Here is a 115,343-nt window from a genome sequence, read left to right as displayed (position 1 = left end):
TCGCGGATCGGCACCCCTACCCACCCCTTTGTCTACTCGGAGGAAGGAAAATGATCGATACCCCCGCCCCCGGCCACGGACTGCACGAACGGTTCCTGCGCGGCCTCGAACTGTCACCCACCCGGACCGCGGTCCGGGTGGACGGCGACGACCTGTCGTACGAGGCCGTGCACGAACTGGCGCTGCGCCGGGCGGGCGCGCTGACGGCCATGGCCCCGCAGGGACCGCACAACGTCGCCGTGCTGGCGGACAAGAGCGCGACAGCGTATGTCGGGATCATGGCGGCGCTGTACGCGGGCGCCACCGTGGTGCCGCTCAATCCGCGGTTCCCGGCCGAGCGCACCCGCCGCATGCTCACCGCGGCCGGCGTCTCGACGGTCGTCGCCGACCCGGTGGGCCGGGCCGCGCTCGCGGACACCGGACTGGACCTGTCCGTCCTGGACGAGTCCGCGTCCGCGACCCCGCTCGACGCGCCGGTGACCGTGCGGCCGTCCGATGTCGCCTACGTCCTGTTCACCTCGGGTTCGACGGGTCGCCCCAAGGGTGTGCCGATCACGCACGCGGCCAACGACCACTACTTCACGCTGCTCGACGAGCGCTACGACTTCGGCCCCGACGACGTGTTCTGTCAGAACGTCGGCCTCAACTTCGACTGCGCGATGTTCGAGATGTTCTGTGCCTGGGGCCGCGGCGCCGCGGTGCACGCCGTGCCGCCGGCCGCCCACCGGGACCTGCCGGCGTTCTTCGCCGAGCGCCGGATGACCGTCTGGTTCTCCACCCCGAGCGGCATCTCGTTCATCAAGAAGATGGGCGGTCTGACCTCAGGGTCGATGCCGACGCTGCGGTGGAGTTTCTTCGCGGGCGAGGCGCTGCTGTGCGAGGACGCCGCCGCCTGGCAGGCCGCCGCACCCCGATCGAAGATCGAGAACCTGTACGGGCCGACCGAGCTGACCGTCACCATCACCGGGCACCGGTGGTCACCGGACACCTCGCCCGACCTGGCGGTGAACGGTGTCGTCCCGATCGGACAGGTGCACCCCGGCCACGACCACCTGCTGCTCGACGAGGGCGCCGAGGCGGCGAAGGAAGGTGAACTGTGCATCACCGGGCCGCAGATGACGCCCGGTTACCTGGACGCGGAGGACGACCGGGGCCGGTTCCTGGAGCGGGACGGCCGCCGCTGGTACCGGACGGGCGACCGCGTGCGGCGCCTGGACGACGGCGAGCTGGTCTACCTCGGACGCATGGACGCCCAGGTGCAGATCGCGGGATTCCGCGTCGAGCTCGCCGAGATCGACCACGTCGTCCGGAGCTGCGAGGGGGTCGAGAACGCGGCCACCGTGACCCGGCCGGCATCGGAGGGCGGGCTGGAACTCGTCCTCTACTACACCGGCGAGCGCGTCCCGCCGGCGACGCTGCGCCGCACGCTGTCCGCGCAACTGCCCGAGGCCATGGTGCCCAAGGTGTTCCGGCACGTGCCCGAGTTCCCGCTGAACTCCAACCGCAAGGTGGACCGTGCGCAGCTCGCCCGCGAGGCGGCCGCAGCGTCGGACGGCCGTCCCTGACACGGGGCCCCGCGGGGCCCCGGTGTCGGCAGGGACGCGCGTCAGCTCCCGGGCCGACTCGTCATGACTGATACAGATCTGGAGTCGAGCCCGTGAGTCACGACCGAGCGAGCGCCAGGGAATGGGTCGGCCTGGCCGTCCTCGTGGTCCCTGTCCTTCTGATGTCGATGGACATGACCGTGCTGTACTTCGCGCTGCCCTTCCTCAGCGCGTCGCTGGAACCCAGCGCCACCCAGCAGCTGTGGATCGTGGACATCTACGCGTTCATGCTGGCGGGGCTGCTCCTCACCATGGGCACCGTCGGCGACCGCATCGGGCGCCGGCTGCTGCTGATGCTGGGCGCGTTGGTGTTCGGTGTCTCGTCCCTCGCCGCGGCCTACGCGGGCAGCGCCGAGCTGCTCATCGTCGCGCGCGCCGTCCTCGGGATCTCCGGAGCCGTGCTCGCGCCGTCCACCCTCGCGCTGATCCGCAACATGTTCCACGATCCCGGCCAGCGCCGTACCGCCATCGCTCTGTGGACGGCCGGGCTGTCCGGCGGCGCCGCACTGGGCCCGATCGTGTCGGGGCTCATGCTGGAGCACTTCTGGTGGGGTTCCGTGTTCCTCATCAACATCCCGGTCACGGTGCTGATCCTGGTGCTGGGCCCGCTGCTGCTGCCCGAGTACCGGGCGCCGAAGCCCGGCCGCTTCGATCTCCTCGGTGCCGTGCTGTCCCTGGCCGCCGTGCTCCCCGTCGTCTACGGCATCAAGGAAGTCGCCGCCGACGGCCTCACCCTGCAGAACGGGGCCTGCATGGCGGTCGGGCTCGGCCTGGGTGTGCTGTTCGTCCTGCGGCAGCGGTCGACCGAGAGCCCGCTGATCGACCTGGGCATGTTCCGCGACCGCGGGTTCAGCACGTCCGTCGGCGTGAACCTGGTGGCCATGTTCGCGCTGGTCGGCTTCCTGCTGTTCGCCACCCAGTGGGTGCAGCTGGTGTACGGGCTGAGTCCGCTGGAGGCCGGTCTGTGGACGATGCCCGCGCCGCTCGCGGTGGTGGTGACCACCTCGGTGGCCGCCGTGCTGGCCAGGACGATCCGTCCCGGCTACATCATCGCCGTCGGGCTGGTCGTCGCGGCGGTGGGATTCGCCGTCATGACGCAGCTGCGCACCGATTCGCCCCTGGCGCTCGCGGTGATCGGCTCGTCGGTGGTGTCGGCAGGGGTGGGTCTGGCGATGCCCATGACCGCGGACCTCATCGTTTCCGCGGCTCCGCCGGAACGCGTGGGCTCGGCGGCCGCGCTGCCGGAGACCAGCAACCAGCTCGGCGGGGCGCTGGGCGTCGCGATCCTGGGCAGTATCGGCGCCGCCGTCTACACCCGTGAGGTCACCGACGCGACGTCCGCTCTCCCGCCCGAGGCCGCCGAGGCCGCGGAGGGTTCGCTCGGCGGCGCCGCGGAGGTGGCCCAGCACCTGTCCACGGGGGCGGGCCGGTCCCTCATGGACTCGGCCGGGGAGGCGTTCACCGACGGCATGAACATCGCCGCCGTGGCGGGTGGCGTCGTGATGCTGGCAGGTGCAGTCGGGGCCGCGCTGCTCATGCGTCGCGTCAAGGCTCCCGGCGCGGAGACCGGCACCGACCGGCCGAGGACCGAGCCCGTTCCCACGTCCGACTGACGGCCGCCCCCCTGCACGACGGAGTCCCCGCGCGACGATCGCGCGGGGACTCTGCCGTGCAGGGGTTCTGCGGGTGTGTCGAGCCGGTCAGCGGCCGAGGTTCAGGGGGAGCGTGGCGTAGCTGGTCAGGCCCATGACGCCACGGCGCTCGGGTTCGGAGGCCAGCTCGATCTTCGGGAAGGCGTCGAGCAGCGCCGGGAAGAGCGCGGCGGCCTCCATCTTGGCGAGCGTGCCGCCGAAGCAGTAGTGGGCGCCGGCGCTGAGGCTCAGGTGCGGGCCGTCGTCACGGGTCAGGATCAGACGGTGCGGGTCGGGGAACCGGAGCGGGTCACGGTTGGCGGCGGCGAGCAGGGCCAGGACGAGGACGCCCTCGGGGATCTCGGTGCCGCCGACGGTGACCGGCTGGGTGGTGAACCGGCTCGACGCGGTGTTGTGGGTGCTGTAGCGCAGCAGTTCCTCCACGGCCGAGGACGTGATGGTCCTGTCCTCGCGCCAGCGGGTCAGCTCGTCGGGGTGGTCCAGAAGCCCGGCCATCCCGGCCGCGATCAGGTTGGTGGTGGCCGAGAAGCCGGCGGTGAACAGGAACAGGATGAGCGCTATCAGCTCGTCCTCGTCGAGGCGGCCGTCGTCGGACTCCTTCACGAGCCCGGTCAGCAGGTCCTCGCGCGGGTTGGTGCGGCGTGCCTCGATCTCCCCGCGGAAGTACGCGGACAGCTCGTCGGCGGCGGTGTCGGCGGTCGCCAGTACCTCCTCCGGGAACATGCCGGCGAAGACCTGCGACCAGTCGTCGGCCAGCGCCCACAGGCGCTCACCGTCCTCGAAGGGCATGCCGAGCATCTCGCAGATGACCGCCACCGGGAACGGCGTGGCCAGGTGCTCGACGAGATCGACGGCCTCGCCGCCGGCCGCCCGCTCGGCGAGGCCGTCGATGAGGTTGCGGGTGAGCCGCTCGACGGCGGGCTGCATCGTCTGGATCCTCTTGGGGGTGAAGACGCGGCTCGCCAGCACCCGAACCCGGCCGTGGTCGGGCTGGTTGAGGGTGACCATCGACTTCAGATAGAGGCGCAGTGAGGAGTGGTCGGCCCAGTCCGGGCGCATCTGGCCGGCGATCCGGGCGCCGCTGTGCACGTCGGGCCGTTTCAGGAACTCGGTGATCTCGGCGTGGCCGGTCAGTGCCCACACGCCGAGGGCCGTGCTGTTGTGGACCCGGTTCACCGACTGGAGCGTCTCGTAGAAGGGGAACGGGTCAATGGGGTGGGGCGGCATGATGAGCCCCATCAGGGCCTCTTCGGCCTGCTGGTGCCTGTCGGTGGCTTCGGTGGTCATGAGGTGGTTCCCCTTTTTCGGTGGTGGTTCCGGTCCGTCGAGGGTCTGCCGCGAGGACCGGGTGTCCGGGACGGGACCAGCGGGGTGTCGCGGAGGTCCGCGACACCTCCTAGGTCCGTGCGTCCAGCTCGTCGTCCAGGACGTCGAACAGTTCGTCTGCCGAGAGCGAGTCCAGATCCGCGTCCTCGTTCCCGGCCGGCCGGTGGGTCTTGAGCCAGTCGGCTGTCAGGGCGCGCAGCCGGTCGGCCACGCGTCCGTAGGCTTCGGCGTCCGGTGTCGCCGCTGCCAGAACCTCCTCCAGGTGCGCCAGTTGCGCTTCCAGTGGTGCTCCGGCGGGTTCGGGGCCGTCGGTCAGCCGCGTGCGCAGCGCTTCGGCGACCGCGGTGGGCGTCGGGTGGTCGAACACCAGGGTGGCGGGCAGCTTCAGTCCGGTCGCCGCGCGCAGGCCGTTGCGCAGTTCCACGGCGGTGAGCGAGTCGAAGCCGAGGTCCTTGAACGCCCGGTCGGGGCGGACCGCGTCGGTGTCGGAGTGGCCGAGCACCGCCGCGACCTGGGTGCGTACGAGGTCCACCAGGAGGCGGTCCCGTTCGTTGTCGTCCGTCTGGGCGGCCAGCCTGCGCCGCAGTTCGACGCCGTCGTCCGCGATCCGGTCGCCCGCGCGGCGGCGCTGGGCACGCACCAGGCCGCGCAGCAGTGCGGGGATCCGGTCGGTGTCCCGGCCCCGCAGGGTGCCCGTGTCCAGGCTGAACGGCGCCGGCGCTGGTTCGTTCGTGCGCAACGCGTCGTCCAGGAGCGCGAGGCCCTCCACCGGTGAGAGTGCGGGCAGGCCCATGCGCCGCATGCGGTGCAGATCGGCCCCGTCCAGCTCTCCGAGTCCGGTCCTGGCCTCCCACAGTCCGAAGGCCAGTGAGGTCGCGGGCAGGCCGGCCCGTCGGCGGTGGTGGGCGAGCGCGTCCAGGAACACGTTGGCCGCGGCGTAGTTGCCCTGGCCGGCCGCCAGCAGGGAGCCGCCGAGCGAGGAGAAGAGCACGAATGCCGTCAGTTCGCGGTCGGCCGTCAGCTCGTGGAGGTTCCACGCACCGTCCACCTTGGGCCGCAGGACCGTCGACACACGTTCCGGTGTCAGGCCCCGGACCAGGCCGTTGTCCACGACACCGGCCGCGTGCACGACCGCGTCCACCGGATGCCGGGCCAGCACGGCGGCGAGCGCGGTCCGGTCGGCCACGTCGCACGCCTCGATGTCGACCCGCGCTCCGTGGGCCGCCAGTTCGGTGCGCAGTTCCGCCGCGCCGAGCGCGCTCTCGCCGCGGCGGCTGGTCAGGACCAGTCGCCGTACGCCGTGCGTCGTCACCAGGTGCCGGGCGACCAGGGCGCCGAGGCCGCTGGTGCCGCCCGTGATCAGGACCGTCCCCGCCGGGTTCCAGGGGTCCTTCGCACCGTCGAGCGCCGCGGCGGGAACGCGGGCGAACCTCGGGACGAGCAGTTCGCCGCCCCTGACCGCGATCTCGGGCTCGTCCACGAGGGGCGGCGGGCCGGCTGCGTCGTCGAGGTCGACCAGGACGAACCGGCCGGGGTTCTCCGCCGCCGCGGCCCGGACCAGGCCCCACACGGGTGCCTGCCCCAGATCGACGTCCGTGCCTCCGGCCGGCACCGCGTACCGGGTGACGACCGCGAGTTTCCTCTCGCCGGTGTTCTCCTCGGTGAGCCACCCCTGGAGCCGCGCCAGCACCGCGTCGGTGGTCGCGCGGACCGCCTCGGGTGTGTCGCCGTCGGCGCGCGGCACCTCGTACACCACGACGGGCGTCCGTGGTGCGGGGCCGGCGGGGGTCTTGGTCCAGGTCAGGGTGAACAGCGACTCGCGGTGCTCGCCGCCGGCCCGCAGCTGCTCGACCGAGACGGTGCGTGCGGCGAGGGTCTCGACGGACAGGACGGGCGCTCCGCTCCCGTCGGCGACCAGTACCGTCGAGCCGTCCTCCCCGGCGCCGCGCGCGAGCCGTACGCGCAGTGCCGAGGCACCGGCCCGGTGGAGCGTGACGCCGTTCCAGGAGAAGGGCAGTTCGGGTGCCTCGTCCTCGCCGTCCTCGATCAGGCCGACGTGCATGGCCGCGTCCAGCAGCGCCGGGTGCAGGCCGAACCGGGCCGCGTCCGCCCCCTCCGGGAGCGCGACCTCGGCGAACACCTCGTCGGCGCCGCGCCGCCAGGCGGCCTTCAGCCCCTGGAAGACCGGCCCGTAGTCGTATCCCCGGGCGAGCAGCCGTTCGTAGGCGCCCTCCACCGGGAGCGGCGTCGCGCCCTGCGGTGGCCACTCGGTGAGGTCGCCCGACGGTGCTGCGCCGGACGGGACGATCCCGCCGGTCGCGTTGCGGATCCACGTCTCCTCGTCGGAGGACGAGTAGATCTCGACGGTACGCGCCCCGGAGTCGTCCGGGCCGCCGACGACCACCCGTACCGAGACGCCGCCCTTCTCCGGGACGACGAGGGGCGCTTCCAGGGTCAGCTCGTCGATGGCCGGGCAGTCCACCTGGTCCGCGGCCTGCAGCGCCAGTTCGACCAGGCCGGTGCCGGGCAGCAGCAGGGTGCCCAGCACGTCGTGGTCGGCGAGCCAGGGGTGGGAGTCGAGGGAGAGCTGTCCGGTGAACACGGCACCGCCGGTGTCCGGCAGCGCGACCATCGCGGTCAGCAGCGGGTGCTCGACCAGGTCGAGTCCGGCCACTGCCCCGGCCTCCGCGCCCACCCAGTACCGTGCGCGCTGGAAGGGGTAGGTGGGCAGATCGACGCGTCGCGCGCCGCGCCCGGCGAGGGCGGCGCTCCAATCGACCTGCACCCCTTCGGCGTACAGGCGTCCGACGCCGGCGAACAGGCTCGCCGTCTCGGGGCGGTCGCGGCGCAGCGTGGCCACCGCGGTCCCCTCGGTGCTCTGCTCCGTCATCGCGGTCAGGACGCCGTCCGGGCCGATCTCCAGGAAGCGCCGCACGCCGTCGTCGTGCAGCCGGCGCAGGTCGTCGGCGAAGCGGACCGAGTCACGGACGTGCCCCACCCAGTACGCGGCCGTCGTCATGTCCTTGACCAGGCGGATCCTCGGCTGGTGGTAGGTGACGCTCTCGGCGACCGTGCGGAAGTCCGCCAGCATCGGGTCCATCAGCGGCGAGTGGAAGGCGTGCGAGACGGAGAGTCTGCTGGTCTTGCGGTCGGTGAAGTGGCCGGCGATCGCCGTCACCGCGTCCTCGGTGCCCGAGACGACCACCGAGGTGGAGCCGTTGACGGCGGCGATGCCCGCCTCGGCGGTGAGCCACGGGGTGACCTCCTCCTCCGTGGCCCGGATCGCCAGCATCGCCCCGCCGGGCGGCAGCGCCTGCATCAGCCGGCCCCGTTCCACCACCAGGCGTGCCGCGTCGTCGAGGTCGAAGACCCCTGCCACGTGGGCCGCCGCCAGCTCGCCGATGGAGTGTCCGGCCAGGAAGTCGGGCCTGATGCCCCAGGACTCCACCAGCCGGAAGAGGGCCACCTCCAGGGAGAAGATCGCGGGCTGGGTGAACTCGGTGCGGCGCAGGGCCTCCTCGTCACCCCACATGACGTCCTTGAGCGGGAGCCCCGTCGCGTCGCACACCTCGTCGAACGCCGCCGCGAAGACGGGGAAGACCTCATGCAACTCCCGGCCCATGCCGAGGCGTTGGCTGCCCTGGCCGGTGAACAGGAACGCCACCTTGCCGTCGCTGCCCGCGCCGGTGACGGTCTCCGGGCCCAGCAGCACCGCCCGGTGTTCGAGGTCAGCGCGCCCCGTGGCCGCCGAGAACGCCACGTCGAGCGGGTCGTGGTCCGCTGCGAACGCGGCGATCCGCTCGATCTGGGCGCGCAGTGCCTCGGGTGTCCTGGCCGATACGGCGATCGGCGTGACGGGCAGTTCGCGGCGTTCCGCGGGCTCGTCCTCGGCCGGCGGTGCCGACTCGATGATCACGTGGGCGTTGGTGCCGCTGATCCCGAACGAGGACACACCCGCGCGACGCGGGCGGCCGTCGTCGGGCCACTCCTGTGCCTGCGTCAGGAGCCGGACGTCGCCCGCCTCCCAGTCCACCTGCCGGGTCGGCTCCTGGACGTGCAGGGTCCTGGGCAGCTTCGCGTGCCGCATGCCCTGCACCATCTTGATGATGCCCGCCACACCGGCCGCCGCCTGGGTGTGCCCCAGGTTCGACTTGACCGAGCCGAGCCACAGCGGCCGGCCTTCGGGGCGGTCCTGCCCGTACGTGGCGAGCAGGGCCTGGGCCTCGATCGGATCACCCAGCGTCGTGCCCGTGCCGTGTGCCTCGACGGCGTCGACGTCGGCCGCCGGCAGGCCGGCGTTGGCCAGCGCCTGGCGGATGACCCGCTGCTGCGAGGGCCCGTTGGGCGCGGTGATGCCGTTGCTGGCGCCGTCCTGGTTGACGGCACTGCTTCGGACCACCGCCAGCACGGGGTGCCCGAGGCGGCGCGCCTCCGACAGCCGCTCGACCACGAGGATGCCGGCTCCCTCGCCCCAGGAGGTGCCGTCGGTGGTGGACGAGAAGGACTTGGAGCGGCCGTCGGCGGACAGGCCGCGCTGCTCACTGAAGTCGATGAACGTCTGCGGGGTCGCCATGACGGTCACACCGCCGACCAGGGCGAGGGAGCACTCCCCCGACCGCAGCGCCTGCGCCGCCCAGTGCAGGGCCACCAGCGACGACGAGCAGGCCGTGTCCACGGTCACCGCGGGCCCTTCGAGGCCGAGGGTGTAGGCGACGCGACCGGTGACGAGGCTGCCGCCGCCGGTACCGCCGGCGTAGTCGTAGTACATGACGCCCGCGAACACCCCGGTGGGGCTGCCCTTCAGCGTGGTGGGGTCGATGCCGCCCCGCTCCAGCGCCTCCCAGGACACTTCCAGGAGCAGGCGCTGCTGGGGGTCCATGTCGCGGGCCTCGCGCGGGCTGATGCCGAAGAAGTCCGGGTCGAACCCGGCGGCGTCGTGCAGGAAGCCGCCCTCGCGCACATAGGTCTTGCCGGGCTTGCCCGGTTCGGGGTCGTAGATGCCGTCGACGTCCCAGCCGCGGTCGTCCGGGAACTCCGATATCGCGTCGACGCCCTCGTCGACCAGCCGCCAGAGACCTTCGGGCGAGTCCACGCCGCCCGGGAAACGGCAGGCCATGGCGACGATGGCGATCGGCTCGTCGTCCACGGCGGTCCCGGTGGAGGTGACGGATGTGTCCGGCACCGCCCCGGACAGCTCGTCGAGGAGGTGCTGTGCCAGGTCGACGGGGGTCGGGTAGTCGAAGACGAGGGTGGCGGGCAGTCGCAGTCCGGTGACGGAGCTCAGCAGGTTCCGCAGTTCGATGGCGGTGAGAGAGTCGAACCCGAGGTCGCGGAAGGTCCGGTCGGGGTCGACGGCGTCGGCGCCGGCGTGGCGCAGGACGGCGGCGCCCTGGGAGCGGACGATGCCGGTGAGTTCGGCGATCCGCTCCTCGTCGGTGAGTTCGGCCAGCCGCCGCAGCAGGAGGTCGGCCGCGGGCGCGCCGTCGGCCAGGACGCGGCGCGGTCGGCCGCGGACGATGCCGCGCAGGAGCGGCGGGGGCGTGTCGAAGGCCGCCGGGTCGAACCGGACGGGCACCAGTGCGGGTTCGGCGGCGGCGGTGGCGGCGTCGAGCAGCGCGAGGCCCTCCGCCGGCGCCAGGGTGATCATGCCGCCCTGGTCGAGGCCGTCCGCCATGCCTTCTCCGGCCCACGGGCCCCAGGCCAGTGACAGCGCGGGGAGTCCTTCGGCGTGCCGGTGGCGCGCGAGCGTGTCGAGGAAGGCGTTGCCCGCGCCGTAGTTGCCCTGCCCTGGTGAACCGAGGACGCCGGCGACGGACGAGAAGAGGACGAACGCGGTCAGGTCCAGGTCGCGGGTGAGTTCGTGGAGGTGCCACGCCGCGTCCGCCTTGGGGCTCAGGACCCGGTCGACGCGCTCGGGGGTCAGCGAGGGGATCACACCGTCGTCGAGTACACCGGCCGCGTGTACGACCCCGCCGACGGCCCGTCCTTCGAGCAGTGCGGCCAGGGCGTCGCGGTCCGCCGCGTCGCAGGCGGCCACCTCGGCCTCGGCACCCGCCGCGGCGAGTTCCGCGACGAGTTCGGCGGCTCCCGGGGCCTCGGGACCCCGGCGGCCGACGAGCAGCAGTCGCCGCACTCCGTGCCGGGTGACGAGGTGGCGGGCGACGGCGGCGCCGAGAGCGCCGGTCCCACCGGTGATCAGGACGGTGCGTCCGGTGTCCCAGCCCGTGGTGTCGCGGCCCGTGGTGTCCTCACCGGAGACGTCCTCGCCGGGGACGTGCCTGCCGGGTGTGGCCGTGCCGAGGGGCGCGCGGGCCAGCCGCGGTACCAGTGTCTCGCCGCCCCGCACGCGCAGTTCGGGCTCGCCGTACCCGACGAGGGCGGACGGTTCGACGGGGGCGTCGGTGTCCACCAGGACGAAACGGCCGGGGTTCTCCGCCTCGGCGGCCCGTACGAGACCCCGGGCGGCCGCGTGGCCGAGGTCGGAGGCGTCGGTGACGACGACAAGGACGGCGTCGCCGTCGAGCGCGTGCTGTACGGCCTCCAGCACGGCGGCGGTCACCGCGTGTACCGCGCGGAGTGTGTCGCCGGACGTCGGCGGGCAGTGGTGGACGGCCACTTCCAGGGCGTCGTCCGAGGTGTGTGCGGCTGTGGCCGGGACCCAGTCCACACGGAACAGGGCGTCCGCGACCCGGGCGTGGGCCGTCGCCACATCCTCGGCGGTGAAGGGACGCAGCGCCACCGACCCGACCGACGCGACGGGGCGTCCGGTGACGTCGGTCAGCTCCAGCGCCACCGACCCGTCGCCGCGGATGTCCAGTCGGACCCGCGCGGTCGTGGCGCCCTCGGCGTGCAGGGTGACGTCCGACCACGCGAACGGCAGCAGTGAGGCGTCCTGGTCCAGCAGGTCGAGCGCGTGCAGCGCCGAGTCGAGCAGGGCCGGGTGGAGACCGAACCGCCCGGCGTCGACGCCCTCCGGGAGAGCGACCTCGGCGAAGACGTCGTCACCGCGTCGCCATGCGGAGCGCAGTCCGTGGAACGCCGGACCGTATTCCAGCCGCTCGTAGAGCCCTTCGGCCGCGAGCGGCTCGGCGTCGCGCGGCGGCCACACGGCCGGTCCCGTGGGCGGTACGCCGGTGTCCGGGACCAGGGTGCCTTCGGCGTGCTGGACCCATTCACGGTCGAGCGGGGCGTCGTCGGCGCGGGAGTACACGCTCACCGGGCGGCGTCCCGAGGCGTCGGGTGCCTCGACGGCGACCTGGATGTGGACGCCGCCGTGTTCGGGCAGGATCAGTGGCACGCCCAGGGCGAGGTCCTCGATCCGGCGGCATCCCACCTGGTCACCGGCGCGTACGGCGAGGTCGACGTACGCGGTGCCGGGCAGCAGGACGGAGCCGGCCACGGTGTGGTCGGCCAGCCAGGGGTGGGCTCCGGTGGACAGCCGTCCGGTGAACACCACGCCGTCGGTACCGGGCAGTTGCACCATCGCGCCGAGCAGCGGGTGGTCGGGCCGGCCCAGACCGGCGGACGTGACGTCCCCGCCGAGGCCACGCTTGTCGAGCCAGTAGCGGGCGCGCTGGAAGGGGTAGGTGGGCAGGTCGGTGCGTCGGGCACCGCGTCCGTCGAACACGGCCGTCCAGTCGACGCGCAGGCCCGAGGTGTGCAGGCGGCCCAGTGCGGTGAGGGCGGCGACCGGCTCGGGCTCGCGGCGGCGCAGGGCCGGGACGAGTACAGCGGTCTCGGCGGTGCCGGTGAGGCAGGGGCGGGCCATGGCGGTCAGGACGCCGTCGGGTCCCAGTTCCAGGTAACGGGTGACTCCTTCGGCCTCCAGCCGGGTCACCGCGTCGGCGAACCGCACCGCCTCCCGCACGTGCCGCACCCAGTGGTCCGGGTCGGTCACCTCGCCCGTGGTGACGACCGGCACCCGCGGCTCGGCGTAGGTCACGCTCCGCGCGACCCGGCGGAAGTCCTCCAGCATCGGGTCCATCAGCGGTGAGTGGAACGCGTGGGACACCTTCAGCTTGTTCGTCCTGCGTTCGCCCAGCCGCCGTACGGCGGCGCTGACGGCGTCCTCGGTGCCGGAGAGCACCACGGAGGTCGGGCCGTTGACCGCGGCGAGGCCGACCCCCTCCCCGAGCAGCGGGACGATCTCCTCCTCGGTGGCCTCGACGGCCACCATCGCACCGCCGGGCGGCAGTGCTCCCATCAGCCGGCCCCTTGCCGTGACGAGTGCGGCGGCGTCCGGCAGCGAGAACACTCCGGCGACGTGCGCGGCGGCCAGTTCACCGATCGAGTGACCGGCCACGTAGTCGGGGCGCACACCCCAGGACTCGTACAGCCGGAACAGCGCCACCTGTACGGCGAAGATCGCCGGTTGCGTGAACTCCGTACGGCCGAGGGCCTCTTCGTCGCCCCACATCACCTCACGCACGGCGGGGTCGAGCTCCGCGCACACCTCGTCGAAGGCGTGCGCGAACACCGGGAACGCGTCGTACAGTTCACGGCCCATCCCGAGTCGTTGGCTGCCCTGTCCGGTGAAGAGGAACGCCGTCAGCCCGGTCGGCCGCGCGGCGGCGTCCAAGGGGGTGTCCCGGGCCAGCGCGTCCAGTCCGTCGAGGATCTCCGTACGGTCGCGGCCGACGACGACGGCGCGGCGGCCCAGCCCTGCGCGGCCGGCGGCCAGGGTGAAGCCCACGTCCACGGGGTCCGAACCGGGGTCGGTCCTCAGGTGGTCGGCGAGCTGCCTGGCCTGGGCGCGCAGGGCGGGTTCGGTCCTGGCGGAGAGCGGCAGCGGCACGGGCGCGCCGGAGGAGGGGCGGGGCGCCGCGGGCTCGGGCGCGGAATCCCCCTGCTCGATGATCACGTGGGCGTTGGTGCCGCTGACGCCGAACGAGGAGACGGCGGCGCGGCGCGGACGGCCGGTGTCGGGCCAGGTCCGGGCCTCGGTGAGGAGGCGGACCCGGCCGGCTTCCCAGTCCACCTGCGGCGACGCCTCGTCGACGTGCAGTGTCCTCGGCAGCGTGCCGTGCCGGATGGCCTCGACCATCTTGATGATGCCGGCGACTCCGGCGGCGGCCTGGGCGTGGCCGATGTTCGACTTGATCGACCCCAGCCACAGTGGCTGCGCGCGGTCCTGGCCGTACGTGGCCAGCAGTGCCTGCGCCTCGATGGGGTCGCCGAGCGAGGTGCCGGTGCCGTGGCCCTCCATGGCGTCGATGTCGGCGGGCGTCAGTCCGGCCGCGGTGAGCGCCTGCTGGATCACACGGCGCTGGGAGGGGCCGTTGGGGGCGCTGAAGCCGTTGGACGCCCCGTCCTGGTTGACCGCGGTGCCGCGTACGACGGCCAGTACGGGGTGTCCGTTGCGGCGGGCGTCGGACAGTTTCTCCAGCAGCAGGACGCCCGCGCCCTCGCCCCAGCCGGTGCCGTCGGCGGAGGCGGCGAAGGAGCGGCAGCGGCCGTCGGGCGAGAGTCCGCGCTGTTCGCTGAACTCGATGAACGTCTCGGGCGTGGCCATGACGCTGACTCCGCCGGCCAGCGCGAGGGTGCACTCCCCCGACCGCAGGGACTGTGACGCCCACTGGAGTGCCACGAGCGACGAGGAGCAGGCCGTGTCGACGGTGACCGCCGGGCCTTCCAGGCCGAGGGTGTAGGCGACGCGGCCGGAGACGAGGCTGCCGTCGCTGCTGGTGATGCCGTAGTCGTGGTACATCGCGCCGGCGAACACACCGGTGCGGCTGCCGCGCAGCGACAGCGGGTCCAGGCCGGCGCGCTCCATCGCCTCCCAGGTGATCTCCAGCAGAAGCCGCTGCTGGGGGTCCATGGTGAGCGCCTCGCGCGGGCTGACACCGAAGAACTCGGGGTCGAACAGGGCGGCTTCGCGCAGGAATCCGCCGTGCCGGACGTAGCTCTTGCCGGGCTTCCCGGGCTCCGGGTCGTACAGGGCGCTCAGGTCCCAGCCCCGGTCGTCGGGGAAGGGGCCGATGGCGTCACGGCCCTCGTCGACCAGCGCCCACAGTTCTTCCGGGGTTCCGACTCCGCCGGGAAAGCGGCAGGCCATGGAGACGATCGCGATGGGCTCGGCGGCCTCGTCCGCGACGGCGCGCAGGTTGTCGTTGTCCTGCCGCAGCCGCTCGTTCTCGACGAGCGAACCGCGGAGCGCCTCTACGATCTCCTCGACGTTGGCATCCATCGCCGTCTCAGCCCCCGCTCACGGTGGTGGTGCGCGGGCCGGCCGCGTGGACCGATTCGAGGAACGTGCCGAGCAGTTCGTAGAACCGTTCGGGTTCCTCGAAGTGCGGGTTGTGGCTGGACTCCTCAAGGATCTCCCAGCGGGCGTTCGGGATGAGTTCCTCGAAGGGGCGCACGGTGGTCGGGGTGGCCTCGTCGTGGCGGCCCGACAGGACGAGGGTGGGTACCTCGATGTCGGGCAGGCAGTCGATCACCGACCAGTCGCGCAGGCTGCCGATGACGTGGAACTCGTTGGGGCCGTTCATCGTGTGGTAGACCGTGGGGTCGGAGACGGCCTCGATGTACGAGGCCATGATGTCGCCCGGCCACGGATCGATACGGCAGACGTGCCTGCCGTAGAAGACCATCATCGCCTCGATGTACTCGTCGCTGTCGGTGGTGCCGGCGGCCTCGTGCCGTCGCAGCGTCTCGTCCACGCCCGGCGGCAGCTGGGAGCGCAGCACGTCCATCTCGGAGAGCCACAGCTTGTACGAGGCCGGAGAGTTGGCGATGACCAGTCCGCGCAGTCCGGCGGGGCGGCCCGAGGCGTACCAGGCGGACAGCATGCCGCCCCACGACTGCCCGAACAGGATGTAGTCGCCGGCGATGCCGAGCCGGGTCACCAGGTTCTCCAGCTCGTCCCGGAACAGCTGGGGCGTCCAGAAGCCGGGGTCGGCGTCCGGCAGGTGGGTGGAGCCGCCGTTGCCGATCTGGTCGTAGTGCACCACGGGCCAGCCCTGTTCGGCGAAGGCGGACAGGCCCAGCAGGTAGTCGTGGGTGGAGCCGGGGCCCCCGTGCACGACGACGAGCGCGGGGCGGCCCGATCCCGGCCGGCCGGTTATGCGGTACCAGGTCTTGTACTCCCGGAAGGGAACGGTCCCCTTGGCCGTGGGCGTGGACGCCATCATTCTCAACCACCTGTGTTCGGGTCGTTCTCGCCTGTGGTGCCGCGTCCCCCGCACGCGGCGTGCATTTCCCGGGGGTACGCCGGTGCCGCCCGGGGCTCAGCCGGGCGTCACCAGCCACTCCTCGATGGCCCGGGCGGTCCGCGGAGCGTGTTCCTGCCCGAGCGTGAAGTGGTGTCCTTCCACGGTGCGCAGGGTGTGCTCGGGATCCCACGGCCGGGCCAGCATCTGCGCCGGGTCGACTCCCTCGGGCGGTGCGACGAAGGGCTCCGACGCCTGTACGAACAGGGTCGGTACGGTCAGCCGTACGGGTTCGAAGCCTTCGAGCACCTTGAAGTAGTGCGGCATCGCCGACAGCCGTGAGGCGTCGTAGCGGCCGAACGCGGACTCCATCTCCAGCACCTCGCCCATGAGGCGGCCGAATCCGACGTCCATCGCCGTGTCCTCGACACGGAAGGTGTCGATGAGGACCAGCGCGGCGGGCGGGACGCCGACCGTCTGCTCCAGGTGCTGGGCGAGGACGTGAGCGATGAGGCCGCCGGAGGAGTAGCCGAGGAGAGCGAAGGGCTCGCCCTGCGCGGCCTCCAGTACGGCCTCACCCAGTACGCGGGTCAGCGCCTCGGTGGAGTCGGGAAGCGCCTCGCCGCGCTGGAAGCCGGGCAGCGGCAGCGCCGACACATGCCGGATGTCCCTGAACTCGGCCCCCAGTCGGGCGTGCTGGTGCACACCGCCGCCCGCCATGGGCGTGGCCAGGCAGATCAGCCGGGGGCGTTGCGGGCCGTCGGCCAGTTGCACCGTCCTCGGGACGTGGCCGAGGTCCGCGGACGAGCTGAACCGGGGTCGCAGCGCCGCGACCGCCGACAGCAGTGTCAGTGCTCCCTCGCTGTCGTCGGCCCGGACCGCCCGCCGGAACAGTTCGGTGACGGTCTCGTCCTCGTCCGAGGAGGGCGCGGTGGAGGAGTCGGTGGCGAGGGCGGGCCCCGACACCAGTTCCTCCGTGACGACCCGGACCAGACCGGCCGGATTCTTGTTGTCGAACACGGCCATCGTGGGCAGCTTCAGTCCGGTGGCGGCGTTCAGCGCGGTACGCAGCTCCATCGCGGAGAGCGAGTCGAACCCGGACTCCAGGAAATCGCGGTCGGGGTCCACCGCCTCGGCGGTGTCGTGTCCGAGCACGGCGGCGGCGATGCCCAGCACCAGGTCGCGCAACTCGTCCTCCCACCGGTCGGCCGGCAGGGTCGCCAGCCGGCGCCGCAGCGCCTCGGGGTCCGCGGTGGCCGTGCCGGCCCCCGCCGCACCGCGCCGCGTGAGCGGGGCCAGGCCGCGCAGCAGCACGGGGGGCACGCCGCCGGTCCCGCTGCGCAGCACCCGCAGGTCCAGTCCCATCGGCACCAGCACCGGCTCGGGACGAGCTGTCGCGGTGTCGAACAGGGCGAGGCCGTCGACCGGGGCCAGTGCGGGGGTGCCCTGGCGGCGCATCCGGCGGAGGTCGACCTCGCTGAGGCCGCCCCCCATTCCGCCGCCGTCCCACAGCCCCCAGGCCAGTGACTGCGCGGGCAGTCCCTCGGTTCGGCGCAGCTCGGCGAGGGCGTCGAGGAAGGTGTTGGCGGCGGCGTAGTTGCCCTGGCCGGGCGCACCGAGGACACCCGCCGCCGACGAGAACAGCACGAACGCGCCGAGGTCCTGGTCGCGGGTGAGGTCGTGCAGGTTGAGCGCCCCGTCCACCTTGGGACGCAGAACCTGGTCGAAGCCGTGCGGCGTCAGGTTGGCGATCATGCCGTCGGCCAGCACACCGGCCGTGTGCACGACCGCGCCGAGCCGCCGATCCGTCAGCAGCGCCCGCAGGGCGTCCCGGTCCGCGACGTCGCAGGCCGCGATCTCGACCGTCGCGCCGAGGCCGGTCAGCTCCTGACGGAACTCGGCGGCGCCCGGCGCGTCCATGCCGCGGCGGCTGGTCAGCAGCAGGTCACGGACGCCGTGTTCGACGATCAGGTGCCGGGCGACGAGCGCCCCGAGACCTCCGGTGCCACCGGTGATCAGTACGGTGCCGTCACCGGCCCACGGGGACCGGTCCGTCTCGGGGGCCGCCGGGGTGCGGGCGAGACGGGGCACCATGAGGTCGCCGTCCAGAGCACGCAGTTCGGGCTCGCCGGAGGCGACGGCGCGGGCGATCGTCTGCGGGTCGTCGCTGTCCGTCTCCAGCAGCGCGAAGCGCTCGGGGTCCTCGGACCGGGCGGCGCGCACCAGGCCCCACGCCGCGGCGTGGGCGAGGTCGTCGCGACGGGTGACCACCATGAGCCTGCGGTCGGCGAACCGTTCGTCCGCGAGCCAGGCCTGGAGGGCTCCGAGCGTGTGGCCGGTGACGGTTCTGACGTCGGCGGCGATGTCACCCGTACCGGCGGGAAGGGTCAGCGCGACCGTCGGGGGGACCTGGCCGGAGAGCTCCGACAGGCCGGTCACCGTCACGCAGTGCGCGTCGGCGGTGGCAGCACCGGCGGGCGTCCAGGCGATGTGGAAGAGCGAGTCGCCGGGAGCCGTGCGGGTGGGTGCGAGCTGCTCGGCCGACACCTCCCTGGTGACCAGCGACTCCACGGACGCGACAGGACGTCCCTGCGCGTCGACGGCGTGGATCTGCAGTTCGCCCTTCCCCTTGCGGACCAGCCGGACCCGCGCGGCCGTGGCGCCGGACGCGTGCACCCGGACGCCCTTCCAGGCGAACGGCAGGGCCGCGGTGTCGTCGTCGCCCGAGCCGAGCATGAGCGCGTGCAGCGCGGAGTCGAGCAGCGCCGGATGCAGGACGAAGGGCTCTGTTCCGGCCTCCTCCGCGAGCGTCACCTCGGCGAACGTCTCGTCGCCTGCCCGCCATGCCGCCTTGAGTCCCTGGAACACGGGGCCGTAGGTGAATCCGAAGTCCTGGAGGCGTTCGTACGCGCCGTCCACGGTGAGTCTCGTCGCCTCGGGCGGCGGCCACTGTGTCAGGTCGGGGACGGCCGGGGCGGCAGCCGCCTCGGGTGACAGCATGCCCTCGGCGTGCAGGGTCCAGGCCGTGTCCTCGTCGGCGGACTCGGCGCGCGAGTGCACGGTGAGGGGGCGCCCGCCCCCGTCGGCAGGTCCGTCCGCCGTCAGCCGCAGCCGTACGCCACCTGTCTCGGGCAGGACCAACGGTGCGTGCAGCGTCAGCTCGTCCAGGACACCGCAACCGAGCTGGTCGCCGACGCGCACGGCGAGTTCGACGAATGCCGTGCCGGGCAGCAGCGTCGCGCCGAAGACCGCGTGGTCGGCCAGCCATGGCTGGATGTCCGTCGACAGGCGTCCCGTGAACACCACCTTCTCCGAGCCCGGTACCGCGATCTCGGCGCTGAGCAGGGGGTGTTCGAGCGGGGTGAGTCCCATGGAGGCCGCGCTGCCACCGGTTCCCGCCGCCGCTCCCGACAGCCAGTAGCGCTTGCGCTGGAAGGGGTAGGTGGGCAGGTCGACGCGGTGGGCTCCACGGCCGGCGAAGACCGCGGCCCAGTCGGGAGAAGCACCGCTGACATGCAGCTGGCCCACGGCCGACAGCAGCGTGACCGCCTCGGGACGGTCGCGACGCAGGGTGGCCGTGGCCACCACCGCGTCATCGACGCTCTGCTGCACCATCGTCGTCAGGACGGCGTCCGGTCCGATCTCCAGGAACCGGCTCACACCCTCCTCACGCAACCGGCCCACATCATCGGCGAACCGCACCGCCTCACGCACATGCCGCACCCAGAACTCAGCCGACCCCACATCCTTCACCAGCCGAATCCGCGCCTCACCGAACGACACCGACTCCGCAACCCGCCGAAACTCCGCCAGCATCGGCTCCATCAACGGCGAATGAAACGCATGCGACACCTTCAAACGAGACGACTTACGCTCCCCGAACCGCCCCACCACCGCCGACACCGCAGCCTCAACACCCGAAACCACCACCGAGGAGGGCGTGTTGACGGCAGCGATCCCCACCTCGTCCGTGAGATACGGAGCAACCTCCGCCTCCGTCGCCTGCAGGGCCACCATCGCCCCACCCGACGGCAACCCCTGCATCAAACGACCCCGCGCCACAATCAGCCGCGCCGCATCACCCAGACTCAGAACACCCGCGACATGCGCCGCCGCCACCTCACCGATCGAATGACCCACCAAGAAGTCCGGAGTCACCCCCCACGACGCCACCAGACGGAACAACGCAACCTCAACAGCGAAAACCGCCGGCTGCGTGAACTCCGTACGATCCAGAGCCTCCCCCTCACCCCAGACCACCTCCTTCAACGGCAGCCCCACCGCCGCACACACCTCGTCAAAGGCATCCGCGAACACCGGAAACACCTCATACAACTCCCGCCCCATACCCAGCCGCTGACTCCCCTGCCCAGTGAACAGAAACGCCAACTTGCCCTCACGGCGCTTGCCGATGGAGAGGAAGGGCGAGGTCTGTCCTCCGGCCAGCGCGGTGAGGCCCGTGACCAGGTCCGGACCGTCCTCCGCCACGATCACCGCGCGGTGTTCGAGCAGTGCACGTCCCGTCGCCAACGACAGACCCACGTTCGCTGACGTAAGGTCCGGCCGCTCACTCAGGTGGGACAACAGCCGCTCGGCCTGCTCACGCAGCGCCTCCGGATCGCCGGCCGACAAGATCCACGGAACGGGGCCCGTGACCGTCGAGGCGGGCGGCACTTCCTCAGCGGCGTGCTGCGGCTCGTCGGGGGCGGGAGGTGCTTCTTCGATGATGACGTGGGCGTTGGTGCCGCTGATCCCGAAGGACGACACCGCGGCGCGACGCGGACGACCCTCAGCCGGCCACTCACGCGCCTCGGTCAACAGCCGGACGTCACCCGCCTCCCAGTCCACCTGCGGAGTCGGCTCATCCACATGCAACGTCCGCGGCATCAGACCATGCCGCATCGCCTCGATCACCTTGACGATGCCCGCGACACCGGCCGCAGCCTGTGTGTGACCCATGTTCGACTTGATCGAACCGAGCCACAACGGACGGCCTTCGGGGCGGTCCTGCCCGTACGTGGCCAACAGGGCCTGCGCCTCGATCGGATCACCCAGCGTCGTACCCGTGCCATGCCCTTCCACCACGTCCACATCGGCACCCGTCAGACCGGCGTTCGCCAGGGCCTGCCGGATCACCCGCTGCTGAGCGGGACCGTTGGGGGCGGTGAGGCCGTTGCTCGCGCCGTCCTGGTTGGTGGCCATGCCGCGGACCACCGCGAGCACCGGGTGACCATTGCGCCGGGCGTCCGACAGCCGCTCGACCAGGAGCATGCCCACACCCTCGGCCCAACCGGTGCCGTCGGCCGCAGACGCGTACGACTTGCACCGCCCGTCGGACGACAGTCCCCGCTGACGGCTGAACTCGATCAGTGTCTCGGGGGTGGCCATGACGGTGACGCCACCCGCGAGGGCAAGGGAGCACTCACCCGAACGCAGCGCCTGGATCGCCTGGTTGAGAGCGATCAACGACGACGAACACGCCGTGTCGACCGTGACCGCCGGGCCTTCGAGCCCCAGCGTGTACGACACCCGGCCAGAAGCGATCGCTCCCGTACTGCTGTTGTAGGCATAGTCGTGATACATCATTCCCGCGAACACACCCGTCGCGGAGCCCTTCAGCGTCGTCGGGTCGATCCCCGCACGCTCCAGCACCTCCCACGACGCCTCCAGCAACAACCGCTGCTGCGGATCGATGACCAGTGCCTCATTCGGCGCGATCCCGAAAAACGCGGGATCGAACTCCGCGGCGTCATACAAGAACCCACCCTCACGGGTGTACGTCTTGCCGGGCAACCCGGGCTCAGGATCATAGATACCCGCCTCGTCCCAGCCACGATCAGTGGGAAACCACGAAATGGCATCCCTCCCCTCGGCCACCAACCGCCACAACTCCTCCGGCGAAGCAGCACCGGGATAACGGCAACTCGCCGCCACGATCGCGATCGGCTCATCCGCAGCGGCACGCAAGGCACGGCGGTCCGTCGCGGTGGCCGCGCCCTGCTGCGGCACGGTCGCCGGTGCCAGTCCGTCGACGAGGTGCTCGGCCAGAATCCGGGCGTTCGGGTAGTCGAAGATCAGAGTGGGTGGCAGCCGCAGGCCCGTGACGGAGTTCAGCGTGTTACGGAACTCCACCGCACCGAGCGAGTCGAACCCGAGGTCCTTGAAGGCCCGCTCGGGCTCGATGACATCCGCGCCCGTATGCCCCAGCACGGCCGCCGCATGGGTGCGTACGAGCGTCAGAATCTCTTCAAGCCGTTGCCCGGCGGAGAGCCCGGCCAGCCGCTGTGCCAGCGCGCCCGTCTCGCCCTGGCCCTGCGCCGACACTGCACGCCGCACAGCCGCGCTGCGCACCAAACCGCTGAGCAGGGGCGGTACTTCCTCGCCCTCCAGTGTCCGGGCATCGAGGTTCATGGGCACAAGCACGGGTGCGGTCGACCCACTGGCCACGTCGAAGAGGTCGAGGCCCTGGTCGGGCGAGAGGCCCGCCATGCCGGCCCGTTTCAGCCGATCCCGGTCGCCTTCGACCAGTTCGCCGCCCATGCCCGACTCCGTCGCCCACAGACCCCAGGCGAGGGATTGGGCGGGCAGGCCCTGGGCCCGCCGGTGCGCGGCGAGCCCGTCGAGGAAGGCGTTGGCAGCCGCGTAGTTGCCCTGACCTGGCCCGCCCAGGACGCCGGCTGCGGAGGAGAACAGGGCGAACGCGGACAGGTCCATCTCCCGCGTCAACTCATGCAGATACCAGGCAGCATCCGCCTTGGGACGCAACACCCGCTCCAGACGCTCCGGCGTCAACGAGCCGATCAACCCGTCATCCAGCACACCCGCCGCATGCACGACACCACTCAGCGAGCGACCCTCCAACACACCCGCCAGCGCCTCACGATCCCCGACATCACACGCCGCGAACTCAACCCGCGCACCCAGCGCCGTCAACTCTTCAAGCAGTTCCACCGCACCCGGCGCATCCGCACCCCGCCGGCTCACCAGCAGCAACCGCTCCACTCCGTGCCGCGTCACCAGATGCCGGGCCACCAGCCCACCCAACGCACCCGACGCACCCGTCACCAACACCGACCCACCGAACACCGACGACGGCCCGGACCCCTCCGCCCCCGAACCCGTCACCGGTCGAAGGCGTGGCACGAGACACTTTCCGTCCCGGACCGCCACCTGCGGCTCCCCGGTCGCCAGAGCCAGCCCGACACCCGCCTCGATCCCCGCGACATCAACACCACCCGGAAGATCCACCAGCACAACACGCCCCGGATCCTCCGACTGCGCACTGCGCACCAGACCCCACACCGCAGCCCCGGTGAGATCAGTGACATCCTCACCCGCCACCGACACCGCACCCCGCGTCACCACCACCAGCGCGCCACTCTGCGACTGCAGCACCTCCAGCAGGGAACCCAACGCCGACAGCACACCCTCACCCTCGGCACGCCACACCTTCGCGCCGTCGACCACACCACCGCTGGAGGCAACCGGCGTCCACTCCACCCGATACAACGAATCGACCCGCGCCAGCGACTGCGCGGACAGCTCACGCAAAGTCAAGGCGCCCACGGACACCACCGGCCGGCCCGAACCGTCCGCCGCGTCCAACCGCACCTGGTCCGACCCCGACGACGCCACCCGCACCCGCAACGTGTCAGCGCCGGAAGCATGCAGCTCCACACCCGCCCACGAGAACGGCAACACCACACGATCCCCGTCCAACAACAACGGAATCGCATGCAGAGCCGAATCCAGCAGCGCAGGATGCAGACCGAACCGATCCACCGCCCCCGACAACGCCACCTCGGCAAACACCTCATCACCGAGCCGCCAAGCCGCCTTCAACCCCTGGAAGACCGGGCCGTAGGAGAGGCCAGCCTCGTCGAGCCGGCCGTAGAAGCCGTCCAGGTCGACCGCCTCGGCACCGGACGGCGGCCACTGGGTCAGGTCTTCCGCTTGGGCGCCTGATCCCGCGGCCAGCGTTCCCGCCGCGTGCCGCTCCCAAGCCGCGAACGGCTCGTCCTCGCCGCGGGCATACACCTCGAGCGAACGGCGGCCCGATCCGTCGTCGGCCCCGACGACCAGCTGAACGACCGTCGGAGACTGCCGGTCCAGCACCAGTGGGGCCTCGATCGTCAGCTCCTCGACACGGCCACAGCCCACCTCGTCGCCCGCGCGAACCGCCAACTCGACGAAGCCGGTGCCAGGGAAGAGGACGGCTCCGCTCACTGTGTGATCGGCGAGCCACGGTTGCGTACCCATCGACAGACGACCCGACAGCACCACCTGGTCCGTGCCCGCGACGGCTACCACACCGTCCAGCAGCGGGTGTCCGGACTCGTCCAGGACGCGCGCCGACTCCAGCCAGAACGGCTGTCGCTGGAAGGGGTAGGTGGGCAGGTCGACCCGCCGCGCGCCGCGTCCGCCGAGCACAGCCTCCCAGTCGACCCGGGCTCCCACGGTGAACAGCCGGCCGATGCCGGTGAACAGGCTCGCCACCTCAGGGCGGTCGCGGCGCAGGGTGGCCGCCACCGTCCCCTCGTCGTTCTGCTGCACCATCGCGGTGAGGACGGCGTCCGGTCCGATCTCCAGGAACCGGCTCACACCCTCCTCACGCAACCGGCCCACATCATCGGCGAACCGCACCGCCTCACGCACATGCCGCACCCAGAACTCAGCCGACCCCACATCCTTCACCAGCCGAATCCGCGCCTCGCCATACGACACCGACTCCACAACCCGCCGAAACTCCGCCAGCATCGGCTCCATCAACGGCGAATGAAACGCATGCGACACCTTCAAACGAGACGACTTACGCTCCCCAAACCGCCCCACCACAGCAGACACCACAGCCGCCACCGCAGCCTCAGCACCAGAAACCACCACCGACGAGGGCGTGTTGACGGCAGCGATCCCCACCTCGTCCGTGAGATACGGAGCAACCTCCTCCTCCGTCGCCTGCAGGGCCACCATTGCCCCACCCGACGGCAACCCCTGCATCAAACGACCCCGCGCCACGATCAACCGCGCCGCATCACCCAGACTCAGAACACCCGCGACATGCGCCGCCGCCACCTCACCGATCGAATGACCCACCAAGAAGTCCGGGGTCACCCCCCACGACGCCACCAGACGGAACAACGCAACCTCAACAGCGAAAACCGCCGGCTGCGTGAACTCCGTACGATCCAGAGCCTCCCCCTCACCCCAGACCACCTCCTTCAACGGCAGCCCCACCGCCGCACACACCTCGTCAAAGGCATCCGCGAACACCGGAAACACCTCATACAACTCACGGCCCATACCCAGCCGCTGACTCCCCTGCCCGGTGAACAGAAACGCCAACTTGCCCTCGGTGACCGTGCCGACCACGGTCTCGGACCCGACCAGCACCGCACGGTGTTCGAGAGCGGCGCGACCTGTGGCCGCGGAGTACGCCACGTCGAACTCGTCCGCGTCGACGGAAGTGAGCTGGTCGATCTGGGCCTGCAATGCCTCGCGCGTCCTGGCCGACACCACCAGCGGAACGGCAGGCAACTCGCGCCGTTCGACGGGCGTTTCCTCGATCGGCGGTGCTTCTTCGATGATGACGTGGGCGTTGGTTCCGCTGATCCCGAACGACGACACCGCCGCACGCCGCGGACGACCCTCAGCCGGCCACTCGCGTGCCTCGGTCAGCAGCCGGACGTCACCCGCCTCCCAGTCCACCTGCGGCGTCGGCTCATCCACATGCAACGTCCTCGGCATCACACCATGCCGCATCGCCTCGATCACCTTGACGATGGCCGCCACGCCGGCCGCGGCCTGGGTGTGACCGATGTTCGACTTGATCGAACCGAGCCACAGCGGACGGCCTTCGGGGCGGTCCTGCCCGTACGTGGCGAGCAGGGCCTGCGCCTCGATCGGATCACCCAGCGTCGTGCCCGTGCCATGACCCTCGACCATGTCGATCTGGTCCGCGGACAGACGCGCGTTGGCCAGGGCCTGGCGGATCACCCGTCGCTGGGAGGGGCCGTTGGGGGCGGTGAGGCCGTTGCTCGCGCCGTCCTGGTTGGTGGCCATGCCGCGGACCACCGCGAGCACCGGGTGACCATTGCGCCGGGCGTCCGACAGCCGCTCGACCAGGAGCATGCCCACCCCCTCGGCCCAGCCGGTGCCGTCGGCGGCGGCGGCGTACGACTTGCACCGGCCGTCCACCGACAAGCCGCGCTGGAGGCTCATCTCAACGAGTGTCTCGGGGGTGGCCATGACGGTGACGCCGCCCGCGAGGGCAAGGGAGCACTCACCCGAACGCAGCGCCTGGATCGCCTGGTTGAGGGCGATCAACGACGACGAACACGCCGTGTCGACAGTGACCGCCGGACCTTCGAGCCCCAGCGTGTACGACACCCGGCCCGAAGCGATCGCTCCCGTGCTGCTGTTGTACGCATAGTCGTGGTACATCATTCCCGCGAAGACGCCCGTCGCGGAGCCCTTCAGCGTCGTCGGGTCGATCCCCGCACGCTCCAGCACCTCCCACGACGCCTCCAGCAACAACCGCTGCTGCGGATCGATGACCAGTGCCTCATTCGGCGCGATCCCGAAAAACGCGGGATCGAACTCCGCAGCGTCATACAAGAACCCGCCCTCACGGGTGTACGTCTTGCCGGGCAACCCGGGCTCAGGATCATAGATACCCGCCTCGTCCCAGCCCCGATCGGTGGGAAACCACGAAATGGCATCCCTCCCCTCGGCCACCAACCGCCACAACTCCTCCGGCGAAGCAGCACCGGGATAACGGCAACTCGCCGCCACGATCGCGATCGGCTCATCCGCAGCGGCCCGCAAGGCACGGTTGCGCGTGCGGAGGTTCTCGGTCTCTTTGAGCGACGCGCGCAGCGCCGCGACGAGCTTCTGGTCGGTGTCGGGCATGGTGTCCTCAGGCTTGTCGCGCGGCGTCGTCGAGCTCGGTGTCTTGCAGGGCCATGCTGATCAGGGCTTCGGTGTCCATCTCGTCGATCGAGTCCTGCTCCGGCTCGGGTTCGGCCGTGGTGGCGCGAGCGGCGCCCGCGAGTTCGAGCAGGGTGTCCATCAGCCCCGCGTCACGGAGCCGGGTGAGCGGGATCGTCCCGAGCAGGCGACGGATCCTCTCCTCGTGATCGCCCGCGCTGCCGTCTCCCTCGTCCGGTGCCACTTCGTCGACGAGGTGCTCGGCCAGGACCCGGGCGTTCGGGTAGTCGAAGATCAGAGTGGGTGGCAGCCGCAGGCCCGTGACGGAGTTCAGCGTGTTACGGAACTCCACCGCACCGAGCGAGTCGAACCCGAGGTCCTTGAAGGCCCGCTCGGACTCGACGGCCTCCGGTCCCGCGTGTCCCAGTACGGCCGCCGCGTGGGTACGTACGAGCGTCAGCAGTGCCTCGTGGCGTTCGTCCGCGGACAACCCGACCAGCTGGTGCCGCAGCGCCTCGGCGCCGCCCGCGTCGTGGTCCGACACCGCACGCCGGGTCGAGGCACCGCGTACCAGGCCGCGCAGCAGCGGCGGCAGCTCATTGGCCTCCAGTGTCCTGGCATCGAGGTTGACGGGGACCAGCACCGGCGCGGTCGACGCACCGGCCACGTCGAAGAGCCCGATGCCCTGGTCGGGGGTCAGGCCCACCATGCCGGCCCGGTTCAGCCGATCCCGGTCGCCCTCGACCAGCTCGCCGCCCATGCCTGCTTCGGTCGCCCACAGACCCCAGGCCAACGACTGCGCCGCCAGGCCCTGGGCCCGCCGGTGCGCGGCGAGCCCGTCGAGGAAGGCGTTGGCAGCCGCGTAGTTGCCCTGACCGGGCCCGCCCAGCACCCCCGCGACGGAGGAGAACATGACGAACGCCGACAGGTCCATCTCCCGCGTCAGCTCATGCAGATACCAGGCGGCGTCCGCCTTGGGACGCAACACCCGCTCCAGACGCTCCGGCGTCAACGAGCCGATCAACCCGTCGTCCAGCACACCCGCCGCATGCACGACACCACTCAGCGAGCGACCCTCCAACACACCCGCCAGCGCCTCACGATCCCCCACATCACACGCCGCCAGCTCCACCCGCGCACCCAGACCGGTCAGTTCCGCGGCCAACTCAGCGGCACCGGGCGCATCCGCACCCCGCCGGCTCACCAGCAGCAACCGCTCCACACCGTGCCGCGTCACCAGATGCCGGGCCACCAACCCACCCAACGCACCCGACGCACCCGTCACCAACACCGACCCACCGAACACCGACGACGGCACCGGCTCGGACCCAGTTCCCGTACTCGTACCTGTGCCCGTCACCGGTCGAAGGCGTGGCACGAGACACTTTCCGTCCCGGACCGCCACCTGCGGCTCCCCGGTCGCCAGAGCCAGCCCGACACCCGCCTCGATCTCCGCGGCATCAACACCACCCGGAAGATCCACCAGCACAACACGCCCCGGATCCTCCGACTGCGCACTGCGCGCCAGACCCCACACCGCAGCCCCGGTGAGATCAGTGACATCCTCACCCGCCACCGACACCGCACCCCGCGTCACCACCACCAGCGCGCCACTCTGCGACTGCAGCACCTCCAGCAGGGAACCCAACGCCGACAGCACACCCTCACCCTCGGCACGCCACACCTCCGCGTCGCCGACCACACCACCGCTGGAGGCAACCGGCGTCCACTCCACCCGATACAACGAATCGACCCGCGCCAGCGACTGCGCCGACAGCTCACGCAACATCAGAGAACCCACCGACACCACCGGCCGACCCGAACCGTCCGCCGCATCCAACCGCACCTGGTCCGACCCCGACGACACCACCCGCACCCGCAACGTGTCAGCGCCGGAAGCATGCAGCTCCACACCCGCCCACGAGAACGGCAACACCACACGATCCCCGTCCAACAACAACGGAATCGCATGCAGAGCCGAATCCAGCAGCGCAGGATGCAGACCGAACCGATCCACCGCCCCCGACAACGCCACCTCGGCAAACACCTCATCACCGAGCCGCCAAGCCGCCCTCAACCCCTGGAAGACCGGGCCGTACTGCACTCCGGCTTCGGCCAGACCCGTGTACAGATCCGTCACGTCCACGGGTACCGCTCCCGGCGGCGGCCACTGGGTCAGGTCCGCCGCCAGGGACTCGGTGCCTGCGGCGAGTGTTCCGGCCGCATGCCGCTCCCAGGCCGCGTACAACTCGTTCTCGGTACGGGCGTAGACCTCGACGGACCGGCGACCCGATCCGTCGTCGGCCCCGACGACCAGTTGAATGGCTGTCGCAGACCGCCGGTCCAGCACCAGTGGCGCCTCGATCGTCAGCTCCTCGACACGGCCACAGCCCACCTCGTCGCCCGCGCGAACCGCCAACTCCACATAGCCGGCACCGGGGAAGACGATCGCCTCCGCCACGACGTGATCGGCGAGCCACGGTTGTGAACCCACCGACAGACGACCCGACAGCACCACCTGGTCCGCGCCCGCGACCGTCACCACACCGTCGAGCAGTGGATGGCCCGACTCGTCCGGCCCGCGCCCCGACTCCACCCAGAACGACTGCCGCTGGAAGGGGTAGGTGGGCAGGTCGATGCGGTGGGCTCCGCGGCCGGCGAAGACCGCGGCCCAGTCGGGAGAGGCACCGCTGACATGCAGCTGGCCCACGGCCGACAGCAGCGTGACCGCTTCGGGACGGTCGCGACGGAGCGTGGCCGTGGCCACCACCGCGTCATCGACGCTCTGCTGCACCATCGTCGTCAGGACGGCGTCCGGCCCGATCTCCAGGAACCGGCTCACACCCTCCTCACGCAACCGGCCCACATCATCGGCGAACCGCACCGCCTCACGCACATGCCGCACCCAGAACTCAGCCGACCCCACATCCTTCACCAGCCGAATCCGCGCCTCACCAAACGACACCGACTCCGCAACCCGCCGAAACTCCGCCAGCATCGGCTCCATCAACGGCGAATGAAACGCATGCGACACCTTCAAACGAGACGACTTACGCTCCCCGAACCGCCCCACCACCGCCGACACCACAGCAGACACCGCAGCCTCAACACCAGAAACCACCACCGACGACGGCGTGTTGACGGCAGCGACCCCCACCTCGTCCGTGAGATACGGAGCAACCTCCTCCTCCGTCGCCTGCAAGGCCACCATCGCCCCACCCGACGGCAACCCCTGCATCAAACGACCCCGCGCCACAATCAACCGCGCCGCATCACCCAGACTCAGAACACCCGCGACATGCGCCGCCGCCACCTCACCAATCGAATGACCCACCAAGAAGTCCGGAGTCACCCCCCACGACACCACCAGACGGAACAACGCAACCTCAACAGCAAAAACCGCCGGCTGCGTGAACTCCGTACGATCCAGAGCCTCCCCCTCACCCCAGACCACCTCCTTCAACGGCAGCCCCACCGCCGCACACACCTCATCAAAGGCATCCGCGAACACCGGAAACACCTCATACAACTCCCGCCCCATACCCAGCCGCTGACTCCCCTGCCCAGTGAACAGAAACGCCAACTTGCCCTCGGTGACCGTGCCGACCAGCACGGACGGGGACGGCTTCCCGTCGGTCAGCGCGGTGAGGCCTTCGAGGAGGCTGGGACGGTCGTCCGCGACGATCACCGCTCGGTGTGCGAGAGCGGCGCGACCGGTCGCCAACGACAGACCCACGTCCACGGCACTCGCGTCCGGCTCGTCCCGCACGTGGACGAGGAGGCGCGCGGCCTGGTCGCGCAATGCTTCCGGGCCGTCGGCCGACAGAGGCCACGCGACAGGGCCCGTGACCGTCACGGCCGACGGCTCGTCGAGGGCGGGAGGTGCTTCTTCGATGATGACGTGGGCGTTGGTGCCGCTGATCCCGAAGGACGAGACCGCCGCGCGACGCGGACGACCTTCAGCCGGCCACTCGCGTGCCTCGGTCAGCAGCCGGACGTCACCCGCCTCCCAGTCCACCTGCGGCGTCGGCTCATCCACATGCAACGTTCGCGGCATCAGACCATGCCGCATCGCCTCGATCACCTTGATGATGCCCGCGACACCGGCCGCGGCCTGCGTGTGACCCATGTTCGACTTGATCGAACCGAGCCACAACGGCCGACCCTCAGGACGATCCTGACCGTACGTGGCCAACAGCGCCTGCGCCTCGATCGGATCACCCAGCGTCGTACCCGTGCCATGCCCTTCCACCACGTCCACATCGGCACCCGTCAGACCGGCGTTCGCCAGGGCCTGCCGGATCACTCGTCGCTGAGCGGGACCGTTGGGGGCGGTCAGACCGTTGCTGGCGCCGTCCTGGTTGGTCGCGGTACCGCGGACCACCGCGAGCACCGGATGACCATTGCGCCGGGCGTCCGACAACCGCTCGACCAGCAGCATGCCCACACCCTCGCCCCAGCCGGTGCCGTCGGCCGCAGACGCGTACGACTTGCACCGCCCGTCGGACGACAGTCCCCGCTGTTCGCTGAACTCGATGAAGTTCTCCGGCGTGGCCATCACCGTGATGCCGCTGGCGAGGGCGAGCGAGCATTCGCCCGACCGCAGCGCCTGGGCGGCCCAGTGCAGCGCGACCAGCGAGGAGGAGCACGCCGTGTCGATCGTCACCGCCGGGCCTTCGAGCCCGAGGACGTAGGACACCCGGCCGGAGGCGATGGCACCGGTGGCGCTGTTGTGGGAGTAGTCGTGATAGGTCATCCCGGTGAAGACACCGGTGGCACTGCCCTTCAGCGTCGTCGGGTCGATACCCGCACGCTCCAGTGCCTCCCAGGACGCCTCCAGCAGCAGCCGCTGCTGCGGGTCCATCATGAGCGCCTCGTTCGGCGCGATCCCGAAGAATCCGGGGTCGAACTGCGCCGCGTCGTGCAGGAATCCGCCCTGGTTGACGTAACTGGTCTGCGGCCGGGTGCCGGTGGGGTCGTAGAGCCGCTCCAGGTTCCAGCCCCGGTCGGTGGGGAAGCCCGAGACGACATCCGTCCCGTCGGCCACCAACCGCCACAGGTCCTCCGGCGAGGCCACTCCCCCCGGGTAACGGCACGCCATGCCGATGATGGCGATCGGGTCGTCGTCGGCCGACGTCACGGCTGCCGTGACGTGGTCCGCGTTCACGGTGCCCGAGATCTCGTCGAGCAGGTGGCGCGCGAGGACGGCGGGGGTGGGGTAGTCGAAGACGAGCGTGGCCGGAAGCTTCAGTCCCGTCGCGCCGCCGAGGCCGTTGCGCAGTTCCATGGCCGCCAGTGAGTCGACGCCCAGGTCGCGGAATGTACGGTCCGGGCCGACGGCTTCCGGTCCGGTGTAGCCGAGGTTCGTGGCGGCCTGCGCACGGACCAGGGTCAGCAGCATGTCGAGCCGCTGGCTCTCGGTGAGGCCCGCGAGCCGCTGGCGGATGCCGTCCGCGTCCGTGCGGGTCCGGGCCGTGCCACGCGTGACGACGGGGATCAGACCGCGCAGTACCTCCGGTATGGAACCACCGGCGCGAACCGCCGCGAGGTTCAGCTTGAGGGGGATCGCGGCAGCCTCGTCCGTTCGCGCAGCCGCGTCGAACAGCGCGAGTCCGTCGCGGTTGGACAGCGGGAGGATGCCGCCCCGTTCCATGCGGGACCGGTCGGCTTCGTTCAGGGTGCCGACCATGCCGGCCGCCTGGCTCCAGGGTCCCCAGGCGAGGGATTGGGCGGCCAGGCCCTGGGCCCGCCGGTGCGCGGCGAGCCCGTCGAGGAAGGCGTTGGCAGCCGCGTAGTTGCCCTGACCCGCGACGCCCAGGACGCCGGCTGCGGAGGAGAACATGACGAACGCCGACAGGTCCATCTCCCGCGTCAACTCATGCAGATACCAAGCCGCATCCGCCTTGGGACGCAGCACCCGCTCCAGCCGCTCCGGCGTCAACGAGCCGATCAACCCGTCATCCAGCACACCCGCCGCATGCACAACACCACTCAGCGAGCGACCCTCCAACACACCCGCCAGCGCCTCACGATCCCCCACATCACACGCCGCGAACTCAACCCGCGCACCCAGACCGGTCAGTTCCGCGGCCAACTCAGCGGCACCCGGCGCATCCGCACCCCGCCGGCTCACCAACAACAACCGCTCCACACCATGCCGCGCCACCAGATGCCGGGCCACCAGCCCACCCAACGCACCCGACGCACCCGTCACCAACACCGACCCACCGAACACCGACGACGGCACCGGCTCGGACCCAGTTCCCGTACTCGCCCTCGACATCCGGGTCAGCCGCGGCACATACGCCGCACCCCCACGCACCACGACCTGCGGCTCACCAACCGCCAAAGCCCGCGCCACCGCGACCCGCTCGCCATCGGGGCCCGCAGCGACAGCGAGGCCCGTACCGGCATCGGCATCGGCATCGGCATCGGCATCGACGTCGGTATCGGCAGCGGGCAGATCCAGCAGCACGAAGCGCCCCGGATCCTCCGACTGCGCACTACGTACCAGCCCCCACACCGCAGCACCCGGCAGTGAGGTGACGTCCTCACCCGCCACCGACACCGCACCCCGCGTCACCACCACCACGCGCGACACGGCCGACTGCAGAACCTCCAGAACCCGGGCAACAGCCGAAGCCACCCCCGAGCCACCGACCCGTAACACCTCCACGGAGGCATCCACGTCCATGGACGCGTCAAGGTCCGCCGGTGCGGGCACGGATCCGTTCGCCTCTGCCGGCGTCCAGTCGACGCGGAAGAGCGAGTCGGTGTGCGGAGTCCCCAGAGCCGAGACCGGACGCAGTGTCAGGGATTCCGCCGACGCGACGGGCTCGCCGGTCGCGTCGGCGACCGCCAGGGTGATCTCGGCATCGTGACGGCGGGTCACCCGGACGCGCAGCGCACTCGCGCCGGACGCGTGCAGTTCCACGCCTCGCCAGGCGGACGGCAGGAGAGCCGCGTCGTTCTCGGTGCCCCCGGTCAGCGCGAACGCGCGCAGCGCCGCGTCGAAGACTGCCGGGTGGAGCCCGAAGGCGCTTGAATCCACGTTCTCGGGCAGGCTGACCTCGGCGAACACTTCGTCACCGAGCCGCCAGGCGGCTGTCAGCCCCTGGAAGGCCGGGCCGTAGGAGAGGCCCGCCTCGTCGAGCCGGCCGTAGAAGCCGTCCAGGTCGACCGCCTCGGCACCGGACGGCGGCCACTGGGTCAGCGCGCTTCCGTCGGTCACGCTCGCGGCCAGCAGTCCTGTCGCATGCCGTGTCCACGGCGTGTCGATGGCGTTCTCGTCGCGCGCGTACACCGTCACGGAACGGCAGCCCGATCCGTCCGTGGCCCCGACCACGACCTGAACGGCGACACCACCGCGCTCCGGGAGGACCAGTGGTGTCCCGACGGCCAGTTCCTCGATACGGCCACAGCCCACCTCGTCCCCGGCGCGGACGGCCAGCTCGACGAAGCCTGTGCCCGGGAAGACGGCGACGTCGTCCACGACGTGGTCGGCGAGCCATGGCTGCGAGCCGACCGACAGTCGCCCGGTGAAGACCAGCTGGTCGGAGTCCGCCATCATGACCGTCGCGCCCAGCAAGGGGTGGCGTGCCGCTCCCAGCCCCATGGACGCCGGATCCGCGTTCGTCGTCTCGTCGATCAGCCAGAAGCGCCGCCGCTGGAACGGGTAGGTCGGCAGGTCCACCTGCCGGGCTCCGCGTCCGGCGAGCACTGCCTGCCAGTCCACGGGTACACCGGTCGCGTAGAGCCGTCCCACGGCCGACAGGAGCGTGACCGCCTCGGGACGGTCACGGCGCAGCGTGGCCGTGGCCACCACCGCGTCATCGACGCTCTGCTGCACCATCGCGGTGAGGACGGCGTCCGGTCCGATCTCCAGGAACCGGCTCACACCCTCCTCACGCAACCGGCTCACGTCATCGGCGAACCGCACCGCCTCACGCACATGCCGCACCCAGAACTCAGCCGACCCCACATCCTTCACCAGCCGAATCCGCGCCTCGCCATACGACACCGACTCCGCAACCCGCCGAAACTCCGCCAGCATCGGCTCCATCAACGGCGAATGAAACGCATGCGACACCTTCAAACGAGACGACTTACGCTCCCCGAACCGCCCCACCACCGCCGACACCACAGCAGACACCGCAGCCTCGGCACCAGAAACCACCACCGAGGAGGGCGTGTTGACGGCAGCGATCCCCACCTCGTCCGTGAGATACGGAGCAACCTCCTCCTCCGTCGCCTGAAGGGCCACCATCGCCCCACCCGACGGCAACCCCTGCATCAAACGACCCCGCGCCACGATCAGCCGCGCCGCATCACCCAGACTCAGAACACCCGCGACATGCGCCGCCGCCACCTCACCGATCGAGTGACCCACCAAGAAGTCCGGGGTCACCCCCCACGACACCACCAGACGGAACAACGCAACCTCAACAGCGAAAACCGCCGGCTGCGTGAACTCCGTACGATCCAGAGCCTCCCCCTCACCCCAGACCACCTCCTTCAACGGCAGCCCCACCGCCGCACACACCTCGTCAAAGGCATCCGCGAACACCGGAAACACCTCATACAACTCCCGCCCCATCCCCAGCCGCTGACTCCCCTGCCCAGTGAACAGAAACGCCAACTGTCCGTCCTGGACGACGTCGACGATGTTCTCGGACCCGACCAGCACCGCGCGGTGTTCGAAGGCCGACCGGCCGGTCGCCGTGGAGAACGCCACGTCCAGGTCGCTCTGCTCGACGGCGGTGACGCGCTCGATCTGGGCCTGCAGCGCTTCGCTCGTCCTGGCCGACAGCACGATGGGTGCGACCGGGAGCTCCCGGCGTTCCGCCGGCTCGGCGGCGGCCTCGACCGGCCTGGCCTCCTCCAGGATGATGTGGGCGTTCGTCCCGCTGGCGCCGAAGGACGAGACGGCGGCGCGGCGCGGTTCCTCGCGCGCCGGCCAGGGGCGGGCCTCGGTCAGCAGCCTGACGTTGCCGGCCGACCAGTCGACGTTCGGTGACGGCTCGTCGACGTGGAGCGTCCGGGGCATGAGGCCGTGCCGCATCGCCTGGACCATCTTGATGATGCCGGCGACGCCCGCGGCCGCCTGCGTGTGGCCGATGTTCGACTTCACGGAGCCCAGCCACAGCGGGCGGTCCTCGGGCCGCTCCTGCCCGTACGTGGCGAGCAGGGCCTGCGCCTCGATCGGATCACCCAGCGTCGTACCCGTGCCGTGGGCCTCCACCACGTCCACGTCGGCCACCGAGAGGCCCGCGCCGTCCAGCGCCTGCTGGATCACGCGGCGTTGGGAGGGTCCGTTGGGGGCGGTGAGGCCGTTGCTGGCGCCGTCCTGGTTGGTCGCCGTGCTCCGGACCAGCGCCAGCACCCGGTGGCCGTTGCGCCGGGCTTCCGAGAGGCGTTCCAGGACGAGCATGCCCACGCCCTCGCCCCAGCCGGTGCCGTCGGCCGCCGCGGCGAACGGCTTGCACCGGCCGTCCAGCGCCAGGCCGCGCTGCCTGCTGAACTCCACGAACGTGATCGGTGACGACATGACCGCCACCCCGCCGGCCAGCGCGAGGGAGCACTCACCCGACCGCAGCGCCTTGACGGCGAGGTCCAGTGCGACCAGGGAGGACGAGCAGGCGGTGTCGACCGTGACCGCGGGCCCCTCCAGGCCGAGGGTGTAGGCGACCCGGCCGGAAACGAGTGCGCCGGTCACCGCGCTGCTCGGATAGTCGTGGTACACCAGTCCGGCGTACACGCCCGTCGCGCTGCCCTTCAGGGACAGCGGATCGATGCCGGCGCGCTCCACCGCCTCCCAGGATGCCTCCAGCAGCAGTCGTTGCTGCGGGTCCATGACGGCTGCTTCGAGCGGGCTGATCCCGAAGAACTCCGGGTCGAAGTCACCCGCGTCGGGCAGGAAGCTGCCCCGGTTGACGTAGCTGGTGTTCTCGCCGGTCCCGTCCGGGTCGTACAGCCCGTCCAGGTCCCAGCCGCGATCGGTGGGGAACTCGCCCACCGTATCCCGGCCGTCGGCGACCAGGTCCCAGAGGCCTTCCGGCGAGGACGCGCCACCGGGGAAGCGGCATGCCATTCCCACGATCGCGATCGGCTCGCGTTCCCGGCCCTCCACCTCGCGCAGACGGCGCCGAGTCTGCTGCAACTCACCGGTGGCGAGCCGCAGATACTCGCGAAGCCGACCGTCGTTGGAGTCCTTCGACATCGTCATCAACCCATCCGTGAAGTTCACAAGCGGAGGCCGGGTCCGTCAGAGCAGGCCCAGTTCCTTGTTCAGCACCTCGAAGAGCTCCTCGTCCGATTCGGGCACGAGGTCGGCGACCGGCTCGTCCGTTCCGCTCCGGGCGTCCCTGGCCCGCCGCGACAGTGCCTCGAGCCGGGCGGTGACCTTGGCGTGCGCCTCGTCGTCCGACGCGAGTTCGGCCACGGCGGCCTCCAGCCGGGCCAGCTCGGCGAGCAGCGGTGCGGCTGCGGCCGCCTCGCCCGGCCGCAGCCCGTCGTACAGGAACTCGGCGATGGCCAGGCAGGTCGGATAGTCGTAGGCCAGGGTCGGAGGCAGTGACAGTCCGCTGTCGGCGTTGAGTCCGTTGCGCAGTTCGACGGCTCCCAGAGAGGTGAGGCCGAGTTCGTTCAGTGCGCGGTGCGGTTCCACGTCGTCGGCACCACCGTGTCCGAGGACCTGGGCGACATGGCCGCGTACCAGCCCCAACAGGAACTTCTTCCGGTCCGCGTCGTCCATCCCGGCGAGCCGTTCCCACGACGCCCTGCCGCCGGAGGTCCGGCGTGCCTGCACACGTACCAGCCCGCCGAAGACGGCGGAGAGCGTTCCCGACTCGGCCTGCGTGCGCATCGTCGCCAGGTCGAACCGGACCGGGAGCATCACCGGGGGCCGGCCGGACAGCAGCGCGGCGTCCAGCAGCGCCAGTCCCTCGTCCGGGGACAGCGGTGGCATTCCGGAGCGGCTCAGCCGCTGCAGTTCGGCGTCGTCCAGCCGGTCGGCCATGCCGCCGACCTCGGTCCAGGGGCCCCAGCCCAGGGTCAGCGCGGGCAGTCCCCGGGAGGCGCGGTGCCGGGCGAGGGCGTCCAGCCAGGCGTTCGCCGCGGCGTAGTTGCCCTGTCCGGTGCCGCCGAGTGTGCCGGCCACGGAGGAGAAGATCACGAACGCCGAGAGGTCGTGGTCTCGGGTGAGTTCGTGCAGGTGCCAGGCGGCGTCGACCTTCGGCCGCATGACGGCGTCCAGCCGTTCGGGGGTCAGCGCCGCGATCAGCGCGTCGTCCAGCACGCCGGCCGAGTGCACCACGGCCGTCAGGGGATGTTCGGACAGCAGCGCCGCCAGGGCGTCCCGGTCCGTGACGTCACAGGCCGCCACCTCGACCTCGGCGCCCGACTCGGCGAGTTCCGCGACCAGTTCGGCCGCGCCCGGTGTGTCCATGCCCCGCCGGCTGGTCAGCAGGAGGCGCTTCACGCCGTGCGCGGCGGCGAGGTGCCGGGCGGTCAGGGCGCCGAGTCCGTTCAGCCCGCCGGTGATCAGGACCGTGCCGTGCGAGCCCCACTCGGGGACTCCCCCGCCCGTCGCCGGGACGCGGGCCAGCCTCGCGACCCGGATCACCCCGTCGCGGACGGCGATCTCGGGCTCGTCGAGGCGCAGTGCCTCCTCGGGCAGTTCGGCGTCGGCGTCGAGGTCCAGCAGGACGAACCGGCCGGGGTGCTCGGATTCCGCGGCACGCACCAGGCCCCACACCGCCGCATGCCCGAGGTCGCTGCCGTCGACCGCACCACGGGTGACGACGACGAGTCTGGTGGACGCGGACTGCTCGTCGGTCAGCCACTGCTGGAGGTGGGCGAGTACCTGCCCCGTGAGCGCACGGAAGCCTTCCGGTGTCGCCTCGGCCGGCGGCGGGCACTCGTACAGGGAATGTGCGGGGGTCTCGGCGGCGGATGCCGGGGCGGGGACCCAGTCGAGGTGGAAGAGCGGCTCACGGCCACCGGAATGTGCGCGGGCCTCTTCGGTGGTGATCCGGCGGGTCTCGACCGAGTCCACCGACAGGACCGGATGTCCTTCGGCGTCCAGCCGCACGGACACGCCACGCCACGCGTGGGCCAGCGTCCGGCCGCCGTCGGACGAGAGGACGGCGGCCCGGGCGGCGGCGTCGAGCACCGCGGCGTACGTCTCGTCGTCGCGCGCCCAGACGGCCTGGGCGGTGTCGGCGGCCAGCGTGCCGGTGGCGTGTTTCACCCAGGGGTCATGGGCGTCGCGTCGCGCGTACACGCTGACGGTGCCTGCCTCGTCGGCGAGTACGCGCAGCGTCACGACGTCTTCGAGGTCGGCCAGGACCAACGGCACGTGGACGTCGAGTTCCTCGACGCGGCCGCGGTCCGTGCGCTCGGCGGCGAACAGGGCCAGTTCCAGGAACACTTCCCCGGGCACCACCAGCACGCCGAGTGCGTCGTGGTCGACGAGCCGGGGCTGGGTGGCCGGGGCGAGCCGGCCGGTGAACACGGTGCCGCCCCCGTCGGGGAGGGCGATGCCCGCACCCAGCAGGGGGTGCTCCACGGACTCCAGCCCGGCGGAGGCGAGACTCTTCTCCGTCGTGCGCCAGTAGCGCTTGTGCTGGAAGGGGTACGTCGGCAGGTCCACGCGCCGCGCTCCGCGTCCTTCGAACACGGCGTTCCAGTCGACCGGCACACCGGCGGCGAACAGCCGTCCGACTCCGGTGAACAGGCTCTCCGTGCTGGGACGGTCGCGGCGCTGCGTGGCGGCCATCGTGCCGTCGGCGCTCTGTCCGGCCATCGCCGTCAGCACGCTGTCCGGCCCGATCTCCAGGAACCGCGTGACGCCCCGGTCGTGCAGGTCACGGACGTCGTCGGCGAACCGCACCGTGTCCCGTACGTGCCGCAGCCAGTACTCCGCCGATCCCACGTCCTTGGTCAGGTGGATGACCGGCTCGTGGTACGTGACGCTCTCGGCGACCTTGCGGAAGTCCTCCAGCATCGGGTCCATCAGAGGCGAGTGGAACGCGTGCGACACCTTGAGCCGGCTCGTCCTGCGACCGATGAACAGGGCGACGACCGCGGACACCGCTTCCTCGGCACCCGAGATGACCACGGAGTCGGGCGTGTTGACGGCGGCGACGCCCACTCCTTCCGTGAGGAGCGGGGCGACCTCCTCCTCCGCCGCCTGGACCGCCACCATCGCCCCGCCGGGCGGCAGTTGCTGCATGAGCCGGCCCCGTGCCTCGATCAGCCGAGCCGCGTCCTCCAGAGTGAGCACACCGCCGACGTGGGCGGCGGCCAGCTCTCCGATGGAATGCCCGGCCAGCAGGTCCGGCCTGATGCCCCACGACTCCACGAGCCGGAAGAGGGCCACCTCAAGGGCGAAGATCGCGGGCTGGGTGAACTCGGTCCGGCCGAGGGCCTCTTCGTCGTGCCACATCACCTCACGCACGTCGAGCAGGGCACAGACCTCGTCGAACGCCGCGGCGAACACCGGGAACGTCTCGTACAGTTCCCGGCCCATACCGACCCACTGACTGCCCTGTCCGGTGAACAGGAAGGCCAGCTTGCCCTCGGTGACCGAGCCGATCACGGTCTCGGAACCGACCCGTACCGCACGGTGTTCCAGAGCGGCCCGGCCCGTCGCGGCCGAGTACGCCACGTCCAGCGCGTCCGCGTCGACGGCGGCCATCCGGTCGAGCTGGGCCTGAAGCGCCGCGGGCGTCCTCGCCGAGAGCACCAGGGGAACGACGGGCAACTCCCGGCGCTCCACGGGTTCTTCCTCGACCGCGGGCGCCTCCTCGATGATGACGTGGGCGTTGGTGCCGCTGATCCCGAAGGACGACACACCCGCACGCCGGGGTCGCTCACCCGGCGGCCACTGCCGCGCCTCGGTCAGCAGCCGGACGTCGCCCGCCTCCCAGTCCACCTGCGGAGTCGGCTCGGCCACGTGCAGCGTGCGGGGCATCGTGTCGTGGCGCAGGGCCTGCACCATCTTGATGATGCCCGCCACGCCGGCCGCGGCCTGGGTGTGCCCCATGTTCGACTTGATGGACCCCAGCCACAGCGACTCGGTCCGCCCCTGCCCGTAGGTCGCCAGCAGGGCCTGTGCCTCGATCGGGTCGCCCAGGGTCGTACCGGTGCCATGTGCCTCGATGACGTCCACGTCGGCCGCCGACAGGCCCGCGTTGGTCAGGGCCTGGTTGATCACGCGCTGCTGGGCGGGGCCGTTGGGTGCGGTGAGGCCGTTGCTCGCGCCGTCCTGGTTGACCGCCGTGCCGCGGACGACCGCGAGTACGGGGTGGCCGTTGCGGCGGGCGTCGGACAGCCGCTCCAGCAGCAGCATTCCGGCCCCCTCGGAGCACCCGATGCCATTGGCGGAGACGTCGAAGGACTTGCAGCGGCCGTCCGCCGCCATGCCTCGCTGTTCGCTGAAGTAGACGAACATCTCGGGGGTCGACATCACCGTCACCCCACCGGCGAGCGCGAGGGAGCTGTCCCCCGAACGCAGTGACTGGATCGCCATGTGCAGGGCGACCAGCGACGAGGAGCAGGCGGTGTCGAGGGTCACCGCGGGACCTTCCAGTCCCAGCGTGTAGGCGACCCGGCCCGAGACGAGGCTGCCGCCGTTGCTGCCGCCCGCGTAGTCGTGGTACATCACGCCGGCGAACACACCGGTGGGGCTGCCCTTCAGCGTGGTGGGGTCGATACCCGCGCGCTCCAGAACCTCCCACGACACCTCCAGCAGCAGGCGCTGCTGGGCGTCGATCTCGGCGGCCTCGCGCGGGCTGATCCCGAAGAGTTCGGCATCGAAGTCGCCCGCGTCGTACAGGAATCCGCCTTCGCGGGCCGCCGACTTCCCGGGCTTGCCCGGTTCGGGGTCGTACAGGTCGTCGACGTCCCAGCCGCGGTCGACGGGGAAGTCCGACACCGCGTCGACCCCCTTGTCCACCAGGTCCCACAGACCCTCGGGCGAGGTCACGCCTCCCGGGTAGCGGCACGCCATCGCGACGACGGCGATGGGTTCGCGATCACGGTGCTCGATCTCCGCGATGCGTCTGCGAGCTGCGCGCAAGTCCGTGGTCGCGCGTTTGAGGTAGTCAAGTAGCTTCTCCTGGTCTCCCACAAAGCCACCCCTGGTCGAAAGGCGTCGATCACCTCGACGCGCGCTTGCCGGGAACGCTACGCAGGGTGATGAGGGGCCCCAACCCCTGATCCCCCCTATCGTGTCCGGCCGTCCCGGAAGGACCCGGACCCCTGTTTCCGCACCGCACCGAACTCGGTCGTCGACCGCCCCGTCAGGGGTCCTTCGCAGGTGACCGACCCTCGCGGCCCCTAACAACCCGGTTGTTAGGGGCGTCTAAGGGCTTCCGTGCGTGCTGGGCGGCGTGAAGACTGGACAGGCCTGAGGCGGAGGCTTCAGTCGGCCCGATCCAAGGATTGATTGATGTCTGTCACTTCCCCTTACAGCGCCTCGAAGTGGATCCGCGATTTCCATCCGTCGGACCGGACGGTCCCGCGGATGGTCTGCTTCCCGCACGCGGGCGGCGCGGCGAACTACTACTTCCCCGTCTCGCGAGCGCTCTCCGGGAAGGTCGAGGTCCTCGCCGTCCAGTACCCGGGGCGTCAGGACCGGCACACGGAACCGCCCGTCACCGACATCCACGCCCTCGCCGCGCACGCCTTCCGTGAACTCCCGCGGGAGGGCCTCGACCGGACCTGGCTGTTCGGCCACAGCATGGGCGCCTCGATCGCCTTCGAGGTGGCGCGGCTGATGGAGGGGGAACTGGGCGTGTCCCCGGCCGGGCTCATCGTCTCCGGCCGGCGTGCACCGTCCCGGTTCCGCGGTGAGACGGTCCACCTGGAGGACGACGAGGCGCTGATCGCCTCCGTCAAGGCGCTCGACGGCACCGACCCGGCCGTCTTCGCCGATCCCGAGATCCGCAGCCTGGTCCTGCCGACCCTGCGGGCCGACTACCGGGCCATCGAGACCTACCGGCCGGCCGGCACCGCGCGTGTGGCGTGCCAGGTCCATGCCTTCGTGGGGGACGAGGATCCGCTGACCACGGTGGAGGAGGCGGACTGCTGGCGTGCCCACACCGAAGGCACGTTCGCCCTGCGCGTCTTCCGCGGCAATCACTTCTATCTGACGCCGCGCGCGAACGAGGTCATCGCCGAGATCTCCCGGCTGATTCTGCCCGCGGAGGGGTGAGCGCGTGCGGTGCCGTGGCGCGGGTGTGTGTCCGCTGCGGCGTGAGCGCGCCTCCGGTGCCACCCGCCCCGCGGCCTGACCGGCTCCCGGCGGAGGGCACCGGCAGGGACAGGTGACACCAGTCGGGACAGGGAAACACCGGCCGGGGCGGGTGACCCGGTCAGGACGGTCCGGTCAGCACCTCGCAGGGCAACTCGATGGTGGCGGTGGTGGGACCTCCCGCCGGGCTGTGCACGGCGAGGATTCCGTCGAAGGCGCCGAGCCGTCGCTCCAGGCCCGCCAGCCCGCTGCCCGCCGCCGGGTCCGCGCCGCCCCTGCCGTCGTCGGTCACCGTGACCCGCAGCATCCCCTCCTCGTGGCGCATGTCGATCCACACGCGCTCCGCTCGCGCGTGCTTGGCCACGTTGGTGAGCATCTCCGACACCGAGAAGTACGCGGCCGCCTCCACCGGCGCGGCCATCCGCCCGATCGGCTCGATACCGACCTCGCACCGCACCGGGCTGCGCAGTGCCAGCGCCCGCACCGCGTCCCCCAGTCCCCGCTCGGCGAGCACCGGCGGATGGATGCCCCGCACCAGCTGCCGCAGTTCCTCCAGCGCCTCCACCGAGGACCTGCGGGTCTCCGCCACCAACTGCGCGGCCTTCTCCGGGTTCGTACGCAGGAGATGCTCGATCGTGCCGAGGCTCATCCCCACCGCGACCAGCCGAGCCTGCGCCCCGTCGTGCAGATCCCGCTCGATGCGGCGCAGTTCGGCCGCGGACACGTCCACCGCGTCCGCCCTGGAATTCTGGAGCCGTTCGATACGCATCTGGAGGACACGTTCGCGGTCGGGCGCGAGGAACACCCGGGTGAGCAACCCGTGCACGCGCAGGATCGCGGGGTCGTAGCGCAGCCCCAGCACGATCAGCACCGCTCCGAGACCCGCCGCCGCCAGGGCGCTGAGCTGGTCGTCCACCGGGACGAACCCGTACCAGTAGCCCACGTCGCGCAGCGGCCGCCACAGGCCGGCCGCCAGCACGGGGCCCAGCAACCCGTAGCCCACCAGTCCCAGCGCGAGGATGCCCAGTGCGAACCCCGCGATCGGGTCGACGATCAGCCAGGCCAGGTCCCGCCAGGTGGCCGGGTCCTTCAGCAGCCAGCGGCAGCGCTGCACCTGCCCGACCAGTCCGTTCTCCACCGGCGGCACCGGCCGGTAGGGCGTCTCGATGTCCACGCCGCACCACTGGCCGGCGAGTCGCCGCCGCAGGTCCGCGTTGGCCCGCACCTGGCGTGTCAGCCACGGCGTGGTGAGCAACCCCATTCCGACCGGCAGCAGAGCGAGGGAGACCATCGACAGACAGAACAGCACCAGCGAACAGAGCACCGACAACAGCGCCAGGCCCAGGCCCCGCACGGCAGCCACCACACCGGCCCGCACGTTCAATTTGATCCCGCCTCTTCCCCGTACCCGCGTCACATGAGCACGCCACGGCACCCATCGGGCCGCAGGCACCACTGTCGCACCCCGCGCCCTGCCCCGGCACCGGGTTCCGACCCCTAACTCCCCCTACCGCAGGCCACGTTGGGACGGATCGAGGCGGCCCGCAGAGCCGCACCCCGGCACGTGCACGGGCAGGACGGTCGAGAGGGCATCGCCGATGACCGCGCCTGCCGGGACCGAGCTGTCGTTCTCCTGTCACCGGGCTTTCAAGTGCCTGTCGATCCGGGCTCGGCGCGCCCTCGGCCATGGGCCAGGCAGCGGGATGAAGCAGTATGGGTACGTGAAAAAGGTACGACTGTCGGTCGTGGACGACGATCCGCCCATCGCCGGCCTCTTCGGGGGCCGCTCGAACGTGGTGGAGCCGGTCATCAGCCGCCTGCGCCGCACGCTCGACGGCGACCACGGCGACACCGAGGGCACCGAGGGCACCGACAGGGCCGGGCCGCGGCCGATGCCCACCGTGCAAGGCGTCGGCCACGTCGTCCGGCAGGTCACCGCGTGATCGGCCGGCTCCGCGACACCTATCGCAGGCTCCGCCTCGGCACCCGGCTCGCGCTCGGCATGGGCGTGCTGTCGCTGGTCGTGTTCGCCGTGGTCGGCACCGCGCTGTCCACGTACATGCGGGACTATCTGGAACGCCAGCTCAACGACCAGATGAAGCTCGTCCAGACCACCCAGTCCAAGGACGCCCAGGCGCACGGCACGGTGGAGCGCCGGCCCTACTACGGCTGGTACACCGCGGTGTACGACGTCTCGGGCGACTCGGCCGTCCTGCGCAAGCCCAGTGACGTGCCGAAGGACACCGTCGAGCTGACCTCCTTCGCCGAGTCGCTGGCCCGGGCGGGGGCGACGGAGATGTCCCACACCACACGCATCGAGGACGAGGGCGCGTACCGGCTGCGCGCCTGCAAGATCGGCCAGGGTGTCGTCCTGGTCACCGCGGCGCCGCTGGAGGACATCGAGGACACCATGGACCAGCTCGTCACGGTCCAGGTCGTCGCGTTCGCCCTCGCGCTGCTCGGCCTCGTGGTGTTCGGGCGCGCGGTGCTGCGCCGGGGCCTGCAGCCGCTCAGCGACATGGCGCACACCGCCCGCGGCATCACCTCGCACGACTTCACCGACTCGGCCCGGCTGCCGGTGCGCGCCGACCGCGGCAACGGCGGCCCGGAGGTCGAGGAGCTGCGCACCGCGTTCAACACCATGCTGGAGCACATCGACGACTCCCTCGCCGTCCGCACGGAGGCCGAGCAGCGGCTGCGCCGCTTCGTCGCGGACGCGTCGCACGAGCTGCGTACGCCCCTGATGTCGGTACGCGGTTACGCGGACCTCTTCCAGTACGCGGCGGCCAACGAGCCCGGCGAGCGGGACAAGCACCTGGCCAGGCTGCGCGCCGAGGCCGCCCGGATGGGTGTGCTCCTCGACGACCTGCTGCTCCTCGCCCGCCTCGACGCCGCCGAGGTGGAAGCGCCGCTGCGCCTGGAGGACGCGGACCTCGCGGAGCTGGTACGGCAGGCCGCGGACGCCTTCCGGGCCACCCACGCGGACCATCCGCTCACCGTCACGGCGGGCCCCGGCCCGGTGCGGCTGCGGGTCGACGTCCTGCGTGTCCGGCAGGTCCTCGACAACCTCCTCACCAACGCCGCCGTGCACACCCCGACCGGGACCGAGGTCTCCGTGGAGGTGTCCGTCGCCGCCGGCTCGGCCGTCGTGCGGGTCACCGACTCCGGTCCCGGTATCCCGGCCGCCGACCAGGAGCACGTCTTCGACCGCTTCTTCCGCATCGACAAGGCCCGCAGCCGGGACCGTGGCGGCAGCGGGCTGGGCCTCGCGGTGGCCCGCTCCCTGGTCCGGGCCCACGGCGGCACGATTGACGTGCGGAGCCGGCCGGGGGCGACGACGTTCACGCTGATGATCCCGTTGGTTCGCGACACCACTTGAGGGGCCCCGTAAAGGTTTCGTCCTTGACCGCGGGTCCGTGGGGGGCTGGTCGCGCAGTTCCCCGCGCCCCTGACGGGGCTCGGCCGGTTCAACCCGCCCGGTAGAGGGCCGTGAGCAGTTCGGTCACCGCCGGGGCCGCCGGGTGCGGGTCGTCGCGCCACCAGGCGAGGCGGACCGCGATCGGCTCGGCGTCCCGGACCGGCCGGTACACGACCCCGGGCCGCGGATACTGGTGCGCGGTCGACTCCGCGGTCATCCCGACGTACCGGCCCGTGGAGATCGTGGTCAGCCAGTCGTCGATGTCATGGGAGTCCCTGGTCTCCGGGCGGGCGTCCGGCGGCCACAGTTCCGTCGTGGTGGTCCCGGTCCGCCGGTCGACGAGCAGGGTGCGTCCGGCGAGGTCGGCCAGCCGGACCGAACGGCGCCGGGCCAGCGGGTCGTCGGAGGCCATGGCGCACAGCCGCCGTTCCAGGCCGACGATGACCGAGTCGAAGCGGCGTTCGTCCAACGGCCGCCGTACGACGCTCAGTTCACACGTGCCCTCGGCCAGCCCGGCGGTCGCGGAGTTGGCGCGGACCAGTTCCAGTTCCGTCGCGGGGTGTGCGGTCGCCCAGGCGCGCTGGAAGGCCAGCGTGTGGCGGCCGAGCGCCGACCAGGCATAGCCGATCCGCAGTGAGGACTGGCCCGAGGCGGCCTCCCGGACCAGGCCCTCCACCTCGCCGAGCACCCGCCGGGCGTGCGCCACCACGCGCAGGCCCGTCGCCGTCGGGGTCACCTCCCTGGAGGTACGCCGCAACAGCCTTACCTCCAGGGCGCGTTCGAGCGATGCCAGGGTGCGCGACACCGCCGCCTGGGAGACACCGAGGGCGATGGCCGCGTCGGTGAAGCCGCCCTCGTCGACGATCGCGACGAGACAGCGCAACTGCCGCAGTTCCACATCCATTACTCAAGCGTATAGATCGAACGGCTGATGCATTTTGCGTATGCGTGCGACCGACGCAGCATCGGAGCATGCACGCAGCCTCCGCGCCTTCGCCTACGTCCGCGCCCGCCCCGACGACCGCGCGGCACACGCCCGCGGCGCCCACGACTCCGGCGCCCGGGGGCGGGCGCACGGCAGCGCTGCTCACCCTGCTCGGCAGTGGTCTGTCCAATCAGACCGGCGCGGCGATCGGTTCGCTGGCCTTCCCCGTCCTCGGCCCCCTCGGTGTCGTCGCGGTGCGCCAGTACGTGGCCGCGATCGCCCTGTTCGCGGTCGCCAGGCCGCCGCTGCGCTCGTTCACCCGGCACCAGTGGTGGCCGGTCCTGCTGCTGGCCCTGGTGTTCGGGACGATGAACCTGTCCCTCTACACCGCCATCGACCGCATCGGGCTCGGGCTTGCGGTGACCCTGGAGTTCCTCGGCCCGCTCGCCATCGCGCTGTCCGCCGCGCGCCGGCGGATCGACGCCTGCTGCGCGCTGGTCGCCGCGGCGGGCGTCGTCACCCTGATGCGCCCCCAGCCGTCGGCGGACTATCTCGGTATGGGCCTCGGGCTGCTCGCCGCGGTCTGCTGGGCCTCGTACATCCTGCTCAACCGCACGGTGGGCCGCCGCGTCCCCGGAGCGCAGGGCTCCGCCGCCGCGGCGGCCGTCTCCGCGCTGATGTTCCTGCCGGTCGGCATCGTCCTCGCACTCCGGAACCCGCCGACCCCCACGGCTCTGGGGTACGCCGTCGCGGCGGGCGTGCTCGCCTCCGCGGTGCCGTACCTGGCGGACATGTTCACCCTGCGCCGCGTCCCCGCCGCGGCTTTCGGTCTCTTCATGAGCGTGAACCCGGTCCTGGCCGGACTGGTCGGCTGGGTCGTCCTGGGCCAGAACCTGGGTCCTGTGGAGTGGGCCGCCGTCGGCGCGGTCGTCGCCGCCAACGCGCTCAGCATCCTCACCGCGCGACACTGAAGCGGGCGGCGCCGAACCGTTCGTCAGTGCGTCACTCGGCGTAGAACGTCGCGTCCGCCCTGGCCGTCGCCGTGTCGGCGGGCTGCGTGACGAGCAGGTACTCGTAGTGCCGGACGTAACTGCCCGCCACGTTGTACGACTCGAAGGAGACGCCCGCCGCCGCGTCGGCCAGACCGGCCCGCCGGTAGAAACTCGCGTCGCCCTTGAAGGCCGTACTCCCGTCGCTCTTGTCCACCCACACCTCGCCGTTGCCGCGGTGGCGGAGGTAGTAACCGGGGAAGTTCGCCGATTCGAGCGAGACGGTCCCGGTACCGGCGAGCCCGGTCACCACGCGGAACTGCGAGTCGGCGAGGTTGGTGACGTTCGGCTCGATCTTCGCCCGGTACTCCCAGTGCCGGATGAACCGGTCGGGGAAGTTGTACGAGGAGAAGCGGACCGGAGTGACACCGTCGGCCACCGGGATGCCGAAGTTGGGTGTGCCGTCGGCGTTCCAGTACAGCTTCTGGTAGCGGGTGCGCCGGTTGGGGTCGTTGAGCGGGTCGCCGCTGATGTCCTTGTAGTTGCGGTCGTGGTAGACGAGGACGTCGGACCTGCCGTCCTCGGACGTGGTGAAGGTGTTGTGGCCCGGCCCGTACTGGCCGGTGGCCGCGTTGCTGGTGAAGACCGGGCCGGCCGTCTTCACCCAGGAGGCCGCGTTCATCAGGTCGGCGGAGGCGGAGGCGGTCAGCAGGCCCAGGCAGTAGTTGCTGTCGGTGGCGCTCGCCGAGAAGGTCATGAAGACCTTGCCGCCGCGCTGGATGACCGCCGGGCCCTCGTTGACGGTGTGCCCGACCTTCTCCCAGGCGTTGGTGGGCCGGGAGATCATGACCGGACTGCCGCTGACGGTCCAGGGGTTGGACAGTCTGGCCAGGTAGATGTTGGTGCCGTCACCGACCGCCGGGTCGTTCTGCGCCCAGCTCAGATAGCGCGTGCTGCCGACGGTGAAGGTCGTCGCGTCGAGCGAGAAGGTGTCGAGCGGGAGGGCGATACGGCCCTTCTCGGTCCAGGTCCCGGTCAGCGGATTGGCCGCGCCGGTCTCCAGGACGTACGGCCGGATCTTCCAGATGTCGCTGGTCGACCCGGCGGCGAAATAGACGTACCACTTACCGCCGATGTAGTGGATCTCGGGCGCCCAGATGTGCGCGCCCATGTCACCACTGGCGTGCTTGGTCCAGATGGTCGTCTCGGCGGCCGTGGACAGTCCCTGCAGCGTGGTGGCCCGGCGCATCACGATCCTGTCGTACGCGGGCACGGTCGCGGTGAAGTAGTAGTAGCCGTCGGTGTGCTTGAAGATGTGCGGGTCGGCCCGCTGTTCGGCGACGGGGTTGGTGTAGGTGACGGCGGGCGAGGCGGGGGCGGCGGCCTCGGCGATGCCGGAGGCCGGCGCGGCCAGGATGACGAACAGGGCCGTCACCACCTTTGTGATCGTGCGTCTCACGGTGTCCCTCCCGGGATGGGTTCGCTCACGTGGCGGCTCGGACGCCGGGCTCACGTCGTCGGCTTGAACTGCCACTGCTGGCACGTGTTGTTGAGCCAGGTCCACTGGCGTACGTCCGCGCCGTCCGCCGTACCGCAGTCGGCGACGTCGGCGACCTTGCCGGTGCTCTCGTTGACGATCCGCGTGTAGTCGCCGGTGGCGGTGTACACGAGGCGGAACTTCTGGCAGTTGTTGTTCAGCCAGGACCACTGCCGCAGATCCGCGCCGTCGGCGGTGGAGCAGTCGGCGGTGTCCATGACCTTGCCGGTGGCGACGTTGACGAGACGGCTGGTGTCGTTGCCCAGATCCTCGATCCGCCACTTCTGGTTGGCGCCGCCGGTGCAGGTCCACTGGAAGATGTTGGTGCCGTCAGCGGTACCGCCACCGTCCACGTCCAGGCACTTGCCGCTGTTGCGGTTGACGAGGGTGTACGCCGTCGGGGTCGCCGCGGTCTCTCCGGCCGGGCCGGCGAGGGTGGTCCCCAGTGCGGCCGGGGTACCGAAGTTCGGTGTGCCGTCGGCGTTCCAGGTGAACTTCTGGGCGCGGGTGGTACGGCCGTTGCCGCAGCCGCCGCTCGCGGAGTTGTTGCCGTGGTAGACGATCCAGTTCTCGGTGCCGTCCGGCGAGGTGAAGAACCCGTTGTGGCCGGGCCCGTACACACCGGCCGCGTCGTTGCGCTGGAAGACGGGGGTCTGCTTCTTCGTCCAGGAGGACGCCAGAAGCGGGTTGCTGCCCGTGAGTTCGAGCTGGCCGAGCTTGTAGTCGGCGGTCTGGCAAGAGCTGGCGGAGTAGGTGAGGAACGTCCGCCCGTTGCGATACAGCGGCTCCGGGCCCTCGTTGACCGGACTGCCCTGGGTCTCCCAGCTCAGCGTCGGACTGGAGATGACACTGAAGGTGGAACTGCTGAGCGTGTACGGGTTGCTCATGGGCGCGATGACCAGGCTCTGCGTGCTTCCGCCGACGAACCCGCTGCCGACGAGATACAGGCTGCTGCCCTGCTTCAGCACACTGGCGTCGATGAGCCAGCCGCCGGGCGTGAGATTGGAGCCGGTGAGCTGGTTCTTGAAGGTGTACGGGCCCATCGGGTCGGCGCCGGCGCTCTCCAGGACGTAGGTGCGCTGGGAGTCGCAACAGGCGACGCCGCTCTGTCCCGCGGAGTAGTACAGGTACCAGCGACCGCCCAGGAAGTGCAGTTCCGGCGCCCAGAAGTTGGTGTTGCGGGTGGCGGTGGTGTCACTCCACACCTGGACGCTGGGCGCTGCGGCGAGTCCGGCGAGGGTGGGTGACTTGCGCATGGTCAGTACGCCGGTGAACGAGGTGGTGACCAGGTAGTAGTTGCCGTTGTAGTACTCCAGCCAGGGGTCGGCGCCCTTCTGCGCCTTGACGGGGTTCGTGTACGGCCTGCCCTCCGCGGCGGCGGTGGGGTGGGTGGCCGTCGCGGCGAGCAGCGTCAGCAGGGCTGCTGCGAGGGTCAGTAGGTACCTGGTACGGAACACGGGGGTGCCCTTCTGGTGGACGTACCGTTCGAAATACCGTACGGCGTACGTAACTTCGACCAGAAGATAGGTAGGCGACCTGTACACGTCAACGGTTCCGACAGGATTGGATTCGCCCCCGCCGCCCCTACCCGTTCCCGTCCACGTATGGGGGCTGCGCCCCCTCGCCCCCCATTGCGCAGTTCCCCGCGCCCCCAGGTGCCTGGGGGCGCGGGGAACTGCGCGAGCAACCCCCACCGGGCCGCACCCGAAAACAACGGGCCAGGGGCGGAGCCCTACGCCTTACGGCGTGCCGTCATCGTCCGCTGGATCAGGATGAACGCACACAGCAACACACCCGTGGCGATCTTCGTCCACCACGAACTCAACGTGCCCTCGAACTGGATCAGACTCTTGATCAGCCCGAGCACGAGGACACCGAACAACGTGCCCACCACATACCCGGACCCGCCCGTCAGCAGCGTCCCGCCGATGACGACCGCGGCGATCGCGTCGAGTTCGAGACCCGTCGCGTGCAGCGGGTCACCGGACTGGATGTACAGCGTGAACAACAGCCCCGCCAGGGCGGAGCAGAACCCGCTCATCGTGTACACCGCGATCTTCGTACCGCCCTGCGGCAGCCCCATCAGCAGCGCGGACTGCTCGTTGCCTCCGACGGCGTACACCCGCCGGCCGAACCGCGTGTAGTGCAGCACGTAGAACGCCGCAGCCAGCACCACCAGCGAGACGATCGCCCCGATCGACAGGAACCCGCCTCCCACGGACACCTGCGCCTGGGCCATGCTGCTCACCGAGGAGTCGGTGATGGAGATCGACTCCTTGCTGATGACCAGGCACAGGCCACGGAAGAGGAACAGTCCCGCGAGGGTCACGATGAACGGCTGGATCTCGAAGTTCTGGATCACATAGCCCATGAGGTAGCCGCCGAAGGCCCCCACGCCCAGGGCGATGGGGATGACGATCACCAGTGGCAGGCCCTGCTTCTCCACCAGCCACGCCGTGAGCATGGTGGTGAAGCCGATGACCGAGCCGACGGAGAGGTCGATGCCGCCGGAGAGGATCACGAAGGTGGCACCGACGGCCGCGACCAGGAGGTAGCCGTTGTCGATGAACAGGTTCAGGAACACCTGCGTCTCGGCGAACCCGTAGTTCTGGTACCGGCTGAGGCCGATGGCGTACATGAGGAGGAAGAGCCCGGCCGTCACCAGGACGGGCAGGCGCCGGTCGGCGAGGACGCGTGACGCCCTGCTCGGCGTGCTGCCGCCCGACGCCTTGGGCTGCTGGGTGGTCGTGGTCATCACGAGACCTCCATCGTGCGTACGGTCTCGGGCGTCGTGGCGGTGTCCGCCGGGGCCGCGGCCTGCCCGGCGCCCCGCTTCCCGCCGAACCGTCCGCCGAAGCGACCCCCGCCGAACACCTTGGCGCGGAACTTCGGGGACTGCATCAGGCAGACGATGATGACGACGGCGGCCTTGAAGACCAGGTTGGTCTGGGTGGGCACGCCGATGGTGTAGATCGTGGTGGTGAGCGTCTGGATGACGAGCGCGCCGACGACCGTGCCGCCGATGGAGAACCGGCCGCCCAGCAGCGACGTACCGCCGATGACGACGGCGAGGATCGCGTCCAGTTCGATCCACAGACCGGCGTTGTTGCCGTCCGCGGCCGAGGTGTTGGAGCTGATCATGAGGCCCGCGATCCCGGCGCACAGCGCGCAGAACACGTACACCATGATCTTGATGCGGCGGGAGCGGATGCCGACCAGGCGGCTGGCCTCGGCGTTGCCGCCGACCGACTCCACGAGCAGGCCGAGCGCCGTGCGGCGGGTCAGTGCCACGGTGACGGCGACCACGGCGGCCACCACGAAGATGGAGAAGGGCAGCGTCAGCCAGTAGCCGCCGCCGATCAGCTTGTACGGCTCGCTGTTGACGGTGATGATCTGTCCGTCGGTGATGAGCTGGGCGACACCGCGGCCGGCGACCATGATGATCAGCGTGGCGATGATCGGCTGGATGCCCATCCGGGCGACCAGGAAGCCGTTCCAGAGACCGCAGACGACCGCGGCCGCCAGTCCGATGCCCATCGCGAGGAGCACTCCGGAGAGCGCGTCCTGGTCGGCCTGGTCGCTGATGTACGAACAGGTCAGGGCGCCGGTGATGGCGACCACCGCGCCGACGGACAGGTCGATGCCGCCGGTGGCGATGACCAGGGTCATGCCGACGGCGACCAGGATGAGGGGCGAGCCGAACAGGACGATCGAGACGAGGCTGCCGTAGAGGTGACCGTCCGTCATCCTGATCGAGAAGAAGTCCGGTGTGAACGGGACGTTGACGAGCAGCAGGATGACCAGCACGGCGACCGGCCAGAACAGATGATGGCGGGTCAGCGCTCGCCATCGGGGCGTGGTGGTCACTGGTGCTCTCCGCTCGCGATGGTCTCCAGGATCCGGGTGGGGGTGATCTCGGGCCCGTTGGCCAGCTGGGCCACGAGCTTGCGGTCGCGCAGCACGCCGATGGTGTGGCTGAGCCGCAGGACCTCCTCCAGCTCGGCCGCGATGTACAGCACGGCCATGCCTTCCTCGGAGAGCGAGACCACCAGTTTCTGGATCTCGGCCTTCGCGCCGATGTCGATGCCGCGCGTCGGCTCGTCCAGGATCAGCAGCTTCGGCTGCGTGATCAGCCAGCGGGCGAGCAGCACCTTCTGCTGGTTGCCGCCGCTGAGTTGGCCGACCCTCGCCTCGGGGTTGGCCGGCCGGATGTCGAGGGCCTTGATGTACTTGGCGACGAGTTCGTCGCGCTGGGCGACCGGGATGGGCCGGGTCCAGCCGCGGGTGGCCTGCAGGGCGAGGATGATGTTCTCCCGCACGGTCAGGTCCGGTACGAGGCCTTCGGTCTTGCGGTTCTCCGAGCAGAAGGCGACGCCCGCGGCGATGGCGTCGTTCGGGGCGCTCATCGAGACCTGCTTGCCGCCGATGGTGACCTTGCCCGTGTCCGGCTGGTCGGCGCCGAAGAGCAGCCGGGCCAGTTCGGTGCGGCCTGAGCCGAGCAGTCCGGCGAGTCCGATGACCTCGCCCTTCTTGATCTCCAGGTCGAAGGGGGCGATACCGCCGGCCCGGCCGACGCCGTCGGCCGTGAGCAGCGACTCCCCCACGTCCGCGTGGAGTTGGTGGTCGTGCAGCTCCTCCAGCTGGTCCAGGGCCTTGCCGATCATCAGCTGGACGAGGCCGACCTGGTCGAGGTCGCGGACCATGTGCTCGCCCACCAGGGCGCCGTTGCGCAGGACCGTCATCCGGTCGCAGACCTCGTAGATCTGGTCGAGGAAGTGCGAGACGAACAGGATCGCCACGCCCTCGCCCTTCAACCGCCGCATCAGGGCGAAGAGTTCGAGCACCTCGTCGCGGTCGAGGCTGGAGGTCGGCTCGTCGAGGATCAGCACCTTGGTGCCCGACCCGGAGCCGTCGCTGTCGCCGGTGCCCACCGACCGTACGATCGCGACCAGTTGCTGCACGGCCAGCGGGTACGAGGACAGCGGGGCCTCGACGTCGATGTCGAGGCCGAGCCGGTCGACCAGCTCGGCGGCCTCGCGGCGCAGCCGCTTCCACTGGATGCGGCCGAAGCGGGTGGGTTCGCGGCCGATGAAGATGTTCTCCGCCACAGACAGGTTGGGGCAGAGGTTGACCTCCTGGTAGACCGTGCTGATCCCGGCCTGCTGGGCCTGCGACGGGCTGTGGAACCGTACGGACGTGCCGTTCAGGGTGACGGTGCCGCCGTCCAGGGAGTAGACCCCGGTCAGCACCTTGATGAGGGTGGACTTGCCGGCGCCGTTCTCGCCGAGCAGGGCGTGGATCTCGCCGGGGAAGAGCCGGAAGTCGACACCCGACAGAGCCCGAACCCCCGGAAACTCTTTGACTATGCCCGTCATCTCCAGGACGGGCAGCGGCTCTGCCATGGCAGCGCTCCTCATGGATATTCGATTCGGACCCGGATGGTCGTTCAGGCCCGGATGTTCGTTCAGGCCCGCAGGGAGCCCCCTCGGACGGGGGCTCCCTGGCGGTAGGTGCGGTCGGTCAGTACGTGCCCGTCGGTGACGTGCCGGTCAGTACTTGCGGGTCGGGAGGGCTTCCTTGGCCTGCTCCTGCAGGAAGTCGCCCTCCTCGGTCTTGATCCGGCGCTCCACCGTCTCGCCGTCGTTGACCTTCTTGACGAGTTCCATCAGCTGGGGACCGAGCAGCGGGTTGCACTCGACGATCCCGTTGATCTTGCCCTCGGACATCGCGACGAAGCCGTCCTTCACGCCGTCGACCGAGACGATCAGGATGTCCTTGCCGGGCTTCTTGCCGGCCGCCTCGATGGACTGGATGGCACCGAGGGCCATGTCGTCGTTGTGCGCGTAGAGCACGTTGATGTCCGGGTTGGACTGCAGGAAGGCCGCCATGACCTGCTTGCCGCCGGCCCTGGTGAAGTCGCCGGTCTGGCTGACGACGACCTTCCAGTCGTCCTTGTGCTCGGCGTCCATGATCTCTTTGAAGCCCTTGGCGCGCTCGATCGCGGGGGCCGCGCCGGTGGTGCCCTCCAGCTGTGCGATCTTCACCGGGCCCTTCTGGCCGGCCTTGTCCAGGACCTTCTCCAGCATCTTGGCCGCGCGGCGGCCCTCGTCGATGAAGTCGGAGCCGATGAAGGAGACGTACAGGGTGTCGTCGGAGGTCTCGATGGAGCGGTCGGTGAGGATGACCGGGATCTTCGCGGTCTTGGCCTCCTTGAGCACCGCGTCCCAGCCCGTGACGACCACCGGCGAGAAGGCTATGACGTTCACCTTCTGGGCGATGTAGCTGCGGATCGCCGAGATCTGGTTCTCCTGCTTCTGCTGGGCGTCGGAGAACTTCAGGGTGTAACCGGCGTCCTTGGCGGCTTCCTTGACGGACTTGGTGTTGGCCGTGCGCCAGCCGCTCTCGGAGCCGACCTGGGCGAAGCCGAGGGTGATCTTCTTGCCACCACCGCTGCTGGAGTCGGAGCCGGAGGAGCTGTCGTCCTCCTTGGCACAGGCCGCCAGGCCGCCCGCCGCCGCCACGCCGACCGCCGCGGTGAGGAAGTTCCTTCTGCTGAGCATGTTCTTCTCCTTTGAAGAGCCGGCCTCGAAGGGCCTGCTGGTACTCGTGCCGCTCGCCGGGACAGGTCCCACGATGTCCAGCCTGTCGATCATTGTTCGAAATATCGGTCATACAGGGGCGTGTGGGAAATGACCTACGAGGTGGTGCGTCAAACAGACAGGGCTTCAGACAGGTGGGGCGCCCTGGTCGGAGGTGTACGGGAACGTGCTTGCGCGGACGACGAGTTGGGGTTCGATGGCGATCCGCAGCGCCCCGGACGGCTCCCTGCCCTCGATCAGATCCAGGAGCAGGGCGATGCTCCGCTTGCCGACCGCGGCGAAGTCCTGCCGGACGGTGGTGAGCGGCGGCGCGAAGAACTCCGACTCCGGGATGTCGTCGAAGCCCGCCACCGCCACGTCCTGCGGAGTGCGCACCCCCGCTTCCCGCAGGGCGCGCAACACCCCCAGCGCCATCTGGTCGTTGGCGACGAAGACAGCGGTCAGCCCGCGGCCCAGCCAGCCCGCCAGTTCCTGGCCGGCCCGGTAGCCCGACAGCGGGCTCCAGTCCCCGCGCAGGATCAACGGCGGTTCCACGCCCGCCGCTTCGAGGGTGGCACGCCAGCCCGCCGCCCGGTCGGCGGCCTCCTGCCAGTCCTCGGGTCCGGCGAGGTGCCAGACCGTACGGTGGCCGGCGGCCAGCAGATGACGGGTGGCCAGACGGGCGCCCAGGTGCTGATCCACGTTCACGCTGGGGATCCCCACGCCGGGCCCGCTGCCCACGGTCACCACCGGGAACGGATGGCGCAGTTCCGCGAGGGCCTCGACCGCCGACCGCTGCGGGGCGATGGCGACGACTCCCTCCACCCCGCCCTCGCTGAGGTGGTCCAGCGCCTCGGCCAGCTTCTCGACGGTCAGTTTGCGCAGACTGACCGTGGAGACGAGGTAGCCCTCGGCGCGTGCCGCCTCCTCAAGTGCGAAGAGGGTGCTGGCCGGACCGTAGAGCGTGGTGTCCGAGGCGACCACACCCAGGGTCCGGGTGCGACGGGTGACCAGGGCTCGTGCGGAGGAGTTCCGGCGGTAGCCCATCTCCTCGATCGCGTGCAGCACCTTGGCCCGAGTCTCGTCCCGCACGTTGGGGTGATCCCCCAGCACACGGGAAACGGTCTGATGGGACACGCCCGCCAGTCGCGCGACATCGGCCATGGTGGGCGGCCGAAGCTGGGATTGTGCCATGCCGCACCTCCTTGGCGGTCGTACAACGAGAACTTCCTGTGCCGGACCCGTGCCGGGCCTGTGCCGGCCCCGGATGTCGGCGGGTGATTGCGGAGGTCATTGTGAGCGCTAACAATTCATGCCGGTCAAGGGGGCGGACAGCAGGAGGCACGTCACGTTTGAGTAACGCGCCGGAAGCGGACGGTTGCGGAGCGGTGTCATGCGGCTCGCGTCCACGGCACCGGTCCGGCACATCTGCGGCACCGGTCCCACACAGGTGCGGCAAAGGTATTGACGGGCTGCGGGCGCGGCCCTAGATTTCGGCACCGAAACCTCGAACTACGACCGAAATACCGGACGTTGGCCATCGGGCGCCGCTGCCGGCCGACCGCCGACCCGACATCCCGAAATCATCAACTTACCTGCACAGCACGGCAGTTGGTGTGCTCGGGTGGCACGGATCAGCGTCGTCCACGACAGCACGGAATGGCGGAAGAACTTCGAACTGCGGCTGCGCGCCGCCGACACGACGTCCGGGCTCGCCGCCACCACGGCGGAGCGCGGGCTCCAGGACGTGAGCACCGGCAGCGACGACCGGCCCCTCGCCGAGATCACGGACACCGGGACCCGGGTGGGACCCTCGCACACGAAGTAGGGGCCACCCGAAGGTGCCCGCCATCCCTGCGCTTTCCCCACAGCCATCTGCGCAGGTGGGGCTCGGCTCTGGACCGGATCAGGAACCGGGCGTGCGCAGTGGACTTCGAGATACCGGAGTACGGCCGCAGAGCCCGCCAGGCGCAGCCACTGACCAGTACGTGGACGATCGCCGCGAGCAGCGCCTCATCGGGCGTGTCCGCTGTTCCGCCACCCCAAGGCCGCCGTACCTCGTGTGTGATGAACTGTGCCCTCGTTTCGAGAAGTTGATCTCGTCTCTGACAAGGGAGTGGGAGGGGCCGTGAACCTTGGTGGTGGGACATGGCAGCGACTGACCGCCGTGGCGCTCGTCATGGCGGTGGCGGCCGGGTGTACGGGGCAGGGCGAAGACTCGGGCGGCGGAAACGACGAGGACCTGCTGCGGAACCACGACTGGACGCAGATGCCGGGCACCACCGTGCGGAACGACATCCTGCGGGTCAGCGCATCGGATCGGCGCATCGTGGAGCAGGACTCCTCCGGCGGCCAACACAACCCCCCGCTGAACCTGGCCGGCCCGCATCTCAGGTCCGACGGCGACTTCACCGTCACCGCGCGCATGTCCGGCGTGGGTGACGACGACGGCGACTCATGGCTGCGGCTGTACGGACGGGTACCGGTCATCTACGACGAATGGCGGCAGGAGCGGCCCTCACTCCGCGTCGGCGTGACCGCCGATGGACAGGTGAAGGTACAGATATGGGACGGCGAGGGCGATGAGCCGGCCACCTCCAAGAATTTCGACTGCGGCTGCTCCGGGACGGTGACGCTCGCCGTGTCGAGCATCGGTGACACCTTCCGCGTGGAGGCCGACGGGCGGCGGCTGGGAACCGTGCTGGACCCGGGGGTGTTCGCCGAGGGCACTGTCTGGTTCGGTCTGGAGGCGGACGCGGGCGAAGCGGACGCGGGCGAAGCGGACGCGGGCGAGGACGAGGACGAGCGCCGCGAGGGATGGCGTCTGACGCAGCTGACCGCGCGGGCGGAGAGCGGTGACTCGCTCCGCGTGGTCAAGGCGCCGCGGCTACGCCAGGAGCAGTCCGACGACTCGCTGCGTGCGCGGGCCGCAGACGTGGGGCGGCCGTTCGACGTCGGCACCGCCCTGGCCGAGAACCCGCTGCTCACCGACTCACGCTACCGGGCGCTCGCGGGGAGCCAGTTCTCCATGCTCACTCCGGAGAACGCGTTCAAGCCACAGTTCCTCCACCCACGCCGGGGCGTCTACGACTTCCGCGACGCGGACCTGCTCGTACGCTTCGCCCGCGCCAACGACATGAAGGTGCACGCGCACACCCTCGTCTGGCACGAGGCTCTGCCCCACTGGATGCGGGAGAACGACGACCCCGGGGAGGTGCGCCGGACCATGCTGCGGCACATCGCCATGGTCGCCGGGCACTTCAAGGGACAGGTCGCGGAATGGGATGTGGTCAACGAGCCCATGTCCGACGACGAGAAGAGCTACACCAACGGGGATCTCGGTCTGCGCTCCGAGCAGAGCCCGTGGTTCGAGGCCATGGGCGAGGAGTACATCGACGAGGCGTTCAGGGCCGCCCACCGGGCCGATCCGAAGGCACGGCTCTACCTGAACGAGTACGGGGTCGAGGAGGAGGGCGAGCGGTGGGACGCCCTTTACGATCTGGTCGAGCGGCTCAAGGAACGCGGCGTACCGATCGACGGCGTGGGTTTCCAGAACCATGAGTACGCACCCGGCGACCGCATCGACCCGGAGACCTTCCGCGGTCATGTGCGGGATCTGGCGGAGCTCGGGGTCAAGGCGCGGGTGTCGGAGATGGACGTCCCCATAGGCGAGGACGAGGAGGACGGGCGGCAGATCCAGGCTGATGAGATGGCGGGCAAGCTGCGGGTCTGCCTGGAGGAGCCGAACTGCACATCGTTCTCCACATGGGGATTCACCGACCGGTACGGTTCCACCGCCGACACCCAGACCTATCCTCCGGGCACGGCCGATTCCCTGCCGTGGGACGCGGCCCTGCGGCCGAAACCGGCGTACGAGCGGCTGCTCGAAGCGTTTGACTAGGCGTGAGAATCAAGGTGCGATCTCTCGGTGTGAGGGGGCGTCCTGGCAGCAGTAGGTGAGTGTCGACTGCTTGACGGCAGGGCGTGTATGAGGAGCGCTCTGCTGTCATGGAGGCGGCTGCTCCCGCCCGGACATGACGGTGGGGCGGCACCGGGCCGCCCCACCGAACCCCCGTTGCCCGATCGGCTCGCTCAGCGCAGGAGCGCGCCGAAGCGGGCGCCCGTGGCGGGCGCCGAGAGGTCGCCGGCGCCGAACGCGAGGGACGACGTGGCCGTGAGACCGGTCGCCGTGCCGCGCAGCACCCAGACCGCGCCGTTCTGCTCGTTCTCGGCGGTGGAACCGGCCGCGAGGTCGGCGTGGCCGTCACCGTCGACGTCCAGCAGCGCGCTGCTCACGCCGAACTCGTCTCCGCTCTCGGCGACTCCGGGAACCCCGGCGGTGTCCTGGTGGAAGGTCTGCGTACCGGCGCCCGTGACACCGGAGGCGCTGCCGGGGACCAGGGCGACGGACCCGGCGTCGGTGATGTCGCCGATGTCCTCGCCCGAGATGCCGAGCGCGATGTCGCCGAAGCCGTCACCGTTGACGTCCGCCACCGAGACCGTGGAGCCGATCCCGTCGCCCTCCTCCTCCACGCCGGGGAAGCCGGGCAGGTCCTGGTCGAAGGTCTGCACGCGCTCCTCGGACAGGCCGGAGGCCGACCCGAACGCGATCTGGACCCTGCCGCCGGCCCAGTATTTGCCCACCACGACGTCGTCGAACCCGTCGTTGTTCACGTCCCCGATGCCGGTGCCCGTACCGGTCGCCGTGCCGTCCGAGGGGACCCAGCCGCTGGTGAAGCCCGTGCTGCCGCCGCCGAGGAACAGACGGTTGCCCCACTGGCCGTCGCCCGCGTACTTCCAGGCGACGATGTCGTCCTTGCCGTCGCCGTTGACGTCGCCGGTCCAGGTGGAGCGGATGGGCCCGCTGATCGAGTCGCCGTCCTCCTGGCAGCCGCTGGTGGTGGTGGCGCAGGACGCGTCGTTGGCGTCGTAGCCCCACCAGTCGGCCTTGTCCAGCAGCGGCAGGGTGGCGGTGGGCTGTCCGGCACGGGTGAGCGGGCCCTTCCACACGGTGGCGTCGCCGCTCGCCGGGTCGTCGCCCGCGCCGGACAGGTAGGAGAACAGGGCGAGGTCCGTCTTGCCGTCGCCGTCGAAGTCGCCGGTCGTGGGGGACTGCCCGTACCCGGGTATAGCCGTGCCACCGGTGAGTCCGGAGGCGGAGCCCCAGAGGATGACGGAGCCGGGACTGCCGCCCGAGATCACCAGGTCGCTGAAGCCGTCGCCGTCCAGGTCGCCCTTGGTGAAGTTGGTCCCGAAGCGCTGGTTCGCGGTGGCGGAGCCGGGAACGCCGCTGGTGGAGCGGCTGATGAGCTTCTTGTTGGCGGTGGAGACCCCATTGGCGGAGCCGTACGTGACGGCCACGTAACCCGCCTTGGCCTTGCTGGAGATCGTGGCGTCCGGAGCCGACACGACCAGGTCGGCGTACCCGTCGCCGTTGAAGTCGTCCTGCGTGTCCGCGGACCCGGTGGCCGCCAGCGCCGGGCCCCCGGTGAGAGCCATGGCGCCGAAACCTCCGGCGAGCAGCACCGCGGCTGCCAGGGGTGCGGTGAGCGCGGTACGGGTTCGGCGGTGTGCTCGGGGCATACGTGAGCCTTTCGAGTCGGTCGCTTCTGTACGCGGAAGGCCGCGTTCAGTGAGTCCGACTCGGTCCGAGTGCCCCCAGTTGTACGTCCCAATGTCATGGATTCGTAACCGAGGAGACAGGTGTGGCGCTGAACTCCCTTGTTGCGCAAGGGAGTTCAGCGCGTGTTGTCAGTGGGCGTGCTGGTAGCCGCAGGTGAGTGTCTGGTCACCGAGCTCGGCTGGGAACACCTGCGCCGGATCGCCGGCCACGGCTCGCTGACCACCACCCAGCGCTACCCGCACCCGGACGTACACAGGATCACAGAAAGACCGAGGGCCGGTTTCGGATTTCTCCGAAACCGGCCCTCACCTGCGACTGTCTCCAGTCGGGACGACAGGATTTGAACCTGCGACCCCTTGACCCCCAGGAGTAGGGGCCAAGGGAATTTTATGCATATAGCATCCTTATTCAGGGCGCACAGTGTGCATAGTAGGCTCGGTCGTGCAGCATCGCGCACACCGTGTGGTCCCCAACTGGTCCCCAAGTGGTGCCCGTAGAACACCACAACCACGGAGCACCACACGCGAGGACCGAGTGACGCGCGTGGCCGTGTCCTCTTGGGGCAGTTCCTGACGCCCACCGCCCGCCACCACGACCCACAGTCTCGCGCGCCGACCGTGGCGCGGTGCTCCTCAACGAGACCGAGGTGTTTGCTGTGCGTAATGATCGCCGCGAGCGACATCTTTCAACGCTGCTTCAGCGGCATCAGGAACATGAGCGTGACGGGAGTAGTGCCGCCAGCACAGCTTGCGCTCTGTACCTGGCCGCCGTCAGCGCCTATCACTGATCATCGCTTCGCCAGCCTCGCGGTCTGCCAACCGCAGACAGCGGGCGATTCCGCCACGGCAGGCGGATCACCCCGTCTAACCACGGCTTCGGGGTGGGCAGGAGGATCAGTGCGGTGGGGACGAGACGGCGATCGTGTTTTCCAGAGTAACGCGCAGGGCTTCGCAGGCGCGTACGGCATCGGCTTCGTCTTGCAACCGCTTCTGCCAGTCCGGCTCTGCTTCGGGAATGTGCCGGCCGCGGGCGGGTGGGCGTCGGTAGGCGCGGGCCGTGTGCTCACCATCGAGCGCGCCTACCTGATCACCAGCCTGCCGCCCGGCACGGCGACCGGCCCCCAGTTCGCGGCCTGGATCAGAGGGCACTGGAAGATTGAAAATCTCCTGCACCACGTCCGCGACCGCACTTTCCGCGAGGACGACTCCATGATCCACGTGGGTCACCTCCCACGCGTCATGGCCGGCCTGCGCAACCTTGCCATCGGCGTCCACCGGCAGGACCGTCGCACCAACATCGCCGCCGCCCTCCGCTACACCGCCCGCAACTGTCGCAGTTCCCTGACCGCCCTCGGCCTAACCGGATGAATCAGGACAGATCTCGATCATGCAAGGGACCTTGCCCCCACCGTCCACTCCCCATACCCAGCACAACCGCCAACTGACGATATAGCACACGGTGTTAGGCGGGCCAGGCGCCGACTCTCGACTGGATGGCGACGCGCAGTTCCGCTGCTTCCGGGCCTCCTACCTTTTCAAAGATGCGTAGAGCCTCCTGCTGGCACACCCGGGCGCGGTCCGTTTGGCCGACACCGGTGAGTGCGCGTCCTAGCACGGTGAGGACGGTGGCGTGCCGCCACTCGCCGCCAATGCTGTGCAGCACAGTCAGTGCCGCCTCGGCGTTCGCGGCCGCCTGTGCGTAACGCTGGCCGGCAATGTCGATCTCGGCCAAGCGGAACAGGGCCATGCCTTCCCATAGCCGTTGGTGGCTTTCACGGAAGACCTTCAGTGCCTCAAGGAGTTGAATGGTCGCGGAGTCGAGGTCTCCATTTCGAGTGAAAGCCAGGCCCAGGACGTAGCGAGCGTCGGCGCCCCGCATGGAGTTGCCCATGGAGTCGTAGATCTCCCTGCTCTGTCGAGCCAGCGTCACGGCGGTCCGTGTGCGTCCGGTGGCCAGGTGGATGCGCGAGAGGTTGCACAGGGCGCTTGCCTCACCCAGGCGATCCTCCAACGCACGGAAGTTCTCGATAGCGCGAATGAAGTGTCCCTCGGCGTCGTCGTAGCGGTTCCGGTACATCGCCGCCGCACCGCTGATGTTCGCAGACCAGCAGGCGGTCAGTGGGTCGTCTGCCGCTGCGGCCAACGCAGCGGCGCAGTCGGCCTCCTGGCCTGCCACGTCGACGCTGTTGCCGGAGATGTGGCGGATGAAGGTCCGACATATGCGCGCCCGTGCCTCGGAACGAGTGTCCCCAGCCTCCTCCGCCACCATCCGCAGCAGCACGGCGACGGCCTCGTACTCCTTGGAGTATGCCCCGGACTCGGCCAGGTCGACTGCGGCCCACAGGAGGTCGACGGCACGCCGCAGAGTCCCGGGCCGCGCTGACTGACGTACGCAGGCCAGCAGGGAGATCACCTCGGTGGACACCCAGTCTCGGACGGTGTGGCGGTCCGGGAAGGTCAGGCCGGGGCGATGGGGTCGCTCCAGGTGGTCCACGAACCGGTCCCCGGGACGTTCGATCAGATACGCCCCCGCAACGGTGGCCAAGTAGAAGTCCAACAGCCGGCACATGGCCGCCTCCCGCTCGCTCGGAGGCTGCTCGTCCCTCTCCGCACGAGCACGCGCGTAGAGCCGTACGAGATCATGGAATCGATACCGGCCCGGCGCCGCCGACTCCAGCAACGACGTGTCCACCAGGGACTCCAGCAAGTCCTCTGTCTCCTCCGTTTCCAGGTTCAGTACGGCCGCTGCCGCCGTGAGGGAGATGTCCGTGCCGTCCACGAGGCTCAGCAGGCGGAACGCGCGTGCCTGTGCGGGTTCCAGTTGGCCGTAGCCAAGCTCGAAGGTCGCCTCCACGGCCAGATGCCCGGCCTGGAGTTCGGCCAACCGGCGCCGCTCGCGGTTCAGTTCGCCCGTAAGTACCGACACCGTCTGCGTCCGATGGGTAGCAAGCCGGGACGCCGCGATCCGGATCGCCAGGGGCAAGAATCCGCAGGCCGCGACCACGTCCTGGGACGACTCCTGCTCGGAGGCCACCCGTTCCGCGCCGACAATCTTCGTGAAGAACTCCAACGCCTCCTCGGGTGACATCACGTCCAGGTCGACGAGGTGGGCTCCCAGGTCCACCATCCGCACGCGCGCCGTCACCAGCGCCGCACAGCCCTCTATACCCGGCAGCAGGGGCCGTACCTGTGCCACGTCCCTGGCGTTGTCCAGCAGCACCAGCATCCGCCGACCGTCCAGCATCGACCGGTACAGCGCGGCCCGTTCCTCTAGGGAGTCCGGTATCGCGGAGTCCGGCGTGCCCAGCGCCCGCAGGAACTCGCCCAGTACGGTCTCCGGCTCGGCCGAGCGGGAGCCTGATCCTTGGAGGTCGACGTACAACTGCCCGTCGGGGAATGCGGACCGAGCCTGGTAGGCCACGTGCACGGCGAGGGTTGTTTTACCCACGCCGCCGTTGCCGCACAGCGCCGACACCGCCACTACGCGGCCCTCGACCGATGCCAGGACCTCGCTCAGCTCCGATACGAAGGACACCCGGCCAGTGAAGTCCGCTGTCATCGCGGGGAGTTGAGCCGGACACTCCCGGACGGCTGCCGGTCCAGGGGCTGGTGGTACCGACGATTCCGCCAGGATCGGGTCGGCCCGGAGGATGCGCTGCTGCAGATCGCTCAGGCTGCCACGGGGGCCGACGCGCAGTTCCTCCCACAGCAGTTGCTTCGTGTCCGCGTACACGGCAAGGGCCTCCGCTTGGCGGCCACTGCGGTACAGCGCCAGCATCAGCAGCTCGCGCAACCGCTCCCGCAGCGGGTGCGCCGCCGTCAAGGCGGTCAGCTCCGACATCACCTCCGCGTGGTATCCCTGCTCCAGGTCCAAGTCCAGGCGGCCTTCCAGGAGTTGAAGTCGCCACTTCCCCAGCCGCGCCCGCTGTGCCTGCGCATACGGGCCCGGCAGCCCGGCGAGCGCCTCCCCGTCCCACAGGGACAGCGCCTGATTGAGGAGAGCGCGTGCACGTTCCAGGTCCCGGGTCCCCTTCGCTCTCTGCGCTTCTGCGGCCAGGTCCTGCGTTACCGTCAGGTCGAAGGCCCCGTCCCTCAGCCCTCGAATCGCGTAGCCGCCTGGCATGCGCAGCAGGACCCCGGGACCAAGTACCCTCCGCAGCCGCGAGGCGTAGGAGTGCAGCATGTCCCGGGCCCGCGGCGGAGGGACCTCGCCCCACAGCGCCTCGATCAGCTCGTGCGACGTCGCCGTCTCCCCTACACGGAGCAACAGCGCGACCAGCAGAACCCGTTGTTTCGTGGATCCGGTGGAAAGCGGCTCGTCCTCGCGCCAGGCACGCACAGGTCCCAGCACGCTGAAGCGCAGCAGCCTGGACTCGTCCGGCATGTGCCACCGTTCGGGTGTACGAGGTACAGGCTCCTGCAGGGTCACGATCCGTCGAGCGTGCGTCCGATCGGCGTCCCGGGTCCGCGCATAGGACGGTGGCACAGGTGTCGGAGGGGGCGGTCGTTCCCCCTCGGCGTGTTGGGCCGCGGCTACGAGCATGAGTCGCGCTCTCTCCAGGCGCCGCTCATCGTCCAAGGTCTGAGCCGCCTCAAACTCCGCGGTGGCGAGGTTGATCAGCGCGGAGCGGGACAAAGGATGGCGTGACCCGAGTGCCGCGGATGTCTTCTGGGTAGCGACTGCAAGGACATCGGCGGCCCGCTCCCACCGATCGCGATCCTCTGCGGCCATCGCCGATCCGAACTCGGCCCGGGCCACGGTGATCAGCGCGGAGAGGGACTTCGGATGGTCGCCGCCAAGAAGCCGCACCAGCCCGCGCGCCTCACGGGCGACGGCATGCACTCGTTCGTCTGCCTCGGTGTGGCGTCCCAGCTGGCGGGCGGTCTCCGCCAGCACCGATTCCGCCAAGAGCCGAATTTCCAGGCGTTCCTGTTCTTGGAGGGAGTCATCACGGGCATCGAGACCCAACGACTCCTCGGCCGCGCTCGCGGCCCCGGGCAGGTCCCCCGCCCGCAACTTGACCGACGCCAGATTGGCCAGGCTCCGGGCCGCGGCGCCGCCCGCGTGAACGTACACCGCCACCACGGCCGGCGACAGGACGTCGGCCGCGGCCGGAACGAGACCCCGGTCAGCGAGAACAACCGCCAGCTCGTTGCGCACGTCCCCAGGCAGCGCGTGCGACATCGGATCCTGCTGAAGCTGGGAAACCAGGCCCCCTAGCAGGGTGCGTGACTCCTCGGCCAAGCCGAGCGCTTCGAGCAGAGCCACCAGATAGGCGAAATCCCGACCGGGACGAGGCCGCCGAAACAGATCGGGGACCTCGCTCAGCGCCACCACGGCAGAAGCCGCAATGCTGCGGGCGCCGGTGTCTCCGCGAAGGGCGAGCTCAGCCCGGTTGATGGCCTCCTGCCAGAGATCCGTCATGCGTCGTCACCACGCAGCTGACGCTCCATTGCCGCCTTCGCGGCGATGAACCTGAGTTCGGCGACCTGTGACGGATCGAGCAACCTGCGCTGCGACCACTCATCGATCCGCTCGAACCACGACTCCGCCGAAGCGGCTGCCTTTTCGACCGTCAACCCCTGTCCATGTAGGCCCTGTTGGGGAAGCGAGCTCGCCGGATGGACCACATCCAGCAGATGCTCCACGTCGAACTGGTCGAAGCGGCTCATGGCTTCCCCGATGGTGGCGGCGAAGAGCACGTTGGCGGCCCGGTCGGCGGCAGCCCGGTCCGGGGCCTGTTCCAGGAGGATGCCCACGATCACGGGCTCCTGGTCCTCCGGAAGCCCTTTGACGACTGGTCCGCCGGAGTAGCCCGAGTAATCACCCAGGGCCTGGTGTGCCGTCAGCTGCAGAGCCTGGATGACTCCGCCTCCCTCACAGAGGTACTGCGCCGTGCCGCTGTCCACCTGCCCCCTGAGATGCGCTTCGGACCCGCCGGGGCGATACGGTCCGTGCCAGTCGTCCCCGCCGTGGGCGACACCGGCCCGAGGTATCGGCAGCAGTACTTCGCAGGCTCCGGAGATCATGATTAGAGCAAGATCGGCGTCCTTATCACGACGGCAGACCTGACCCGTGAGTCGGCTTCCGTCCGTCAGGACGATGTCCACGTGCTCATCCAATGCGGCAAGGCCCCGCAGACAGTGAAGTGCCGTCAGCACATAGCGGCGAGTCAGCAGAAACCCACCGCCCAGGCGCTGTTGGGACTGGAAGAGCTCCACCCAATAACTCGGGTCGGTCACGGCGACTCCGGAACTCGCTCCACAGTGAGGGTGACCTCGAACGATGCCTCGGCCGACGCTTTGGAGAGAATGACCCCAGCCTCCGCAGCCAGGGTCAGCCCGAACGTCACCGCCATGCTCGACACCTGCCAGCCGTCCCGGCGCCCCACACGGGTGAGGGACTGCTGAGCGATGTCGGACGCCTGGACGATGGCCTGCTCCAATTCTTCAGCCCGGTCACTGAGGGCTGAGCTGGACCGCATGCGGCTGGAGATCTGGCGGCTGCCCGCAGCGTCCACAGCCACGGTCTCGACCCGAACATCGACCATCTGTCCCCTTTTGTTCACGAGGCGGGGCACACACACCGGCTCTCGGACCCCTCCGAAAGCGTAGCCAGCGAAACGCGGCACCGAGGACCGGTTCGACAACAAGGTCCGGCCGCGAGAGCCTCTCGTCCGCCCAACACCCTTCAACAGCGGTCCTGGCCACTTTCCTGTCCCTCAAGGTGGGACCTAGCCGGTGTGGCCGCGGCCGTCCCTACGACAATGGGGAACGTTCACGCGGCTGCGTCACGCTGGTTTCAGAGAAGAGCACCAGGCGAGTGCGGTGTCGGGCCGGCATTGAGTGCAAGCATCCACCCCATTGAGGAGGGGCCGCCACCAAGACCGGCGCCGGGACGCCCTTCTACTACCACCACGACACGCAGGGTTCCCCGGCAGACATCACCAGCAGCACCGGTACCCTCCACCAGCGCTTACAACCCGTTCGGCACTCGCGTCCTCATCACCACCAGCAGCGGCGCCCCTGCCAGTACCCCGTCCTACATCGGCGGGCGGTACGAGACCACCACCGGCAACCTCGACCTGCACGCCCACCAGTACAACACCAGTACCGGCCGCTTCACGAGCCCCGACCCCGCGACCCGGGGCCAGACCACGCCACACGTCTCGCCGTACGCCTACGCCGACAACACCCCCACCCTTCTGACGGATCCCAGCGGTCTGACCCCTGAAAGAGCGTTTTGTCCCGGCGAGGCTGTTTGATGGCGCTTCGGAGGGTGAGTGGACCTGCGGCTGCTAGGATGAAAGCGGTCTATGAGGTCTGCGGGACAAGAGACTCCATAGATCTGCCTGTTTGAGCCGAGTCGCTCCTGTCTGATCTCAAAGCGCCCCTGGTTGACGCCGTTTGCGCCCTGGGGAGATGCCGCGCCCGACGGTACTACCGAAACATGACGCGACCGCGCCCGTATCCCAGCGACCTGTCCGAAGCCCGCTAGGAGTTGATCGGCCCCACGCTCACCGCCTGGCGGGCCGAACGCAGAGGCAAGAGCCTGGACATCGGCCGCCCACCCGAGCACGACCTGCGCCGCATCATGGGCGCCATCCTCTACGTCGACCGCACCGGGATCCCCTGGCGATACCTGCCACACGACTTCGCGCCGTGGGAGACGGTGTACGGCACCTTCGCCACCTGGCAGAAGGAGGGTGTCTTCGACCGGCTAACGGCGTGCTGCGGCGCCTGGTACGTGAAGCCGAAGGCCGGGACGCCGAGCCGAGCGCTTGCGTACTGGATGCGCAGAGCGTCAAGACTTCCGCCAACGTGCTGGCCGCCGGCCAGGGCATCGACGCAGGCAAGAAAATCGCAGGCCGCAAGCGCCACATCGGCGTCGACACTTTCGGCCTGCCACTGGCCGTCTGGGTGACCGCGGCGAGTGCCTCCGACAACATCGGCGGCATCCATCTGCTCTCCCAGATCTCCACCGCCACCCCTCAAGTAACCAAGACATGGGCCGACACCGGATACCGAACCAAAGCCATCGACCACGGCGCCCGCCTTGGCATCGACGTCCAAGTCCTCCAGCGCGACCCCGGCATCAAAGGGTTCAAGGTGATCCCCCGGCGATGGGTGGTCGAGCGGACCTTCGGCTGGCTGATGCACCACCGCCGTTTCGCCCGCGACTACGAGACTCACTCCCACCGATCCGAAGCCATAATCCACGTCGCAATGATCAACCTCATGGCCCGCCGCCTCACCAGCGAATCCACTCCGAACTGGCGCAACACCTGAACCTCGAACCAAACAACCCCACCGGGATAAAACGCTCCTTTGAAGGCACCCGTCAGCAGTGGGAGTCCCCTGGGATATTTCTAGGGCAACTGGGCGGCCTGACGGTGGATGACCAACTCCGCCCCCAGCTCCGCGATCCACTTGCGGGCCGCGGCAGGTTCGGCCTGCTCATGGGTGGGGACACCAGGCAACTGCCCGGCGTCGATGAGGTGCTGGCGTCGCCAGACGTAGACGGTCCGCTCGCCGATGTCGAGGAGCTTCGCCACCCCGGCGACCTTCCGGCCGGAGGCAACCAGATCGAGGACACGGCGGCAGAACTCGGGCGGACAGCTGCGTGCCATAACGGCCTCCGGCTGCTGCTGGAATGGTCAACTCTCCAGCGATCCGACTCCATCAGACCCAGGGCAGACCAGCCTCCACCGATACCGGAGCGGTTCAGTTCGCTTGCTGGTGATCCGCGACCGTGCCGTTCGGCGACGTACGCGGAGGTACTGCGCGCCACCTCACACCGAGCAGCAGTAACTGACTCAACGACGCCTATTCATGGTCATGTTTAACCGAAACTGATCACCATGTGGGAAATGCACATCGGGTGGCTTGCAGGTGGCAGGATGCATCCGCAGGGTCTAGGGGGGCATGAGTGACCTCCTCCGCTCAACTGGGCGGGAGTGAGGGGGCGCGTGAACCCGCGTAGGTATGGGTGTGCGGCAGGGAGTTGGGATGTCTCAGACTGAAACGAGCACTGCCATTCCGGGCCAGCGGGACGGCTCAGATGAGTTGTGTGGCCACAAGACTCCGACGCCACCTCGCCTGGCCAAGGCTGTGGTCAAGAATTTCAGGTTGCTGCGTGAGACCGAGCTGTCTTTCGTCGATAACGTGACACTGTGTGTCGGTCGAAACAACACGGGAAAGACATCGCTGGCCAAACTGTTCAAACTCTTCCTTGCGAAGAAGGACGCGACATTTCGCCTTGAGGACTTCTCTGCGGAGTGCTATGCCGAGTTCCTGGACGCTCATCGCTTGTACGTTGCGGGTGAGAAAGAACAGGCACGTGGCCGGGTCCCCTATGTCGCCTTGACTCTCCATATCGCTTACGACGCAGACTGCGGACAGTACGGCCCACTGGCCCCCTTCATTGTGGACCTCGATCCTGACTGTGCCGAGGTCGTGATCAGGTTCGCCTATGCGCTCAAGGGCAGCGCTCTGGAGGCTTTCCTCAGCGACTTGGTCGCTAGCGTGGGCACTCCACCTCTGGAGCAGCTTGCCAGGCGCCTCCCAGCTCACTTCGGGCTGTCTGTAACAGCCGTTGACCCCACTGACGAATCAAACGTTCGCGCAGTCGACCTGTCAGACGTCAAAAAGCTGATCAGGATGGACATCCTTGATGCGCAGCGGGGACTGGACGACGAGGACCGAGAGGCCGCCCAGCCCATCGGGGCGATCTTCGAGCAGCTCTTCACCTCGGCGAAGGGCAGCAAGCGTGTGGAGTGGCTCGATGAACTTGCCACGCGCATCGACGGGATGCTCGCAAACACCTCCAGCGGTCTCGACGTCAGCCTGCAGGAGATCCGTACCCAGGTGGCACCTGCACTGACGGCGTTCGGGTATCCCGGCCTTGGAAACCAGGAATTCGAAACCGCTGCCCGCTTGGATTCCCGGAGACTCCTCAGGAACTTCGCACGTATCCACTATCCGGGAACGGCTGGCGTGCGGTTTCCGGAGTCCTACAGCGGCCTCGGAACGCGCAATCTAGTGATGATGCTCCTCAAGCTCTTCACCTACTATCGCGAGCACACCGCCAAGTCCCACGAATTGGGCATCCATCTGGTCTTCCTGGAGGAGCCAGAGGCTCACCTGCATCCGCAGATGCAGGAAGTGTTCATCCGGCAAATCCTTCGATTCCCCTCGCTTTTCCCGCGACTCGACGCCCAGATGCGCGCTAACGAACCTCAATCGGTCGGCATGCAGGAGGTGACCGGTTCCGGAGGTGAGAACCTACTTCCATGGAATGCTCAGTTCGTCGTCACCACTCACTCGGCACATGTAGCCAACCAGACGCCCTTCTCTAATATCCGGTACTTCCGCAGGGAGGAGGAGGCTGCCGAGCCCGGATCCGAGCCGAGGCCGGCCCACACGGTCATCAAGGATCTTTCCTTGGTTTCGAGTGACGAGAGGTTCCTGCTGAAGTACCTGACCCTGACCCGGGCCGACCTCTACTTCGCGGACAAGGCGATTCTCGTCGAGGGCGCCAGCGAACGTGTCTTCGTCCCAGCCGTAGAAGAGAAACTCGCAGCGCGAAACCCTGACACGGCTCTCTCACCTCAGTATGTGACGTTGATGGAGGTAGGCGGCGCGTACGCCCACAAGTTCTATCCCCTGCTGAGAATCCTGGGCATCCCGTCCCTGATCATCACCGATCTCGACCCCATCGACACAAGCAAGGGCAAGACCCGGAAGTGCACCGTGTCAGAAGGAGGACACACGTCCAACCAATCCATCCGGACGTGGTTCGTCGAGACGGGCGAGACCAGAGTGGCCGAACTGCTGAGACTTGCCGAGGCGGACCCGGCGACGGCGGCGAACCTCTGCCTCGCCTACCAGGTGCCCGAGAGGCCCGGAGACCCCTGCGGCCGTACCTTCGAGGACGCCTTCGTATTGGCCAACCGGACCCTCTACGGTCTCTCTCGGGGCAGAGCCACGAACGCGGGACTGGAGAAGCGAGCCCGCGACAAGGTGGACGGCAAGGGCAGCAAGGTCGACTTCGCCCTCAAGCACGTCCTTGGCGAAGACGATTGGGAGGTGCCCAAGTACATCAGGCGTGGCCTCGAATGGCTCATGGCACAGGACGGGACAGCGACAAAGACGGACGACAAGTGATGACGACCCAAACGGATGCGCCGTCACGGGCCGAGCGCGCCGTCACCTTGGCCGCGGCGGAAGCACGGGCCGCGCGGGAGGCGATCCTGACCTCGTTGAGGGAGGGCAGCCACTTCAAGTTGGAGGCCGGTGCCGGCGCGGGCAAGACCAGCTCGCTGATCGAGGCACTACAAAGCATCCTCGCTGACCGCGACCGCTACCTCCCGCGCCGGGACCAGCGCATCGCCTGCGTCACCTACACCAATGTGGCCCGCAACGAGATCATCAGCCGCACCGACAACAACCCGTCCGTCTTCGCCGACACCATCCACGGGTTTCTGTGGCAACTGCTCTCGCCCTTCCCCAAGTACCTGCTCCGCTACGTCGTCGAGCTGGAGGCCATGGAGTCCAAGCTAGATGGGCGAACATCTCTGGACGGCTACACGGTCGACTACAACACCGGCTATCGGAAGGTGGACCACGACGCACGCCACGTGCATCTGGGGCACAACGACCTTCCAGCCCTTGCGTGCAAGTTCTTCACCCTCCCCAAGTTTCGTGCCCTTGCCGCCGACCGGTTCCCCATCGTGTTCGTCGACGAGTACCAGGACACCCCCGCCGGACTGGCGGAGGCGATGCTGGGCGCACCGGATCAGGTAGCCCCTCTCCGTGGTCCGCTCTGTGGATTATTCGGCGACCACTGGCAGCAGATCTACGACAACGTTTGTGGAACCATCGACGATCCGCGCGTGAAACGGATCGTCAGGCGGTGCAACCGTCGGTCGCAGCGCGCTGTGGTGGATCTCCTGAACGTGATGCGCCCTGAACTTGAGCAGACCACGAACCCAGGAGCGGGTGAAGGAAGCGTCACTATTTACCACACCAACAACTGGGCGGGCACGAGGCTCACCCACCATCGGAAGGGGCAGATTGGCTGGGATGCCGCGCATTCGGCCCGTAGCTGGGCCCTGGAAGACGCCCGCCGACGCCTGTGGAACACCGAGGTGCCCGATGGCTCGGACGGAACGACGGCGATAGCACGCAGCACGAAGATACTCATGCTGACGCACGAGACGATCGCTGGCGAACTTGGCTATCAGCGACTCCACCAAGCCTTCCGGCGCAACGAGTCCTATGTGAAGAAGGAGGACCATGTCATGGCCTTCTTCCTGGACGTCCTGGAACCGGCACTGCTTCATCACCGCAACAAGCGCCACGGCGCGATGTTCGACGTGCTCGGTCACCGCTCACTTCTTACCTCACCCGCAGACAAATACGCCTGGGCAGCCCTCCTGAAAGAGCTGGAGAAGACCCGAGAGGACGGCACCGTCGGCGACGTCCTCAACCTCTGCCTGAGCCAACAACTCTTTGATGGACTAGGGAAGGTCCGCGAACGCCACCGCAAGTCCGCTTCACCGACTGACAGCGACGCGCAGACGAACAGTGATGCCAAGGCCAAGGCGCGGGCAGAAGAGTACGAAGCCCTGCGGGCAGTTCCGTACGCCCAACTGCTTGCGCTGCACGACCACTTGGATGGTGGCACACACTTCGCGACGCAGCACGGAGTCAAAGGGCAGGAGTTCGATAGAGTGCTCGCCGTCATCAGCAAGGGCCACACCCACTTCCAGATCCCCGAGATGCTTGCGAACTTCTCCCGGCGTCAGGAACTGCAGGGGAAGGAGCGGGAAGCCTTCGTCAGGGCACGAAACCTCTTCTACGTGGCATGTTCGCGGGCCAAAGAGCACCTGGCCCTTCTCTTCACCACGAAGCTCGAACCTGCCGCGCTCAACACCCTCCAGGAGTGGGTGGGTGCCTCGCGGATCGTCTCCCTGCGGTTTGAAGGGGACTCTGTGACAAGTGGCGAGCCGGAAGCGAACGACACTGTCTCGCTATCGCCGTGACCGGGAAGGTCAGCCGGGTTAGCAATTGGAGGGGCAGTTTAGTGGTGGACGCCTGTCACGGCTGTACTACGCCGTTACGTAACCCGTATCTAAGATCCAGGTCAAGCCCCGTCACGGCGCGCACTTTGGCAGGAAGCCCCAAGGTGCCGTCCCGTCAGAAGTCGGCTCACTGGGGCACCTTCTCTCCTTTCTCTCATCTTCTCCACGACCGGCGTTACTGAGGCAAATCCGTGCACCGGACGCTGGTCCCCAAAGCTAGTCCCCAAGCCAACGTCGCCGAGCCGCCTCCCTTGTTGGAGAAGGACTTGCGTGCGTCATCACCGACGGGACGTCCGGGAGGCACGTCCGAGGCCACCAGTGGGTCAAGAGGTCAGTTCGCCAGGGCTGGTCATAATGTGAGATCTCGCGGCCCCGCGCCTGAGCTCGCGGATGGTGTCCTGCCAGTGACAGGAATCACTGCCGCACCACTCTGCTTCATTTTCCGGCTGCCAAGCCGCCAGTTCGTCCAGGCGAGCGATCATTGTGGAGGTCTCGGTGTCGGAATTTCCAGTCCCGCGGTCGAGTCGCCTCTTGATGTCGTGCAGTTGGTGAGCCACACGGTAGTAGGACAGTTGGGTGTCGCTGAGCCTGCGCATGGCGTAGCCGCCGCACTTGCTGCACCAGTCGAAATCGGTGCGCGCCATAAGGTCGGCGACCGTGAGGAGGTCGTCGCCAGCAACGACCGCGAGTGCGTGGGCGTGCCGGCACAGCGGCGAGTGGCCCTTGCCCTCGATCAGAGGGCTGGCGTTGGTGGTGTAGAGCTGGACTGCGGCCAGGGGTCCCAGCGGGAGGCCGCTGCCGCTTCGCCAACGGTCGCTGCTCGGCTGCCGGAAAGGCGCGAAGTCGAGGCGGTCTTCGGCGAGCAGGCCGTGCCATACGGCAACCGGCAGCCCTCCAGACCGACCGGCGTCCAGGCTCCGCAGGTCGTGCGCGCCGCGCGCCAGGGCTAGCAGGCGACGATTCAGATCCCGGTCTTCGGTGGCGTAGGTCTGGCGAATGGTCCGGCGTGTGCCCTCGGCAAGACCCAGACCGTCGCCGAAATTCGTATCGTAAACGCCCTGGTGTCGACCAGACAGCTGGGCCTCACGCGCCTCCGGCTCGGGACTGAATTCCGGCTCCTCCGGACCAAGCACGCTTCCGGGCAGGTCACCGGCGCCCGCGAGGAGGACGCCCAACCACCCCTTGGCCAGCCGCTTCTCGATGGTGTCCACAGGCAGTACTTCCGCTCCCCCGCTCGCCGAGAAGACAAGGTAAAGCTCGTCGGCACCGGGCCCAAGAGTGCGCAGCGCACGGATGTGATCGAGGGTGACCGGGCGCCGGTCGAAGACCGGGGTGTCATCGAAGACACCCGGCCGAACGATGCCCGGCCTCCTTCCCGGCCGGCGGTCACGGTCCGGCAGATCCGGCACCGCGCCGACTGGGCTGCACGGAAGGCTGCTCATCGGGCTCAGTAGCCGTCCGCCGACGAGATCGGGCACTTCCAGGGTGAGGACGCCGCTGCCCCAGTCGGCATCAACGGTCCACGTGAGCAGCACACCGAGCGTCCACGTATCCAGCCCGTCCAGGAAGTCCCGGCCACCATGACGTGGCATGGCTTCGGGTACTTCCGGCATCTGCGCCGTCAGCCGGCATCTCGGTGCCCGGTCCGCCGGTGTCGCTGCCGCCCGGGCCTGTTCCTCCCAGGAAGCGATCAGACGCGCTGCCTCGGCTCGGGCCGCATCGTGACCCTTCCGATTGCTGCGAATGCCTCGCACGATCTCGTACGAGAGGTATGCACGCGTCCCCGGCCCTTCCCAGGGCCGGCTGGCCGCTCTCTGCCACCGGTGCCACAGGTCCGCCAGCACCCGGGTGTTGCCGCCGAGCACCGCGAAAGCCGGATCCGCGTTCGAAAGCTCGGGCATGGGGAGAGCCGTTGCGGCAGCAGCCACGACAAGCTCCGCCGGGTCTACAAACCGCGCCGCCTGCGCCCGAAGCGTCTCCAGGTACCGCATCTTGACCGTCAGTGACGGCTTCGCCCACTCCTCCAGCTAGGGAAAGTGAGCAAGGGCGGCCTGTGCTCGATGCAGGCTCCGTCCCGCGCCGCGCCAGTGATCCGTGGTTCCCGCTTCATTATCCGTGACCGTTGGCCATGAGTCGACGGTGCGGAAGTGGTCGGCGCTCGAAGACGCTACGCAGTCACGTGCCTAGAAGCTTCCTTGTCCGCGCCCACGTGCGCCGTCACCCAGTCCACGACCGTCGCCATCGAGGTCCCTGGCGTGAACAGTGCGGCGACTCCCTTTTCCAGAAGGTTCTCAACGTCGTCCGCGGGGATGATGCCTCCTCCGAAGACGACGATGTCTTCCGCATCCTCCTGCCGGAGCAGCTTGATGACTTCCGCGAATGCGGTCATATGCGCGCCGGACAGGACGGACAGTCCGATGCCGTCGACGTCCTCCTGGACAGCGGTGGCGACGATCTGTGCCGACGTCTGGTGCAGTCCCGTGTAGATGACTTCCACTCCGGCGTCCCGCAGTGCTCGTGCGACGACCTTCGCGCCACGGTCGTGGCCGTCGAGGCCGGGCTTGGCCACGATGACGCGCAGGGGTGAAGACTGCATTGCGGCTCCTCGTTCGAAGTGCGTGTGCGTGTGGGCTCAAGCTCTAGAGGTCGGACGGGACGTAGGTTCCCCAGACTTCCCGCAGGGCGTTGCTCACCTCGCCGACCGTTGCTCGTGCCCGCAGCGCTTCCTTCATCGGGTAGAGCACGTTGTCCTCGCCGTCGGCGGCCTTCTTCAGGCTTGTCAGGGCCGAGTCCACCAGTGGCTGGTCGCGTTCCCCGCGGAGTTCGTCCAGGCGCCGGGCCTGCTGGGCCTCGATGACGGGGTCGACGCGGAGGGGTTCGTACGGCTCCTCCTCGTCGAGCTGGAAGCGGTTGACGCCGACGACGACCCGTTCGCCGGAGTCGGTCTCCTGGGCGATGCGGTAGGCGTTGTGCTCGATCTCGTTCTTCTGGAAGCCGTGTTCGATGGCGCCGACCGCGCCGCCGAGGCCCTCGACCCTCTGCATCAGTTCCAGGACGGCCGCCTCCACGTCGTCGGTCATCCGCTCGACGACGTAGGAGCCGGCGAAGGGGTCGACGGTCGCCGTCACATCCGTCTCGTGAGCGAGGACCTGCTGGGTGCGCAGGGCCAGGCGCGCGGACTTGTCGGTCGGCAGCGCGATGGCCTCGTCGAAGGAGTTGGTGTGCAGCGACTGGGTGCCGCCCAGGATCGCGGCGAGGCCCTGCACCGCGACGCGGACGAGGTTGATCTCGGGCTGCTGGGCCGTCAGCTGCACACCGGCCGTCTGCGTGTGGAAGCGCAGCATCAGCGACTTGGGGTTCTTCGCGCCGAACTCCTCGCGCATCACTCGCGCCCAGATCCGGCGGGCGGCACGGAACTTGGCGACCTCCTCCAGGATCGTCGTACGGGCCACGAAGAAGAAGGACAGGCGGGGCGCGAAGTCGTCGACGTCCATGCCGGCGGCCACCGCCGTGCGCACGTACTCGATGCCGTCCGCCAGGGTGAAGGCGATCTCCTGGGCGGGCGAGGCGCCGGCCTCCGCCATGTGGTATCCGGAGATCGAGATCGTGTTCCATCTGGGCAGCTCGGCCCGGCAGTACTTGAAGATGTCCGCGGTCAGACGCAGGGAGGGCTTGGGCGGGAAGATGTACGTCCCGCGCGCGATGTACTCCTTCAGCACGTCGTTCTGAATGGTGCCCGTGAGCCGGTCGGCGCTGATTCCCTGCTCTTCGGCGACCAGTTGGTAGAGCACCAGGAGAAGTGCGGCGGGCGCGTTGATCGTCATCGACGTCGACACCTGGTCCAGCGGGATGCCGTCGAACAGCACCCGCATGTCGTCGATGGAGTCGATCGCCACGCCGACCTTGCCCACCTCGCCGCTCGCGATCGGTGCGTCCGAGTCGTGGCCCATCTGGGTAGGCAGGTCGAAGGCGACCGACAGGCCCGTCGTGCCGTTGGCGATCAGCTGCTTGTAGCGGGCGTTGGACTCCGTCGCCGTACCGAAGCCGGCGTACTGGCGCATCGTCCAGGGGCGCCCGGTGTACATGGACGGGTAGACACCGCGGGTGAAGGGGTAGGTGCCCGGTTCGCCCAGTTTCTCGACTGGGTCCCAGCCCACCCGGTCGTCAGGCCCGTAGACCGGTTCGATGGGCAGTCCGGACTCCGACTCTCGCGCCATGATGAGAGGGCCTTTCGTGGGGCGTCGGGTGGTGGTGCAGGAGGTCGGCGGCTCCGGCCGGTGACGGTGTTCGTTGCCGCGCTCTCGTCACGCCTGTGACGTGGCGTGCGGGTTACTCGGCCATGTAGGTGCGGTAGATCCAGCTGTAGACGCGCAGGGAACGTCCGTCGACGTCCCGTTTCTCGGCGGTCGCTTCGAAGTGCTCGTAGCGGTTGTGGACGCTGAGCTTGACCCGGTCGGTGAGATCTGCGACCTGATGCACCCGCAGCTCCTCGGGGATGTCCTTACCGCCCGAGAGGAAGATGTTGGGTTCTGCGGGACGGCTGTCGTCGCTGCTCAGGATGTTGTCGGGGTGGGCCTGAGCAGTGCTGAGGATGGTGCTGGTCATGTGCGGGTCCTCTCACGCAAGGCGCTGTGAACAGGCGAACTGACAGGGATGGAGGAGCGCGGCCCAGTGGCGGCGCGTCGGTGATCGATGGTGCGGAAGCCTCCTGCGCGCCGACGCGCCAGGGAACACCACGGTCGTCGCCACGCCACAACGGGCTGCCGCGACTTCGCTATATCGACTGTTGCCGAATTAAGAATCAGCTTGGCGTCGATCCACGGCGGCTGTCAACCACTTCCCGGAACTCACGGACGACGATCTCCACGGGCAGGCACGGACGGCAACACCCGCAAGGTGCGCGACGCGCAGCGGCACTGCGACAGGGCAGTGCGGCGGTGGATGCGAGAGCAGAGAAGGTCGCTCGGGGCGGCGGAATCGCTTGCGGGACCAGGCAGATTCAGCGGCCGGCGATGCAGCGCCGACTCACCCATAAAGTCATCGGTCGATATCACTCGACAGCCTGCGACGCGGCGCGGCGGCGACAGCAGGGCATGACTCAGACGCTCATGGCGCGGCAGGGCTCAGCCGCTCGCACCAGGGCTCGACGAGCACGTCGTGACGCGGCTCAGTCGCGGGTGGTGAGGAATCCGGACAGCGCGGAGAGGACCGCGGGGGCGAGCCGGTAGTAGACCCAGGTTCCGCGCCGCTCGGACAGCAGCAAGCCCGCCTCGCGGAGCTTCTTCAGGTGATGGCTGACCGTGGGCTGAGAGACGCCGACATCGGCGATGTCGCACACACACGCCTCACCGTCAGGGTGGGAGGCGACCTTGGAGAACAGGCGTAGCCGCACCGGGTCTCCCAGCGCCTTGAACATGGCTGCGGTGAGCTCGGCCTCCTCCTCGGTCAGCTCCCGGTCCGTGAGGGACGGGCAGCAGGGTGGGGCGACGGTGGTGGCCGCCAACTGCGCTAGCTTCGACATGCATCTATGTTGACACCGGTTCCGCCTCCTGCCAAGATCGCTTGATTCGATGTCCATCTAATCATTAGCTGGGGGAAGCATGGCAGACGCGCGCACCGCCGATACAGGACGGCCCGCGAGGACGGCTGTCGTCACGGGAGCCAGCAGTGGGATCGGGGCCGCGATCGCGCGGGCGCTGGCCCGTGACGGCTTCGAGGTCGTCCTGACCGCGCGCCGGTCCGACCGGCTGGAGGCCGTCGCCAAGGAGATCGGTGACGAGGGCGGTACGGCCCGGGTGTTCCCGCTGGACGTGACCGACAAGGAAGCGGTGCTCGCCTTCGCCGAGCAGGTTCCGGTCTGCGACGTGCTGGTCAACAACGCGGGCGGCGCCTACGGAACGGAACACATCGAGAACGCCGATCCCGTCGACTGGCGGTCCATGTTCGAGGTGAACGTCGTCGGGGCTCTGCACATGACCCAGGCGCTACTGCCGAGCTTGAGGGCCTCTGGTGACGGGATCGTGGTCGTCATCTCCTCCACCGCCTCGTTCACATGCTACGAGGGCGGCGGTGGTTACAGCGCCGCGAAGCACGGTGCGCACGTACTGGCCGAGACCCTGCGTCTGGAGGTCTGCGGGGAGCCGCTGCGGGTGGTCGAGGTCGCCCCGGGCATGGTGCACACCGAGGAGTTCTCCCTCAACCGCTATCGCGGGGACCTGGACAAGGCCGATGCCGTCTACGCCGGGGTCGCCGAGCCGCTGGTCGCCGAGGACGTCGCCGACGTGGTGACCTGGGCGGTGAGCCGGCCTCCGCACGTGAACATCGACCTCTTGGTGGTACGGCCCCGGGCGCAGGCCGCCCAGCACAAGGTGCACCGCACCTCCTGACAACACACCGCCTGCTGCCGCACCACCTGACAGCGCAACGCCCGGCGCCACGCCTCCTGATACCGCAGCGCCGCCGCGGTTGCCGCCCCCGGTGAGGAGAGGCAGCCGCGGCGTCGTTCAGCAGCCGGAGGCGCCGGGTGCGTCGAACATGTCGGCGGCGTAGGCGGCCAGTTGCAGGGCGGCCGTGTGGTCGATGCCCAGTTCGGTGGCGGCGGACAGCACGGCGTCCGAGGCGGTGGTCGAGGTGCCCAGGTGCTTGGCGGTGACGTGCAGGAGCTGCTCGTGCTGGTCCTGGGTCAGGCCCAGGCGCAGTGCGAGCGCCTCGCCGCCGGCGGTGACCGAGCACACCCCGGTCTCCGGAAGCTGCAGTTCGACCGACTGGGCGGCCTCCATGTCACCGGCGAGGGCGGCGGCGATGGAGCGCACCTGCTCGTAGCCGGTGAGCATGAGGAAGGTGGGGGCACGGCCGTAGCTCTTCATGCCGACGGCGAAGTAGCCCGGCTCGGGGTGGGCCAGTTCGCGGTAGCCGTGCGGGGTGACGGTGCCGCAGGAGTGCTGGTTGGGGTCGATCAGCGGTGCCAGCGCGCGGGGCGCGGACATGATCGGGTCCAGTTCCAGGCGCAGTTCGTCGGTGATGCGGTGGTCGGGCCTGAAGCCGGTGGCGGCGACGACGCGGTCCGCGGTGAGAGTCCGCTCGCTGCCGTCCGGGCCCCGGGAGGTGAGTTCGACCTGGTCGCGGGCGGGGTCGTCACCCAGGGAACGGACGCTGTGCGTACGGAAGTTTGCGGCGAGGGCGACCCGACCGGTGTCCACGAGCATCTTCAGGCCGGAGCCGATGGCGCCGCGGGCGGGCAGTTCGTCGTCGCTGCCGCCGCCGAAGGACCCGGCCGGGTCGGTCCCGCGGATGGCCCAGGTGATGGTGGTACCCGGTGCCGTGTCGGCCAGTTCGGCCAGGGCGAGCAGGGTGTTGGCCGCCGAGTGGCCGGCTCCGACGACGACGGTGTGGCGGCCGGCGTGCTGGTCGCGGTCGGCCCCGAAGACGTCGGGCAGACCGTGGTTGATCCAGGCCGCGGCCTCCTGTTCGCCGTGGGCCGGCAGGCCGTTGGCGCCGAGGTGGTTGGGCTGGTTCCAGGTGCCGGAGGCGTCGATGACGGCGCGGGCGAGCACTTCGTCGCCGTCGGCCAGGCGCAGGACGAAGGGGGCCTCTTCCCTGCCCGCGGTGCGCAGCCGGTCGATGCCGAGGCGGCTGACGGCGGTGACCGCGGTGCCGTAGCGGATGTGCGGGGCCAGGGCGGGCAGTTCGGCCAGCGGCTGGAGGTATTGCTTGACGAGGTCGCCGCCGCTGGGCAGGGCGGAGGCGTCGGGCTCCTCCCATCCGGTGGCCGCGAGCAGGCGGCGGGCGGCGGGGTCGGTGTTGAACTCCCAGGGGCTGAAGAGCTGGATGTGGGACCAGGCTTGCACGGCCGGTGCCGCGGCGTCGCCGGCTTCCAGGACGACGAAGGGGACGTCGCGTTCGGCCAGGTGCGCTGCGGCGGCCAGGCCGACGGGGCCAGCTCCGATGACGGCGACGGGGAGGCGGTCGGGGGTGAGGTCAGCCACGGTGCAGTGTCCTTTCACGAGGGGCGGGGCGGGAGTCAGGCGTCTCGCGCGGGCGCGGCAGGGGGCGTCACGAGGCCCTCGTCGCCGTCCGTCTGTGCGTGCTGCTCGGTTCGCTGCGCTGCCCGCTGCCGCCATGCGTCGATCGCGGCGCAGCAGGAACTGGTCTGTGCGGCACCGGCGGGGCCGGCGGGTTCGGTCATCGGGGTCGGCTCCTGTCGCGGCGGTCCAGACGGCGACGCGGGAGCGAGCGCATCACAACCGCCTATATAGATAAATGACGAATCAAAGCTCCAGCCTCGCCCTTGATTCGATGAATGTCAACCTCACGCTGCAACCTGCCGACCTGTGACGAGCCTCACTTCGTGCCGCGTTGCGTTTAACTCTTGCGTCGGTCCAATCTCGATACATGTCGAAACAACGGGGATAGCGGCACCGGGGCAACTCGCCCTGTGTCACGTCGACATCAGGAATCAGCGGCTGTGCCGATAGCCGTGCCCGGCCCGTGAACGGCTCAGTGCGCTCGCCCCGCACGCGACCGTTCTGCCAGCGGAGCCGGACCTTCCCGCCTCATCCCCACTGTGTCCTCGGTAGGCGCGCCCGCCACCGGGCCGGTTCTCACTGCCGGTCCGCCGCGCTCGTACCGCATTCCTTCCGTGCTGCTTCACCAGTGAACGGCTTCGCCATGCCCGGAAGGACATCCATGCCTCACGACTCGACCCGCCCGGTTGAGACCGCCAATGAACCGATCGCCATCATCGGTTTGGCCGGACGGTTCGCCGATGCCACCAGCCCGGAACAGCTCTGGGACATGTTGCTCCAGGGCCGCGACGCCATCACGGACATCCCGGCCGAGCGCTACGACATCGACGCCGTCTACGACCCCACGCCCCGCACACCCGGCCGCACGGTGAGCCGGTGGGGCGGCTTGCTGCGCGACATCGACGCCTTCGACGCGGAGTTCTTCGGCGTCTCCCCCCGCGAGGCCGACCGCATGGACCCCCAGCAGCGGTTGCTGCTGGAAGTCGCCTATGAAGCCCTTGAGGACGCGGGCCAACCACTCCCCCGTATCGCCGGTAGCGACACGGGCGTGTTCATCGGTCAACTGGGCGGCGACTACTGGCATCTGCAGTACGACGACCGCGACCAGCTCGACCTGTACGCCATGACCGGGGCCGCCTCACGCGCCATCACCTCCGGCCGCCTCTCCTACGCCTTCGACCTGCGCGGCCCCAGCTTCACCGTCGACACCGCCTGCTCCTCCGCACTCGTCGCGGTCCACAACGCCGTACAGGCGATCCGGCTCGGCGAGTGCCCCATGGCGATCGCCGGCGGCGTCAACCTCGTACTGCTGCCGGAGGAAGGCGTCGTCTACTCCGGGGCCGGCATGCTCGCCTCCGACGGCCGCTGCAAGTTCGCCGACGCCTCCGGTGACGGATTCGTACGCAGCGACGGCATCGGTGCCGTCATCCTCAAGCCGCTGTCCGCGGCTGTGGCCGACGGCGACCGGATCCGGGCCGTCATCCGGGGCTCCGCCGTCGGCAACGACGGCCAGAGCAGCGGGTACCTGGTCACACCCGCCGTCGAGGGCCAGCTCGGCGTACTGCGCCGGGCCTACGCCAACGCGGGCGTCGACCCGGCCGACATCGACTACATCGAGGCCCACGGCACCGGCACCAGCGTCGGCGACCCGGTCGAACTGCAGGCACTGGCCGACATCGTCGGCGCCCGCACGCCCGACCGGCGCTGCCTGGTCGGTTCGGTGAAGACCAACATCGGACACGCCGAGGCGGCGGCCGGAATCGCCGGCCTCATCAAGGCCGTGCTGTGCCTGGAGAACAAGACGGTCCCGCCCAACCTGCACCTGAAGAACCCCAACCCGGCCGTCGACTGGGACAACCTGCCGCTGACCGTTCCCACCGAGGCCACACCGCTGCCCGAGCGCGACCGGCCCGCCATCGCGGGTGTCTCCAGCTTCGGGTTCTCCGGCACCAACGCCCACCTCGTCCTCGAAGCGGCGCCGGAGCCGGCCACCCGCTCCGAGGACGCCCCGACGCCGGAGCCGCGCAGCGAGCTGCTGGTGCTGTCCGCCCTCAGCCCCGAAGCCCTCGCCGACACGGCCCGCGCCATGGCCGACCACCTTGAGGGCCCAGGCGCCCAGCACCGTCTGCGCGACATCAGCCATTCCGCGGCGCTGCACCGCACCCTCCACGACGCGCGGCTCGCGCTGCCCACCGACAGTTACGCCGAGGCCGTCGCCGCGCTGCGGGGATTCGCCGAGGGTGACAACGAGCCCGGCCTGTCCTCCAGCGACTACACCGACCCGGAGGCAGCCCCCCGGATCGCGTTCGTCTTCCCCGGCCAGGGTTCGCAGTGGCCGGGCATGGGCCGCGAACTCCTGGACACCGAGCCGGTCTTCAACCAGACCATGCAGGCTTGCGACGACGCCATCCAGGCCGAGACCGGCTGGTCGGTCATCGAACTGCTGCGCTCCGCGGACGAGGAGCGCCTCACGCAGCTCGACGTCATCCAGCCCACCCTGTGGGCGATGGAGATCGCCCTGGCCGAGCTCTGGCGCTCCTGGGGCATCGAGCCGGACGTCGTCATCGGCCACAGCATGGGGGAATCCGCCGCCGCCTACATCTCCGGCGCACTGACCCTCTCCGATGCTGCAGCGGTCATCTGCCGGCGCAGCCGCCTGGCCAAGCGCCTCTCCGGCCGCGGCACCATGGCCTGGGTCGGCCTGCCCGCGGACGAGACCGCCGCCGCACTGGCAGGCCACGAGGACAAGGTGGCGATCGCCGCCATCAACAGCCCCACGTCCACCCTGCTGTCCGGAGACGTCGCCGCCCTCGACCAGGTGCAGGCCGCCCTCGACGCCCGCGGTGTCGACAACCGGCGCGTGAACGTCGACTTCGCCTCGCACTGCCCGCAGATGGACGCCCTGCGCGAGGACCTGCTCGCCGAGCTGTCCCACCTCACCCCGCGTGCGGGCCGTATCCCGCTGCACTCCACCCTGCTCAACGAAGTGATCGACGGCTCCGGGATGGACGCCGAATACTGGGTACGCAACATCCGCCAGCCGGTCGACTTCGTCGGCGCGGTCCGCGGCCAACTCGCCCTTGGCGAGACGGTGTTCATCGAGGTCAGTCCCCACCCGCTGCTCGTGGCCGGTATCCGCGAGACCAGCCGTGCGGCCACCGGAACGGACACCACCGCGGTGGGCAGCCTGCGCCGCAACTCCGACGAGCGCACCGCACTGCTGACGTCGGCCGCAACCCTCCACACGGCCGGCTCAAAGTTGGACCTCGGCAAGCTGACCGACGGCGGCCACTACGTGCCGCTGCCCACCTACCCGTGGCAGCGCACCCGCCACTGGATCAGCCCCACCACCACCACCACCCGCACGGCGCCCGTCGCCGCCGCACCGGCAGAGCAGGAACCGGTCGACCAGCAATCAGCCAGGCAGGAATCAGCCGGGCAGGTCACGCATCCGCTGCTGGGCCGTCCGATGCCCGCCGAAGGCGCCACCCGCGTCTGGCAGGGCCCTCTGCGCCTGGCCGACAACACCTACCTGCGCGATCACTGCATCCAGGACACGATCATCCTGCCGGGCACCGCCCACCTGGAACTGATCAGCGCGGCCGTGCACACCGAACTGGGCTCCGGAGCGCTGTCGCTGAGCGACGTGCACTACCACCGCGCCCTCTTCCTGGACGAGGACGGACCCGCCCCCGAGGTCCAGGTCACCCTGACCCCCCGCCCGGACGACTCACTGCACTGCCGTATCCACAGCCGGGACACCGACGCCGACGACTGGACCCTGCACACCGACGCCACCGCCCGCGCCGTACCCGGCGGCGCCCCGCAGCCCGGCGAGCCGCTCCAGTCGATCCGTACCCGGCTGCCGCAGCACCAGGGCGCCCACGACTTCTACCCGTGGAACGCCGCACGCGGCAACCAGTGGAACGGCACCTTCCAAGGCATCACCGAACTGTGGCGCACCGACGGTGAGGTCCTCGCCCAGCTGACCTGCCCGAGCGAACTCATCGAGGGCCTGGCACGGCACCACTTCCATCCGGCGCTCCTGGACGCGAGCGGCCACTCCATGGCCGCCGCCCGCGAACTGACCGCGCCCGGTGAAGAAGGCGTCTTCGTCCTCGGCGGCATCGACGAGGTCCTCTTCTACCAGCGGCCACCCGCCCAGATGTTCAGCCACGCCAGGCTGCTGCCGTCGCAGCGCGAGGACTCCTTCGTCGCCGACATCGACATCCGCGCCGACAACGGCGCTCTCATCGCCCAGATGCGCGGCCTGCGCCTGCAGTACCTGGCCGGCCACGCTCCCGCCCTGCTCACCCCCCGCACCGAGGAATCCGTGACAGCACCCAGCACCCCCGCCACCTCTGCCACCCCTCATGCCGGCGACCGCGACACCTGGCTGCACGCGCTCACCTGGGACCAGGCACCGCTGCCCACCCCGGACGCGGCCGGCACCGGCCCGGACGGGTTCTGGCTGGTGCTGACCGACAGCGGGTCCACCGGCCGTTCCCTCGTACGGGAACTCACGGGCCGCGGGCAGCGCGTGGTGGCCGTGACCGCCGGGGCGGGCCATCTGGCCGGCGGCGGCGACCGCTACCGCATCGATCCCTCCGACGAGGGGCACTACCGCGAGGTCCTGGTCGACGTCGCCCGCTACGGCACGTGCCGCGGCATCATCCACCTGTGGGCACTGGACGCCCAGGCCGGGCTGGACGCCACACCCACCGAGATCCGCCGCGCCCAGGTGCTGGCCGCACACAGCGTCCTGCACCTGACCCACGCCCTGGAGAAGGAGTCGCTCGGACACCCGCCGCTGTGGCTGATCACCCAGCTCTCCCAGGCCACCGACAGCGCCGAGCAGGTGCGCAACCCCCTGCAGGCCATGCTGTGGGGCGTGGGCCGCACGCTGGCTGCCGAAGCCCCCGCGCTGCACCCGCGCCTGGTCGACCTCGACCGGTCCGCAGCCAGTGTCCCGGCCCTGGCAGAACTGTTGCTGCACGCGGACGAGGAGGACCAGATCGCGCTGCGCGACGGCCTGCGTCTCGCCGCCCGCCTGCGCCCGGCCGAGCCCGCAGCCCAGGTACACCCGGCGGACACCGCGGCCCGCTCGCCGCGCGCGCTGTCGCTGCCCGCGCCCGGGGTCATCGACGACCTGCAACTGCTCGACATGCCCACGCGTCCGCTCGCCGCGGACGAGGTCCGTATCCAGGTCAGCTATGCGGGCGTCAACTACCGCGACTTACTGCTGGCCCTGGGCATGTACCCCGGACAGGACGACCAGCCGCCGACCCTCGGCTGGGAATGCGCCGGCACCGTCTCCGAGACCGGCAGCGACGTCACCGACGTCGCCGTCGGCGATGAGGTCATCGCCTTCGCCGACGGCTCGCTGGCCGGCGAAGTCGTCACACTCGCCTGCCTGACCGCTCCCAAACCGGCCCGTCTCACCTTCGCCCAGGCCGCGACCCTGCCCGCCTCCTATCTGACCGCCTACCACGCGCTGCACGACCTCGCCCACATCGAGCAGGGCGACAAGATCCTCATCCACTCCGCCACCGGCGGCACCGGGCTCGCCGCTCTCAACGTCGCCCGCTGGAAGGGCGCCCGCGTCTACGCCACCGCAGGGAGCGACGCCAAGCGCCAACTGCTCACCAAACTCGGCGTCGACCGTGTCGCCGACTCCCGCAGCCTGGACTTCGCCGACACCTTCCGCCCCGCCCCGGGCACGGACGGCTTCGACGTCATCCTCAACACCCTGGCGGGCGAAGCCATCCCGGCCAACCTGTCCCTGATGGCGCCCTACGGGCACTACCTCGAACTCAGCAAGCGCGACATCCTCGACAACAACCCGCTCCCCCTCGGCCCCTTCGCCCGCAACCTGTCCTTCCACGCCGTCGACGTCGTCCACATGATCCAGAACGCGCCGGAACGGGCCGGCCGCATCCTGCGCGCCGCAGCCGCCCTCGTCGAACGCGGCGACCTGCAGCCCCTGCCGCACACGGAGTTCGCCGGCGACCAGGCAGCCGACGCGTTCCGGCTGATGGCCCAGGCCCGGCACACCGGCAAGATCGTGCTGTCATTCCAGCAGGCCCCCTCCACCGTGGCGAGCGGCCCGCGCGGCCGGGCCGTGACCGTGCACGCCGACGGCACCTACCTCCTCACCGGCGGCGCGGGTGGCATCGGCGGACAGCTCGCCCTGTGGCTGGCCGACCAAGGAGCCCGGCATCTGCTGCTCACCGGCCGCAGCGCGCTGCCGCAGCAGGACGCGGCGCTGGACGCGAACCACCCGCAGGCCGCCGCTGTCACCGTGATCAAGCAGCTGCGCGACCGCGGCGTCCACGTCACGTACGAGGCGGTGGATGTCGCTGACGCCCAGGCTATGAAGGCGATGCTCGAAGCCAGGCGCCGCACAGGACTGCCGCCCGTGCGCGGTGTCTTCCATGCGGCCGGGGTCATCGACTACACCCCGCTGAGCGATATGAGTGGCTCCGAGATGGACCGCGTCCTGGCGGCCAAGGTGTCCGGGGCCTGGAACCTGCACCGGATGCTGAGCGAGGAGTCGGTGGACGCGTTCGTGCTGTTCTCCTCCGGTTCGGCCCTGCTCAGCTCTCCGATGCTGGGCGGATACGCGGCCGGCAACGCCTTCCTCGACGCGCTGGCCCACCACCGGCACGCTCAGAAACTGCCGGCCACTGTCGTCAACTGGGGCTTCTGGGACAGCGTCGGCATGGTGGCCCGCAAGGAGGAGCAGGAGGAGCGCACCCTGCTGCCGCAGGGCATGGCGTCCTTCAGCCCGGCCGACGGGCTCGCGCTGTTGGGCCAGATCCTGGCCGAGGGCAGGGTGCAGACCGCGGTGCTGCCGGCCGACTGGCCCGCGTGGGCCCGCGCGTACCCGAGTGCCGCGACTGCCCCGCTGCTGCAGCACCTGACCGGCGGTGACCGGCCCAGGCAGCAGGAATCGGCCCGTGCGGAACGGATCGTCGAGCTTGCCACGCCGTCGCAGGTCACCGATCCCGTCGTACCGCACACGACCACACCCGCACCGGTCCCTGCTCCGGCGCCGGCCGCTCCCGTGGGCGTCCCCGAACCGGTAGCCGCTGCCCGGCCCGCGCCGCAGGCTGCCGCTTCTGGGCAGGCGACCCCCAGTAGTGAATTGCTCGACTTCCTCAAGCAGGAAGTGGCCGTGGTGATGGGACTGCGCGCCGAACGCGTCAACGTCAGCCGCCCCCTCAACAGGCTCGGCATGGACTCCCTCATGGCCGTCGAACTGCGCAACCGCATCGAACGCCGCTACCAGATCAAGCTCCCCATGGTGCAACTCCTCAAGGACGGCACCGTCACCACCGTCGCCCAAGCCCTGGCCACCGAACTCAACTCCACCGACGCCACGTCGGAGACCACGGCAGCGCCTGCCGCGGTCCACGACGTACTGGCGCAAGATGCTCCCGCGCCGACCCCTGCTGCGGCTCCGGATCCGGTCGCTCCGGTGACCGCCCCCGAGCCCACGGCTACCGCCCAGCCGGCAGCGCAGACTGCCGCCTCCGGGCAGACGACGCCCAGCATCGAGCTGGTCGACTTCCTCAAGCAGGAGGTCGCCGTGGTGATGGGACTGCGCGCCGAACGCGTCAACGTCAGCCGCCCCCTCAACAGGCTCGGCATGGACTCCCTCATGGCCGTCGAACTGCGCAACCGCATCGAACGCCGCTACCAGATCAAGCTCCCCATGGTGCAACTCCTCAAGGACGGCACCGTCACCACCGTCGCCCAAGCCCTGGCCACCGAACTCAACTCCACCGACACCTCGGCCTGACCGAGCAAAGGACGAGGACCCGACTTCATGAAGACCACCGATATTCGAATCGCCGGGCTGGGGACCTACATCCCGGAGATCGTCGACGCCCGTAAGGCCGTCGCTCTGGGCCTGTACGACGCCGACGAGTACGAGTTCTACGGCTGGACCGGCGCTGCGGTCGCCGGTGACATGCCCGCTCCGGACATGGCGGTCGCCGCCGCCCGGCAGGCGATGGAACGCTCCGCACTGCACCCGCACGACATCGACCTGCACATCCACGCCTGCGGCCATGAGCAGGGACCCGAGGGCTGGTCGCCGCAGCACTACATCCTGCGGCACCTGTCGGACCGTGACGTGCCCTCCTTCCGCGTCTGGCAGGCATGCAGCGGCCTGATCGGCTCTCTGGAGCTGGCCGCCTGTTACCTCCAGGCGGTGCCCGAGCGCGGCGCCGCCCTCATCACCGGCGCCGACAACGTCGGCACCCCCAACTTCAACCGGTGGGCCTTCGGCATCCAGAACGGTGTCCTCGGTGACGGGGGCAGCGCGGTCCTGCTGTCGAAGTCCGAGGGGTTCGCGAGTCTGCTGTCCATCAACACCGGCTCGACCGCCGAGGTGGAGGAGCAGTACCGCGGTACCGAGCCGCTCTTCCCGCCGTCGCTGACCGTCGGCCGCGGCATGGACTTCAAGGAGCGTCTGGCCGCCGCCGGCGGCCTGGAGGAGACCGTCGCCGAAGTCGTACGCCGTCAAGGCGAACTGCGCACGGAGATAGCGCTGCGCACCCTGGCCGAAGCCGGCCTGGAACCGGGCGACGTCACCCGGGTCTGTCACGTCTTCACCGGCCAGGAGAGCTATCTGAAGGTCATCCTCGACCCGATGGGCCTCTCCACCGACCAGGGCCTGCTCGACTTCGGCCGCAACCTGGGCCACATGACGGTCAACGATCAGATCGTGGGCCTGACGCACCTGGTGGAAACGGGGCAGGTCGGGCCCGGTGACCACGTCCTCATCGTCGCACACGGTGGCGGCGTGTCCATCACCTGCGCCGTCGTACGCATCGACGAGCGGCCCAGCTGGGCCGCCAACTGACCACCCGCGCCCGTCCGCCGGTCCCGCCACGGGACCGGCGGACGGCACGTCCGCTCACTTCCACCAACGTCCAGGGGGCACCCATGCAGAACCTCGCCTCATCACCCTTGCTCGACGCCGAAGCGCTGATATCGACCTTCGGCCTGCTGGGGATCATGGCCACCGTCTTCGCCGAGTCCGGCCTGATTGTCTGCTTCTTCCTGCCCGGCGACTCGCTGCTGTTCACAGCAGGTCTGCTCGTGGCCAACGACCAGTTCCTCCACCAGCCCTTGTGGGTGGTCATGCTCGCCATCGCCGCGGCGGCCATCCTGGGTGACCAGTTCGGCTACGCGTTCGGACGGAAGGTCGGCGGCGCCCTCTTCAAGCGCCCCAACTCCCGTTTCTTCAAGCAGGAGAACGCCGAACGCGCTCAGGAGTTCATGCTCAAGCACGGTCCCAAGGCCCTGGTGATGGCCCGGTTCATTCCGGTCTTCCGGACGTTCATCCCCATCACCGCCGGCGTCGGGCGCATGGCCTACCGCACGTTCTTCCTGTTCAACGTGCTGGGCGCGGTCCTGTGGTCGGTCAGCCTGACCCTGGTCGGCTACTACCTGGGCCAGATCGCCTTCGTCCGCGACAACATCGAGGGCATCGTGATCGGGATCGTCCTCGTCTCGGGCGTCCCCATCATCATCGAAGGCATCAAGATGCGGCGCCGCTCCCGCAATGCCGCAGCCACAGCCGCAGACCAGGCACCTGCCACCGCACCGGCCACCACCCCTGAAACGGAGCTGCCCCGCATATGATCTCCGCAGAAGAATTCTGTTACCTGCTGGCCGACCGTGGTTTCACCTTCGCCAGTGGCGTTCCCTGCTCCCATTTCGGCGGGCCGATCGCCCACCTCAGCACGCGCCCCGGCCGCTACGTGCCCGCCCCCAACGAAGGCAACGCGCTGGCGGTGGCCGCCGGCGCCGCCCTGGGCGGACAGCGCGCCTACGTGATGCTGCAGAACTCCGGTCTGGGCAACCTCATCAACCCGCTCACCTCGCTGGTGATGACCTACAAACTGCCGATCCTGACCTTCACCAGCCTGCGCGGCTGGCCCGACCCGGCGACGGACGAGCCTCAGCACGAGGTGATGGGACCGGCGACCCCGAAGCTCCTCGACAGCGTCAACACCCCGCACCACACTCTGTACGCGCAGGACGGAGTGGAGGAGTTCTCCGCGGTCCTGGAGAAGGCGGAGAAGGATCTGGCCGAGCAGCGGGCGCCGTTCGTGCTGGTCGAGCGCGGTGCCATCGGCAAGGCCACCGCGGCCAACGACCCGCACACCGAGGGGCTGCCGGCCTCCGAGGCCATCCGGATCGTCACCGCTGCCGCACCGCAGGCCGCTGTCATCGCCACCACCGGCTTCACCGGCCGTGACACGTTCGCCGTGGCCGACAGGCCCAGCGCCTTCTACATGCAGGGCTCGATGGGCCACGCCTCCTCCATCGGTCTCGGTGTGGCCCTGACGCATCCGGAGCGGCCTGTCGTCGTCCTGGACGGGGACGGTGCGCTGCTGATGCACCTCGGCTCCCTGTCGATGATCGGCAGCGAGGCACCCGCGAACCTGATCCATGTCGTGCTCGACAACCGGGTCCACGAGTCGACGGGCGGGCAGGCCACCACATCGGCGACCACCTCGTTCCCCGAGATGGCGACAGCTGCCGGCTACACCAGCGCGGTCGTCTGCGACCAGGAGGACGCGCTGCAGGCGGCGATGTCGCGGGCTCAGGCAACTCCCGGTCCGCACCTGATCTGCATCAAGACACTGCCCCGCACGGGAGCGATGCCGCCGCGCGCGACCAACGCTCTCAGCACACTGGACATCCGGGACCGATTCCAGGGCGATCTGAAGCGGTAGCCCGGCCACACCCAAAAACAAGGGGGTGTTCCGCACGCGGAGCACCCCCTTGTCACGGGATCGCGGATTCAGGCGCCTTTGACCGTCGCAGACCCTTCGGCCCCGGGCTGGAGGCAAGCCGCCACCGTCTCGGGGTCCATGGCGGCCAGGCTGGCGAACATGCGCAGCGGTTCGGCCAGGGTCTGGCAGCACATCACGTACTGGTTGCTGCGCCCCTTGGGGATCGCTTCGACGAGGTTCTGTTCGCGCAGCGGAGCGAGGTGATGGCTGACCAGGGTCTGGCTCAGTCCGGTGGCCTCCTGCAACTCCTTGACCGTGCGCGGACGCTGAGCGATCAACAGGATCAGCGTGAGCCGGGTCTCGTCCGCCAGGGCCCGCAGTTTGGGCGCCAGCATCTGTGCCCGCTCCTGCTCGCTGAGCCACTGGGCGGGATCACTGACCGCCACCCTGAGTTTCGATGGCCTGGCCATCGCCACCTCCCTCTCGCCCGTGGGCCGGCTGTCCGGCCCGCGTCCGGTCCTGGCACGCGGGCCGGGCCGGGCTGTGGCTTCGATCCTATGCACTGTCGCTCACCCGGTCCTCAGGAGGCGGCAGGTGCGTCGGCACTGCCGCTGTGGGCGTCGGCTTCGAGCTGTGCCGTGCCGTCGTCGTCTCCGACACGGGCCCGCGGCAGGATGAGCGCGGCGGCGAGGGCACCGACGACTGCGACGCCGACGGCGATCAGCAAGGTGGTGGCGAACCCGCCGACGAACGACTCCTGCGCCGCTTCGAGGACACGCTGACCGGCGGCGCCACCGAGCTGTTGGGCCACCGCCGACGCACCCGTCAGGGACTCGTGCACCGCTTGCCCGGCCTCACCCGGCAGTTGGGCGGCCTGGGGCAGGTCGTCGCGGTACAGCGTGGTGATCACACTGCCGCTGATGGCGATACCGAGGGCGCCGCCGACCTGCATGCCCACGTCCGCGACCGCGGAGCCGGCTCCTGCCTGGCGGGCGGCGGAGACGACGAGGATGGCGTCGACGGCGGCCGGCAGGGCGATGCCCATGCCCAGGCCGAACACGGCCAGTCCGATGAGCGCCTGTGTCTCGTCGTCGACGGTGAGTCCGGCCAGGACGCCCAGCCCCGCGGCGCACAGCAGCAGACCCACCACCACCGTGGCCTTGAGACCTGCGCGCTCCACCAGTTTCGCCGAGAGGGGGGCGCCCACCATCATCGTGCCGATGGCGAGCATGCGCAGGCCCGCGCCCAGCGGGTCGAGTTCGAGCACCGACTGCAGGTACTGGGTGAGCAGGTACAGGCCGCTGTAGAGCCCGAAGGATGTGGCGGCGATGGCCAACGCCCCGCCACCGTAGCGAGCGTTGAGGAACAGGCCGACGTCGAGCATGGGGTGGGCGGTCTTGCGCTCCCACACGACGAAAGCGACCATCAGCGCCACGCCGAGGAAGAGGGAGCCGAGGGTGATGATGTCGCCCCAGCCGTTGTGCGGGGCTTCGACCAGGCCGTAGACGATGGCGACCAGTCCGGCCACCGAGAGCAGGGCGCCGACGAGGTCGAGTCCGGGGTGGCCCTCGGCCTTGGACTCGGGGATCAGCTTGGCTCCGCCGATCAGGGCGATGGCGGCCAGGGGCACGTTGATGAGGAACATCGATCCCCACCAGAAGTGCTCCAGCAGCAGACCGCTGACGAGCGGGCCGAGCGGCACGCCGACGGCGGCAGCGCCGGACCAGATACCGATCGCCTTGCCCTGCTCCTCACGCGGGAAGACGTCCTTGATGATGGCGAGGGTGGCGGGCATCATCAGCGCCGCGGAGATGCCCATGAGGGCGCGGAAGGTGATCAGCATCTCGGCGTTCGAGGCGAACGCGGCGCCCAGGCTGGTCAGTGCGAAGGCGCCCGTGCCGAGGGTGAGGAGCCGCTTGCGGCCGAACCGGTCGGACAGCCCGCCGGCCATGAGCAGCAGCCCGCCGAAGGCCAGCGCGTAGGAGTCGACCATCCACTGCAGCTGGCTGCTGGTGGCGTCCAGGTCTTTCTGGATGCTGGGCAGGGCCAGGTTCAGGATGAGGGTGTCCAGGCCGATCAGGACCAGGCTCAGGCACAGGATGTTCAGGATCTGCCATCGGCGGGGATGGCCGGCGGAGCTGTTCACTTGACTTCTCCTCGAACGCAACAGGTTGGAGCCCCGTAGGGCGGCCGGTGGCCGTCCGTGCCCGCGGGGGATCGGGCAGCGGTCGGCCACCGGCCGCATCAGACTAAACAACATGGGCACCTATCAACAGTAGTTACTGTTGATAGGTGCCAACTTTGTGCACTCGTTTCAGCCATCTACGCGACCCCTCCACAAGTGAGCCCCGAAACAACGCACTTGACACCCTGGCGTGGCCAAACGCACCGGTTGCCACGAACCACCCGCGAAACGGCACCTCTCGGCGGCAGCCATCGACCGCATCACGGATCCCGCCAACATGGCTGGTGAGAGCGCTCCCACCCGGAACACCCGGACACCACAAGGTCACCCCCTACCGCACGGTAGTGATGGCGCGATCGTTTCCAGCGTTACCGCAGGGCACTCGAATACTTTGACCGCCATCGATAAATTGAGCGAGAAGCAGCACGGAGGACCTGGGAAGGACCTCTGCACGGGGCGCCAAGGGGGCTGGAAGACATGCGTACATCCGGTAGGCACCGGCTTGCAGCCACACCGTCTCCGACTCGGCGATAGCGCCCCACCACTTCTCCTGTCACGGAACCCGTGCGTGGCGGCACGTTCCTGACGTCATCTCAGAGACCACACTCGCGCAGCGGTGCGCTCGGCACGCGTACCGCTGCGCCCACGGGACTGGAACTGTCACTGGCGAAAACGGTTCGAGACCTTCCTGTACTTGAAGGGGACAACGATGTCAGTCCACGCCCAGCCACGCCTTGCCCTGGTGGGAGATCACGGCAACCACGACGAGCCGTCCCACCCGAAGATCGACGCGATGCGTGAGCAGTGGGACCTGACCACCGAGTGGATACCGACCACCGAGATCACCGACGCCTCCTTCCTGAAGGGCTTCGACGGCGTCTGGGTGGTGCCGGGCGCGCCCTACTTCAACCAGAAGGGCGTGCACATCGCCGTACGCCATGCCCGGGAGAACCAGCTGCCGTTCCTGGGCACCTGTGGCGGCTTCTTCAGCGCCCTGATCGAGCACGCCCAGAACGTGCTGCACCTGCCGGAGGCCATCGGCGTCGACGAGGACCCCGAGAAGCTGATGCCTCTCGTCACTCCGCTGAAGTGCTCCTTCCGCGGGGAGAAGGCCCCGTTGAACGTCAAGGAGAACTCCCGTCTCGCGGGCATCTACGGCACCACCGAAGTGGAGGAGATCTTCCACTGTGACTACGGCTTGACCGACACCTTCATGGACGCCGCCAACCAGGGCTCGCTGCAGCTCAGCGCCTGGGATGTCGACGGCGCACCGCGCGCACTGGAGATCACCGGCCACCCGTTCTTCATGGGCAGCCTTTTCCAGCCCGAGCTCTCCTCCGCTCCGGGTTCCGAACACAAGATCATCAAGGCCTTCCTGGCTGCCGTGCGCGCCAAGGCCGACACCAGCGCTCTGTCCACGCTCACCTCCTGACCACCAGCGCACATCTGCTTGTGACAAGGCCGTGCGGTGTCCACCGCACGGCCCGGGCACCGCCATGCCCGCCTCGTTCCCCACACCAGGCGGAAGGATCCCCACGTCTCCATGAAGCATGATCAGCACGGTCTGTCCCGGCGCGGCTTTGTCCGCGGCAGTGTCATCGGCGGCGCCGGCCTCGGAGCTCCGGTTCTGCTTCCGGTGGTTTCCGCGCACGGCGCAGAAGCGTCCGTCGCACCAGGCGGCTCAACCGCCGCCGGCCAGCGAGCCGGCACGGATTTCACCGACCAGTCCGCCGCTCTCACCCCCGACAAGACCGTCGCCACGGCCTGCCAGTTCTGCAACTCCAACTGCCGGCTCAACGTCGACCTCAAAGCGGGCCGGGTGCTGGCCGTGCGCGGCGAAGAGCGCGACCCCGTCCAGCAGGGACAGGTATGCGTCAAGGCCGAGTTGATGCCCCAGCTCGTCTACAACAACGAACGCCTCACCCGCCCGCTGCGCCGCGTCTCCGGCGCGAAGGGTTCACCGCACTCCAAGTTCGAGGCCGTGAGCTGGGAGGAGGCCCTGCGCACGATCGCCGAGAAGTTCCTGGCACTGCGCGACGCCGGACAGGCGCACGCCATCGCCAACCGCACCACAGGCCGCCTTCCCCGCGGCACCGGATCGCTCGTGGCCCGCATGTTCGCGATGCTGGGCAGCCCCAACAACACCGACGTCGGACCGGTGTGCAACGACGCCGGCGGCAACGCCCTGGCGACCTCTTTCGGCCTGGGCAATTTCACCAACGGGTACGGGACCGACGGCGCGACGGGCAAGGACGACCTCGGCTCGGCCCACCATTACCTGTTCCTGGGCACCAACCAGGCCGAGACCCACCCGGTGACCTTCGACTACCTGCTACGCGGTCGCGAGAAGACCAAGGCGACCCTGACCGTGGTCGACCCGCGCCTGACGCCGACCGGCGCCGTGGCCGACCGGTGGGTGGCGCCCAAGCCGCACACCGACTTCGCGCTGCTGCTGGCCATGCTCCACCACGTCGTGGAGAAGGAACTGTACGACAAGGCGTTCGTCAAACGCTGGGTCGTCGGCTTCGACGAACTGCGCGCGCACCTGGCCGAACACCGGTACACCCCGGCGTGGGCAGCCAAGGTCACCGGCCTCAAGGCCGAGGTCATCACCGAGATGGCAGTGGAGTACGCGTCGGCGAAGACGGCTGCGATCTTCTGCAACGCCGGGATCTCCCACCAGCTCGGCGCGTTCGACACCTACCGGGTGGCGACCTTCCTCGCCGCGGTGACCGGCAACATCGGCAAGCCCGGCGCCGGCTGCAACTTCATGCACAACACCTGGCCCGGAGACCTGCACCTGCCGCCCCTGGAGGCCGAAGTGCCCGAACGGCGCGAAGCGCTGCCGGTCGGCCCGGACTACTTCGCCGAGTCCATCCTCACGGACAACCCCTACCGACTGCGTGCGGTGATGTCCCAGGGCAACCCGCTGGTGTCCTCCGCGAACACCAGCAAGGTCAAGAAGGCGTTCGAGCAACTCGACTTCTACGTCTACACCGGCCTGTTCATGGAAGAGGCCGCCTACTACGCCGACATCATCCTGCCCGTCTGCAGCGGGCTGGAGATGGAAGGCGTCTACATGCGCCGTGACGACCGGGCCATCCGCTGGCAGGACCAGGCCGTCGACCGGGTCGGCGAGTCCCGGCCGGACTGGGAGATCTGGGTCGGCCTCGCGCACGCGATGGCGGAAGTGGACACCCGGCGCCCCGCCGCCGAATGGCGCGAGGCATTCCCCCAGCGGTGGATGGACTACCCGAAGCTGTGGGACGACTTCGTCACCCACACTCCCGGCATGGGCGGTATGACCCGTACCCGGATGCAGAAACGTGTCGAGCCGCTGCGCTGGCCGTGCCCCACCGAGGACCACCCCGGTGTCAGCACCCTCTACCTGGACCACCCCAGCTGGTACCGGGCCGCCGAGGCACTGGACCCGGCCAACCGCGGCAAACGCTTCCTCACCCCCAGCGGCAAGATCGAGATCACCACGCCGGACCTGGAGAAGAAGCTGTCGGCCACCGGGCACGGCGCCCTGCCGATCTTCTACACACACCCCGAGGTCACGGGGAAGAACCCGACCCTGTCCTACAGCCGCAAGTTCGTCACCAACCCCCTCAACCCCCAGGCCGTCACCCATCCGGTGCGCCTGGGAGTGCCCGGGAGTGACGCGGTGCACCACGACTTCCCCCTGATGGGCATGACCGGCCGTCCCAGCGTCGTCCATTTCGCCGAGGTCACCCACTGGACGCCGACGGGCAAGCAGCTCAACGGCATCCGCTTCATCCAGATCCACCCCGACACCGCACGCCGCTCGGGCATCGCAGACGGCGACGACGTCCGCGTCGAGAGCCCGCGCGGATCGGTGACAGGCACGGCACTGCTGTGGGAGGGGATCCGCACGGACACCGTGTTCGTCCCCAACACCTTCGGCCCGGCCCAGAAAGTGGGCGACCTCTTCGACGACCCCCGCTACGAGGCGGCCAACACCCTCCCCGACGACCGCTTCTACGACAACCTCTCCGGCCAGCAGGCTTTCAAGTGCTTCGCCTGCCGGGTCGTCAAGACCTGATCCACCGAACGAGTACAGGCATCACCCACCCGTTCCCCACCGCCTGCTGGAGGCAACGCATGTCCGCCACGTCCGACCCGCGCCTTGAGGCCGAGTCCGTCACCGTCCGGACATTGGCCGGTTTCGACGAGACCGTGAGGGTCCTCGGATCCAAGAGCTACACCAACCGCTACCTGGCCATCGCCTCCCTGTCCGGGCAGGAGACGGTCATCGACAACGCGCTGCTGTCCGACGACACCGTCTTCCTCTCCCGTGCCATCGAGGCGTTCGGCCACGTCACCTGCGACATCGATCATGCCACCGCCCGCATACGCGTCACTCCCACGGGCCGGCCCATGCGCGCCCCGAGCGAGGACATCTTCGTCGGCGGTGCGGGCACGCCCCTGCGCTTCCTGATCTCCATGGCCGGGCACGCCGAGGGCACCACCGTCATCACCGGCAACGCCCGCATGCAGGAACGTCCCATGGGAGACCTGCTGAAGGCACTGCCCGCACTCGGTGTGGACGCCACCGCGGTGCGCGGTAACGGCAGCCCGCCCATCCGGGTCGTCGGCGGCTCCTTCAAGGGCGGCGCCACCTCCATCAGCGGCGCCGTGTCCAGCCAGTTCACCTCCAGCCTGATCATCAACGCGCTGCGGGCCGAGACCGACACCGAGATCACCATCAGCGACGAGCTGGTCTCCAAGCCGTACGTGGAGATGACGCTCGCCGCGCTGAACGAGGTGGGCGTGAGCGTCGGCCGGGACGCCTACCGCAGGTTCACCGTCGCGGCCGGACAGCAGGCCCGCGGCGGGCAGGTCACCGTCGAGCCGGACGCCTCCGGCATGTCCTACTTCCTGGTCGCCGCCGCCGTCCTGGGCAGCCGCGTCGTCATCCCGGGTATCGGCGCGGGCTCCCACCAGGGCGACGTCCACCTCGTCGAAGCCCTTGAGCGGATGGGCTGTCGCACCGAGGTCGGCGACGACTCGATCACGGTGACCGGCGGGCCCCTGCACGGCATCGACATCGACATGGAGGCCATGCCCGACGTCGTGCCGTCCCTGGCCGTCGCCGCCGCGTACGCCGAAGGCACCACCCGTATCACCAACATCGCCTCCCTGCGGGTCAAGGAGTGCGACCGCATCGCCGCCGTCACGACCGAGCTGCGCAAGATGGGCATCGAGGTCGAGGAGCACGAGGACGCGATGTACATCACCGGCGGCACCCCGCACGGCGCGACCATCGACACCTACGACGACCACCGCATCGCCATGACCTTCGCCATCGCCGGTCTGCGGACCGAGGGCGTCGTCATCAAGGACCCCGGCTGCGTCGCGAAGTCCTTCCCCACCTTCTGGCAGACCCTCGACACCCTCCACCCCGGCCTGGAGAGCACCAAGTGAGCCTCTCCGAGCCGGTGTTCACGGGTCCGGGCATCCTGCTGGTCCTCGACGGCTGGGGCCACGCCGCCGCGTCCGACGACAACGCCCTGTCGCTGGCCCGCACCCCGGTCCTGGACCAGCTGGTGACCGGCCGAACCAGCACGCTGGCCGAGGCTTCAGGCGACGCGGTCGGCCTGCTGCCCGGCACGGTGGGCAACTCCGAGATCGGCCACATGGTCATCGGAGCGGGACGACCGCTGCCCTACGACAGTCTGCTGGTCCAGCAGCACATCGACTCCGGTGGTCTGCGCGACAACCCCCGTCTCGTGACTCTCCTGGACGGGCTCGCAGCCCGGGGAGGCGCCCTGCACCTGGTCGGCCTGTGCTCGGACGGCCAGATCCATGCGCACGTCGGGCACTTGAGCGAGCTGCTGGCCGCAGCCGCCGCCCGCCAGGTGCCCCGCGTGTGGATCCACGCCATCACCGACGGAAGGGACGTGGCCGACGGCACCGCCGGAACCTACCTGGCGCAGGTCACCGCCCTGACCGAGGCGGCCGGCACCGGACGGATCGCCAGCGTCGTCGGCCGCGGCTACGCCATGGACAAGGCCGGCAACGTCGACCTGACCGACCGGGCCGTCCATCTGGTGGCCGACACGGCAGGCATACACGTCGACACCGCAGCCGAGGCCGTGGAGGTTGCCGAACGCGGTGACGAGTGGGTGGCGCCGAGCACCGTGCAGGACGCGGCGCGCATCGCCGACAGTGACGGCCTGGTGTGGTTCAACTTCCGCAGCGACCGCATCCAGCAGTTCGCCGACCGTCTACTGAGCCACCTGACGGTCACCGGGCGCCTGGTGGACACCCTCAGCCTGGCCCAGTACGACACCCGCGCCGACATCCCCGCGCTGGTCCAACGCGCCGACGCTTCGGGTGGGTTGGCCGACGAGCTCACCGCCGCAGGCATACGCAGCGTGCGTATCGCCGAGGCGGAGAAGTTCGAGCACGTCACCTACTACATCAACGGTCGTGACGCCACGGCGCGCGACGGAGAGGAGCACATACGCATCACCGGCGAAGGCAAACCGAACTACATCACGCACCCCCGTATGAATCTGGATCGCGTGACGGCGGCCGTGGTCGAAACCGCCGGCCGCCCGGAGGTCGACCTGGTCATCGCCAACCTGGCCAACATCGACGTGGTCGGGCACACCGGGAACACGGCAGCCACCGTCATCGCCTGCGAGGCGACCGACGCCGCGGTCGGCCAGATCCTCGAAGCCGCCAGGGACAGTCGCCGATGGGTACTTGCCGTCGGTGACCACGGGAACGCCGAATGCATGACCAAGCAGGCACCGGACGGCACGGTCCGACCGTACGGCGGGCACACCACCAATCCCGTACCGCTGGTGATCGTACCTCCGGCCGCCGACACACCTGTACCCGCGCTGCCGCAGGCGGCCACGCTGGCCGATGTCGCCCCCACCGTCCTGCACCTGCTCGGGCACAAACCCGGATCCGCCATGACAGGAAGGCCCCTGCTGTGAGTCCACTCACCCCCACACCCACCAGCCCGGCGCTGTCACATCAGACTCCGGCACTGTCCGACTGTCTCAGCAAGCCCCACCTCGCAGCCGCCTTCACCGAGGACGCCACCGTCCGCAGGCTAGAGGCCGGCGGCATCGAGGGCGTACTCCACGAACCCGCCGACCGCTCGCGCGTGGTACTGGGCCTGCACAACCCGTCCGCGACCGAAGCCCGTATCAACCTCAGCACCCTGCTGCCCGAACGCGCCGACTGCACATGGCGCTTCCTCAGCGGTTCCATGCACACCAGCGACGCGGCCGACGGTATGTACGTCCACCTGGACGCGGCCGGCACGACGTGGCTCACCGCAGCCGCGTAGAGGAGGGCGCCAGGTTCCAGGTCACATAACACCTGGACACCGCGCGTCCAGGTGCTCGCGGGCATGAACCCGCCGGCACCGCCTCGCCAGATCCATGCAGCCTGCGCGGGGCAGCCCCCTACGGGTGTGCTGTCCCGCATCTCTCTTTCAGGGCACCGCCATCCCCGAAGGATCTGACATGCACATATTTTCACCGATCCCGGAATCGGCATGGGCAGCCACAACCGCTGCCCGCTCGGCCGGTCCGCTCACCCTGACCACCACCAGACGCAACCGGCCGAGGCGTTCCTCGTGGCCGGCCCTTCCTCGACGGGCGCACCAGTGACCGCCCCAGGGGCACCGCATCACGCCCCGCTCCCCCTCGCCCCACGTACAGCGGTCACGCCCGAAGGAAGGACCTCAGTGTTCATCAGCAAGAAGTTCCGCCACGCCTATCTCGTCACCTCGGTTCTGACAGTCATGTCGCTGGCAGGCTGCGCCGACAGCGATGCCGGAGGAAGCGGCGCCCTGCAGGTCAGCGGATCGACCACGGTCGCGCCGGTCGCCGCGGACGCGGCCCAGGCGCTCAAGGCCGACGGGCTCGACATCACCGTCGCCACTCAGGGCGGTTCGGCCGGCGGCATCTCCCAGCTCGCCGCGGGGCAGATCAACATCGCCATGAGCTCGAAGCCGCTGGCGAAGGAGGACAAGGCCGCCAACCCCGACACCGACTTCCTCACCACGCAGATCGGCGCCGATGCCGTGGGCGTCATCGTCACCAAGAAGGTCGCGGACGCCGGGGTCAAGAACCTCACCGCCGACCAGGTACGCGACCTGTTTGAGGGGAAGATCACCAACTGGTCGGAAGTCGGCGGCCCGGACCTCGACGTCTTCGTCTACGACAAGGAACCGGGACGGGGGACGCGGGAGGTCCTCGACAAGTACATCTACGGGGACGAGAAGGCTCCGCCGCCGCCGAAGTCCGGTAACTTCGCCATCGTCGGCGGCAACCTGGAGACCCGCAACAAGCTGGAATCCACGCCCGGCGCCGTGGCGCCGCTGTCCACCAGCTTCGTCGAAGGACGTGACGGCCTGGCCGCCGTGACACTGGACGGCATCGAGGCGTCCCCCGAGAACATCGCCTCGGGCAAGTACCCCATGTCCCGGCCGCTGTACCTGTTCACCAACGGCAAGCCCAAAGGCTCCGCAAAGAAGTTCATCGACTACGTGCTGACCACCAAGGGCCAGAAGCTGATGACCAAACACGGCTACCTGACCCTCAAGGAAATCGGTAAGTAGCCGATGCCCACCAAAACTCTGACGCGACCACCGGTCGCACCCGACACCGGCAGCCGCCCGCGCCCCTCCAAGTGGATCTGGACCTGGGCGTATACCGGCGCGTTCGCCATGGCAGCACTTCTCCTGGTCGTCATCGGCTATCTCGGCGCGGGAGTCGCCGGCGGCCACGTGGACTGGCCGCAGCTGCTGACCGAGTCCGAGTGGAGCCCGGCCAATTCCGTGTACGGCGGCCTGGCGATGGTCTACGGCACAGCCGTGGTGTGCGCCCTGGCCCTGGTCATCGCCGTGCCCATCAGCTGGGGAGCGGCCGTCGCGCTCTCGGAGTACCTTCCGCCGCGCCTGGCCCGGCCCCTGCGCATGTGCGTGGAGTTGCTCGCGGCCGTACCGTCCATCGTCTACGGCCTCATCGGCATCATGGTCGTCCGTCCGGTCATCGCGCGGATCGCCGACGTACCCGGCGGAGACAGTCTCGCCGCTGCCGGCATCGTCCTGGCCGTCATGATCACTCCCACGATCGTGGCCGTCAGTGTCGACGCGCTCGCCGCGGTGCCGGACCGGGTCCGTGAGGCCGCCTACTCGCTCGGCCTGACCCGCCGGGAGGTGGTGCGCTCGGCGGTGCTGCCGCTGGCGCGGTCCGGCATGCGGGCGGCTGTCCTGCTCGGTCTGGCCCGGGCCCTGGGTGAGGCCATCGCCGTGTTCCTGGTCGTGGGACGGGCGGACGGCCGAATGCCCACCAGCTTCGGGGAGTTCCTCGACTCGCTGAGCCATCCCGGACAGACGCTCACGACCAAGCTCGCCGGCCCGGAACCCGTCCTGGCAGGCACGTCCGGTCCCTACTTCGCCGCGATCTGCGGGCTCGGTCTCGTCCTCCTCGCGCTGGTCGCCGCCGCGACGGTCTGGGGCACGCGGGGCCGCAACCGCGGCGCGTCGACCGACCGCTCCCTGAAGTTCCGCGGCACTCCGCGGATGCGTCTCCAGCGGGACCGGCTGGCGATGACGCTGCGGCTGGGAGCTCTTCTTGTGCCCAGCGTCCTGCTGGTCGGCATGCTGGCTCTCCTGGTGACGCGGGGCAGTTCGGCGTTCAATCCGTCGTTCTGGTTCACGTCCGCGACCGGCGCGGCCGGAGGGGGCGTGCGGGACCAGATCGTCGGCACCGTACTGCTCATCGCCACCACGGGCATCCTGGCCCTGCCGCTCGGTTTCGGCGCGGGGGTCCTGATCGGCGTCCACACATCCGAACGCACGGCCCGCGTGCTGCAGACCGTCACCGTCATCCTCGGAGGTGCACCGACCATCCTGCTGGGCCTGGCCGGGTTCGTGACCCTGTCCACCACCATGGGCTGGGGCCGGTCCTGGCTGGCCGGTGCGATCGTGCTCGTGCCCGTCGTGGTGCCGGTGATAGCCCTGACCACGTCCGCCCGTGTACGGAGCATTCCCGCCGAACTGACGGAGAGCGCCATGTCCCTGGGGCTGACGCGCGCGCAGTACGTCCGCTCCGTCGTCGTCCCGTACACCTGGCCGGCGACCATCACCGGCCTGCTCCTCGGTCTGGCACGGGCCGCGGGCGAGACCGCCCCGCTGCTTTTCACGGCGACCGTCTTCTTCGGTGCGCCCACCGTACCGAGCGGCATCGTGGAATCACCGGTGCAGGCGCTGCCGACCCACATCTTCACGCTCTCCCAGGACTCGGGAGATCCCCAGGCCGTCACCCAGGCATGGGGAAGCGCCATGGTGCTCGTCCTGATCACCGCAGTACTTCTCAGCGTGGCGGTCGCGCTGCGCAACCGCTTCGAGGGGGAACGATGGACCACGTGATCGCCGTGCGCCAACTGTGCGTACGCAGCCGCGACAAGACCCTGGTGGGGCCGGTCTCGTTCACTGTCGAACACGGATCGACCACCGGGTTGTGCGGGCCCTCGGGCGCCGGTAAATCCACCATCCTGCGCGCGCTGGTGGAACTGCTTCCCAACGGGCTGACCCGGGACGGCGAACTGAAGGTCCTCGACCGGACGATCGCGCCCGGCAAGGGAGATGCCGACCTGCGGGCGAAGATCGTTCTCGTGCCGCAGATGCCGGTCGTCTTCGGGGGCAGCATTCTCGACAACGCCCTCTTCGGTCTGCGTCATGTGCTGCGTGCCTCCCAGGAGGTCCTCAAGGAGCGGGCGGAGAAGGCTCTGGAGGAGGCCGGGCTGTGGAAGGAGGTGGCCGACCGTCTCGACTCGCCCGCGCAGAACCTGTCCGCGGGCCAGCGCCAGCGGCTCTGTCTTGCCCGCGCCCTGGCTCTGGAGCCGGCCGGACTCCTGCTCGACGAGCCCACCAGCGCCCTCGACGAACGCAGCAGGGACAAGGTCGAAGAATCCATCGCGGCCCTCCACGGTCGCCGGGCGGTGCTTCTCGTCTCCCACGATCCGTCGCAGGTGGAGCGGCTGTGCGACACCACCGTCAATCTCGATCAGCCCGCGGCAGCGTCTCCTGCCGCCGCCGTGAGCTGATCACCACCATCACGACGAAAGGCTCGCAGCACCCCACGCTCCATCGGCTCAGCCTCTCCTCTCCGTACCGTGCCGCGCCCTGATCGCAGCGGTACGGAGCCAGAGACCGCCCTCTTCCCAGTGCTCACTAGACGTTGACCTGGCTGCGCTGGTGCAGGATCTGCATCAGCGCTGAGCGCACCCCCACACCCAATCTGTAGTAGATGAGGCGGCCTTCCCGCCTGCTCTCGACCAGGCCGATGCACCGCAGCCGCTTCAGGTGATGGCTGACGGTCGCCAAAGACACTCCCACATCGGGCAGTTCGTGCACCGCGACCTCTGCCCCGGACCGTTCCGCCAAGTGCATCAGAAGTTGCAGGCGGATGGGGTCCCCCAGCGTTTTGAACACGTTGGACCACCAGACCATGTCGGCCTCGCTCAGCTCCAGGCACGACCCGTCGCAGGCGGAGGCGGCCCCCCTCTGACACATGACGTCTCCCTCCCAGCGTCCCCTCTGGGATGCGCTACCGGTCGGCATGCCCCTCTGCGCCCGGAAGCAGCGCCTGGCCGACGCCACCATGCGGACCACCGGAGCCCGGCGGTTCAGGAGGTCTGTGACAGCAGGCCCGCCATGGCCGCCAACACTCCGGGAGCCACGCGGTAGTACACCCAACTGGCACGACGCTCCGACTCCAGGAGTCCGGCCTCACGCAACTTCCGCAGGTGATGGCTGACCGTGGGCTGGGAAACGCCCACGTCCTGGATGTCGCAGACACAGGCTTCACCACCCGGCCGGGCGGCGATGCGCGAGAACAGCCGCAGCCGGACAGGATCGGACAGCGCCTTGAACATGGCGGCGATCTTCTCCGAATCGGCAGCGGACAGCTCTTCCTTCCCCAGCGGCTGGCAGCACCAGGCCGTGGTGGTGTTCAGATCGGTGGAGTCCAAAGCCAGATTAGACATACCTCTATGTTGACAGTCATCAAATCATTTGCCAAGCGTGAAGCGGAACCCCCCTGCGCCCGTTCGGGCATGAATTCGATGAACTTCTATGTTGACGAACGTCGATCCCAGGCGCATGCTGGGCGACATCGACAAACATCGAAACCGAGGAGTCATCGCCATCATGGACGCTGCCCCCGCTCTGCCGGTCGTCGTCATCGGCGCCGGTCCCACCGGACTGGCCGCCGCAGCCCATCTGGCCGATCGCGGTCAGCGTGCTCTCGTTCTGGAATCCGGTCAATCCGCGGGCACGTCCGTACGCGAATGGGCACACGTACGCCTCTTCTCCACCTGGGGCGAGGTCGTCGACCCCGCAGCGGAAAAGCTCCTGACCCAGACGGGTTGGAGCAAGCCCGACGCAGACACCTACCCCAGCGGCGGCGACTGGGCCGAGCACTACCTGCAGCCGCTCGCCGACGCCCTCGGTGATCAGGTCCGTTACGAAGCCCAGGTCACCGGCGTCTCGAAGGCCGGCCGGGACCGCGTTGTGGACACCGACCGCGACGCACAGCCCTTCGTCGTGCACGTGCGGTACGCCGACGACCGCGAGGAGCGGATCCTCGCGGCTGCCGTGATCGATGCCTCCGGAACCTGGACCCAGCCCTCCCCGGCCGGCGGCAGCGGCCTGCCCGCCATCGGTGAACGGGCCGCGGCCGACCGCGTCAGCTACCGCGTCCCCGACCTCACGGACCCGGCCGTGCGTGAGCGCTACGCGAACAAACGCACGGCCGTCATCGGCTCGGGCGCCTCCGCCTTCACCGCCCTCTCCTCGCTCGCCGAACTGGCACGGGCGAAGGACGGCACGGACACGAAGACGGTATGGGTGCTGCGCCGCGGCATCTCCGGCTCCACCTTCGGCGGCGGGGAGGCCGACGAACTGCCCGCGCGGGGCGCTCTCGGCCTGGCGGCCAAGGCCGCCGTCGACGACGGCCACGCCGAGGCGGTCACCGGCTTCCGTACCGAAGCCATCGAAAGCGACACCGACGGCCGACTGGTCCTGGTGGACGAGGACGGACGGCGGCTGCAGCCGGTGGACGAGGTCATCGTCCTCACCGGGTTCCGCCCGGACCTGTCCTTCCTGTCCGAGGTGCGTCTGCGCCTGGACGAGCGCCTGGAAGCGCCGGTGGAACTCGCCCCGCTGATCGACCCCAACCAGCACTCGTGCGGCACCGTCTACCCGCACGGCCACCGGGAGCTGTCCCACCCCGACTCCGGCGTCTACCTCGTCGGCATGAAGAGCTACGGCCGTGCCCCCACATTCCTGGCGATGACCGGCTACGAGCAGGTCCGCTCCGTGGCAGCCGCCCTGGCGGGCGACACCGAAGCGGCCGACCGCGTGGAACTGGTCCTGCCGGAGACCGGCGTCTGCGGTGGCTCCGGACTGTTCGACACGGCCGACGCCTCCCCGGCCCCGACGGAAGGCTGCTGCGCCCCGGTCGCCTCGCAGCCGCTCCAGCTCCTCACCGTCTCCCCCGGCCCGGCAAGCACATCCAGCGGCTCGTCCAGCAGCCGCTGCAGCTCCTGAGCATCCCGACACCGGCCACGGCTTCGGGCAGCGCGCACCATCGAACCGGCAGGAGGAACGCCCGTGTCCCGCATACAACTCGCCCTTCGCGTACCTGACCTACAGGCCGCGATCACCTTCTACAGCAAGCTGTTCGGCACCGAGCCCGCCAAGCTGCGGGACGGTTACGCCAACTTCGCCGTCACCGAGCCCCCGCTCAAGCTCGTGCTCATCGAGGGAACGGCGGGCGAGGACACCCGCCTGGACCATCTCGGCGTCGAGGTGGCGTCCACCGAGGACGTCCAGGCCGCCACCGACCGGCTGGCCCGGACGGGACTGGCCACCACCGAGGAGAAGGACACCACCTGCTGCTACGCCCTCCAGGACAAGGTCTGGGTGCACGGCCCCGGCCAGGAGCCGTGGGAGGTGTACGTGGTGAAGGCCGACGCCGACACTCTGGCCAAGCAGACCGGCAGCTCCTGTTGCACCTCCGCGGGCGCCACCCGGTCCGACCAGCAGCCCGACACGGCCGGTTGCTGCTGACCGACTCATGAACGACCTCTCCACGGCCACCGCGGCCGCCGTCATGAAGCAACCGACGCGGCCGCGGGCGGCCCTGCCCGCCCTGTGCCTGACCCAGATCACCAGCTGGGGAATCGTCTACTACGCCTTCCCCGTCCTCAACCCGCAGATCACCGCAGCCACCGGCTGGACCCCGGCCGCCACCACGGCGGCCTTCTCCGCCGCTCTGCTCGTCTCCGCCGTGGCCGGTATCCGCATCGGCCGCATCCTGGACACCCGAGGCCCCCGTACGGTCATGACCACCGGCTCCGTCATCGGGACGGTCAGCCTGGTCGTCCTCGCCACGGCCCCCAACCTGGCCGTGTTCACCGCCGGTTGGCTGCTGGCCGGTCTCGCCATGGCGTCCACCTTCTACCAGCCCGCTTTCGCCGCGCTCACCCGCTGGTGGGCCCCCGGCCACGTCCGTGCCCTGACCACGGTCACTCTCGCCGGAGGACTGGCCTCCACCGTCTTCGCGCCACTGACCGCCCAGTTGGCCGGCCATTTCAGCTGGCGGCACACGTACCTGATCCTGGCCGCCGTCCTGGCCGTCGTGACCGTACCCGCCCACGCCTTCGCCCTACGGGGCCCCTGGCCACCCGCACCACCTCCGGTCGCAACCGGCGTGCCCGCCACCACGGCCGCCATCACCCGCAGCCGCCCCTTCCTCCTCCTGGCCACCGCCCTGACCCTCTCGGCGTTCGCGATGTACGCCGTGGTCATCACCCTCGTGCCCCTGCTGCTCGATCGCGGCTACACCGCGACCCAGGCCGCCTGGGCCCTGGGACTGGGTGGGGCCGGACAGACCCTCGGCCGCACGCTGTACGCCACACTGTCCCGCCGGACCTCACCCGCCCTGCGCGCCACTCTGCTGATCAGCCTGGGGGGAACGACCACCGCCGCCTTCGCACTCGTCCCCGGCCCGTACCCACTCCTGGCGGTCCTGGCCGTCGTTGCCGGCACCGTCCGCGGCAATCTGACCCTGCTGCAGGCCACCGCCGTCACCGATCGATGGGGCGCCAACCGGTACGGTCGCCTGTCCGGCATCCTCGCCGCCCCCATGACGACCGCCTCCGCGCTCGCCCCGTTCGCCGGCACCGCCCTGGCCATGCCCCTCGGCGGCTACCCCAGCCTGTTCATCGTCCTCACCCTGGTCTCGGCCGCCGCCGCACTCGTCGCCTGGCACACCACGCCGACGGGCCGGACGACCTGACGGCCGGAAATGACAGCATCACCGGCAACGCCCGCGCGATCCACTGTGTCCGACACTTGCCCCAACAACCGCGCAATCCTGGCCGAACGGCCACCCAATCCTGACCGAACGTACAGTCCGACCAATTATGATCGTGCCAAAGCGATCACACAGCGCTTATGGTCGGTACGTGGCTGTCATAGATCTGGAGATGTCGGAGGACGGGTTCCTCGAAGGCGGTACGTGCGGACCGGGGTTGAACTGCAAACCTCTGCAACGCGCGGAGGCCGAACAGTTGTCGGCGATGCTGCGAACCATCGCCGACCCCACCCGCCTGCAGCTGTTCCGCCTACTGGAACAAGCCCCCGACGGCGAAGCCTGTGTGTGCGACTTGGCCGACAGCCTGGAACTGCGCCAGTCCACCGTCAGCCACCACTTGAAGATCATGACCGAGGCCGGCCTCCTGGACCGCGAACGGCGCGGCACCTGGGCCTGGTTCTCCGTCAACCACGACGGCCTGCAACGCATCCGGGCCATCCTGGACCCGGCACCCAGGACCTCATCCGAGTGATCACCGCTGTCCGCTTCCTTCGAACGGGTAGCAACGGCACGTGAGTTGCGGGCGTCTGGTTCGCCGCAGACCTCGTGATGGCGCGAAGGTCAGCCTTCGGCGTCGAGGAGCGTGGCAATGTCGCGCGCCGCGTCGCGCGCCGGCCGTCCGACGCCGATGAGCGTGGCTGAGGCCGGGCCCGTCCAGTCGCCGTAGCCGAGAAGGTGCAGCCGAGGCTCCTGCAGACAGCGGGTGCCCTGGGTGGCGATACGGCCCCGTGAGCCCCGCAGGCCCAGGGGCGAAAGGTACAAGAGGGCCGGCCGGAAGCCCGTGCACCAGATCACCGCTTCGGCGCGCGCCCTCGTACCGTCGGCCCACACGACATCCTCGCGGTCGAACCGTACGAACATGGGCGACGTCTTCAGCAGCCCGGCGTCACGGGCCTCCCGCACCGCCGGTACGGCCACGATGTCGCCCAGTGCGGCGACGCCTTCGGTGTCGGTGCGGCCCTCGTCGAGTGCGCGGCGGCGGGCGGTGGCCGCATCGAACAGGGCGCGGCCGTCGATGTCGTCGGCGAGGAACCGCGGCGGGCGCCGGGTCACCCAGGTCAGTTCGGTGCCGTACGCGAGGTCGGCGGCGATCTGCGCCCCTGAGTTGCCACCCCCGACGACGATCACGCGACGCCCCGCGAAATCCTGCGGTGTCCGGTAGGAGACGGTGTGCAGCTGCCTGCCCGTGAAGCCCTCACGACCTCGGACGGCAGGGAGGAAGGGCCGCCACCAAGTGCCGGTCGCGCTGATCACCGCGCGTGCGTGCCAGGTGCCGGAGTCGGTGTCCACCTGCAGAAGCCGCCCGTCCTCGCGCACCCCGAGCACATGAACCGGCCGCCGTACGGGGAGTTCGTACCGCTTCTCGTAGTCCTCCAAGTACGCCACCACGTGCCCGGCAGTCGGGTACTCCTCGCCCGGCTGCGCCGGCATGAGCCGGCCGGGAAGAGAGGAGAAGGCGGCCGGGGAGAACAGGTGCAGCGAGTCCCAGGCGTGCTGCCAGGCCCCGCCGGGGGTGGGCTGGGCATCGAGGATGACGAAGTCCAGGCCCTGGCGGCGCAGGTGGTAGCCAGCGGCGAGCCCGGACTGGCCGCCGCCGATGACCACCACGTCGGCATGCCGCCTCATGCTGCCGGCGCGCGACCGTCGAGGCAGCTCATCAGTGATCCCTTCCCGCGGTGGTCAGCGCGGACGGGGCGAACTTCTTGCGCCAAGCCAGGGACACGTAGACCAGGCCGATCAGGACCGGGACTTCGATGAGTGGTCCCACGACGCCGGCGAGTGCCTGGCCCGAGGTGACGCCGAACGTGGCGATGGCGACGGCGATGGCCAGTTCGAAGTTGTTGCCCGCGGCGGTGAAGGCAAGGGTGGCCGTGCGGTCGTAGGCGAGACCGATCGCCTTGCCCAGCAGGAAGGTTCCGGCCCACATCACGGCGAAGTACACCAGCAGCGGCAGGGCGATGCGGACCACGTCCAGCGGCTGGGAGGTGATGGTCTCGCCCTGCAGAGCGAAGAGGATGACGATCATGAAGAGGAGACCGTACAGGGCCCAAGGACCGATCTTCGGAAGGAAGCCGGACTCGTACCTGTCGCGACCGAGTTTCTTCTCTCCGATCCGGCGGGTCAGGAACCCGGCCAGGAGCGGGACGCCGAGAAAAATGACGACGTTCAGAGCGATCTTCCACATGGAGATGTCGAGGTGCTCGCCGTCGCCGAGGCCGAGCCAGCCGGGCAGCAGATCGAGGTAGAACCAGCCGAGCAGACCGAAGGCCACGACCTGGAAGACCGAGTTGAGCGCCACGAGCACCGCGGCGGCTTCGCGGTCGCCGCACGCGAGGTCGTTCCAGATGATGACCATGGCGATGCAGCGGGCGAGCCCGACGACGATCAGACCGGTGCGGTACTCGGGCAGGTCCGGCAGGAAGATCCAGGCCAGCGCGAACATCACCGCTGGACCGATGATCCAGTTGATGACGAGCGACGAGGCCATGAGCCTGCGGTCGCCGGTGACGGCGTCGAGCTTGTCGTAGCGGACCTTTGCCAGGACCGGATACATCATGATCAGCAGGCCGACGGCGATGGGCAGCGAGATGCCGCCGATCTCGACCTTGGCAAGAGCGTCATCCAGGCCCGGAACGGCCCGGCCCAGACCGAGCCCGACGGCCATGGCGATGAGGATCCAGACGGCGAGGAAGCGGTCGAGCGTCGACAGCTTCGCGACGACCGAGGAATCCTCCACCGTGGTCGCGGGCGCTTCGGTGCGGGTCACGGACAGGCCCTCTTGTTCTCAGCGGCACTGCGGGCGGACGCGGCCAGGTCGGTGAACCGGCCGGCGAGCGAGGCGATGACGTCCGGGCGGATCTTGTAGTACGTGTAGCGGCCACACGGCTCGGTCTCGACGACTCCTGCCTCGCGCAGCACCTTCAAGTGGTTGGAGAGGTTGGTCTGCCGGGCACCGGTCTCCTCCACGAGGTGGGTGGTGCACAGCGTCTCTCTGGCCAGCAGGTTCACGATTTGCAGCCTGAGCGGGTCCGCCAGAACCCGGATCAGGTCAGCGTCGACTGACGTCATCATGCGCTGATAGTCTCATATCAGTGGTGGCTGACACCACCGGGTGCTGAAGTCATTCATGCCTGATGTGATAGTGAGACAAGAGAGACCTCCTCATGTCCGACAAGCCCTCCGTCCTGTTCGTCTGTGTACACAACGCAGGCCGTTCCCAGATGGCTGCCGCCTGGCTGACCCATCTGGCCGGAGACCGCGTCGAGGTCCGTTCCGCCGGCTCGAACCCGGGCGCCGACGTGAACCCGGCCGCCATCGGGGCCATGCGCGAGGTTGGCATCGACATCTCCGCCGAAGTGCCGAAGATGCTCACGGTGGACGCGGTCAGGGAGTCGGACGTCTGCATCACGATGGGCTGCGGCGACACCTGCCCGGTCTTCCCCGGCAAGCGGTACCTGGACTGGCAGCTCGACGACCCGGCGGGCCAGGGCGTGGAGGCCGTCCGCCCGATCCGGGACGAAATCAGGTTGCTGGTCGAGGGGCTGATCGAGGAGATCGCGCCGAGCCCAGAAGCATGAACACCGCGATGAACGTCTGCGAAGTCATCGCCACCGGTTCGGGCCTTTCGAGATGCACCGCCACGCTTTACGCTGCCCGCGCCGGCCTCCGACCGTTCATCTTTGGTGGCGCGACCTTCGTGGACGGCTCTCTTCAGATGCTGACCTCAAGACGATCGGCTCAGACTGACGTATGGACACCCTAAGCTCCCCTCGACTAGGACTCGTCCGGCCGATCATGTGACCGCTTCATGTCCGGGTCGTTGCTGTGGACATGGGGCGGGGTGATCTGAGTGATGCCGAGTGGGAG

General features: G+C 69.5%; 62 protein-coding genes and 4 pseudogenes. 31 read left to right on the top strand and 35 right to left on the bottom strand.

What is annotated here, in order from left to right; translation table 11 throughout:
* Window positions 1-50: 50 nt before the first annotated feature.
* Together ACZ60E_RS26590 and ACZ60E_RS26585 are read left to right on the top strand one after the other, a co-directional pair.
* Window positions 51-1,565 (top strand): AMP-binding protein, encoded by a 1,515-nt coding sequence (locus ACZ60E_RS26590; protein ID WP_469443657.1) that lies wholly within the window; start codon window positions 51-53, stop codon window positions 1,563-1,565.
* Between the two features lie 92 nt (window positions 1,566-1,657).
* On the top strand, window positions 1,658-3,217 hold the full coding sequence (locus tag ACZ60E_RS26585; protein ID WP_469443655.1) for an MFS transporter: 1,560 nt from the start codon (window positions 1,658-1,660) through the stop codon (window positions 3,215-3,217).
* Between the two features lie 87 nt (window positions 3,218-3,304).
* On the opposite strand, the gene ACZ60E_RS26580 is transcribed toward ACZ60E_RS26585, so the two are convergent.
* The 6 genes and pseudogenes from ACZ60E_RS26580 to ACZ60E_RS26555 form a co-directional block, all read right to left on the bottom strand.
* Entirely contained in the window at window positions 3,305-4,543 is a 1,239-nt protein-coding gene (locus ACZ60E_RS26580) for a cytochrome P450 (RefSeq protein ID WP_384814192.1), read from the bottom strand.
* Between the two features lie 109 nt (window positions 4,544-4,652).
* Entirely contained in the window at window positions 4,653-14,645 is a 9,993-nt protein-coding gene (locus ACZ60E_RS26575) for an SDR family NAD(P)-dependent oxidoreductase (protein ID WP_469443917.1), read from the bottom strand.
* A gap of 130 nt (window positions 14,646-14,775) precedes the next feature.
* Entirely contained in the window at window positions 14,776-15,711 is a 936-nt protein-coding gene (locus ACZ60E_RS26570; RefSeq protein ID WP_469443916.1) for a proline iminopeptidase-family hydrolase, read from the bottom strand.
* A 99-nt stretch (window positions 15,712-15,810) separates the two neighbouring features.
* Window positions 15,811-26,616, bottom strand: a pseudogene (locus ACZ60E_RS26565) (SDR family NAD(P)-dependent oxidoreductase); the annotation flags it as partial.
* A gap of 31 nt (window positions 26,617-26,647) precedes the next feature.
* On the bottom strand, window positions 26,648-36,877 hold the full coding sequence (locus ACZ60E_RS26560; RefSeq protein WP_469443914.1) for an SDR family NAD(P)-dependent oxidoreductase: 10,230 nt from the start codon (window positions 36,875-36,877) through the stop codon (window positions 26,648-26,650).
* 45 nt (window positions 36,878-36,922) lie between these two features.
* Window positions 36,923-41,749, bottom strand: a pseudogene (locus ACZ60E_RS26555) (type I polyketide synthase); the annotation flags it as partial.
* Window positions 41,750-42,112: 363 nt separating this feature from the next.
* Between ACZ60E_RS26555 and ACZ60E_RS26550 the strand changes: the two are divergent.
* Window positions 42,113-42,877 carry a thioesterase II family protein gene (locus ACZ60E_RS26550; RefSeq protein WP_469443653.1) on the top strand — a complete coding sequence of 255 codons (765 nt, stop codon included), beginning with the start codon at window positions 42,113-42,115 and terminating at the stop codon, window positions 42,875-42,877.
* Window positions 42,878-43,037: 160 nt separating this feature from the next.
* Here ACZ60E_RS26550 and ACZ60E_RS26545 read toward each other — a convergent pair whose 3' ends face one another.
* Window positions 43,038-44,300 carry a sensor histidine kinase gene (locus tag ACZ60E_RS26545; RefSeq protein WP_453794745.1) on the bottom strand — a complete coding sequence of 421 codons (1,263 nt, stop codon included), beginning with the start codon at window positions 44,298-44,300 and terminating at the stop codon, window positions 43,038-43,040.
* Window positions 44,301-44,637: 337 nt separating this feature from the next.
* Between ACZ60E_RS26545 and ACZ60E_RS26540 the strand changes: the two genes are divergently transcribed.
* Both ACZ60E_RS26540 and ACZ60E_RS26535 read left to right on the top strand, forming a co-directional pair.
* The gene (locus ACZ60E_RS26540) at window positions 44,638-44,859 is read left to right on the top strand and encodes a hypothetical protein (protein WP_469443651.1); all 222 of its coding nucleotides are present in this window, start codon (window positions 44,638-44,640) and stop codon (window positions 44,857-44,859) included.
* Window positions 44,856-46,295, top strand: coding sequence for a sensor histidine kinase (locus ACZ60E_RS26535; RefSeq protein ID WP_384807271.1), 1,440 nt, complete (start codon window positions 44,856-44,858; stop codon window positions 46,293-46,295). Before ACZ60E_RS26540 ends, ACZ60E_RS26535 begins: the two co-directional genes overlap by 4 nt.
* 88 nt (window positions 46,296-46,383) lie before the next feature.
* On the opposite strand, the gene ACZ60E_RS26530 is transcribed toward ACZ60E_RS26535, so the two are convergent.
* Window positions 46,384-47,238: a LysR family transcriptional regulator gene (locus ACZ60E_RS26530; RefSeq protein WP_385839086.1), complete on the bottom strand. Its 855-nt coding sequence runs from the start codon at window positions 47,236-47,238 to the stop codon at window positions 46,384-46,386.
* A gap of 68 nt (window positions 47,239-47,306) precedes the next feature.
* Between ACZ60E_RS26530 and ACZ60E_RS26525 the strand changes: the two genes are divergently transcribed.
* Complete coding sequence (locus tag ACZ60E_RS26525; protein WP_469443647.1) at window positions 47,307-48,230, top strand: EamA family transporter; 924 nt, start codon at window positions 47,307-47,309, stop codon at window positions 48,228-48,230.
* Between the two features lie 31 nt (window positions 48,231-48,261).
* On the opposite strand, the gene ACZ60E_RS26520 is transcribed toward ACZ60E_RS26525, so the two are convergent.
* The 7 genes from ACZ60E_RS26520 to ACZ60E_RS26490 form a co-directional block, all read right to left on the bottom strand.
* Window positions 48,262-49,707, bottom strand: coding sequence for a family 43 glycosylhydrolase (locus ACZ60E_RS26520; protein ID WP_469443646.1), 1,446 nt, complete (start codon window positions 49,705-49,707; stop codon window positions 48,262-48,264).
* 50 nt (window positions 49,708-49,757) lie between these two features.
* Entirely contained in the window at window positions 49,758-51,242 is a 1,485-nt protein-coding gene (locus tag ACZ60E_RS26515) for a family 43 glycosylhydrolase (protein WP_469443644.1), read from the bottom strand.
* A 275-nt stretch (window positions 51,243-51,517) separates the two neighbouring features.
* On the bottom strand, window positions 51,518-52,540 hold the full coding sequence (gene yjfF, locus ACZ60E_RS26510; RefSeq protein ID WP_384807278.1) for a galactofuranose ABC transporter, permease protein YjfF: 1,023 nt from the start codon (window positions 52,538-52,540) through the stop codon (window positions 51,518-51,520).
* A complete protein-coding gene (locus tag ACZ60E_RS26505; protein WP_469443642.1) occupies window positions 52,540-53,652 on the bottom strand; it encodes an ABC transporter permease in 1,113 nt (370 codons plus the stop codon). The genes yjfF and ACZ60E_RS26505 overlap by 1 nt, the downstream gene beginning before the upstream one ends.
* The gene (locus ACZ60E_RS26500) at window positions 53,649-55,187 is read right to left on the bottom strand and encodes a sugar ABC transporter ATP-binding protein (protein ID WP_469443640.1); all 1,539 of its coding nucleotides are present in this window, start codon (window positions 55,185-55,187) and stop codon (window positions 53,649-53,651) included. Before ACZ60E_RS26500 ends, ACZ60E_RS26505 begins: the two co-directional genes overlap by 4 nt.
* A 147-nt stretch (window positions 55,188-55,334) precedes the next feature.
* On the bottom strand, window positions 55,335-56,345 hold the full coding sequence (locus ACZ60E_RS26495; RefSeq protein ID WP_469443638.1) for an ABC transporter substrate-binding protein: 1,011 nt from the start codon (window positions 56,343-56,345) through the stop codon (window positions 55,335-55,337).
* 165 nt (window positions 56,346-56,510) lie between these two features.
* Complete coding sequence (locus ACZ60E_RS26490) at window positions 56,511-57,557, bottom strand: LacI family DNA-binding transcriptional regulator (protein WP_384807286.1); 1,047 nt, start codon at window positions 57,555-57,557, stop codon at window positions 56,511-56,513.
* A 430-nt stretch (window positions 57,558-57,987) separates the two neighbouring features.
* Here ACZ60E_RS26490 and ACZ60E_RS26485 point away from each other — a divergent pair, with 430 nt between their 5' ends.
* Window positions 57,988-58,191, top strand: coding sequence for a hypothetical protein (locus ACZ60E_RS26485; protein WP_469443636.1), 204 nt, complete (start codon window positions 57,988-57,990; stop codon window positions 58,189-58,191).
* 31 nt (window positions 58,192-58,222) lie between these two features.
* Here ACZ60E_RS26485 and ACZ60E_RS26480 read toward each other — a convergent pair.
* Window positions 58,223-58,513: pseudogene (locus tag ACZ60E_RS26480) on the bottom strand (hypothetical protein); the annotation flags it as partial.
* On the opposite strand from ACZ60E_RS26480, the gene ACZ60E_RS26475 reads away from it, so the two are divergent.
* Complete coding sequence (locus tag ACZ60E_RS26475; protein WP_469443634.1) at window positions 58,492-60,264, top strand: endo-1,4-beta-xylanase; 1,773 nt, start codon at window positions 58,492-58,494, stop codon at window positions 60,262-60,264. The pseudogene ACZ60E_RS26480 and the gene ACZ60E_RS26475 sit on opposite strands and share 22 nt — an antisense overlap.
* 191 nt (window positions 60,265-60,455) lie before the next feature.
* Here the strand turns inward: ACZ60E_RS26475 and ACZ60E_RS26470 are convergent, their stop codons facing one another.
* On the bottom strand, window positions 60,456-61,946 hold the full coding sequence (locus ACZ60E_RS26470) for an FG-GAP and VCBS repeat-containing protein (protein WP_469443632.1): 1,491 nt from the start codon (window positions 61,944-61,946) through the stop codon (window positions 60,456-60,458).
* A 1,098-nt stretch (window positions 61,947-63,044) separates the two neighbouring features.
* Between ACZ60E_RS26470 and ACZ60E_RS26465 the strand changes: the two genes are divergently transcribed.
* Window positions 63,045-63,353, top strand: a complete 309-nt coding sequence (locus tag ACZ60E_RS26465; RefSeq protein ID WP_469443630.1) for a transposase — start codon at window positions 63,045-63,047, stop codon at window positions 63,351-63,353.
* Window positions 63,354-63,447: 94 nt separating this feature from the next.
* Here ACZ60E_RS26465 and afsR read toward each other — a convergent pair whose 3' ends face one another.
* The 3 genes from afsR to ACZ60E_RS26450 form a co-directional block, all read right to left on the bottom strand.
* Window positions 63,448-66,417, bottom strand: a complete 2,970-nt coding sequence (afsR, locus tag ACZ60E_RS26460) for an SARP-family global regulator AfsR (RefSeq protein WP_469443913.1) — start codon at window positions 66,415-66,417, stop codon at window positions 63,448-63,450.
* A gap of 989 nt (window positions 66,418-67,406) precedes the next feature.
* A complete protein-coding gene (locus tag ACZ60E_RS26455; RefSeq protein ID WP_469443628.1) occupies window positions 67,407-68,228 on the bottom strand; it encodes a S1 family peptidase in 822 nt (273 codons plus the stop codon).
* Entirely contained in the window at window positions 68,225-68,536 is a 312-nt protein-coding gene (locus ACZ60E_RS26450; protein WP_469443626.1) for a CU044_2847 family protein, read from the bottom strand. The genes ACZ60E_RS26455 and ACZ60E_RS26450 overlap by 4 nt, the downstream gene beginning before the upstream one ends.
* Window positions 68,537-68,752: 216 nt before the next feature.
* Here ACZ60E_RS26450 and ACZ60E_RS26445 point away from each other — a divergent pair, with 216 nt between their 5' ends.
* Together ACZ60E_RS26445 and ACZ60E_RS26440 are read left to right on the top strand one after the other, a co-directional pair.
* On the top strand, window positions 68,753-69,250 hold the full coding sequence (locus tag ACZ60E_RS26445) for an RHS repeat-associated core domain-containing protein (protein ID WP_469443624.1): 498 nt from the start codon (window positions 68,753-68,755) through the stop codon (window positions 69,248-69,250).
* Between the two features lie 236 nt (window positions 69,251-69,486).
* A pseudogene (locus ACZ60E_RS26440) lies at window positions 69,487-70,274 on the top strand (IS5 family transposase).
* An 80-nt stretch (window positions 70,275-70,354) separates the two neighbouring features.
* On the opposite strand, the gene ACZ60E_RS26435 reads toward ACZ60E_RS26440, so the two are convergent.
* The gene (locus ACZ60E_RS26435) at window positions 70,355-70,615 is read right to left on the bottom strand and encodes a transposase (protein ID WP_469443621.1); all 261 of its coding nucleotides are present in this window, start codon (window positions 70,613-70,615) and stop codon (window positions 70,355-70,357) included.
* Between the two features lie 379 nt (window positions 70,616-70,994).
* Between ACZ60E_RS26435 and ACZ60E_RS26430 the strand changes: the two genes are divergently transcribed.
* Window positions 70,995-73,151 (top strand): ATP-dependent nuclease, encoded by a 2,157-nt coding sequence (locus ACZ60E_RS26430; RefSeq protein WP_469443619.1) that lies wholly within the window; start codon window positions 70,995-70,997, stop codon window positions 73,149-73,151.
* On the top strand, window positions 73,151-75,031 hold the full coding sequence (locus ACZ60E_RS26425; RefSeq protein ID WP_469443617.1) for a UvrD-helicase domain-containing protein: 1,881 nt from the start codon (window positions 73,151-73,153) through the stop codon (window positions 75,029-75,031). Before ACZ60E_RS26430 ends, ACZ60E_RS26425 begins: the two co-directional genes overlap by 1 nt.
* 362 nt (window positions 75,032-75,393) lie before the next feature.
* Here the strand turns inward: ACZ60E_RS26425 and ACZ60E_RS26420 are convergent, their stop codons facing one another.
* The 5 genes from ACZ60E_RS26420 to ACZ60E_RS26400 form a co-directional block, all read right to left on the bottom strand.
* Window positions 75,394-76,971, bottom strand: a complete 1,578-nt coding sequence (locus tag ACZ60E_RS26420; RefSeq protein WP_469443615.1) for a hypothetical protein — start codon at window positions 76,969-76,971, stop codon at window positions 75,394-75,396.
* Between the two features lie 266 nt (window positions 76,972-77,237).
* Entirely contained in the window at window positions 77,238-77,666 is a 429-nt protein-coding gene (locus ACZ60E_RS26415) for a cobalamin B12-binding domain-containing protein (RefSeq protein WP_469443613.1), read from the bottom strand.
* A 43-nt stretch (window positions 77,667-77,709) separates the two neighbouring features.
* Entirely contained in the window at window positions 77,710-79,287 is a 1,578-nt protein-coding gene (locus ACZ60E_RS26410) for an acyl-CoA mutase large subunit family protein (RefSeq protein WP_469443612.1), read from the bottom strand.
* Between the two features lie 112 nt (window positions 79,288-79,399).
* Window positions 79,400-79,675: a DUF5988 family protein gene (locus tag ACZ60E_RS26405; protein WP_469443609.1), complete on the bottom strand. Its 276-nt coding sequence runs from the start codon at window positions 79,673-79,675 to the stop codon at window positions 79,400-79,402.
* A 562-nt stretch (window positions 79,676-80,237) separates the two neighbouring features.
* On the bottom strand, window positions 80,238-80,591 hold the full coding sequence (locus ACZ60E_RS26400; protein ID WP_469443607.1) for an ArsR/SmtB family transcription factor: 354 nt from the start codon (window positions 80,589-80,591) through the stop codon (window positions 80,238-80,240).
* Window positions 80,592-80,670: 79 nt separating this feature from the next.
* Here ACZ60E_RS26400 and ACZ60E_RS26395 point away from each other — a divergent pair, with 79 nt between their 5' ends.
* Complete coding sequence (locus tag ACZ60E_RS26395) at window positions 80,671-81,456, top strand: SDR family NAD(P)-dependent oxidoreductase (protein WP_469443606.1); 786 nt, start codon at window positions 80,671-80,673, stop codon at window positions 81,454-81,456.
* Window positions 81,457-81,573: 117 nt separating this feature from the next.
* On the opposite strand, the gene ACZ60E_RS26390 is transcribed toward ACZ60E_RS26395, so the two are convergent.
* Both ACZ60E_RS26390 and ACZ60E_RS26385 read right to left on the bottom strand, forming a co-directional pair.
* Window positions 81,574-83,055, bottom strand: a complete 1,482-nt coding sequence (locus ACZ60E_RS26390) for an NAD(P)-binding domain-containing protein (RefSeq protein ID WP_469443604.1) — start codon at window positions 83,053-83,055, stop codon at window positions 81,574-81,576.
* Window positions 83,056-83,090: 35 nt separating this feature from the next.
* Window positions 83,091-83,255, bottom strand: a complete 165-nt coding sequence (locus ACZ60E_RS26385) for a hypothetical protein (RefSeq protein ID WP_469443602.1) — start codon at window positions 83,253-83,255, stop codon at window positions 83,091-83,093.
* A 500-nt stretch (window positions 83,256-83,755) separates the two neighbouring features.
* Here ACZ60E_RS26385 and ACZ60E_RS26380 point away from each other — a divergent pair, with 500 nt between their 5' ends.
* From ACZ60E_RS26380 to aepY, 4 genes are all read left to right on the top strand, one after another.
* Entirely contained in the window at window positions 83,756-90,898 is a 7,143-nt protein-coding gene (locus tag ACZ60E_RS26380; RefSeq protein ID WP_469443600.1) for a type I polyketide synthase, read from the top strand.
* Window positions 90,899-90,925: 27 nt separating this feature from the next.
* Window positions 90,926-91,966 (top strand): ketoacyl-ACP synthase III family protein, encoded by a 1,041-nt coding sequence (locus ACZ60E_RS26375; protein ID WP_469443599.1) that lies wholly within the window; start codon window positions 90,926-90,928, stop codon window positions 91,964-91,966.
* Between the two features lie 83 nt (window positions 91,967-92,049).
* Entirely contained in the window at window positions 92,050-92,751 is a 702-nt protein-coding gene (locus tag ACZ60E_RS26370; protein WP_469443597.1) for a DedA family protein, read from the top strand.
* On the top strand, window positions 92,748-93,851 hold the full coding sequence (aepY, locus tag ACZ60E_RS26365; protein ID WP_469443595.1) for a phosphonopyruvate decarboxylase: 1,104 nt from the start codon (window positions 92,748-92,750) through the stop codon (window positions 93,849-93,851). Before ACZ60E_RS26370 ends, aepY begins: the two co-directional genes overlap by 4 nt.
* 68 nt (window positions 93,852-93,919) lie before the next feature.
* Here the strand turns inward: aepY and ACZ60E_RS26360 are convergent, their stop codons facing one another.
* Both ACZ60E_RS26360 and ACZ60E_RS26355 read right to left on the bottom strand, forming a co-directional pair.
* Window positions 93,920-94,321: an ArsR/SmtB family transcription factor gene (locus ACZ60E_RS26360; RefSeq protein ID WP_469443593.1), complete on the bottom strand. Its 402-nt coding sequence runs from the start codon at window positions 94,319-94,321 to the stop codon at window positions 93,920-93,922.
* Window positions 94,322-94,431: 110 nt separating this feature from the next.
* The gene (locus ACZ60E_RS26355) at window positions 94,432-95,997 is read right to left on the bottom strand and encodes an MFS transporter (RefSeq protein WP_469443591.1); all 1,566 of its coding nucleotides are present in this window, start codon (window positions 95,995-95,997) and stop codon (window positions 94,432-94,434) included.
* A gap of 748 nt (window positions 95,998-96,745) precedes the next feature.
* Between ACZ60E_RS26355 and ACZ60E_RS26350 the strand changes: the two genes are divergently transcribed.
* The 8 genes from ACZ60E_RS26350 to ACZ60E_RS26315 all read left to right on the top strand — a co-directional run bounded on the left by ACZ60E_RS26350 (window position 96,746) and on the right by ACZ60E_RS26315 (window position 107,139).
* Window positions 96,746-97,468, top strand: coding sequence for a glutamine amidotransferase-related protein (locus ACZ60E_RS26350; protein ID WP_469443589.1), 723 nt, complete (start codon window positions 96,746-96,748; stop codon window positions 97,466-97,468).
* 111 nt (window positions 97,469-97,579) lie between these two features.
* Window positions 97,580-100,102 (top strand): molybdopterin-containing oxidoreductase family protein, encoded by a 2,523-nt coding sequence (locus ACZ60E_RS26345; RefSeq protein ID WP_469443587.1) that lies wholly within the window; start codon window positions 97,580-97,582, stop codon window positions 100,100-100,102.
* A gap of 59 nt (window positions 100,103-100,161) precedes the next feature.
* Window positions 100,162-101,484, top strand: coding sequence for a 3-phosphoshikimate 1-carboxyvinyltransferase (aroA, locus tag ACZ60E_RS26340; protein ID WP_365245681.1), 1,323 nt, complete (start codon window positions 100,162-100,164; stop codon window positions 101,482-101,484).
* The gene (gene gpmI / locus ACZ60E_RS26335; RefSeq protein ID WP_469443585.1) at window positions 101,481-103,010 is read left to right on the top strand and encodes a 2,3-bisphosphoglycerate-independent phosphoglycerate mutase; all 1,530 of its coding nucleotides are present in this window, start codon (window positions 101,481-101,483) and stop codon (window positions 103,008-103,010) included. Before aroA ends, gpmI begins: the two co-directional genes overlap by 4 nt.
* Entirely contained in the window at window positions 103,007-103,369 is a 363-nt protein-coding gene (locus tag ACZ60E_RS26330; RefSeq protein ID WP_469443583.1) for a hypothetical protein, read from the top strand. The genes gpmI and ACZ60E_RS26330 overlap by 4 nt, the downstream gene beginning before the upstream one ends.
* A gap of 402 nt (window positions 103,370-103,771) precedes the next feature.
* Complete coding sequence (locus tag ACZ60E_RS26325; RefSeq protein WP_469443581.1) at window positions 103,772-104,647, top strand: phosphate ABC transporter substrate-binding protein; 876 nt, start codon at window positions 103,772-103,774, stop codon at window positions 104,645-104,647.
* 3 nt (window positions 104,648-104,650) lie between these two features.
* The gene (gene pstC / locus ACZ60E_RS26320; RefSeq protein ID WP_469443579.1) at window positions 104,651-106,462 is read left to right on the top strand and encodes a phosphate ABC transporter permease subunit PstC; all 1,812 of its coding nucleotides are present in this window, start codon (window positions 104,651-104,653) and stop codon (window positions 106,460-106,462) included.
* On the top strand, window positions 106,450-107,139 hold the full coding sequence (locus ACZ60E_RS26315; protein ID WP_469443577.1) for a phosphate ABC transporter ATP-binding protein: 690 nt from the start codon (window positions 106,450-106,452) through the stop codon (window positions 107,137-107,139). Before pstC ends, ACZ60E_RS26315 begins: the two co-directional genes overlap by 13 nt.
* A 127-nt stretch (window positions 107,140-107,266) precedes the next feature.
* Here ACZ60E_RS26315 and ACZ60E_RS26310 read toward each other — a convergent pair whose 3' ends face one another.
* Together ACZ60E_RS26310 and ACZ60E_RS26305 are read right to left on the bottom strand one after the other, a co-directional pair.
* On the bottom strand, window positions 107,267-107,608 hold the full coding sequence (locus ACZ60E_RS26310) for an ArsR/SmtB family transcription factor (protein ID WP_469443576.1): 342 nt from the start codon (window positions 107,606-107,608) through the stop codon (window positions 107,267-107,269).
* Window positions 107,609-107,721: 113 nt separating this feature from the next.
* On the bottom strand, window positions 107,722-108,081 hold the full coding sequence (locus ACZ60E_RS26305; RefSeq protein WP_469443574.1) for an ArsR/SmtB family transcription factor: 360 nt from the start codon (window positions 108,079-108,081) through the stop codon (window positions 107,722-107,724).
* Between the two features lie 163 nt (window positions 108,082-108,244).
* Here ACZ60E_RS26305 and ACZ60E_RS26300 point away from each other — a divergent pair, with 163 nt between their 5' ends.
* The 4 genes from ACZ60E_RS26300 to ACZ60E_RS26285 all read left to right on the top strand — a co-directional run bounded on the left by ACZ60E_RS26300 (window position 108,245) and on the right by ACZ60E_RS26285 (window position 111,948).
* Window positions 108,245-109,645, top strand: coding sequence for an FAD-dependent oxidoreductase (locus ACZ60E_RS26300; protein WP_469443572.1), 1,401 nt, complete (start codon window positions 108,245-108,247; stop codon window positions 109,643-109,645).
* A 63-nt stretch (window positions 109,646-109,708) separates the two neighbouring features.
* Window positions 109,709-110,167, top strand: coding sequence for an ArsI/CadI family heavy metal resistance metalloenzyme (locus ACZ60E_RS26295; RefSeq protein ID WP_469443570.1), 459 nt, complete (start codon window positions 109,709-109,711; stop codon window positions 110,165-110,167).
* A gap of 7 nt (window positions 110,168-110,174) precedes the next feature.
* A complete protein-coding gene (locus tag ACZ60E_RS26290; protein ID WP_469443568.1) occupies window positions 110,175-111,398 on the top strand; it encodes an MFS transporter in 1,224 nt (407 codons plus the stop codon).
* Between the two features lie 190 nt (window positions 111,399-111,588).
* Complete coding sequence (locus ACZ60E_RS26285) at window positions 111,589-111,948, top strand: ArsR/SmtB family transcription factor (protein WP_365245757.1); 360 nt, start codon at window positions 111,589-111,591, stop codon at window positions 111,946-111,948.
* An 89-nt stretch (window positions 111,949-112,037) separates the two neighbouring features.
* Here ACZ60E_RS26285 and ACZ60E_RS26280 read toward each other — a convergent pair whose 3' ends face one another.
* Genes ACZ60E_RS26280 through ACZ60E_RS26270 form a run of 3 tightly spaced genes read right to left on the bottom strand, consistent with a single transcriptional unit; the run spans window position 112,038 to window position 114,548 of the window.
* Window positions 112,038-113,102, bottom strand: a complete 1,065-nt coding sequence (locus ACZ60E_RS26280; RefSeq protein WP_469443567.1) for an ArsO family NAD(P)H-dependent flavin-containing monooxygenase — start codon at window positions 113,100-113,102, stop codon at window positions 112,038-112,040.
* A 31-nt stretch (window positions 113,103-113,133) separates the two neighbouring features.
* Window positions 113,134-114,243, bottom strand: a complete 1,110-nt coding sequence (gene arsB, locus ACZ60E_RS26275; RefSeq protein ID WP_469443564.1) for an ACR3 family arsenite efflux transporter — start codon at window positions 114,241-114,243, stop codon at window positions 113,134-113,136.
* Window positions 114,240-114,548: an ArsR/SmtB family transcription factor gene (locus ACZ60E_RS26270; RefSeq protein WP_469443562.1), complete on the bottom strand. Its 309-nt coding sequence runs from the start codon at window positions 114,546-114,548 to the stop codon at window positions 114,240-114,242. The genes arsB and ACZ60E_RS26270 overlap by 4 nt, the downstream gene beginning before the upstream one ends.
* Before the next feature lie 92 nt (window positions 114,549-114,640).
* Here ACZ60E_RS26270 and ACZ60E_RS26265 point away from each other — a divergent pair, with 92 nt between their 5' ends.
* The gene (locus ACZ60E_RS26265; RefSeq protein WP_469443561.1) at window positions 114,641-115,054 is read left to right on the top strand and encodes an arsenate reductase ArsC; all 414 of its coding nucleotides are present in this window, start codon (window positions 114,641-114,643) and stop codon (window positions 115,052-115,054) included.
* The last annotated feature ends 289 nt before the right edge of the window (window positions 115,055-115,343 follow it).

The sequence above is a fragment of the Streptomyces sp. NPDC102514 genome (assembly GCF_055584525.1).
Note: the sequence above shows the minus strand (reverse complement) of the source record. Positions and strands in the feature narration are given on the sequence as shown.

Excerpts from the sequence above, each read along its gene's own strand:
- ACZ60E_RS26590 (WP_469443657.1), top strand. The coding sequence starts at position 51 with ATGATCGATACCCCCGCCCCCGGCCACGGACTGCACGAACGGTTCCTG.
- ACZ60E_RS26580 (WP_384814192.1), bottom strand. The coding sequence starts at position 4,543 with ATGACCACCGAAGCCACCGACAGGCACCAGCAGGCCGAAGAGGCCCTG.
- ACZ60E_RS26570 (WP_469443916.1), bottom strand. The coding sequence starts at position 15,711 with ATGGCGTCCACGCCCACGGCCAAGGGGACCGTTCCCTTCCGGGAGTAC.
- ACZ60E_RS26560 (WP_469443914.1), bottom strand. The coding sequence starts at position 36,877 with ATGTCGAAGGACTCCAACGACGGTCGGCTTCGCGAGTATCTGCGGCTC.
- ACZ60E_RS26550 (WP_469443653.1), top strand. The coding sequence starts at position 42,113 with ATGTCTGTCACTTCCCCTTACAGCGCCTCGAAGTGGATCCGCGATTTC.
- ACZ60E_RS26530 (WP_385839086.1), bottom strand. The coding sequence starts at position 47,238 with ATGGATGTGGAACTGCGGCAGTTGCGCTGTCTCGTCGCGATCGTCGAC.
- ACZ60E_RS26525 (WP_469443647.1), top strand. The coding sequence starts at position 47,307 with ATGCACGCAGCCTCCGCGCCTTCGCCTACGTCCGCGCCCGCCCCGACG.
- yjfF (WP_384807278.1), bottom strand. The coding sequence starts at position 52,540 with ATGACCACGACCACCCAGCAGCCCAAGGCGTCGGGCGGCAGCACGCCG.
- ACZ60E_RS26500 (WP_469443640.1), bottom strand. The coding sequence starts at position 55,187 with ATGGCAGAGCCGCTGCCCGTCCTGGAGATGACGGGCATAGTCAAAGAG.
- ACZ60E_RS26495 (WP_469443638.1), bottom strand. The coding sequence starts at position 56,345 with ATGCTCAGCAGAAGGAACTTCCTCACCGCGGCGGTCGGCGTGGCGGCG.
- ACZ60E_RS26490 (WP_384807286.1), bottom strand. The coding sequence starts at position 57,557 with ATGGCACAATCCCAGCTTCGGCCGCCCACCATGGCCGATGTCGCGCGA.
- ACZ60E_RS26470 (WP_469443632.1), bottom strand. The coding sequence starts at position 61,946 with ATGCCCCGAGCACACCGCCGAACCCGTACCGCGCTCACCGCACCCCTG.
- ACZ60E_RS26450 (WP_469443626.1), bottom strand. The coding sequence starts at position 68,536 with ATGGTCGATGTTCGGGTCGAGACCGTGGCTGTGGACGCTGCGGGCAGC.
- ACZ60E_RS26445 (WP_469443624.1), top strand. The coding sequence starts at position 68,753 with ATGGGGAACGTTCACGCGGCTGCGTCACGCTGGTTTCAGAGAAGAGCA.
- ACZ60E_RS26435 (WP_469443621.1), bottom strand. The coding sequence starts at position 70,615 with ATGGCACGCAGCTGTCCGCCCGAGTTCTGCCGCCGTGTCCTCGATCTG.
- ACZ60E_RS26430 (WP_469443619.1), top strand. The coding sequence starts at position 70,995 with ATGTCTCAGACTGAAACGAGCACTGCCATTCCGGGCCAGCGGGACGGC.
- ACZ60E_RS26425 (WP_469443617.1), top strand. The coding sequence starts at position 73,151 with ATGACGACCCAAACGGATGCGCCGTCACGGGCCGAGCGCGCCGTCACC.
- ACZ60E_RS26420 (WP_469443615.1), bottom strand. The coding sequence starts at position 76,971 with ATGCCCGAGCTTTCGAACGCGGATCCGGCTTTCGCGGTGCTCGGCGGC.
- ACZ60E_RS26415 (WP_469443613.1), bottom strand. The coding sequence starts at position 77,666 with ATGCAGTCTTCACCCCTGCGCGTCATCGTGGCCAAGCCCGGCCTCGAC.
- ACZ60E_RS26410 (WP_469443612.1), bottom strand. The coding sequence starts at position 79,287 with ATGGCGCGAGAGTCGGAGTCCGGACTGCCCATCGAACCGGTCTACGGG.
- ACZ60E_RS26405 (WP_469443609.1), bottom strand. The coding sequence starts at position 79,675 with ATGACCAGCACCATCCTCAGCACTGCTCAGGCCCACCCCGACAACATC.
- ACZ60E_RS26400 (WP_469443607.1), bottom strand. The coding sequence starts at position 80,591 with ATGTCGAAGCTAGCGCAGTTGGCGGCCACCACCGTCGCCCCACCCTGC.
- ACZ60E_RS26395 (WP_469443606.1), top strand. The coding sequence starts at position 80,671 with ATGGCAGACGCGCGCACCGCCGATACAGGACGGCCCGCGAGGACGGCT.
- ACZ60E_RS26385 (WP_469443602.1), bottom strand. The coding sequence starts at position 83,255 with ATGACCGAACCCGCCGGCCCCGCCGGTGCCGCACAGACCAGTTCCTGC.
- ACZ60E_RS26380 (WP_469443600.1), top strand. The coding sequence starts at position 83,756 with ATGCCTCACGACTCGACCCGCCCGGTTGAGACCGCCAATGAACCGATC.
- ACZ60E_RS26375 (WP_469443599.1), top strand. The coding sequence starts at position 90,926 with ATGAAGACCACCGATATTCGAATCGCCGGGCTGGGGACCTACATCCCG.
- ACZ60E_RS26370 (WP_469443597.1), top strand. The coding sequence starts at position 92,050 with ATGCAGAACCTCGCCTCATCACCCTTGCTCGACGCCGAAGCGCTGATA.
- aepY (WP_469443595.1), top strand. The coding sequence starts at position 92,748 with ATGATCTCCGCAGAAGAATTCTGTTACCTGCTGGCCGACCGTGGTTTC.
- ACZ60E_RS26360 (WP_469443593.1), bottom strand. The coding sequence starts at position 94,321 with ATGGCCAGGCCATCGAAACTCAGGGTGGCGGTCAGTGATCCCGCCCAG.
- ACZ60E_RS26350 (WP_469443589.1), top strand. The coding sequence starts at position 96,746 with ATGTCAGTCCACGCCCAGCCACGCCTTGCCCTGGTGGGAGATCACGGC.
- ACZ60E_RS26345 (WP_469443587.1), top strand. The coding sequence starts at position 97,580 with ATGAAGCATGATCAGCACGGTCTGTCCCGGCGCGGCTTTGTCCGCGGC.
- aroA (WP_365245681.1), top strand. The coding sequence starts at position 100,162 with ATGTCCGCCACGTCCGACCCGCGCCTTGAGGCCGAGTCCGTCACCGTC.
- pstC (WP_469443579.1), top strand. The coding sequence starts at position 104,651 with ATGCCCACCAAAACTCTGACGCGACCACCGGTCGCACCCGACACCGGC.
- ACZ60E_RS26315 (WP_469443577.1), top strand. The coding sequence starts at position 106,450 with ATGGACCACGTGATCGCCGTGCGCCAACTGTGCGTACGCAGCCGCGAC.
- ACZ60E_RS26310 (WP_469443576.1), bottom strand. The coding sequence starts at position 107,608 with ATGTGTCAGAGGGGGGCCGCCTCCGCCTGCGACGGGTCGTGCCTGGAG.
- ACZ60E_RS26305 (WP_469443574.1), bottom strand. The coding sequence starts at position 108,081 with ATGTCTAATCTGGCTTTGGACTCCACCGATCTGAACACCACCACGGCC.
- ACZ60E_RS26300 (WP_469443572.1), top strand. The coding sequence starts at position 108,245 with ATGGACGCTGCCCCCGCTCTGCCGGTCGTCGTCATCGGCGCCGGTCCC.
- ACZ60E_RS26290 (WP_469443568.1), top strand. The coding sequence starts at position 110,175 with ATGAACGACCTCTCCACGGCCACCGCGGCCGCCGTCATGAAGCAACCG.
- ACZ60E_RS26285 (WP_365245757.1), top strand. The coding sequence starts at position 111,589 with ATGTCGGAGGACGGGTTCCTCGAAGGCGGTACGTGCGGACCGGGGTTG.
- ACZ60E_RS26280 (WP_469443567.1), bottom strand. The coding sequence starts at position 113,102 with ATGAGGCGGCATGCCGACGTGGTGGTCATCGGCGGCGGCCAGTCCGGG.
- ACZ60E_RS26270 (WP_469443562.1), bottom strand. The coding sequence starts at position 114,548 with ATGATGACGTCAGTCGACGCTGACCTGATCCGGGTTCTGGCGGACCCG.
- ACZ60E_RS26265 (WP_469443561.1), top strand. The coding sequence starts at position 114,641 with ATGTCCGACAAGCCCTCCGTCCTGTTCGTCTGTGTACACAACGCAGGC.